At 61.5% G+C, this 112283-nt stretch carries 112 protein-coding genes and 1 other annotated feature (2 of these 113 cut by a window edge); of the genes, 69 read left to right on the forward strand and 43 right to left on the reverse strand.

Annotated features, from left to right (window positions below):
- Positions 1–215, reverse strand: the beginning of a protein-coding gene (locus VSX56_RS03190; RefSeq protein WP_350934803.1) for a GNAT family N-acetyltransferase. It extends 601 nt beyond the left edge of the window; only the first 215 of its 816 coding nucleotides appear in the window; it begins with the start codon at positions 213–215; its stop codon lies off the left edge, out of view.
- Positions 216–288: 73 nt separating this feature from the next.
- Positions 289–1227: a hypothetical protein gene (locus tag VSX56_RS03195; RefSeq protein ID WP_350934805.1), complete on the reverse strand. Its 939-nt coding sequence runs from the start codon at positions 1225–1227 to the stop codon at positions 289–291.
- A gap of 98 nt (positions 1228–1325) precedes the next feature.
- Between VSX56_RS03195 and hslV the strand changes: the two genes are divergently transcribed.
- From hslV to VSX56_RS03215, 4 genes are all read left to right on the forward strand, one after another.
- Entirely contained in the window at positions 1326–1880 is a 555-nt protein-coding gene (gene hslV / locus VSX56_RS03200; RefSeq protein WP_339113618.1) for an ATP-dependent protease subunit HslV, read from the forward strand.
- On the forward strand, positions 1873–2982 hold the full coding sequence (locus tag VSX56_RS03205) for a hypothetical protein (RefSeq protein WP_350934808.1): 1110 nt from the start codon (positions 1873–1875) through the stop codon (positions 2980–2982). Before hslV ends, VSX56_RS03205 begins: the two co-directional genes overlap by 8 nt.
- A gap of 3 nt (positions 2983–2985) precedes the next feature.
- Positions 2986–4293, forward strand: coding sequence for an ATP-dependent protease ATPase subunit HslU (gene hslU / locus VSX56_RS03210; RefSeq protein ID WP_350934810.1), 1308 nt, complete (start codon positions 2986–2988; stop codon positions 4291–4293).
- A 158-nt stretch (positions 4294–4451) separates the two neighbouring features.
- Positions 4452–5177, forward strand: a complete 726-nt coding sequence (locus VSX56_RS03215) for a DUF1194 domain-containing protein (RefSeq protein WP_350934812.1) — start codon at positions 4452–4454, stop codon at positions 5175–5177.
- On the opposite strand, the gene VSX56_RS03220 is transcribed toward VSX56_RS03215, so the two are convergent.
- On the reverse strand, positions 5153–5767 hold the full coding sequence (locus tag VSX56_RS03220; protein WP_350935188.1) for a Smr/MutS family protein: 615 nt from the start codon (positions 5765–5767) through the stop codon (positions 5153–5155). The genes VSX56_RS03215 and VSX56_RS03220 overlap by 25 nt on opposite strands.
- Before the next feature lie 87 nt (positions 5768–5854).
- The gene (locus VSX56_RS03225; protein ID WP_350934814.1) at positions 5855–6511 is read right to left on the reverse strand and encodes a Tim44/TimA family putative adaptor protein; all 657 of its coding nucleotides are present in this window, start codon (positions 6509–6511) and stop codon (positions 5855–5857) included.
- A gap of 154 nt (positions 6512–6665) precedes the next feature.
- Between VSX56_RS03225 and VSX56_RS03230 the strand changes: the two genes are divergently transcribed.
- The 5 genes from VSX56_RS03230 (at position 6666) to VSX56_RS03250 (ending at position 14267) form a co-directional block, all read left to right on the forward strand.
- Complete coding sequence (locus VSX56_RS03230) at positions 6666–7190, forward strand: FxsA family protein (RefSeq protein ID WP_350934816.1); 525 nt, start codon at positions 6666–6668, stop codon at positions 7188–7190.
- A 53-nt stretch (positions 7191–7243) separates the two neighbouring features.
- Positions 7244–7756 carry a protein-export chaperone SecB gene (gene secB / locus VSX56_RS03235; RefSeq protein WP_339113611.1) on the forward strand — a complete coding sequence of 171 codons (513 nt, stop codon included), beginning with the start codon at positions 7244–7246 and terminating at the stop codon, positions 7754–7756.
- Between the two features lie 139 nt (positions 7757–7895).
- Positions 7896–8420 (forward strand): isopentenyl-diphosphate Delta-isomerase, encoded by a 525-nt coding sequence (locus VSX56_RS03240; protein ID WP_339113610.1) that lies wholly within the window; start codon positions 7896–7898, stop codon positions 8418–8420.
- A 127-nt stretch (positions 8421–8547) separates the two neighbouring features.
- A complete protein-coding gene (locus VSX56_RS03245) occupies positions 8548–10344 on the forward strand; it encodes an autotransporter assembly complex protein TamA (RefSeq protein WP_350934819.1) in 1797 nt (598 codons plus the stop codon).
- The gene (locus VSX56_RS03250; RefSeq protein WP_350934821.1) at positions 10344–14267 is read left to right on the forward strand and encodes a translocation/assembly module TamB domain-containing protein; all 3924 of its coding nucleotides are present in this window, start codon (positions 10344–10346) and stop codon (positions 14265–14267) included. The genes VSX56_RS03245 and VSX56_RS03250 overlap by 1 nt, the downstream gene beginning before the upstream one ends.
- A gap of 23 nt (positions 14268–14290) precedes the next feature.
- Here VSX56_RS03250 and VSX56_RS03255 read toward each other — a convergent pair whose 3' ends face one another.
- Positions 14291–15187: a YihY/virulence factor BrkB family protein gene (locus tag VSX56_RS03255; RefSeq protein WP_339113607.1), complete on the reverse strand. Its 897-nt coding sequence runs from the start codon at positions 15185–15187 to the stop codon at positions 14291–14293.
- A gap of 117 nt (positions 15188–15304) precedes the next feature.
- Positions 15305–15362: a sequence feature (sul1 is cis-regulatory element that is thought to sense ions involved in sulfur or methionine metabolism; They are found in Alphaproteobacteria), on the forward strand.
- A 70-nt stretch (positions 15363–15432) separates the two neighbouring features.
- Between VSX56_RS03255 and VSX56_RS03260 the strand changes: the two genes are divergently transcribed.
- The 3 genes from VSX56_RS03260 (at position 15433) to VSX56_RS03270 (ending at position 18417) form a co-directional block, all read left to right on the forward strand.
- Positions 15433–16920: a SulP family inorganic anion transporter gene (locus VSX56_RS03260; protein ID WP_350934824.1), complete on the forward strand. Its 1488-nt coding sequence runs from the start codon at positions 15433–15435 to the stop codon at positions 16918–16920.
- Positions 16921–16930: 10 nt separating this feature from the next.
- Positions 16931–17773 carry a universal stress protein gene (locus VSX56_RS03265; RefSeq protein ID WP_350934826.1) on the forward strand — a complete coding sequence of 281 codons (843 nt, stop codon included), beginning with the start codon at positions 16931–16933 and terminating at the stop codon, positions 17771–17773.
- Positions 17774–17919: 146 nt separating this feature from the next.
- Entirely contained in the window at positions 17920–18417 is a 498-nt protein-coding gene (locus VSX56_RS03270; protein WP_339113604.1) for a Dps family protein, read from the forward strand.
- A 165-nt stretch (positions 18418–18582) separates the two neighbouring features.
- On the opposite strand, the gene VSX56_RS03275 is transcribed toward VSX56_RS03270, so the two are convergent.
- Together VSX56_RS03275 and VSX56_RS03280 are read right to left on the reverse strand one after the other, a co-directional pair.
- Positions 18583–19071, reverse strand: a complete 489-nt coding sequence (locus VSX56_RS03275; protein WP_339113603.1) for a hypothetical protein — start codon at positions 19069–19071, stop codon at positions 18583–18585.
- Between the two features lie 183 nt (positions 19072–19254).
- Entirely contained in the window at positions 19255–20052 is a 798-nt protein-coding gene (locus VSX56_RS03280) for a response regulator (protein ID WP_339113602.1), read from the reverse strand.
- A 93-nt stretch (positions 20053–20145) separates the two neighbouring features.
- Here VSX56_RS03280 and VSX56_RS03285 point away from each other — a divergent pair, with 93 nt between their 5' ends.
- From VSX56_RS03285 to VSX56_RS03295, 3 genes are read left to right on the forward strand one after another with little or no spacing between them, the layout of a single operon-like run.
- Positions 20146–20304 (forward strand): NepR family anti-sigma factor, encoded by a 159-nt coding sequence (locus tag VSX56_RS03285; RefSeq protein ID WP_339113601.1) that lies wholly within the window; start codon positions 20146–20148, stop codon positions 20302–20304.
- Positions 20301–20885 carry an RNA polymerase sigma factor gene (locus VSX56_RS03290; RefSeq protein WP_339113600.1) on the forward strand — a complete coding sequence of 195 codons (585 nt, stop codon included), beginning with the start codon at positions 20301–20303 and terminating at the stop codon, positions 20883–20885. Before VSX56_RS03285 ends, VSX56_RS03290 begins: the two co-directional genes overlap by 4 nt.
- Positions 20882–22672 (forward strand): sensor histidine kinase, encoded by a 1791-nt coding sequence (locus tag VSX56_RS03295; RefSeq protein WP_350934830.1) that lies wholly within the window; start codon positions 20882–20884, stop codon positions 22670–22672. The genes VSX56_RS03290 and VSX56_RS03295 overlap by 4 nt, the downstream gene beginning before the upstream one ends.
- Positions 22673–22688: 16 nt before the next feature.
- On the opposite strand, the gene VSX56_RS03300 is transcribed toward VSX56_RS03295, so the two are convergent.
- Entirely contained in the window at positions 22689–24008 is a 1320-nt protein-coding gene (locus VSX56_RS03300; protein ID WP_350934832.1) for a FliI/YscN family ATPase, read from the reverse strand.
- 80 nt (positions 24009–24088) lie between these two features.
- On the opposite strand from VSX56_RS03300, the gene VSX56_RS03305 reads away from it, so the two are divergent.
- The 15 genes from VSX56_RS03305 (at position 24089) to VSX56_RS03375 (ending at position 32664) form a co-directional block, all read left to right on the forward strand.
- Complete coding sequence (locus VSX56_RS03305) at positions 24089–24475, forward strand: FlgB family protein (RefSeq protein WP_339113597.1); 387 nt, start codon at positions 24089–24091, stop codon at positions 24473–24475.
- Positions 24476–24477: 2 nt separating this feature from the next.
- Positions 24478–24870, forward strand: coding sequence for a flagellar basal body rod protein FlgC (flgC, locus tag VSX56_RS03310; RefSeq protein WP_350934835.1), 393 nt, complete (start codon positions 24478–24480; stop codon positions 24868–24870).
- Positions 24871–24889: 19 nt separating this feature from the next.
- On the forward strand, positions 24890–25198 hold the full coding sequence (gene fliE / locus VSX56_RS03315; RefSeq protein ID WP_339113595.1) for a flagellar hook-basal body complex protein FliE: 309 nt from the start codon (positions 24890–24892) through the stop codon (positions 25196–25198).
- Positions 25199–25200: 2 nt separating this feature from the next.
- Positions 25201–25467: a flagellar biosynthetic protein FliQ gene (locus VSX56_RS03320; protein ID WP_339113594.1), complete on the forward strand. Its 267-nt coding sequence runs from the start codon at positions 25201–25203 to the stop codon at positions 25465–25467.
- A 3-nt stretch (positions 25468–25470) separates the two neighbouring features.
- Complete coding sequence (locus tag VSX56_RS03325; RefSeq protein ID WP_350934838.1) at positions 25471–26184, forward strand: flagellar hook-basal body complex protein; 714 nt, start codon at positions 25471–25473, stop codon at positions 26182–26184.
- A gap of 11 nt (positions 26185–26195) precedes the next feature.
- Positions 26196–26981, forward strand: a complete 786-nt coding sequence (gene flgG, locus VSX56_RS03330; RefSeq protein ID WP_339113592.1) for a flagellar basal-body rod protein FlgG — start codon at positions 26196–26198, stop codon at positions 26979–26981.
- Positions 26981–27412, forward strand: coding sequence for a flagellar basal body P-ring formation chaperone FlgA (gene flgA / locus VSX56_RS03335; protein ID WP_339113591.1), 432 nt, complete (start codon positions 26981–26983; stop codon positions 27410–27412). The genes flgG and flgA overlap by 1 nt, the downstream gene beginning before the upstream one ends.
- 5 nt (positions 27413–27417) lie before the next feature.
- Positions 27418–28143, forward strand: a complete 726-nt coding sequence (gene flgH, locus VSX56_RS03340; RefSeq protein ID WP_339113590.1) for a flagellar basal body L-ring protein FlgH — start codon at positions 27418–27420, stop codon at positions 28141–28143.
- 10 nt (positions 28144–28153) lie between these two features.
- Positions 28154–28663 carry a flagellar basal body-associated FliL family protein gene (locus VSX56_RS03345; RefSeq protein WP_350934841.1) on the forward strand — a complete coding sequence of 170 codons (510 nt, stop codon included), beginning with the start codon at positions 28154–28156 and terminating at the stop codon, positions 28661–28663.
- A gap of 148 nt (positions 28664–28811) precedes the next feature.
- A complete protein-coding gene (locus tag VSX56_RS03350) occupies positions 28812–29426 on the forward strand; it encodes a ribonuclease D (protein ID WP_339113588.1) in 615 nt (204 codons plus the stop codon).
- A gap of 12 nt (positions 29427–29438) precedes the next feature.
- Positions 29439–30041: a hypothetical protein gene (locus VSX56_RS03355; protein ID WP_350934843.1), complete on the forward strand. Its 603-nt coding sequence runs from the start codon at positions 29439–29441 to the stop codon at positions 30039–30041.
- A 10-nt stretch (positions 30042–30051) separates the two neighbouring features.
- Positions 30052–30537 carry a lipopolysaccharide transport periplasmic protein LptA gene (gene lptA, locus VSX56_RS03360; RefSeq protein ID WP_339113586.1) on the forward strand — a complete coding sequence of 162 codons (486 nt, stop codon included), beginning with the start codon at positions 30052–30054 and terminating at the stop codon, positions 30535–30537.
- Entirely contained in the window at positions 30534–31286 is a 753-nt protein-coding gene (lptB, locus tag VSX56_RS03365) for an LPS export ABC transporter ATP-binding protein (RefSeq protein ID WP_350934846.1), read from the forward strand. Before lptA ends, lptB begins: the two co-directional genes overlap by 4 nt.
- A gap of 302 nt (positions 31287–31588) precedes the next feature.
- A complete protein-coding gene (gene hpf, locus VSX56_RS03370) occupies positions 31589–32167 on the forward strand; it encodes a ribosome hibernation-promoting factor, HPF/YfiA family (RefSeq protein WP_339113584.1) in 579 nt (192 codons plus the stop codon).
- A gap of 35 nt (positions 32168–32202) precedes the next feature.
- Positions 32203–32664 (forward strand): PTS sugar transporter subunit IIA, encoded by a 462-nt coding sequence (locus VSX56_RS03375; RefSeq protein ID WP_339113583.1) that lies wholly within the window; start codon positions 32203–32205, stop codon positions 32662–32664.
- On the opposite strand, the gene VSX56_RS03380 is transcribed toward VSX56_RS03375, so the two are convergent.
- From VSX56_RS03380 to cysQ, 8 genes are all read right to left on the reverse strand, one after another.
- Positions 32661–34058 (reverse strand): nodulation protein NodH, encoded by a 1398-nt coding sequence (locus VSX56_RS03380; protein ID WP_350934849.1) that lies wholly within the window; start codon positions 34056–34058, stop codon positions 32661–32663. The genes VSX56_RS03375 and VSX56_RS03380 overlap by 4 nt on opposite strands.
- Positions 34059–34062: 4 nt before the next feature.
- Positions 34063–35760, reverse strand: a complete 1698-nt coding sequence (locus VSX56_RS03385) for a DUF5927 domain-containing protein (RefSeq protein WP_339113581.1) — start codon at positions 35758–35760, stop codon at positions 34063–34065.
- A complete protein-coding gene (locus tag VSX56_RS03390) occupies positions 35757–36767 on the reverse strand; it encodes a glycosyltransferase family 2 protein (protein ID WP_339113580.1) in 1011 nt (336 codons plus the stop codon). Before VSX56_RS03390 ends, VSX56_RS03385 begins: the two co-directional genes overlap by 4 nt.
- Positions 36768–36922: 155 nt before the next feature.
- Positions 36923–37945, reverse strand: coding sequence for a glycosyltransferase family 2 protein (locus VSX56_RS03395; protein WP_350934852.1), 1023 nt, complete (start codon positions 37943–37945; stop codon positions 36923–36925).
- A 28-nt stretch (positions 37946–37973) separates the two neighbouring features.
- Positions 37974–38960 (reverse strand): UDP-glucose 4-epimerase GalE, encoded by a 987-nt coding sequence (gene galE / locus VSX56_RS03400; RefSeq protein WP_339113578.1) that lies wholly within the window; start codon positions 38958–38960, stop codon positions 37974–37976.
- A 1-nt stretch (position 38961) separates the two neighbouring features.
- Complete coding sequence (gene galU / locus VSX56_RS03405; protein WP_339113577.1) at positions 38962–39867, reverse strand: UTP--glucose-1-phosphate uridylyltransferase GalU; 906 nt, start codon at positions 39865–39867, stop codon at positions 38962–38964.
- A 336-nt stretch (positions 39868–40203) separates the two neighbouring features.
- Positions 40204–41001, reverse strand: a complete 798-nt coding sequence (locus VSX56_RS03410) for a 3-deoxy-manno-octulosonate cytidylyltransferase family protein (protein WP_350934855.1) — start codon at positions 40999–41001, stop codon at positions 40204–40206.
- Positions 41001–41795, reverse strand: a complete 795-nt coding sequence (gene cysQ / locus VSX56_RS03415) for a 3'(2'),5'-bisphosphate nucleotidase CysQ (RefSeq protein ID WP_339113575.1) — start codon at positions 41793–41795, stop codon at positions 41001–41003. Before cysQ ends, VSX56_RS03410 begins: the two co-directional genes overlap by 1 nt.
- A 123-nt stretch (positions 41796–41918) precedes the next feature.
- Between cysQ and VSX56_RS03420 the strand changes: the two genes are divergently transcribed.
- Positions 41919–42740, forward strand: coding sequence for an ABC transporter permease (locus tag VSX56_RS03420; RefSeq protein ID WP_339113574.1), 822 nt, complete (start codon positions 41919–41921; stop codon positions 42738–42740).
- Between the two features lie 87 nt (positions 42741–42827).
- On the opposite strand, the gene VSX56_RS03425 is transcribed toward VSX56_RS03420, so the two are convergent.
- The 4 genes from VSX56_RS03425 to VSX56_RS03440 form a co-directional block, all read right to left on the reverse strand.
- Positions 42828–42965, reverse strand: coding sequence for an entericidin, EcnA/B family (locus VSX56_RS03425; protein ID WP_339113573.1), 138 nt, complete (start codon positions 42963–42965; stop codon positions 42828–42830).
- A 101-nt stretch (positions 42966–43066) separates the two neighbouring features.
- The gene (argE, locus tag VSX56_RS03430; RefSeq protein ID WP_339113572.1) at positions 43067–44221 is read right to left on the reverse strand and encodes an acetylornithine deacetylase; all 1155 of its coding nucleotides are present in this window, start codon (positions 44219–44221) and stop codon (positions 43067–43069) included.
- A 2-nt stretch (positions 44222–44223) separates the two neighbouring features.
- Positions 44224–45408 carry a M24 family metallopeptidase gene (locus VSX56_RS03435; protein WP_350934858.1) on the reverse strand — a complete coding sequence of 395 codons (1185 nt, stop codon included), beginning with the start codon at positions 45406–45408 and terminating at the stop codon, positions 44224–44226.
- Positions 45409–45512: 104 nt separating this feature from the next.
- The gene (locus tag VSX56_RS03440; RefSeq protein ID WP_339113570.1) at positions 45513–45995 is read right to left on the reverse strand and encodes a MarR family winged helix-turn-helix transcriptional regulator; all 483 of its coding nucleotides are present in this window, start codon (positions 45993–45995) and stop codon (positions 45513–45515) included.
- 260 nt (positions 45996–46255) lie between these two features.
- On the opposite strand from VSX56_RS03440, the gene ectA reads away from it, so the two are divergent.
- The 4 genes from ectA to VSX56_RS03460 all read left to right on the forward strand — a co-directional run bounded on the left by ectA (position 46256) and on the right by VSX56_RS03460 (position 50021).
- The gene (ectA, locus tag VSX56_RS03445; RefSeq protein WP_339114438.1) at positions 46256–46765 is read left to right on the forward strand and encodes a diaminobutyrate acetyltransferase; all 510 of its coding nucleotides are present in this window, start codon (positions 46256–46258) and stop codon (positions 46763–46765) included.
- A 51-nt stretch (positions 46766–46816) separates the two neighbouring features.
- Complete coding sequence (ectB, locus tag VSX56_RS03450; RefSeq protein WP_350934860.1) at positions 46817–48100, forward strand: diaminobutyrate--2-oxoglutarate transaminase; 1284 nt, start codon at positions 46817–46819, stop codon at positions 48098–48100.
- A gap of 64 nt (positions 48101–48164) precedes the next feature.
- Positions 48165–48572: an ectoine synthase gene (locus VSX56_RS03455; protein ID WP_339113568.1), complete on the forward strand. Its 408-nt coding sequence runs from the start codon at positions 48165–48167 to the stop codon at positions 48570–48572.
- 6 nt (positions 48573–48578) lie between these two features.
- Positions 48579–50021, forward strand: coding sequence for an aspartate kinase (locus VSX56_RS03460; protein ID WP_350934862.1), 1443 nt, complete (start codon positions 48579–48581; stop codon positions 50019–50021).
- Between the two features lie 136 nt (positions 50022–50157).
- On the opposite strand, the gene VSX56_RS03465 is transcribed toward VSX56_RS03460, so the two are convergent.
- On the reverse strand, positions 50158–51087 hold the full coding sequence (locus VSX56_RS03465) for an ABC transporter ATP-binding protein (RefSeq protein WP_350934864.1): 930 nt from the start codon (positions 51085–51087) through the stop codon (positions 50158–50160).
- Positions 51088–51168: 81 nt separating this feature from the next.
- Between VSX56_RS03465 and VSX56_RS03470 the strand changes: the two genes are divergently transcribed.
- From VSX56_RS03470 to VSX56_RS03485, 4 genes are all read left to right on the forward strand, one after another.
- Entirely contained in the window at positions 51169–51387 is a 219-nt protein-coding gene (locus tag VSX56_RS03470; RefSeq protein WP_339113565.1) for a zinc-finger domain-containing protein, read from the forward strand.
- A 103-nt stretch (positions 51388–51490) separates the two neighbouring features.
- Positions 51491–51910, forward strand: a complete 420-nt coding sequence (locus tag VSX56_RS03475) for a globin domain-containing protein (RefSeq protein ID WP_350934867.1) — start codon at positions 51491–51493, stop codon at positions 51908–51910.
- Between the two features lie 312 nt (positions 51911–52222).
- On the forward strand, positions 52223–55069 hold the full coding sequence (gene polA / locus VSX56_RS03480; protein WP_350934869.1) for a DNA polymerase I: 2847 nt from the start codon (positions 52223–52225) through the stop codon (positions 55067–55069).
- A 77-nt stretch (positions 55070–55146) separates the two neighbouring features.
- Positions 55147–56079 (forward strand): cation diffusion facilitator family transporter, encoded by a 933-nt coding sequence (locus VSX56_RS03485; protein WP_350934872.1) that lies wholly within the window; start codon positions 55147–55149, stop codon positions 56077–56079.
- Between the two features lie 18 nt (positions 56080–56097).
- On the opposite strand, the gene VSX56_RS03490 is transcribed toward VSX56_RS03485, so the two are convergent.
- From VSX56_RS03490 to VSX56_RS03500, 3 genes are read right to left on the reverse strand one after another with little or no spacing between them, the layout of a single operon-like run.
- Complete coding sequence (locus VSX56_RS03490) at positions 56098–56904, reverse strand: glycosyl transferase (RefSeq protein ID WP_339113561.1); 807 nt, start codon at positions 56902–56904, stop codon at positions 56098–56100.
- A 6-nt stretch (positions 56905–56910) separates the two neighbouring features.
- Entirely contained in the window at positions 56911–57705 is a 795-nt protein-coding gene (locus tag VSX56_RS03495) for a TIM barrel protein (protein WP_350934875.1), read from the reverse strand.
- The gene (locus VSX56_RS03500) at positions 57706–58293 is read right to left on the reverse strand and encodes a DUF1285 domain-containing protein (protein ID WP_350934877.1); all 588 of its coding nucleotides are present in this window, start codon (positions 58291–58293) and stop codon (positions 57706–57708) included.
- Between the two features lie 78 nt (positions 58294–58371).
- Between VSX56_RS03500 and VSX56_RS03505 the strand changes: the two genes are divergently transcribed.
- The 10 genes from VSX56_RS03505 (at position 58372) to VSX56_RS03550 (ending at position 73009) form a co-directional block, all read left to right on the forward strand.
- Positions 58372–59388: an AAA family ATPase gene (locus VSX56_RS03505; protein ID WP_350934880.1), complete on the forward strand. Its 1017-nt coding sequence runs from the start codon at positions 58372–58374 to the stop codon at positions 59386–59388.
- The gene (locus tag VSX56_RS03510; protein WP_434096003.1) at positions 59385–60290 is read left to right on the forward strand and encodes a DUF58 domain-containing protein; all 906 of its coding nucleotides are present in this window, start codon (positions 59385–59387) and stop codon (positions 60288–60290) included. The genes VSX56_RS03505 and VSX56_RS03510 overlap by 4 nt, the downstream gene beginning before the upstream one ends.
- The gene (locus VSX56_RS03515) at positions 60290–63037 is read left to right on the forward strand and encodes a DUF4159 domain-containing protein (RefSeq protein ID WP_350934882.1); all 2748 of its coding nucleotides are present in this window, start codon (positions 60290–60292) and stop codon (positions 63035–63037) included. The genes VSX56_RS03510 and VSX56_RS03515 overlap by 1 nt, the downstream gene beginning before the upstream one ends.
- On the forward strand, positions 63037–65139 hold the full coding sequence (locus tag VSX56_RS03520) for a hypothetical protein (protein WP_350934884.1): 2103 nt from the start codon (positions 63037–63039) through the stop codon (positions 65137–65139). The genes VSX56_RS03515 and VSX56_RS03520 overlap by 1 nt, the downstream gene beginning before the upstream one ends.
- A gap of 99 nt (positions 65140–65238) precedes the next feature.
- A complete protein-coding gene (locus VSX56_RS03525) occupies positions 65239–65745 on the forward strand; it encodes a c-type cytochrome (protein ID WP_350934886.1) in 507 nt (168 codons plus the stop codon).
- Positions 65746–65930: 185 nt separating this feature from the next.
- Positions 65931–67841, forward strand: a complete 1911-nt coding sequence (locus VSX56_RS03530; protein WP_350934889.1) for an extracellular solute-binding protein — start codon at positions 65931–65933, stop codon at positions 67839–67841.
- A 39-nt stretch (positions 67842–67880) separates the two neighbouring features.
- Complete coding sequence (locus VSX56_RS03535; protein ID WP_339113553.1) at positions 67881–69077, forward strand: microcin C ABC transporter permease YejB; 1197 nt, start codon at positions 67881–67883, stop codon at positions 69075–69077.
- A 1-nt stretch (position 69078) separates the two neighbouring features.
- Entirely contained in the window at positions 69079–70185 is a 1107-nt protein-coding gene (locus VSX56_RS03540; RefSeq protein ID WP_339113552.1) for an ABC transporter permease, read from the forward strand.
- Complete coding sequence (locus VSX56_RS03545; protein WP_350934892.1) at positions 70182–71765, forward strand: ABC transporter ATP-binding protein; 1584 nt, start codon at positions 70182–70184, stop codon at positions 71763–71765. The genes VSX56_RS03540 and VSX56_RS03545 overlap by 4 nt, the downstream gene beginning before the upstream one ends.
- Entirely contained in the window at positions 71762–73009 is a 1248-nt protein-coding gene (locus tag VSX56_RS03550) for a glycosyltransferase (protein ID WP_350934894.1), read from the forward strand. The genes VSX56_RS03545 and VSX56_RS03550 overlap by 4 nt, the downstream gene beginning before the upstream one ends.
- 97 nt (positions 73010–73106) lie before the next feature.
- On the opposite strand, the gene hemN is transcribed toward VSX56_RS03550, so the two are convergent.
- Positions 73107–74462: an oxygen-independent coproporphyrinogen III oxidase gene (gene hemN, locus VSX56_RS03555; protein WP_350934896.1), complete on the reverse strand. Its 1356-nt coding sequence runs from the start codon at positions 74460–74462 to the stop codon at positions 73107–73109.
- Positions 74463–74517: 55 nt separating this feature from the next.
- Here hemN and fnrL point away from each other — a divergent pair, with 55 nt between their 5' ends.
- Together fnrL and VSX56_RS03565 are read left to right on the forward strand one after the other, a co-directional pair.
- The gene (fnrL, locus tag VSX56_RS03560) at positions 74518–75264 is read left to right on the forward strand and encodes a transcriptional regulator FnrL (RefSeq protein ID WP_350935193.1); all 747 of its coding nucleotides are present in this window, start codon (positions 74518–74520) and stop codon (positions 75262–75264) included.
- Entirely contained in the window at positions 75245–76153 is a 909-nt protein-coding gene (locus VSX56_RS03565) for a PhzF family phenazine biosynthesis protein (protein ID WP_350934899.1), read from the forward strand. The genes fnrL and VSX56_RS03565 overlap by 20 nt, the downstream gene beginning before the upstream one ends.
- A 67-nt stretch (positions 76154–76220) precedes the next feature.
- On the opposite strand, the gene VSX56_RS03570 is transcribed toward VSX56_RS03565, so the two are convergent.
- Together VSX56_RS03570 and VSX56_RS03575 are read right to left on the reverse strand one after the other, a co-directional pair.
- Entirely contained in the window at positions 76221–76634 is a 414-nt protein-coding gene (locus VSX56_RS03570; protein WP_339113546.1) for a hypothetical protein, read from the reverse strand.
- A gap of 152 nt (positions 76635–76786) precedes the next feature.
- Positions 76787–77626, reverse strand: coding sequence for a universal stress protein (locus VSX56_RS03575; protein WP_339113545.1), 840 nt, complete (start codon positions 77624–77626; stop codon positions 76787–76789).
- 213 nt (positions 77627–77839) lie between these two features.
- On the opposite strand from VSX56_RS03575, the gene ccoN reads away from it, so the two are divergent.
- The 8 genes from ccoN to ccoS all read left to right on the forward strand — a co-directional run bounded on the left by ccoN (position 77840) and on the right by ccoS (position 85821).
- Positions 77840–79438, forward strand: a complete 1599-nt coding sequence (ccoN, locus tag VSX56_RS03580; RefSeq protein ID WP_350934902.1) for a cytochrome-c oxidase, cbb3-type subunit I — start codon at positions 77840–77842, stop codon at positions 79436–79438.
- A gap of 12 nt (positions 79439–79450) precedes the next feature.
- A complete protein-coding gene (ccoO, locus tag VSX56_RS03585; RefSeq protein WP_339113543.1) occupies positions 79451–80179 on the forward strand; it encodes a cytochrome-c oxidase, cbb3-type subunit II in 729 nt (242 codons plus the stop codon).
- A 10-nt stretch (positions 80180–80189) separates the two neighbouring features.
- Positions 80190–80390 carry a cbb3-type cytochrome oxidase subunit 3 gene (locus VSX56_RS03590; protein ID WP_339113542.1) on the forward strand — a complete coding sequence of 67 codons (201 nt, stop codon included), beginning with the start codon at positions 80190–80192 and terminating at the stop codon, positions 80388–80390.
- The gene (gene ccoP / locus VSX56_RS03595; protein WP_350934904.1) at positions 80387–81262 is read left to right on the forward strand and encodes a cytochrome-c oxidase, cbb3-type subunit III; all 876 of its coding nucleotides are present in this window, start codon (positions 80387–80389) and stop codon (positions 81260–81262) included. The genes VSX56_RS03590 and ccoP overlap by 4 nt, the downstream gene beginning before the upstream one ends.
- Positions 81263–81553: 291 nt before the next feature.
- A complete protein-coding gene (gene ccoG, locus VSX56_RS03600; protein ID WP_350934906.1) occupies positions 81554–83008 on the forward strand; it encodes a cytochrome c oxidase accessory protein CcoG in 1455 nt (484 codons plus the stop codon).
- Positions 83005–83463 carry a FixH family protein gene (locus VSX56_RS03605; protein WP_350934908.1) on the forward strand — a complete coding sequence of 153 codons (459 nt, stop codon included), beginning with the start codon at positions 83005–83007 and terminating at the stop codon, positions 83461–83463. Before ccoG ends, VSX56_RS03605 begins: the two co-directional genes overlap by 4 nt.
- A 3-nt stretch (positions 83464–83466) precedes the next feature.
- Positions 83467–85644, forward strand: a complete 2178-nt coding sequence (locus VSX56_RS03610) for a heavy metal translocating P-type ATPase (protein ID WP_350934911.1) — start codon at positions 83467–83469, stop codon at positions 85642–85644.
- Positions 85645–85662: 18 nt separating this feature from the next.
- Positions 85663–85821, forward strand: coding sequence for a cbb3-type cytochrome oxidase assembly protein CcoS (gene ccoS / locus VSX56_RS03615; protein WP_339113537.1), 159 nt, complete (start codon positions 85663–85665; stop codon positions 85819–85821).
- Between the two features lie 97 nt (positions 85822–85918).
- Here the strand turns inward: ccoS and VSX56_RS03620 are convergent, their stop codons facing one another.
- Positions 85919–87469, reverse strand: coding sequence for a D-alanyl-D-alanine carboxypeptidase family protein (locus tag VSX56_RS03620; RefSeq protein WP_339114436.1), 1551 nt, complete (start codon positions 87467–87469; stop codon positions 85919–85921).
- A 366-nt stretch (positions 87470–87835) separates the two neighbouring features.
- Complete coding sequence (locus VSX56_RS03625; protein WP_350934913.1) at positions 87836–88534, reverse strand: HAD family hydrolase; 699 nt, start codon at positions 88532–88534, stop codon at positions 87836–87838.
- Between the two features lie 138 nt (positions 88535–88672).
- Between VSX56_RS03625 and clpS the strand changes: the two genes are divergently transcribed.
- The 3 genes from clpS to VSX56_RS03640 are packed head-to-tail and all read left to right on the forward strand — an operon-like array spanning position 88673 to position 90929.
- On the forward strand, positions 88673–89023 hold the full coding sequence (clpS, locus tag VSX56_RS03630; RefSeq protein WP_406871134.1) for an ATP-dependent Clp protease adapter ClpS: 351 nt from the start codon (positions 88673–88675) through the stop codon (positions 89021–89023).
- A gap of 24 nt (positions 89024–89047) precedes the next feature.
- Complete coding sequence (locus VSX56_RS03635; RefSeq protein WP_350934915.1) at positions 89048–90079, forward strand: class I SAM-dependent methyltransferase; 1032 nt, start codon at positions 89048–89050, stop codon at positions 90077–90079.
- Positions 90080–90119: 40 nt separating this feature from the next.
- Positions 90120–90929 carry an SDR family NAD(P)-dependent oxidoreductase gene (locus tag VSX56_RS03640; protein WP_339113534.1) on the forward strand — a complete coding sequence of 270 codons (810 nt, stop codon included), beginning with the start codon at positions 90120–90122 and terminating at the stop codon, positions 90927–90929.
- A 10-nt stretch (positions 90930–90939) separates the two neighbouring features.
- On the opposite strand, the gene VSX56_RS03645 is transcribed toward VSX56_RS03640, so the two are convergent.
- A complete protein-coding gene (locus tag VSX56_RS03645) occupies positions 90940–91365 on the reverse strand; it encodes a hypothetical protein (protein ID WP_339113533.1) in 426 nt (141 codons plus the stop codon).
- Between the two features lie 125 nt (positions 91366–91490).
- Between VSX56_RS03645 and hemF the strand changes: the two genes are divergently transcribed.
- Both hemF and VSX56_RS03655 read left to right on the forward strand, forming a co-directional pair.
- Complete coding sequence (hemF, locus tag VSX56_RS03650) at positions 91491–92387, forward strand: oxygen-dependent coproporphyrinogen oxidase (protein WP_350934918.1); 897 nt, start codon at positions 91491–91493, stop codon at positions 92385–92387.
- 117 nt (positions 92388–92504) lie between these two features.
- Positions 92505–94397, forward strand: a complete 1893-nt coding sequence (locus VSX56_RS03655) for a DEAD/DEAH box helicase (RefSeq protein ID WP_350934920.1) — start codon at positions 92505–92507, stop codon at positions 94395–94397.
- A gap of 47 nt (positions 94398–94444) precedes the next feature.
- Here the strand turns inward: VSX56_RS03655 and hrpB are convergent, their stop codons facing one another.
- Both hrpB and VSX56_RS03665 read right to left on the reverse strand, forming a co-directional pair.
- The gene (gene hrpB / locus VSX56_RS03660) at positions 94445–96883 is read right to left on the reverse strand and encodes an ATP-dependent helicase HrpB (RefSeq protein ID WP_350934923.1); all 2439 of its coding nucleotides are present in this window, start codon (positions 96881–96883) and stop codon (positions 94445–94447) included.
- A gap of 3 nt (positions 96884–96886) precedes the next feature.
- On the reverse strand, positions 96887–97612 hold the full coding sequence (locus tag VSX56_RS03665; RefSeq protein WP_339113529.1) for a DUF3108 domain-containing protein: 726 nt from the start codon (positions 97610–97612) through the stop codon (positions 96887–96889).
- A gap of 163 nt (positions 97613–97775) precedes the next feature.
- On the opposite strand from VSX56_RS03665, the gene meaB reads away from it, so the two are divergent.
- On the forward strand, positions 97776–98753 hold the full coding sequence (gene meaB, locus VSX56_RS03670; RefSeq protein WP_350934925.1) for a methylmalonyl Co-A mutase-associated GTPase MeaB: 978 nt from the start codon (positions 97776–97778) through the stop codon (positions 98751–98753).
- A 1-nt stretch (position 98754) separates the two neighbouring features.
- Here the strand turns inward: meaB and VSX56_RS03675 are convergent, their stop codons facing one another.
- From VSX56_RS03675 to VSX56_RS03690, 4 genes are all read right to left on the reverse strand, one after another.
- On the reverse strand, positions 98755–99225 hold the full coding sequence (locus VSX56_RS03675; RefSeq protein WP_350934927.1) for a copper chaperone PCu(A)C: 471 nt from the start codon (positions 99223–99225) through the stop codon (positions 98755–98757).
- Positions 99226–99259: 34 nt separating this feature from the next.
- Complete coding sequence (locus VSX56_RS03680) at positions 99260–99628, reverse strand: hypothetical protein (RefSeq protein WP_350934929.1); 369 nt, start codon at positions 99626–99628, stop codon at positions 99260–99262.
- 105 nt (positions 99629–99733) lie between these two features.
- Complete coding sequence (gene rpmB, locus VSX56_RS03685) at positions 99734–100021, reverse strand: 50S ribosomal protein L28 (protein ID WP_339108997.1); 288 nt, start codon at positions 100019–100021, stop codon at positions 99734–99736.
- 167 nt (positions 100022–100188) lie between these two features.
- Positions 100189–100905: an NAD-dependent deacylase gene (locus tag VSX56_RS03690; RefSeq protein ID WP_350934932.1), complete on the reverse strand. Its 717-nt coding sequence runs from the start codon at positions 100903–100905 to the stop codon at positions 100189–100191.
- Between the two features lie 28 nt (positions 100906–100933).
- Here VSX56_RS03690 and VSX56_RS03695 point away from each other — a divergent pair, with 28 nt between their 5' ends.
- Complete coding sequence (locus VSX56_RS03695) at positions 100934–101383, forward strand: low molecular weight protein-tyrosine-phosphatase (RefSeq protein WP_350934934.1); 450 nt, start codon at positions 100934–100936, stop codon at positions 101381–101383.
- 491 nt (positions 101384–101874) lie between these two features.
- On the opposite strand, the gene VSX56_RS03705 is transcribed toward VSX56_RS03695, so the two are convergent.
- Entirely contained in the window at positions 101875–102063 is a 189-nt protein-coding gene (locus VSX56_RS03705; RefSeq protein WP_339113522.1) for a heavy-metal-associated domain-containing protein, read from the reverse strand.
- A 218-nt stretch (positions 102064–102281) separates the two neighbouring features.
- Between VSX56_RS03705 and lepA the strand changes: the two genes are divergently transcribed.
- The gene (gene lepA, locus VSX56_RS03710) at positions 102282–104081 is read left to right on the forward strand and encodes a translation elongation factor 4 (protein WP_339113521.1); all 1800 of its coding nucleotides are present in this window, start codon (positions 102282–102284) and stop codon (positions 104079–104081) included.
- Positions 104082–104149: 68 nt separating this feature from the next.
- Here the strand turns inward: lepA and VSX56_RS03715 are convergent, their stop codons facing one another.
- On the reverse strand, positions 104150–105202 hold the full coding sequence (locus VSX56_RS03715; protein WP_350934938.1) for a Hint domain-containing protein: 1053 nt from the start codon (positions 105200–105202) through the stop codon (positions 104150–104152).
- A 378-nt stretch (positions 105203–105580) separates the two neighbouring features.
- The gene (locus VSX56_RS03720) at positions 105581–106501 is read right to left on the reverse strand and encodes an AEC family transporter (protein WP_339113519.1); all 921 of its coding nucleotides are present in this window, start codon (positions 106499–106501) and stop codon (positions 105581–105583) included.
- A 153-nt stretch (positions 106502–106654) separates the two neighbouring features.
- Between VSX56_RS03720 and VSX56_RS03725 the strand changes: the two genes are divergently transcribed.
- Together VSX56_RS03725 and VSX56_RS03730 are read left to right on the forward strand one after the other, a co-directional pair.
- On the forward strand, positions 106655–107767 hold the full coding sequence (locus tag VSX56_RS03725) for an aminodeoxychorismate synthase component I (protein ID WP_350934940.1): 1113 nt from the start codon (positions 106655–106657) through the stop codon (positions 107765–107767).
- Positions 107728–108357 (forward strand): aminotransferase class IV, encoded by a 630-nt coding sequence (locus VSX56_RS03730; protein WP_350934942.1) that lies wholly within the window; start codon positions 107728–107730, stop codon positions 108355–108357. The genes VSX56_RS03725 and VSX56_RS03730 overlap by 40 nt, the downstream gene beginning before the upstream one ends.
- 21 nt (positions 108358–108378) lie before the next feature.
- On the opposite strand, the gene VSX56_RS03735 is transcribed toward VSX56_RS03730, so the two are convergent.
- The 4 genes from VSX56_RS03735 to VSX56_RS03750 form a co-directional block, all read right to left on the reverse strand.
- Positions 108379–110685, reverse strand: a complete 2307-nt coding sequence (locus VSX56_RS03735) for a hypothetical protein (protein ID WP_350934944.1) — start codon at positions 110683–110685, stop codon at positions 108379–108381.
- Entirely contained in the window at positions 110682–111551 is an 870-nt protein-coding gene (gene motA / locus VSX56_RS03740) for a flagellar motor stator protein MotA (RefSeq protein ID WP_350934946.1), read from the reverse strand. The genes VSX56_RS03735 and motA overlap by 4 nt, the downstream gene beginning before the upstream one ends.
- A gap of 63 nt (positions 111552–111614) precedes the next feature.
- A complete protein-coding gene (locus tag VSX56_RS03745) occupies positions 111615–112235 on the reverse strand; it encodes a MotE family protein (RefSeq protein ID WP_350934948.1) in 621 nt (206 codons plus the stop codon).
- Positions 112232–112283, reverse strand: the 3' portion of a protein-coding gene (locus VSX56_RS03750; RefSeq protein ID WP_350934950.1) for a hypothetical protein. 377 nt of this gene lie beyond the right edge of the window; only the last 52 of its 429 coding nucleotides appear in the window; the start codon falls outside the window, past its right edge; the stop codon is at positions 112232–112234. Before VSX56_RS03750 ends, VSX56_RS03745 begins: the two co-directional genes overlap by 4 nt.

The following is a 112283-nucleotide window of genomic DNA, read 5'->3' on the forward strand; positions in this document are numbered from 1 at the left end:
GTTCGGGCCAGTTTGGGATGGGCAATCACCATCCCGATGGAGGCCAGATCGCCCTGATAGGGGAAATACATTGCCGAACCATGCACCCGATCCAGCGCATCGACCGCCACAATCCCGTGCCCGATCTGTAGATTGGTCTCCCAATCGGCCCGCCGATGTGGCCAGCCCAAAGAGACCGAGAGGCCGTGCAGCGCCTCGAGATGTTCGAACCCCATAGGCCTGAAAACGAGGTCGAGAGTGTCCGTGTGATGTCGGGGGGGATGGAGATAGGCCATATATATAGTGCCCTCAAGAGGCGATCGGGGTGGGTATGTCGATGTCTGCCTCCGGCACCGGCCAGCCTTTGGCATGCAGATGCGCCAGAAGACGGGCCTCGAATTCGGGGCGGGCGGCATTGAGCGCCTGATCACGCAGGAACCATGTCAGGTATTTAGCGAAATTCTGGCGTTTTGCCAGCATTTCCAGCGCTGCATCAAGCCCCATATGCGGCACGGAGCCCGCGATATGGTGGAAGTCGACCTGCGCGAAGAGAAGCGCGGGTTTGCGCAGGATATAGCCCTCGAAGGCGACCGAGGAGTTCTGCGTGATCACATAGGAACAGCGGCGCAGCAACTCGGGCGTGCCGCCTTCCTGCACTGAGAAATGCGGATAGCGGTTGGCCAGCGCCACCAGCATCTGGCGTTCGGCGGGGGTATAGTCCTCATTCGGATGGAGCGTGGCAATTACCGGCTGGGTCACGCGCACCATCACCGTCTCGATCATCTCCATGGGGCTCATCGACTGGAAACTGCGATGGTCGGAGAGCCGGCCCTGCAGGGGCATCAGCGCGAAGCCCTCATCGGTGACCTTGTCCTTGCCCAGCACCTTCTCGCGCAAGGCGCGGTAGAAGGTCTTGGCCTCCTGCGTGTCGATTTTGCGGGCGGGGAATTTCTTGTGTGCGACAGGCCATTCCCAGCGTGCGGCCTGCGCCTCCACATGCCAGTAGGCACCGGTATAACTGCGGCGGCAGGTCAGCGCCCGGTCATGGGTGGGCTCTTCCATATGATAGAGCGCATAGCCCTTCTTCTCGGGCGCTTCCAGCCGCGCGTTGAGCGTGCTTTCCTCGACCGATACCGTCCATCCGACGGATTCCACCGCGCCGATGACGCGCTGGAAAAAGTTGTGCTGCCCCGCGTTCAGGCGGGCGAGGGCAGGCGGATCAAGGTAAAGTGTAAGATGCTGGTCCATTTTATCAGCTTTCCACCGCTTATCCATTTCGGCAAGTGCCAAGGTAGGGTTGCAAGCGTTTTCCTGCGCCTACATATCAGGGTCAAACGGAGGTTTGTATGTCGGAAGATAAATTCCCAGGCTGGCACGGCACAACAATTATCGGTGTGCGTAAAGGTGGTAAGGTCGTGGTGGCGGGTGACGGTCAGGTCAGCCTTGGCCCGACAGTGATCAAGGGCACGGCGCGCAAGGTGCGCAGGCTCAGCCCCGGTGGCCATGATGTGGTGGCGGGATTTGCAGGCTCGACGGCGGATGCCTTCACGCTGCTCGAGCGTCTCGAGATCAAGCTGGAAGCCGCTCCCGGTCAGCTGGCGCGGGCTTGTGTGGAGCTGGCCAAGGACTGGCGCACCGACAAATATCTGAAAAATCTCGAGGCGATGCTGATCGTGACCGATGGCACCGATCTGTTTGTCATCACCGGCGCAGGCGATGTGCTCGAGCCCGAACATAATATCGCGGCGATCGGCTCGGGCGGGAATTATGCGCTGGCGGCGGCCCGCGGCCTGATCGAGACCGATCTGGATGCCGAGGACGTGGCGCGCAAGGCGATGGCGATTGCCGCCGATATCTGCGTCTATACCAATGGCAATGTGACGGTGGAAACGATTGGCTGATCTCTCGTGGGCAGATCTGCGGGCGGCCGTCGCGGCGGGCCATCTGAGCGAGGCACAGGCTGCCTCGGTACAGGCGCTGGCCGCGGCACGGGCCAGTCACCGCGCTGCCGAGGACGAGCCGTTCGAGCTGTTCCGCGGCTTTGCCGAGATCTTTGTAACCGTGGGTCTGGGCATCCTGATTGCGGGGGCCTTCGGGCTGACGCTGACCGCAGGTGTTCTGCTGCCCGATCCGCAGACGGTGTTTACCACCGGCGTGGTGATGATCTATTCGCTTTGGGCTGTGGTCACATGGGGTCTGGCCGAGTATTTCACCCGCAAGCGGCGGATGGTGCTGCCCTCGATTCTCCTGGTGCTGACCTATGGCGCCTCGGTCCTGCCGCTGGCGATCTGGTGTCTGGGCCATGTGTTCAGCCTGCAATCCAGCCCCAAAGCCGTCGTGCTGACGCTGTCGGTGGTGATGGCGGGGGCGCTGGCGGCGTGGTATCGCCGCTTCCGGCTGCCCTTCACCATGGTGCTGATCGCGCTTTGCGGGCTGGCGGGGTGTTTCGTGCTCTTCGGCTCGACCGAGGATCTCTTCACCGCACCCTTCACCGCCTTTGACGAGACGATGGATCTGCGCAATTCGACGCTGGCGCTTGGCACGCTGATCTTCGGGCTAGCGGCCTTTGCGGGCGGTATGTGGTTCGATATGCGTGACCCGCACCGGCTGGGGCGGGCCTCGGCCAGCGGGTTCTGGCTGCATCTGTGTGCAGCCCCCGCGCTCGTCAATACGGTGGCGATGACCTTTATCGGCATGGGGCCGGGGCTGGGCTATGCGCTTCTGGCCCTGTCTCTGGTCGCGATCGCCCTGCTGGCGCTGATCATCGACCGTCGTTCTTTCCTGACCGTGGGCATCGGCTATCTGATCTTTCTGGTCAGCTGGCTGACCGATGCCGAGACCCCGACCGATAACTGGTTCGAGGTCTCGGCCACGGTTCTCTTCTTTACCGGCATCGTGCTGACCGCGCTTGGCGCGTGGTGGACGGGGCTGCGTGTCGCGCTGATGCGCGCGCTGCCCGAGTTTCCCGGCAAGTCAGCCCTGCCGCCCTATAAAACGGAGTAATCCATGAGCACTCTCACCCCGCGTGAAATCGTATCCGAGCTTGACCGCTTCATCATCGGCCAGTCCGAGGCCAAGAAGGCCGTAGCTGTGGCCCTGCGCAACCGCTGGCGCCGCCACAAGCTGTCCGATGACATCCGCGACGAAGTCTATCCCAAGAACATCCTGATGATCGGCCCGACCGGCGTCGGCAAGACCGAGATCTCGCGTCGCTTGGCGAAACTGGCCAAGGCGCCCTTCCTGAAGGTCGAGGCGACCAAGTTCACCGAAGTGGGCTATGTGGGCCGCGATGTCGAGCAGATCATCCGCGATCTGACCGATGTGGCACTGGTCGAGACCCGCGAGCATATGCGTGAAGAGGTCAAGGCCCGCGCCCACGCAGCCGCCGAAGAGCGCGTGATCGAGGCGATTGCCGGCACCGACGCCCGTGAGTCGACCCGCGAGATGTTCCGCAAGAAGCTGCGCGACGGGATGCTGGACGATAAGGAGATCGAGATCGAGATCTCCGATCCCACGGGCGGCATGCCTTTGGGCATGATGGGCGGCCAGCCCGGCATGGAGCAACAGATGCAGGGGCTGCAGGAATTGTTCAAGGCGTTCGGGTCAGGCCGGAAGCAGCGTCGCAAGGTCACCGTGAAGGAGAGCTATGAACTTCTGATTGCCGAGGAGGCCGACAAGCTGCTGGATGACGAGAAGGTCAAGGAGGCCGCGTTGGAGGCCGTGCAGCATGGCGGGATTGTGTTCATCGACGAGATCGACAAGGTCTGCGCGCGGCAGGAAACCCGTGGCGGCGATGTCTCGCGCGAGGGGGTGCAGCGGGATCTGCTGCCGCTGATCGAGGGCACGACGGTCTCGACCAAACATGGTCCGGTGAAGACCGACCATATCCTGTTCATCGCCTCGGGGGCCTTCCATATCGCCAAGCCTTCGGACCTTTTGCCCGAGCTGCAGGGCCGTCTGCCGATCCGTGTGGAACTGCGCGCGCTGACCGAGGCGGATTTCGTCCGTATCCTCACCGAGACTGACAATGCGCTGACCCGTCAGTATACCGCCTTGATGGGCACAGAGGAGGTGGTGGTGGAATTCACCGAGGACGGGATCGCCGCTCTGGCGCGAATTGCCGCCGAGGTGAATGCCACGGTCGAGAATATCGGGGCGCGCCGTCTTTATACGGTGATGGAGCGGGTGTTCGAGGAACTGTCCTTCACCGCGCCGGATCGCGGGGGCGAAACGGTGCAGATTGACGCAGCATTTGTCGAGAACGAGGTGGGCGCTTTGGCCAAATCTTCCGATCTCAGCCGGTATGTTTTGTAACATGTGCACAAAATAGGGGCGCAAGGCATGGCTTTGCGCCCCTATTCATGACAGGTTTGCAACCGTAGGATAAATTCTTATTGTTGAATTAACCTTTCTTGCCGACCCTTTTGATCAGGCCCCTCGTTCCGAGCGGCTGGAAATCGAAAGGAGAGCGTATGAGACTCCAACGATGGATGGTTGCCATTGGTTTGGCATTGGGGCTTTTGCCCCTGCAGGCACAAGCGCGCTGCGATCTGGCACTGGTTCTGGCACTCGACATTTCCGCCTCGATCGACAGTCGCGAGTATACTTTACAAAAAGACGGAATGGCCCTGGCTCTGGCCAATCCGGAGGTGATACAGGCCATCGAGGATCGTGGTGGGATCTGGCTTTACGGCTTCGAGTGGAGCGGGACCTACCAGATCTACGAGACCCTGCCTTGGGTCTTTGTGGATAGTCCCGATACGATCATTGGCGCGGCCGAGCGGATGCGGGCCATGCCGAGGCCGGTCAGCAATTATCCGACCGCTCTGGGCTATGCGTTGGGCGAGGCCGTGATCGCGCTCAACCGCGCGCCCGAGGACTGTTATCGCAAGATCATCGATGTGGCGGGTGATGGCATCAACAATGCGGGCTTCCCGCCACAGAGCGCCTATGCGGCGGCGGATATGTCGGGGATCACGGTGAATGCGCTGGTGATCGAGGGAGAATTACCCTCGCCGATCCCCTATTTCGAGGCGCAGGTGCTTCACGGACCTGCGGCCTTTGTAGAAGTGGCGCAAAGCTATCAGGATTATCAGGAGGCGATGACGCGCAAACTCTTGCGGGAAATCTCGCCGGCTTCCTTCGTGATGCTGGAGCCTCGGCTGCAACCGGATTATCCGCGCAGTTTGCGAAGATAGACGTAATAGGCCCCTTCGCCGCCATGGCGCTGATGGGCCTGTGACACCTGCATCACCACGGGGCCGAGCGGCGGCAGACGCAGCCATTGCGGCACCTGATGGCGCAGCACACCACGACGGGTCGGGATCGGATCCCAATCCTCCACGACCTTGCCCTTGCCGGTGATCACCAGAACCAGCCGGTGCCCGTGATCCTGCGCCCGCAGGATAAAGCTGATCAGCTCGGGATGGGCTTCGGCCTGTGTCATCCCGTGCAGGTCGATACGGGCATCGGGCACCAGCTTTCCGCGGGTCATCTGCTTGTGGGCCTTATGATCCATGCGCAGTGGCTGGGTCCGGAGGCTATCGGCGATCGATTTGGGCGGCGTATGCGACCACCCTGTCCGCGGGGTCGCGCCGCCCAGCCGCAGCTTTCCCAGATCGGCCTTGGGCGGATCGGGGAGGGGCTTCTCGAGGGGCGTCGGCGGTTTGGCCAGCGCCTCCTCATCCGGCTGCTCGGGTTTGCGTGTGCCATGAAAAAGCCGCGTGGTGCGTGCCACGCGGTCCCAGAGCTCGCGCTCCTCCTCGCTGAGTTTGCGTTTGCGCGCCATCCGGCTCAGCCCCACCTTGTCTGGAGGGCGATGCAAAACGCCGCCCCTGTGGCGGCGTAGAGCGGAGATATGCAGGCGCGGGCCATCTTAGCCGCCCGTGGCCACGAGCACCCAGTTCGGGTCGGCTGCGCCCATCTTGCGGGCAAAGGTCCAGACATCGCGCTGTTTGCGGGCCGTGCGCGGGTCGCCTTCGACCACGTTGCCCTGCGCATCGCGCGAGACCGAGACCAGCTCACCCACAAAGCGCACGGTCAGTTCGGCATCATTATCGCCATCAAGGGTGGCCGCATCCAGAGCCAGTTCGCGCAGGCCCATGAATTCGGCCTCGACCGTCAGGCCACGCGCCTTGCGATCGGCGATGGCTGCTGCGAATGCCTCGTAGACGGGCGGCGATAGGAAGGGTTTGACCTCGTCCAGCTGGCCCCGCTCGAAAGCCATCAGGATCATCTCGTAGGCCCCGCGGGCGCCTTTGAGGAAGCCACCGACCTCGAAGCTGGGCTCCAGCCGTTTCATCGCGGCCAGCGCATTGGCCGAGGACGAGCCCTCGGGCACATGGTCGGTGATGTCCAGATCGGGGCCGCCATCAATGACCTCGAATTTCTGTTTCGTCTCCTCGGGTTCCGGCGCGGTGTCCTTCGCGGAGCGTTCGAAGCCGTCACGGGTTCCAAGCACGCTTTTGAGGCGCAGGATCAAAAAGATCGCGACAGCTGCAAGAACGATTAGCTGGATGATTGAGTTGTTCATCTGGGTCCCTTGGGCGACGGCATCTGGAGGGCGACTTGGTATTTCGCTCTTGGGCACATATGTATGACAGGAGGCTGTTCAAGTCCATGCCGTGATCTAATGCAGGCAAGAGGGCGGGAATGGCAGTTTTATGGACTGGATCAAGGACTAACCCATGTGGATCTTTCTGGCCTTTCTGCTGGTGCCGATTATCGAGATCGGCCTGTTCATTCAGGTCGGCGGGCTGATCGGGCTGTGGCCAACGCTCGCCATCGTCGTGCTGACGGCGATCATCGGGACTTCGCTCGTGCGCTCGCAAGGGGCCCAGGCCATGGCCGAGTTGCGCCGTTCGATGGCGGAGCTGAATGATCCGTCGCGTCCCTTGGCGCATGGTGCGCTGATCCTGCTGGCGGGGGCGCTGTTGCTGACGCCGGGGTTCTTCACGGATGCTTGTGGTCTCTTGCTGCTGATCCCGGCTGTGCGCGACTGGGTGACGGGACAGCTGGCCAAGCGCGTGAAGATGCAGAGCTTCCAGATGGGTGGCGGGATGGGGTCGCAAGGCTTTGATGATCCGCGTGACTTCGGTTCTGCCCAAAATCGCGGCGCTAAACAGGGGCCGGGCGTAATTGACGGCGAATTTGAAGAAATTGATTCCGAAAACCCGCCCCGTCCGGGGAATTCCGGCTGGACGCGGCATTGAAGAGAAGGCCGCGCCAGTGCTAGACATTTCGTCAAAGTGATTTGGAGAACGATATGACCGAAGAAACCACTGCGGCCGCTCCGGCAGCTGGGGATGCCCAGCAGGCTCTGAAGATGCAGATCCTTGCGCAATTCGTGCGGGATATGTCCTTCGAGAATATGGTCGCCCAGAAAGGTCTGACCTCGGCGGATGTCCAGCCCGAGATGCAGGTTCAGGTCAGCCTTGATGCCAAGAAGCGTCAGGCCGACAACCAGTACGAGGTGATCTGCAAGTTCAAGGTCACGTCGAACAACAAATCCACCAATACGCCGCTCTATCTTCTGGAGCTGGAATATGGCGGGATCTTCCATGTCGAGGGCGTGCCGGCCGACCAGATGCACCCCTTCCTGCTGATCGAGTGCCCGCGCCAGCTGTTCCCCTTCATCCGCCGGATCGTCTCGGATGTGACGCGCGATGGCGGCTTCCCGCCCTTTAACCTCGAAATGGTTGATTTCGTGCAGCTTTACCGCTCCGAACTGGCGCGCCGCGCCGAGGTTCAGGCCGCTTCCGGCGAAACTGCCAACTAAGCCTGACGGGGTAGGCGTGGGCGCGGCCTGAGACAGGCTGCCCCCGCGACAATCTGTCTCCCGCGACGATCTGCCCCCGTGACTTTTGACGCCGCTGCAAGCATCTCTTGCAGCGGCGTTCGCTATTGAGGAGTGTGCGATGACCGATCTTATCCCTGCCTGGGTCGGCGAGGAGCTGACCCCCGTCGACAAGCTCGAGGCGCATCGTCTCGGGCTGCGGCACAAGGCTGTTTCGGTTTTCGTGATGTCGGGGCGCGAGGTGCTTATCCAGAAACGCGCCGAGGGCAAATACCACTCGGCGGGTCTTTGGGCCAATAGCTGCTGCACCCATCCCCATTGGGACGAGGCGCAGCATGACTGCGCCATCCGTCGTATGCGTCAGGAGCTGGGGATCACGGGGCTCTACCCGAGCCATGCCGACCGGCTGGAATACCGCGCGGATGTGGGGGGCGGGCTGATCGAGCACGAGGTGGTGGATGTGTTTCTGGCCGATGCGCCCCGCGATCTGGCGGTGAGCCCTGCGCCCGAAGAGGTGGCCGAGGTCAAATGGGTCGATCTGCATGATCTGGCCGCCGAGGTCGACCGGCATCCCCATCGTTTCTCGCGCTGGCTATCGATCTATATGACGGGTCATAAAGACCGGATTTTCAAAAGCCTCGGCTGAGAGCCGCGTCGACCGGATCACATTTGCTGATCTAGGCAATATTCCCCGCAAATTGTCGCCGCCGGACTGGAAAAATCTTCCGATAGCTGCAACTGTTTCGCAAAATACCGCGAAAAGGGGCAGTCAGGTGCGCGTCACAAAATTAGGTCTGGCAGGGATCGTGCTTTCCGTAATCGGAGGGGCGGCATTGGCGCAGGGCAATCTTCAATTTCAGGTTGCCGGCGGCGACGAGGATCTGACAGAGGCGCTGAAGGGCGCCTCGCTCGTGGTCAGCGCCGAGGATAAGACAGGGGACGATGCGCCCGATGCGCAGGATCTCTTCGGGTCTGCCCGCGCCGATTATGCCCGTATTCTCGCCGCGCTTTATGATGAGGGATATTATTCGCCCACGATCTCGATTCTGGTGAATGGCAAGGAAGCCGCGAGCATCGCCCCGCTCGATGCGCCTTCGACCATTTCCTCGATCCAGATTACGGTCGATCCCGGCCCGAAATTCACCTTCTCGAAGGCCGATATCGCGCCGCTTGCGCCCAAGACCGAATTGCCTGACGGTTTCAAGGCGGGGCAGACCGCGCGCACCAGCGTGATCCGGTCTGCCGCGCAGACCGCCGTCACTGGCTGGGAGGCGCAGGGCCATGCCAAGGCCGATGTGGCGTCCCAGAAGATCACCGCCGACCATCGCAGCGACACGCTGGCCACCGATATACGCCTAGATCCGGGCCCGAAGGTCAGTTTCGGTAACCTGACGATCACCGGTTACAAGCGCATGCGCGAGGAACGGATCCGTGCAATCGCGGGCTTCCCCAAAGGACAGGTCTTCGATCCCGACGAGCTGGAGCTGGTGCGCACCCGCCTCCGCCGCGCCAGCGTCTTCAGCTCGATGACCTTGACCGAGGCCGATAAGCTGAACCCCGATGATTCGCTCGATTACACGCTGGGCGTGGTCGAGGATAAGCGCCGCCGTCTGGGGGCGGGTGTCGAATACCAGACCGTGGACGGGCTGACGCTCTCGGGCTACTGGCTGCACCGCAACCTCTTTGGCGGTGCGGAGCGGCTGCGGGTGGATGCGGATGTCTCCGGGATCGGTGGTTCGGATGGTGGCGCGGATTACAGCCTCGGCGTGCGCATCGACCGTCCGGCGACCTTCTCACCCGATACCTCGGCCTATGCCGAGACCTCTGTTTCCCGTGAATCAACCGATGATTACGACGAGAACGCCTTCGAGATCGGCGCGGGTCTGACGCGCTATTTCAACGAGGATATCACTGGCGAACTGGGCTTGGCCTATAACTGGTCGCAGGTGACCGATGATGTGGGCGATACCTATTTCAGCCAGATCTCTGCTCCCGGCACGCTGACCATCGACAAGCGCGACAGCTCGACCGACGCGACCAAAGGATATTATGCCAAGATCGGGCTGACGCCTTTCGTGGGCCTCAACTCCTCGACGGGCACCGGCCTGCAATCCACCGGTGACCTGCGCGGCTATTTCGGCTTTGGCGCCGATGACCGTTTCGTGCTGGCTGGACGGGCACAATACGGCATCGTTGTGGGGTCCTCGCTCGAAGAGACCCCGCGTGATTATCTGTTCTACTCGGGCGGTGGCGGCACCGTGCGCGGCCAACCCTACCAGTCATTGGGCGTCACCAAGCTCGAAGACGGCACGCTCAAGACCGGTGGCACCGAATTTGCGGGGCTTTCGGGCGAATTCCGCATGGGTATTACCGAAAGCATCGGGGCGGTGGCCTTCTATGACATGGGCTGGGTCGGTGATGACGGCACGGGAGACTGGCAATCCGGCGCGGGTCTGGGCCTGCGCTACAAGACCGGCATCGGTCCGATCCGTCTGGATGTGGCCGCACCGGTTGGTGGGGATACGGGCGAGGGCGTGCAGCTTTACGTCGGTTTGGGGCAGGCATTCTGATGATGAAGAAACTTGCAATCGCACTGGTCGCGCTCTGGCCGCTTACGGGCTTTGCGCAGGAGACGACGACCACCCAATCGGCGGATGGTCAGTCCACGACCACCCAGACCGAGGATGGCACCACCGTCAAGACCACCGGTAGTGACACGTCTGATGAGTCCAAGCGTGACCGCTCCTATCTGACCGGCCTGATCGAGGACAAGCTCTCGGGCGAGGGGCGCACGATCCGTCTGGACGGGTTCAAGGGGGCACTGTCCTCGCGCGCGACTTTCGACAAGCTGACGATTTCCGATGATCAGGGTCCGTGGCTCGTGATTAACAATGCGGGGCTTTCGTGGAACCGCTCGGCCATTCTGCGCGGCAATATCGATATCAAGGAGCTTTCGGCCAGCTCGATCGAGCTGACCCGCCTGCCTGCGGCGCAGGAAGGCGTCGAGGTGCCCGATGCCGAGGCCAAGCCCTTCTCGCTGCCCGATCTTCCGGTGTCGCTGAATGTCGACAAGCTGGATGTGGGCGAGGTGAAGCTGGGCGAGGCGATTCTGGGCGAGCCGATCACCTTCAAGGTCAACGGATCGCTCGGGCTCGCGGATGGCTCCGGCAAGGCCAAGCTGGTGGTGGACCGCACCGATGATGTCGAGGGCCAGTTCTCGCTCAATGCCGCCTATTCGAATGATGACCAGACCCTGTCGCTGGACCTCCTGACCAAGGAAGGCAAGGGCGGGCTCGTGTCGAAGAAACTGGGCCTGCCGGGGGCGCCTGCGGTGACGCTGGCGGTGTCGGGTGATGGTCCGCTGAGCGATTTCTCGGCCGATATGGCGCTCTCGACCGATGGTCAGCAGCGTCTGACGGGCAAGGTGGTGCTGGGCCAGACCCAAGGCGGGGACGGTACCGACAAGACCTTCAAGGCGACTCTGTCGGGCGATGTGACCCCGATGCTGGAGCCCGAATATCACGACTTCTTCGGCAAGAATATCTCGCTGGATGTGGAGGGCGTGTCCAAGGCTTCGGGCGAGACCGATATCAACCAGCTCTCGCTCGATGCGCAGGCCGTGGATGTGAAGGGCTCGCTGGCGCTGGCGGCGGGTGGCTTGCCGGACCGCTTCGATCTGGATCTCAATCTGGGGCTCGATACCGGCGAGCCGGTCGTGCTGCCTGTGACAGGGGCCCAGACCACGCTGCAGGATGCCTCGCTGAAACTCAGCTATGACAAGGCCGATGGCGATAACTGGACGCTGACGGGGATTGTCGATGCGCTGAAAAGCCCGACCGTCTCTCTGGACAAGGTGAATCTGGATGGCGCGGGCACGATCACGCAGGATGCCGATGCACCGGCTGTGGCGGGCAATGTGACCTTTGACACGCAGGGCATCGCGATGGGCGATCCGGCGCTGGCCGAGGCTGTGGGACCTGCTCTGACGGGGCGCACCGATTTTGCATGGACCAAGGGCAGTCCGATCAAGCTGACCACCCTGCGGGTGGCGGGGCGCGATTACGGGCTGGAAGGGGATGTCTCCTTCGAGAACCCGACCGAAGGTCTGGTGATCACCACCGATGCACAGATCCGCCATGACAATCTGGCGCGTTTGGCGCAGATTTCGGGGCGCGATCTCTCGGGCTCGATCCTTGGTGTGGTGAAGGGCAGCTTTACGGTGCTTAGCGGCGCCTTTGACGCCGATGTGGATGTGACGGGACAGGATATCGCCATTGGTCAGCCGCAGGCGGATGCAGCCCTTGCGGGCCAGTCGAAGATCGTGATCTCGGCCAAGCGTGACGAGAACGGTCTCGTGCTGCGCAATTTCTCGGCGGATGCCAAGGCGCTGACGGCCAAGGCCTCGGGGTCGCTTGCCACCGGCAATGCGGATGTAACGGCCACGGCTTCGGCCAATCTGAACGTGCTGGGCGCGGGCTATGGTGGTGCGGTCGATCTGAACGCACATTATACCGAAGGCGGAGAGGGCCGCCGCGTGGTGCTTAATGCCACCGGCAACGGCGTGGCCGTGGGCCAGCCGCAGCTGAACAAATTCCTGCAGGGCAAAACGGTAATCGACCTGAATGCGCTGGAGAAAGACGGCGACATCTCGCTCGACCAGTTCAATATCTCGAACCCCAATCTGAAGGCCACGGGCTCCGGCGCGCTGAAGGACGGGCAAGGACAGATCGATGTGAACCTGACGAGCGATCTGTCGGGCTTGGGGGCGCCTTACCGCGGCAAGATCACCGCCGATGCAGCGGTGAAGGAGCGCGCGGATGGCCGCCTGATCACGCTCAAGGCCAATGCCGCTAATGTGGCGGTGGGTCAGTCTCAGGCCGATAAGCTTCTGGCGGGCAATTCCGCGCTGGAACTGGCGGTCCTGCAGAACGGCACGGATATCGAGCTGCAGAAATTCACCCTTTCGAACCCGCAGCTGAGCGCCGATGCCAGCGGCACGGTGACCTCGGGCGCGCGCAAGATCGATCTGAATGCGCGGCTGGCCAATACCGCCCTTCTGGCACCGGGTTTCCCCGGTCCACTGACGGTGAAGGGGCAGGTGACCGATAATGGCAGCCAGTATGGTGTGAATATCTCGGCGAATGGACCGGGCAACACCGATGCCACGGTCACCGGCACGCTGGCGTCCGATTTCGGCACGGCCAATCTGGCGGTGAAAGGCGGCACGCAATCGGCGCTGGCCAATGCGTTTATCTCGCCGCGCTCGGTCGAGGGGCCGCTGCGCTTCGATCTGGACCTGAACGGGCCACTGGCGCTCAATTCGCTGTCGGGCACCGTCTCGGGGCAGGGGCTGCGGTTCAGTGCGCCGACGCTGTCGCTGGCGCTGGAAGGGATCAATGTGGATGCCCAGCTGGGCAATGGCCGCGTAAACCTGACCACCAGCGCCAATTTCCAGGAAGGTGGCACGGTGAAAGTGTCTGGCCCGATCACGCTTTCGGCGCCCTATAATAGCGATCTGACCATTGCGCTGGACCGCGCGCGCTTCCGTGACCCGAACCTCTATGACACCCGTGTCACGGGGCAACTGGGGATCAATGGCGCGCTGACCGGCGGGGCGAAGATCGCGGGCAAGCTCGCGCTCTCGGATACCGAGATCCGCGTGCCCTCGACCGGCCTTGGCGGGGTGGAATCCATTCCCGATATCACCCATGTGGCGGAATCCGCGGCCTCGCGCGCCACGCGGGCCAAGGCGGGTGTGCTCGAGACCGAAAGCGAGAGCTCGGGAGGGTCTTCGGTGGCCTTCCCGCTCGATATTACCATCTCGGCGCCCAACCAGCTGTTCGTGCGCGGACGCGGGCTCGATGCCGAACTGGGTGGCCAGCTGCGGATTACCGGCACCACGGCCAATGTTATCCCGATCGGCAGTTTCGAGCTGGTGCGCGGGCGGCTTGATGTGCTCAATCAGCGCTTCACGCTCGATAACGGCTCCATCGCGCTACAGGGCGAGTTTGTGCCCTATATCGATTTCTCGGCGACCACGACGAAGAATGACTACGCGATCACGCTGGGGATCTCGGGGGAGGCGACCTCGCCCGATCTGGATGTGACCTCCTCGCCGGAGCTGCCGCAGGAGGAGGTGCTGGCACAGCTGCTGTTCGGGCAGGGGCTGAACAATATCTCGGCGCTGCAGGCGGCAGAGCTTGCGTCCGCTGTGGCGACGCTGGCCGGACGCAACGATAACGGGATCATGTCCAAGCTGCGCAATAGCACGGGGCTCGATGATCTGGATGTCGGCACCGATAGCGATGGCAATGCCACCGTGACCGCCGGCAAATATATCTCGGACAAGATCTACACCGATGTCGAGCTGGGCTCTTCGGGCCAGACCGAGATCAATCTCAATCTCGATCTGACCAAAACCATCACGGCCAAAGGTTCGGTCGGGTCGGATGGCGATAGCGGGATCGGCGTCTATCTGGAGAAAGACTACTGAAAAGGGGCCTTCGGGCCCCTTTTTCATTCCGTCTGTTCGGGTAGCGGTTTGGTAGAGCCGGTGCGCTCCTTGCGCAATTCGGCATTGAAGGCGGCGCCGAACAGGATCGCGAAGGCCGAAAGATAGAGCCACAGCAAAAGCGCAATGACCGCCCCGATGGAGCCATACAGTTTGGAATAGCTGGCGAAATTGCTGAGATAGAAGGTCAGCCCGTAGCTAGCCGCTCCCCAGACCAGCGTGGCGATCACCGCGCCCAGCGTAAACAGCTTCTCGCGCGGGCGGCCCATTTTGCGCGGGCCATAGCGGTAAAGGATGCCCAGCACCGTCAGCATCAGAAGGAACATCGCAGCCCAGGGCAAGCCGGAGAGCATCAGGTTGGTCAGCGCCATCAGCGCCGGATTGCTGTGGAAGGGCAGGACGTTGAGAAAGACCGGCACGGCCACAATGGTGGCCAGCGCCACGATCATCACCGCGACCAGCGCCATCGTCATGAAATAGGCGAAGAACAGGCTCCAGATCGTATTGCGCGGCTTTACCCCGTGGATCACGTTCAGTCCGAGCACCAATGCGCCCACGCCTGCGCGTGCCGAAAACAGCGTGATGGCCAGTGAGACGATCGTGCCCCAGCCGATGGAGGAATTGGTCGAGATCAGCCAGCTCTGGATTTGTGCGTAAAGCAGGTTCCATGCCTGCGGCGGGATGAAATTATCGGCCACCGCCAGATAGGTGCGGATGGTGTTGGCATCGGCGAAGGCGGTCCAGATCGCAATGGTGGCCGACACACCCGGAAAGACTGCGAACATCGCATAGAAGGCCACGCCCGCCGCGATCAGCCCGATATTGGCATTTGCCAGCCGTCCGACGAGCTGTGCCGTGAATCTCCAAGAAAGGCTCAGGATATGGGGGGAAATGACGGCCACAGTGTCTCCTTTTCGCTTGTTAGCTAAGCGGCAAGACAGGTTTTGGGCAATGGGTCGGAGAAAATCTGTCTGACGCATTGCCCTTTTGGTCACGGTTTCGTATCCAAACTCCAATCGTCAGGACCCGGGTGCGACTCCCGGGTGGCTCTTCCGGCCGCCGATCCGCCGGAGAAACCCGTTAAAAAACGAACCGAAGATTCCGTGAAGCCTGCCAGATCCGCAGGCCGAGACGGTTAGGATATGACATGAACCTTGATGCTTATCGCAAATCTTGGGTCGGCAGCTTGCGTGCAGACGTGCTGTCGGGCCTTGTTGTGGCGCTGGCGCTGATCCCCGAAGCCATCGCCTTTTCCATTATCGCCGGTGTGGACCCCAAAGTGGGTCTCTATGCCAGCTTCTCCATTGCCGTGATCACCGCCATCGTGGGCGGCCGTCCGGGGATGATCTCGGCGGCCACCGCCGCCACCGCCGTCCTGATGGGCAGCCTCGTACGCGACCACGGGCTGGAATATCTGCTGGCGGCTACCGTGCTGGCGGGTCTGATCCAGATCCTGATCGGCGTCAGCCGTGTGAGCTTCGTGATGCGATTTGTCTCGAAATCGGTAATGACCGGTTTTGTGAACGCGCTGGCGATCCTCATCTTCATGGCGCAGATCCCCGAGATGGATCCGTCGAGAGTGCCGATGTTCACCTTTGTGGTGATTGCGGTGGCCTTGGCGATCATCTACATCCTGCCGCGCTTCACCAAGGCGGTTCCCTCGCCGCTGGTGGCGATCGTGATCCTCACGGCCTGTTCCATCGGCTTCGGGTGGGATGTGCGCACCGTGGGCGATATGGGCAAGCTGCCCGATGCGCTGCCGGTCTTCCTGCTCCCCGATGTGCCGTTCAACCTCGAGACACTGAAGATCATCTTCCCCTATGCGCTGGGGGTGGCCGTGGTCGGGCTTCTGGAAAGCCTGATGACGCAGAATCTGATCAATGACCTGACGGATACGAAATCCTCGCGCAATCAGGAATGTGTGGGGCAGGGCATCGCCAACGGGATCACCGGTTTCATCGGTGGTATGGCAGGCTGTGCGATGATCGGCCAGTCGATGATCAATATCAAATCCGGCGGTCGCGGGCGTCTGTCGACGTTGGTGGCGGGCGTGATGCTGCTGATCTTCTGTGTAGTGCTGGGCCCGTGGGTCAGCCAGATCCCGATGGGGGCGCTGGTGGCGATCATGATCATGGTGTCGATCGGCACGTTCAGCTGGTCCTCGATCCGCGATCTGGCGACCCATCCCAAGACCTCGAGCGCGGTGATGCTGGCCGTGGTGGTTGTGGTTGTGGCGACCCATAACCTTGCCATCGGTGTGTTGGTGGGTGTGCTGCTATCGGGCTGCTTCTTTGCGGCCAAGATCGCGCGCCAGTTCCATCTGACCTCCGAGCTGTCGTCCGACGGGCGCGTGCGCACCTATCGGGTGCACGGGCAGCTCTTCTATGGTGCCACGGAAGATTTCATGGCAGCCTTCGATTTCCACGAGACGCTGGATCGGGTGGTGATCGATGTGACCGATGCCAAGATCTGGGATCTTTCGGCGGTTTCTGCTGTTGATATGGCGGTGCTGAAATTCCGCCGTGACGGGGCGGAGGTCGAGCTGGTCGGGATGGACCGGATGTCGGAGAGCCTTGTCGGGCGTCTGGGGCAGGCCGATAAACCCGGTGCCGATGCGGCGCTTTCGGGCCATTAAGGAGAAGAGAATGGACAAAAAGATCATCTCTTTCGTCGACGGATCGCATTATTCCGCGAGCGTATGCGACTATACCGCCTGGGCGATGGCGCGGCTGGGCGCACCGGCCGAGCTCGTTCATGTGCTGGGCCGTGCGCCCGAACCCAAGGAGGATCTGTCGGGGACGATCGCGCTTGGCGCGCGCTCGTCGCTGATGGAACAGCTGGCCACCATCGATGCACAGCGCGCCAAGCTTGTCTCGCAGCGGGGCCGTGCAATCCTCGAGGATGCACAGGCGCGGGTGATCGAGGCAGGTGGCACCGGAGTAACCACCCAGCTGCGCAATGGCGAGCTTCTGGATGCGGTGACCGAGCGCGAGGCGGAAGTCCGCGTCATGATCATCGGCAAACGCGGCGATCAGGCCGATATCGCGATGGACCATCTGGGCTCCAATCTCGAGCGGGCAATCCGCTCGAGCAAGGTGCCGGTGCTGGTAGCCAACCGTGCCTTTTCGCCGGTGGCCAAGGTGGCCATCGCCTATGATGGCGGGGTCTCGGCCAAGCGGGCGATGGCCGTGCTGGCCACCTCGCCGATCTTCACCGACCTAGAGGTGCAGGTGGTGTCGGTGGGCGAAGGGGCCGAGGTCAAAGCCCGCGAGGGCTGCGCGATGCTCGAAGGGTCGGGCCTGAAGACCCGTCCCGTGTCCATCGAGGGCGAGCCCGAGAAAGCGCTGGTGAAACATATCGAGAGTGACGGGATCGATATGATCGTGATGGGGGCCTACGGCCATTCGCGTATCCGCTCCTTCATCATCGGCTCGACCACCACCGCCTTGATCCGCGCCTGCAAGGTGCCGGTGCTGCTGATGCGCTAATCACGCATTCGCGACAGATCACACCCAAAAAAACGAGGCGCGTCACGGAACGGTGGCGCGCCTTTTTCGTTGTCTAGGTGAAACGCATGGAGGGCCGTGCGGTGTGGGATTTCCGCGCCCGGCCCGCAACCAGAGGAGACCATTTCATGGACAACGTTCTGCAAGTCAAACCCAAAGCCGAAAAAGTGAATACGGGTGTCGAAGGCAAGAAAGTCATGGCCAAAGCCGTGAACCAGGTTGCGTCCGACGTCTATAAGCTGGCGATCAAAACTCAGTTCTATCACTGGAATGTAGAGGGCCCGCTGTTCCGTCCGCTGCACCTTCTGACCGAGGAGCAATATGGCGAGTTGTTCGAGAGCGCCGATGTCATCGCCGAACGCGTGCGCGCCCTGGGCGAGCTGGCACCGATGAACCTCAAGCAACTCAATGCCTTCTCGCAGCTGGACGAGCTGGATGGCAAACCCACGGCGGAAGAGATGATTGCCGATCTGGTGAAAGATCATGAGGCGATTGCTGCCCGCATTCAGGATGTGATCGAGCTGGCCGACGAGCATAACGACCACGCCACCGACGATCTACTGGGTGGCGTTGCAGGCCAGCACGAGAAAATGGCATGGATGCTCCGTTCGCATCTTGCGAAATAAGCGGAGCGGATCTGCGATGGAAAACCGGGCATCAAGCCCGGTTTTTTTATGCCTTGAGGAGGCTGCCGCAAGGGCGCCCTGATTATGCGGCGTTTTGGGTATGCCATGCAGATAGAATAAAGCCCCGGCCTGAAGACCGGGGCTCTGGCGGCAGTGCCGTGAGTGTTATTTCAGGCGCTCGACAACCGCGTCCGAGAAGAGATCGACAAGGGCATTGTAATAGACCGGATCATCGACCGTAAGTGCCGTGGCATCGGTGCCCTCGGGCAGGGAGACAGCGATATTGGGGAAGCCGACATCCAGGTCATAGTGATCGAATTTGGCGTTGTCGGTGGCGGAATAGACGTTGATCTGCGCGCCCATCTTGGTGTCGCCGATATCCGCCAGATGATCCCAGGTGCTGGCAACTTCGGCGCTCGTGATGTCGACCTTGATGCTGGAGCCGAGCTTTTCGGCGTCATAGGCGGGACCCAGATCCGCGATGATCTGCGTCTCGACATCGGCAGCCATCTTTTCATAGAAAGCCGTTGCGGCCGGATCCGTCACGCCCTCGATATCGGTCGTCACGTTGACGCTGTTGACGGGGCCGGATGCGGCGAAAGCAGCGCCTGCGGAAAGCGCGAGCGCACTGGTCAGAGCAAGGATGCGTTTCATTCGTTTTCTCCATTTACGCGGCCCTCATCGGGGTCGCTCATATGGCAGATCAACGCGGATTGTCCGAAGCGGTTCCCCTAAGGAAGACGGCGGCGCGAAAGAACGGGCGGCTTTATGCCGATGAAAAAAAATGAAAAAGCCCCGGACGCGATGCCGGGGCTTTGGAGTTGATTGATAGATGGCTCAGGCCAGAAGAGTTTCGGTCGAGCTGAAGAACATGGCCTGACTCACCGCCGATTGAACCTGTGTCTCGGTATAGGGCTTGGTGATCAGGAAGGCCGGTTCGGGGCGTTCACCCGTCAGCAGACGTTCCGGGAAGGCGGTGATGAACACGACCGGCAGATTGTCGAACTGGCCGAGGATGTCGTTGACAGCATCGATCCCCGAGGAGTTGTCGGCCAGCTGGATGTCCGCCAGAATAAGATCGGGCTTCTCGCGCGCGGCAAGTTCCACGGCCTCGGTACGGGTACGGGCAATGCCGGTTACCTGATGGCCGAGTTCTTCGACGATCGCGCGGATGTCCATCGCGATGATAGCTTCATCCTCGATGATCATGACCTTGCCAGCGACCGAGTTTTCCATCTCGCGCAGAGCGATTTCGACCAGTTCTTCGGCCTCGGCAGTCTCGATCTGCATGATCGACCCGACTTCCTCGAAACGGAACCCCTCGATCGTATGCAAGAGAAGCGCCTCGCGGGTATTGGGCGTCAGGCTCGCCATGTGGTCCTGCGCGCGCATCTCCAGGCTGCCTGTGGCTTCGTCCAGCGGCGCGCCTGCGGAGGCCCAGACCAAATGGAAGGCATGGAACAAAGCGACCTTCGGATCCGTTTCCTGTTTGAAGATACCATCCTCGGCCAGAATGGCCTCAAGGGTCGCCGCCGCGTAGCGATCACCCGTGTCTTGGCTCCCCGTCAGCGCACGCGCGTAACGGCGCAGGTAAGGCAGGTTCGCAGCGATTGCGCCGGCGATATCGGTGGGCATGTAAAAACTCCCAAATTTTCGTTTTCCAAGGAACCAACGTCATTGTGCCGCGTTTGGTTCCATGTAAAAACAGCTGTGATCGGAACCATAGGTATGACCAACGAAATGGCTGACGACAAGTCGCGAGCCAGCATAAAGGAGCAGATCAATCAGAACCTGAAGAAAGCTTTCGACCAGGCGCTGAATGAGGATGTTCCCGATCGCTTTAAAGATCTGCTGGCACAATTACGTGCAAAGGAGGGCGACAAATGACTTCGCCCTCCTCTGACACCAAAACGATCCTTGATCCGCGCGACGAGTTGCCAGAGCACCTGCCAGCCCTGCGGGCCTTTGCGATGTCGCTGACGCGCAACTCGGCGACTGCGGATGACCTCGTGCAGGATACGATTGTGAAAGCATGGTCGAATATCGAGAAATTTCAGGTGGGCACCAACATGCGCGCTTGGCTTTTTACGATCCTGCGCAACACGTTCTATTCTGACCGCCGCAAGCGCAAACGCGAAGTGGCCGATCCGGACGGTGTGCATGCCGCAGCCTTGTGCGAACGGCCCGCCCATGACGGGCGGCTGGCAATGAACGATTTCATGGTGGCCTTCGATCAGCTGACGCCGGAACATCGCGAAGTGCTTATTCTCGTGGGGGCATCGGGATTCTCCTATGAGGAAGCGGCCGAGACCATGGGGGTTGCCGTCGGCACCGTCAAAAGCCGTGCCAACCGCGCTCGCGCGCGACTGGCCGAAATGTTGAAGCTGGAGGAGGGCGAAGATATCCTCTCCGGTATGGATGCCACATCGCTGGCGGTAATTGGTAAATCTGGGACTGCCGCTGCATGACACGAAAAGAAGGATCGACGGGGTCGTTCATCGACCGCCTCGGTGTGCGCCTTGCGATCTTTCTCGCAGTGGCTCTGTTCCCGCTACTGCTGATCTCGGCCATCCAGTCCAACTCGCTGCTTCAGGAAGCGCGGGCGCGGTCCGAGGCCGCGTTGATGGGGGAAACATTGCAGGCTGTGACAGGCGAGACCCGCCTGTTGCAGCAGGCGCAGGCCGAGGCACGGTTCCTCGCCTATACCCTGCCACCATTCCTCAACGATATGGATGCGTGCAGCGCGCAGATGCGCAAGGCGGTGGAGGCCGATCCCGCGCTGTCGCTTGCGGCGTTTGTCGACAAGAACGGGCAGATGGAATGTTCATCGCGCAATGTGACCTATGATTTTTCCAAAGATGAGCATGTCCAGGGCATCCTGCCGTTGGAAACGCCCAGCTTTGTGCTCAATCCGCACGGGCCTGTCTCCGGCACTGCAGTGATCGGCGCGACCCATCCGGTCTATAGCGTGGATGGCGAGAAGCTCGGTTTCGTCTCGCTGAGCTTGCCGCATTCCTCGGTGCTCCATAAGGAAAGCGAGCCCGATACTCTCGGGTATGACGTTGATAACGCGCTGGTTATCATGACGTTCGATGCCAATGGTTCGGTGCTCACATCGTCGGGTGACCTGAAAAAAGCGCAGACTTATCTGCCCGCGCACCGTGCGCTGAAAGCGCTGGCCGGCCCTAATGCTCTGACCTTCACAGCCCGTTCCAATTCGGGGCAGGAGCGGGTCTATTCCGTGCTCGAGCTTCTGCCGGGGCAGCTATACGCTATGGGAAGCTGGCCCGCAAAATCGTCGATCTCGATGAACCCCGTGGCGGATGTTTCCCCCATCCTTGTGCCGACCCTGATGTGGCTGGCCAGCCTGCTTGTGGCCTATTTTGCTATGCAAAAGCTGGTGATCGGCCATGTGAAGCGGCTGTCACGGGCCTTGCGTGGTTTTGCTTCCGGGTCGCGTCGCGTTGGCAACCTGAACTATGCGGGGGCGCCGAAGGAAATTCAGGATCTGGCACTCTCCTACGAGAAGATGACCGAGACGATCCTGCATGACGAGGCCGAGCTGGAGGATATGATCCACCATCAGGAAGTGCTTCTGCGTGAGGTCCATCACCGCGTGAAGAACAATCTTCAGCTGATCGCCTCGATCATTTCGATGCAGATCCGCAAGGCGCGCTCGCCCGAGACCAAAGAGCTTATGAAGGGCCTTCAGGAGCGGGTCATCAGCTTGGCGACGATTCACCGCGGGCTTTACCAGACCTCGGGTCTGACCGACATCACGGCCAACGAGCTGCTGCCCGATATCGTGAGGCAGATCTCCGCGCTGGCTACGGGGCCGGAACGGCGCATCGATGTAAACTGTCACGTTGACGAGATCCGCCTGACGCCGGATCAGGCCGTGCCGCTCTCGTTGCTGCTGACAGAAGCGATGACCAATGCGATGAAATACGCTGGCACGAAAGACGGGTCGCGTCCCGATTTGCAAATCTCGCTTTGCAAGATAGGGGGCGGATATGTGCGGCTGGCGCTTGAGAACTCGATGGATCCCGATGCCGAACCCGCCTCACCGGATAAAAGCTCCGGTTTGGGGTCGCAGCTCTCGCAGGCCTTCGTGCAACAACTCAATGGCGAGCTGAAATCGGCAGCCGAGGCGGACCGTTATCGCCTGACGGCCGAGTTCAAGCTGGCCGAGTTGCAGGAAGCCGAGCTCCGTCATGCGCGCGATGACGAAGACGATGAAGAGGATGACGAATAAGGGGCCGGTCGGCCCCTTATTTCTTGGCGAGCGCGGTTTTCAGGCGCTCGAAGCTTGCCTTGGTGTTCTTGGTTTCCGATTCGGCAACGAAAGCATCGAGCGCGGGCCAGACCTTGATCGCCTTATCGACCACCGGGTCCGATCCAGCGGCATAGAGCCCTGCCTGAATCATCATCTCGGCCTTGTCATAGGCCCCCATCAGGCGGCGGGCCTCCTTGATGAGGTCGTTTTCCTGCGGCGTTGCGGCATCGGGCAGGGACCGCGAGACCGAGCGCAGCAGATCGATCGCCGGAAACCGCCCGCGTTCGGCGATCTTGCGGTCCATCACAACGTGGCCGTCCAGCGTTCCGCGCAGGATATCGGCCACCGGCTCTTCCATATCCGAGCCAGGCACGAGGACCGAGAAAACCGCCGTGATATCGCCCGCCCCCTCGGGACCGGGCCCCGAGCGTTCGGCAAGCCCCATGATCTGCTGTGAGGTGGAAGGCGGGAAGCCACGCAGGGTGGCCGCCTCGCCACCCGCCAGTGCGACTTCACGATGGGCCTCGGCAAAGCGGGTAATACTATCGGCCAGAAACAGCACATGCTGCCCTTTGTCACGGAAATGCTCGGCCACGGTCATCGCGGCCATCGCGCAGCGGCGGCGGACCAGAGGCGATTGGTCCGAGGTTGCGGCGACGATGATCGAGCGCGCCATCCCTTCCGGCCCGAGAACCTTTTCCACGAATTCGCGCAATTCACGGCCGCGTTCACCGATCAGGGCGATCACGGCGACATCCGCTTCCACACCTTTTGCAAAATTGGCCAGAAGCGAGGATTTGCCCACGCCGGAACCGGCGAAGAGGCCTATCCGCTGCCCCTTGACCAGAGGAAGGAGCGTGTTGAAAACGGCCAGTCCAGTTTCAAGGCGGCTACCCAGCCGGCGGCGTTGGGCCGCGGCAGGGGGGCGGGCGCGGATATTACGCTCAATCGCGCCGCGCATCAGCGGCTGACCATCCAGCGGATTTCCGAACGGGTCGATGATTCGACCGATCCACGAACTGTCGGGAGAAATTCCGGTTTGTCCGAGAAGATCGACGCGATCATCTATCGCAAGCCCGTCTGCCGCCCCATCGGCCAGGAGTTTGACGTGATCGGGTTCGAGAGCCAGAACTTCGGCGCCGATCTTCAACCCTGACTGGCAGATGATTTCAGCGCGATCTCCAAGGGTTGCAACGCGCGATAGGCCTGTTGCCTCGATCACGCCCTGCCCGACGCGACTGATCCTGCCCACCGTATGGACTGCGCCAAAGTCCGAAATTGACGAGCGCAGCAAGTCCAAATCTGCATAAGCCATTCTGGCCTCCAATCGTTTTCTAAATGTTTTTTAATGAATCACTCTTAAGCCTTGGTTGAAATCTGAGAGGAGAAACCTCCGTGTTCGAAAAAATCGATGTGATGAATATGGCTGAGTCGATGGCACGCCATGCCGCTCAGCGCCAATCCGCAGTTTCGCGGAACATGGCGAATGCCGACACGCCCGACTACAAGGCGCAGGACGTGACGCCATTCGCCGAGACCTATCAGGAAGAGGTCGCGATGCCGATGAAGGCAACGCGCTCCGGCCATATCGGTGCGGATAATCTGGTGACATCGCAGACGGTGACCCGCAGCGATTCCGGCACGGCGTCTCCTAATGGCAATACGGTCTCGCTGGAAGACGAGATGGTTAAGGCGGTCGAAACAAAGCGCCAGCACGATCTTGCGTTAACCATATACAAATCAACTTTGAACATTCTGAGAACAAGCGTTGCACGGAGCTGATCATGACTGATTTTGGCGATTCTTTTTCTCTTTCCGCATCGGGCATGAAGGCTCAGGCGCAGCGCCTGCGTTATGTCTCGGAAAATATCGCGAATGCGGATACGCCCGGCTATCACCGCAAACTCACCGAGTTCAAACAGGTGATGGAAGATGGCGGGGCGACAGGTAAAGTCGAACTCGGGAAGGTCGAGCTGGATCGCAGCGACCTCAAGCAGATCTATGATCCGGGCAATCCGCTTGCCGACGCGAATGGCTACTATGACGGGTCGAATGTCGATCTGGTCGTCGAGATCGCTGACGCGCGAGAGGCGCAGCGCAGTTACGAAGCAAATATCAAAATGTTCGACCAGACGAGGCAGATGTCCTCGGCTCTGCTCGATATTCTACGCCGCTAACCCCTAGGAGAAGTCTAGAATGGACGTAAAATCATCCCTCGCCTTGCAGGGCTATGCCCAAGGTCGCTCGGCCGCGCAACTCGGGGCGGAGAAAGATCAGTCAGGCGCATCTTCTGCGAGTGAGAATCCGTTTGCCGCATTGGCGACCGACTTTGTCGATACGGTCAAGAATGGCGAGGAAACCGCCAAGGCCGCGATGACCGGTGATGCTGATCCCCACCAGCTGGTTCAGGCGCTGTCGCAGACCGAACTGGCCGTGGAGGCGGCGGTGACCCTGCGGAATAAAGTCGTTGAGGCTTATCAGGAAATCCTGAGGATGCCGGTGTAATTATGAATGACGTCATCTTCTTCGATACATTGCGCGAGGCACTATGGGTCGCTGTGATGATTGCCGCCCCCATGCTGGCCGTCGCCCTGATTGCCGGTGTCGCGATCGGTCTCTTTCAGGCGCTGACCTCGGTGCAGGAGATGACACTGACCTTCGTTCCCAAGGTCGGGGCGATGCTCATCGTATTCTGGGTGTCGATGTCCTTCATGTCGGAACGGTTGGTCGATTTCTTCACGGCAGACATCATTCCTTTGATTGCGGGGAGCTGACCCATGGATAATGCGATTTACGCGGCGCTGACCCGTCAGTCGGGTCTGATGAACGAGATGAACGTGGTGGCGAATAATATCGCCAACGTCTCCACAACAGGCTTCCGCAAGGAAGGTGTCATCTTCGCGGAATATGTGGCGGATCTCGACGGGGCGGAACCGTCGCTTTCGATGGCCTATGGCAACGGGCGCGAGATATCGACCTTGCAGGGGGGGCTGACCGCAACGGGCAATAATTTCGACTTCGCGATCCAGGGGGATGGCTATTTCATGGTCGAGACGCCGCAGGGCAACGCCTTGACCCGTGCGGGGAATTTTGTGCCTTCGGCCGAAGGGATCTTGCAGAACCAGGATGGCTATCCGGTGCTTGATTCGGGCGGTGGCCCGATCTTTGTGCCCTCGGAGGGCGAGCTGTCGATGGCACAGGATGGCACGATGTCGGTCAATGGTGAACCTATTGCCCAGCTCGGCATTTACGACCCCGCCGATCCGGCTGCGATGACCCATTCGGGCGGAACGCTGTTCTATCCGGAAGGGGGAGCACAAGCGCAGGAGTTTCCGCAGGTCCTTCAAGGATTTGTTGAGGAATCGAATGTAGACCCGATCACAGAGGTCGCGCGCATGGTCGAAGTGCAGCGTGCCTATGAGATGGGACAGAAATTCCTAGATCGCGAAGATGAACGCATCCGTAGCGTGATATCGACGCTGACGAAGTAAGGAGAAGCCTTATGCGTGCTCTACAGATTGCCGCCACCGGGATGAGCGCTCAACAGATGCGTGTTGAGGTCATTTCGAACAACCTCGCGAATATGTCGACGACCGGCTACAACGCCCGTCGTGCCGAATTTGCCGATCTGACCTACCAGCAATTGACCCGTCCCGGCACGATCAGTGCCAGTGATGGCTCCGTGGTGCCCTCGGGGGTGCAGCTGGGTCTCGGTGTGCGGCCGACGGCTGTGACGCAGATCCTCGAGCAGGGGTCTCTTGTGAGCACCGGCGGCGATCTGGATGTCGCAATCGACGGTATCGGGTATCTCGAGGTCGAGATGCCCTCGGGCGTGTCGGCCTATACGCGTGATGGCGGGCTAAAACGCTCCGCAGATGGCGAGATTGTCACTTCGGACGGCTATGTCGTAGTTCCGGGGATCACGATCCCCGATGATGCGACCTCGGTTGCCATCAATACTTCCGGCGAGGTCTATGCCTATTTCAGCGATCAGGTTCAGCCGCAGATGATGGGGCAGCTGACCCTTGCCAACTTCACCAACAAAAAGGGCCTCGAGGCAATCGGGTCGAACCTCTTCCTCGAGACGGGCGCCTCCGGTCCGCCGGTTGTAGGTGAGCCGGGTCAGGATGGTCTGGGGACTTTGCGTCAGGGCTATCTGGAAGAGAGCTCCGTCGATCCCGTGCGTGAGATCACCGAGCTGATCAAGGCGCAACGAGGTTACGAGTTGAATTCCAAGGTTATTTCGGCAGCGGACCAGATCCTGAGTGCGACGGTACAGGTGCGCTGATGCGTAGCCTTCTTCCGTTTCTCGCGGTCCTAGCGGCGGTCACCGCAACCGGCCTTCAGGCAGAGGTGGTGGTGGCGACGCGCACGTTACGGGCGCAGACGGTGCTTGCCCCCGAAGATCTCGGGATTGCCGATATGGATGTGCCGGGCGCCATCGTTGATCCTATCGATGCCGTCGGGCTCGAGACCCGTGTCGCGATCTATGCCGGTCGTCCGATCCGTCCAGAACATTTGAGCGCGCCAGCGATTATCGAGCGGAATCAGACCGTATCGCTCGCTTACAACCGCGGCTCTCTGACGATCATTACAGAAGGGCGTGCGCTCGAGCGCGCGGCTATCGGAGACAGTATCCGCGTGATGAATGTCTCTTCCCGCACCACCGTTTCGGCCACGATTTCGGCGGATGGAACCGCCTATGTGAACAAGGACTGATTGTTATGCGCCGCCTGACCCTTCTTTTGATGACCCTTTCGATCCTTGGCTGCCAGCGTCTTGGCGAAGTCGGTCGGACGCCGGATCTGACGCCGGTCGAGAATACGAATGAATATTTTGCCATGAACACGATCCCGATGCCGGAATTGCCCGAAGACCGTTCGCCGGTATCGCAAGCGTCGCTCTGGTCGGGAACGCCGAAATCGCTTCTGGGCGACCGTCGCGCTGCGCGCAAAGGCGATATCATGACGGTGGTTATCGAGATCGACGATAGCGCCAATTTCTCGAATTCGAGCGATCGTAGCCGGTCCGAATCGCAGTCGATGGGCATTCCGTCGCTCTTCGGTATCCCGGAGCAAATCAACAAGGCGCTGCCGGATGGCGCGAGTATGGATAGCGCGGTTTCCACCAATTCCAGCTCGTCTTTCAATGGTGATGGCAATGTCTCGCGCAACGAGCAATTAACCCTGCGGATTGCCGCAACCATCATCGACGTGCTCCCAAATGGCGTTCTGCGGGTGCAGGGCAGTCAGGAGGTCCGGGTAAATTACGAGGTGCGCGAGCTGATCGTGACCGGATATGTCCGCCCCGAGGATATCAGCCGCCAGAACGAGATTACCTATGACAAGATCGCAGGTGCCCGGATCTCCTATGGTGGTCGTGGACAGATCTCGGATGTGCAGCAGCCGCGGATCGGCTCGCAGATCGCCGATATCATCATGCCGTTCTGAGGGGAGTTAGATGGGTAAGTTACTTCCGGTCATCTTCGTGATCCTCGGGCTTGCGATTGGCGGAGGTGCAGGCTTCTTCCTGCGCCCCGCTCCGCCCCCGCCTGAAGAAACGGCAAGCGCCGAAGGCGATGGCGCAGCCGAGGGAGAGCACGCCGCCGAGGATGGGGAGGCCGCAGAAGGCGAGGAGGGGGTGCCGACCTCCGAATTCGTCAAGCTCAACAACCAGTTCGTTGTGCCCCTGCTGGATGCGACCCGAGTTCGCGCGATGGTGATCCTCTCACTGTCGGTCGAGATGCCGGTCGGTGGCACGGAGCGCGTCTATGCGGTCGAGCCAAGACTGCGCGATTCCTTCCTGCAGGTTCTGTTCGATCATGCGAATAATGGCGGTTTCGAAGGGGTCTATACTTCGACCGACAGGATGACAGAACTGCGTCGGGCTCTGTTGGAAACCGCGCGCACTGTGGTGGGCAAAGACGTCAAAAGCATCCTCGTGTCGGATATTCTCCGCCAAGATAGCTGAGGAACGGCGCAGGTCCTTATGATTGACATGCGCGGAAATTTGCGAGTCTTGCGCGTCCAGCTAGTAAACCACACAAGCATTGTGCGCGGCTTACATTGGCAAGCTCCTCCGAAAACGCCTATATGGGGCGAAAGACAGGAGTTTGCCCGTGACGATCCATTTGCATGAGGGAGATCTGCCGGAAGGGTTGGATCTTGGCGCGGTAGTGGCCATTGATACCGAAACGATGGGGCTTGATCCGCGCAGGGACCGCCTGTGCCTCGTGCAGCTCAGCAGCGGCGACGGTAACGCCCATTTGGTCCAGATCGCCAAGGGGCAGACGGAGGCCCCGCGCCTGTGTGCCCTGCTGGCCGATCCCGAGATCGAGAAACTTTTCCACTTCGCGCGGTTCGACATCGCAGCGCTTTATAACGCCTTCGGTGTTGTGACTGCGCCGGTGTTCTGTACAAAGGTCGCCTCGAAGATGGTGCGCACCTTCACCGACCGCCATGGCCTGAAACTGCTTTTGCAAGAGGTGGCGGGGGTCGATATCTCCAAACAGCAGCAGAGCTCCGATTGGGGCGCTCCGGTTCTGACCGAGGCGCAGAAAGAATATGCGGCCTCCGATGTCCTGCATCTGCACAAGCTGAAGGCGGGGCTTCTGCCGCGTCTCGTGCGCGAGGACCGTCTGCAGCTCGCCCAGGCCTGTTTCGACTTCCTGCCCGCCCGTGCCCAACTGGATCTTCTGGGATGGGACGAGCCGAGCGATATCTTCCATCACTAAGCCCAGTCCTCCATGATCCGTGACAACCGCCATTCCATGCTGGTCACCTGGGCCAAGACGCTGCTTCCTCTTGCGGCGCTTGTTCTGCTGTCGTCGGTCTTCCTGATCGGGCATCGGGTGGAGCCGGGCACGGTCATTCCCTATTCCGATGTCGATATCGAGGAACTGGCGCGTGAGCCGCAAGTGGTGGCGCCGGAATATGCCGGTGTCACAAAAGAAGGCGCTGCCCTTTCGGTGCGCGGTTCGCGGGCGATTCTCCAGCCCGGAAATGGCGACGGGAGTTCGGTGCAGCAGCTTGTGGCCAAGCTCCAGACACGGTCCGGGCTCGTGGTCGATCTCAATGCGACGGCGGGTCAGATCCGCCCCGATGAAGATCTGATAGAGTTGAGCGAGGGTGTGGCGATGCAGACATCGACCGATTACCGGATGCGCTCCGACCTGATCGAGATCAGCACGGACCAGACCCGCGTCCTTACGCCCGGTGCGGTGCATGGCGAGGCGCCGATGGGGGTGCTCGATGCGGGTGCGATGGAGCTTTCCCAGCCCGAGCCGGGTGGGTCCAATAATCTGCTCTTCACCAAGGGCGTGAAGCTGGTATACCAGCCCCAAGAATGAAGGTGGTGTGATGCGGCAAATCTTGACGGCAATCATTGTGGCGGCTTCGATGGCGATCCCGTCGCTTGGCGCGGCGCAACAGGTGGATTTTGGCGGGCTGTCGACGAATACGAAGGCTCCAGTGGAGATCACCTCCGACAGTCTGCAGGTCGACCAGTCGACCGGTGAGGCTGTCTTCCGTGGGAATGTTCTCGTTGTGCAGGACGATATGCGCCTGAAAGCGGCGGAACTGCATGTGGAATACGGTCAGACGCAGAGCGAGATCAACCGGCTGATCGCTTCAGGCGGTGTTACGCTGGTGTCGGCGAGTGATGCGGCCAAGTCGCAGGATGCGGTCTATGACGTGCGCAATGGCAATCTGGTCATGACGGGTGATGTGCTGCTGACCCAAGGCGATAACGCGCTCTCCGGTAACAAGCTGACGGTCGATCTGACGACCGGGACAGGGCAGATGGACGGGCGCGTGCGCACGATTCTGGCGCCCGGGGGGCAATGATGGACGCAGTAACCGAACCGGCCAGCCATGGGCTGAGCGTAACCAATCTGCGCAAGGGCTACCGCAAGAAGGTGGTTCTGCGTGATGTGTCGCTGCGGCTGAACCGTGGCGAGGTGGTAGCGCTGCTGGGCCCAAACGGTTCGGGCAAGACCACCTGTTTTTACAATATCGCGGGGCTGATCACGCCGGATGCGGGGCAGGTGAGCATTGATGGTCGCAACGTGACCGGTCTGCCCATGTATCGCCGCGCGCGATTCGGAATCGGCTATCTTCCGCAGGAAGCGTCGATCTTCCGCGGGTTGACGGTCGAGCAAAATATTATGGCCGTTTTGGAAATAGCGGTGGAGGACCGTCACCGCCGCCGTGAACGGCTCGAGGAATTGCTAAGCGATTTCTCGATCGAACATCTGCGCAATTCGCCCGCTCTGGCGCTTTCGGGGGGCGAACGCCGCCGCTGCGAAATCGCGCGCTGCCTCGCAGCGGACCCGAAATATCTGCTGCTCGACGAGCCCTTCGCGGGCGTCGACCCGATCGCGGTGGGCGATATCCGCCATCTGGTGGCGCAGTTGAAAGAGCGTGGCATCGGGGTGCTGATCACCGATCATAACGTGCGTGAAACACTTGAAATCGTTGATCGCGCCTACATCCTGCACGATGGTCAGGTGCTCATGTCCGGCACGACGGAAGAGGTCGTCAATAACGAGGACGTCCGTCGCGTCTATCTCGGTCAGGATTTCCGCTTCCAGTAACTGGCGGATTTTACAGCGATGTGAGGCCGTAAGAACGTGCCGTCACATGGCTGTCATGTGCTGCAATGCGGCGACGATCACCCGTTGACTTCCCCTTGGGATCGTTCCCAAATGTAATCAAATGCGTGATCTGGTCATCATATTCCCGATGCTTTGCGCAGCCCTCACGGTGGCTGCCCGGTCCGCTTTTTTCCTTGCCCGATGTCGGGAACGAGCAGGAAAGGTGTGCCCCCTCACAGAATTTAACCGACTGTAAATATGGTGCCGAGCACCGTTGGTCAGTCATAAAGGAAGGAGACGCCATGCGTTACCAAATTAGCGGCAAACAGCTTGATATCGGTGAAGCTCTGCAGACCCATGTCAAAACCGAGCTGGGCAGCACGGTCGAGAAATATTCTCAACGACCGACCGATGCCACCGTCGTGTTTTCGAAAAACGCGCATGAGTATATCTGCGAAGCGACCGTGCACCTGTCCACGGGTCTGACTGCGCAGGCCAAAGGCGTAGCGACCGAGGTCTATGCTGCCTTCGACGCCCTTCAGGAAAAAATGGATAAACAGCTGCGCCGCCATAAGCGCCGGCTGAAAGACCATCAGGCGGCACGCACCACCGCAGTTGAATTCGAAGCGGCAGGGCTTTATGTGCTGGCACCGGAAGAGGAAGACGAATCGACCGGTGCGGAAGGGGGCGATGCGCCCATGATCGTGGCGGAGATGGAGACGCGGGTTCAGACCCTCTCTGTCGGTGATGCGGTGATGCAGATGGAGCTCGCCCATAAGCCGCTTTTGGTCTTCCGCAACGAAAAACACGGCGGGGTTAATGTTGTCTATCAGCGTGAAGATGGCAATATTGGCTGGATTGACCCCCGTCACAGCAAGTAAGCGCCTGATCTCCGATAGGCGCGGAAAAAGGACCGATGGATCTATCCTCTCTGCTTCGCCCGTCAGCCGTTCGCGCGGTTGCCAATGTGGCTAGCAAAAAGCGTCTGTTTCAGGATCTGGCAGATATCGCGGCACAGGCTTACGGGCTTGATGCCGCGGTTATCGTGGATGCGCTGCAGGAGCGCGAAAGCCTAGGGCCGACCGGTGTGGGCCATGGTGTCGCGCTGCCGCATGCGCGTCTGCACGGGCTGGATCACGTTGTGGGCGTGTTCATGCGTCTGGAAAAACCGCTCGATTTCGATGCGGTGGACCGCCAGCCTGTGGATCTGGTCTTTGGCCTTCTGGCACCCAAAAGCTCGGGCGTGGACCACCTGAAAGCGTTGGCGCTCGTGTCGCGCACGATGCGCAATGAAGACACCTGCAAAAAACTGCGCTCCAACACCGATCCGGCTGCCCTGCATGGCGTATTGACCACCACGCATGGGCTTGCGGCCTAGGCCGTCCAGTCGGTGAAGCCGAACTGCATGTAATCACGGGAATAGGCGTCTTTCACCGCCTGTTCCAGCTCTGCCGAATAAAGGTCGGCCAAGGCGACACGCCCCTGATCGGACACCGGCAGGGGCGCTTTGCTGTCCAGCCCCACCGTTTTCAGGAGATAGGGCAGGTCCGTGGCCATCCGGTCCTCGCGCACCAGCAGGTCTGGCGTAGCAAAGCTGGCAAAGGCCTGCAGCATGGTCGACTGGCTCGCCCAGAGCTGGTGCACAGGCAGGCTGGTCTGACTGTTGAGGCTGGATTTCAACCAGAGCGCAAACTCCAGCAAGGCAGCGCGATGGGCCGTCAGATCGAGCGACTGTCCGTCCTTGGGCAAGGGCAGTTTGTAGGTCATGCGTAGCGCCTCGCGGGTCTGGGCGAAATTGTCCCAATCCAAGAGCGCGATAAAGGCCAGATGCACCCGCATCACCGGATGGCGCAACACGGTGAAGCTACGATGCTGCGGGGTCTGGCGTTTCCACTGTCGCAGGGTCTTTTGCGAGAAACCTTCGGTGATGTCGCCCAATGTCCCCATCCAGCCGCGCAGCTCCACATCGGAGGCAGGGCGTAGCGGCATATAAAGCAGGCCGGCCTTGCCGGAGCTGGTCCCGATGAAACCCGGCACATTCGGCCCGCGGCGGGGCTCGAAATTGGGGGTGCGCGAGAGGTTGAACCGGTCAAGACGGGCGAGTGAGGCCTCCATCTGCGCGAAATTCGTGACCTTCTCCTCCAACCCTTCGGGGTTCTGCACGACCAGACTGTCGGGTAGGGCATCGGGGCCATCGGCCACGCCCAGCCATTTGGCCAATCCGTTGAGCACCTCGATATCCTGCGCATCCTCGTAATCGATATAGAAGGCGCTCTGGCCGGAGACCTGAAGCGCGTTCATTATCTTGATCTGGAAATTCTGCAGTGCCTCGAGATGGTCCTCGAATTCTACCGCATCAAACTCGGCTTGTGCCACGCGGCGGTGCTTGGCATCGCCAAGCTTCCACTGACCGGTCGAGCGCGCGATCTTCAGGCTGACATAGCTTTCGATCGGATTGCGGGTCAGCACGATCTTGGCGCATTTGGGGTCGTTGAGCATCGGCCCGAGCACGCGCGGATCATGTTCGTGGAAATAACGGCAGCCGTTCAGACCCGGCGCCTTGCGGATCTTTTTCCACAGCTCCTTGGGGTCGGCATCGCGCGTGGCCTTGCTGACGCCCAACAGTTCGGCTTTGTTGGGATAGCCGATCAGGACAGGGTTGAAGGCCTCGCCATGGCAATGGGTATTGGGCAGCATATTGATGGCCGCTTCCAGCAGGTTGGAGCCGGTGCGCATCTCGGCCAGAATGACGAAGCTTTCGAAATTTGCCATAGGATCACTTCAATAATGGAGCGCGCTTGCGGCGCGATGTCAGGGAGTCGGGAGAACTCACGATAGAGAAATCCCCCATCAGTTGCGGCTGCATGCCTTGGTTCTTGAGGTTCTGCAGGAATTGCCCGAAGCCGGTCAGGTCCACCATCTGTGGCATCTCGGTGATGCGGCGCGCCGAGCGCGGGCTGATCTCGTCGATGATGGTCTGCATATGCTCGGTCGGATTTTCCAGATATTCCTGCAGGTTCCAGAACCGCACCCGTGCCTTCACATACATAGACCGCAGGATCTCCAGCTCGGCCAGCTCGTTCTTCTGCAGCCATGCGGCCTCTTTGCGCACCACCGAAAAGGGTTCGGTCGAGCGGAAAAGCGGGATGGCCCAGGCGCCCGTGATGATCGAGATCTGCGCATTGGGATCGGTTGCGGTGAACCAGCCAAGCGCCTGATTGTCCTTGGCGCTCATCATGAAACACTGCCGCTCGCCGCGCGCGTTCCAGAGCAGGTTGGTCAGGAAGGCCTGCGGAGCATGGTCACGGATCTCCTTATTGGCGGGCAGGCAGCCGTTGAACATCGGGTCACGGCCCGCAAACTCCACCCCCCAAGGCGCAAAAAGCCGCCCGTGCACGCGTCCGGCCACATGTTTCGACAGCCAGCCCTCGAAATTCTCGTAAAGGTCGGAGAACCCCTGAAACAGCGAATAGGGGCCAGCGGTCTTGCCGTTCTCGTGGTCGCGATGCGGAAAACGCGACTGCATATAGAGGCCGGGTCGACCGCGCGTCCGGCGTTCAACCGCTTTGGTAAACAGCCGGTCGATCTTGGACGGGTTCGGCTCGGCAATCTTCTCGGCGGGTTTCTTGACACGCAGGAAGGTCGAATAGAGCCGGTCCGCCTTGGGCCAGATCTTGCGCGCCATGAAACAGTCCGAGCGGCGCAGAAGCTGCAGGTGGTCATCGTAGAAGATATGCGGTTTGCCCTGAAAATCGAATTTGGTCAGGGTGAGCGAGCGGCTTTCGATGGAGGTGGCATAGATGCGGGCGAGCGACTGGAAATAGCTTTCGTCGGGGATCCAGACCTTTTTGAAGTAGCGGTCATAGATGGCACGGTCCTTATCTTTGAGGATCGCGGTCAGGGTCTTGCGGGTCAGACACCACCATTGGCTGCCCATATGCGGCACGAGCCCTTCGGGAAGCTTGCGGTTCACACCCAGCCGGCGCTGGAGGGCGACGTAATCATCGAAGAGGCGGCGGTGTTTGCGCCACGAGAAGGGGAAGCGCAATGTGAAGCGTTCCATATCCAGCCCGCCCTGTGTCCAGCCGACCTCTGATGTGGTGACCGACTCGATGAAATCGGTCCAGGGACGGGCATCAAGGAAGGCGCGTAGCTCGTCGAGCGGGCGCAGCGGCAGGCAGGAGCCAGAGGCCAGATAGACATGGCGGGCGTCTGCGTGGCGGTCGAGCATCTGCTCGGCCCCCGCCTGCGCCGCGGCTACCAGCGACCATGTGCCCCATTCACAGGCGAAGCGCTCGCAGAACGAGACATGCGGAAACTCGGCAAGCGCCTTGACCATGCCATCATAGGCCGAGGCGGAGACGCGTTTGTCGACATGGATGACCACAGGAGCATCCTGCACCGCCCAGTGGCGGGCGACCTCCGCCGCGCGGTCGAGTGCCGTGTGGCACATCATGACAAAGCCCACGCTCATGCCCAGTTCCCCTTGGACATCAGGCCCAGAATTTCCAGCTGGCGCCAGTTGATGTATTTTTCGGACCAGCGGCACCACAGCTCGCCGTCATCGGCCAGCACTTCGGCATAGGCCTTATATTCGCGCGAGCCCGAATAATGCTGTTTGCGGGTGATCTCTTCCTCGACCTTGTCGTTGAGAACCGACAGGAATTTGGCATGGAGCAGGCAGCCCGAGGTCCGTTCGCCGCCCCATTCATCATAGGTCAGGTTCAGGTTGCGGGGCAGGGCCATATGGGTCGAGCTGAGATAGACGTAGTGCTTCTGCCAGCGGATCAGCGGGATCTTGTTGAGCGAGGGTGCCTGATCGGGGGCGTCGGCAAAGAATTTCCGCGCGCGTGGCCCGCCCTGTATCCACAGATTCTGGTGCAGATGGTTCTTGCTGATCGTGTAATTGCCGCTATCGAACCAGCAGGCGATATCGAACGGGTTCTGGCCCTCCTGATAGGGCTGATCCTCGAGCCGACCCTTGGGATACATATCCAGCAGCATCGCCGGAAAATGCGGGATCTCGTAGGTATCAAGCCAGTCGGTCAGCGCATCGATCGTGCGGGTATCGCAGAAGGGGAAGATAAAGAATTCGTCGGGATCGACGGTCAGGCACCAATGCCCTGTGCCATAGCGGCGCAGCAGATGGTTGATCCAGTCCATCCCGAAGCGCGAGCGCCGGTAGCTCGCATCGGTGCGCCAGAGAGAGACATCGGGCTGGGCCGCGAGATATTCGCGTGAGCCGTCATCCGAGCCGTTATCGACCATGATGAAATGATGGCAGCCCATCTCGCGATAGTAGCGCAGGAAATAGGGCAGGCGGATACGCTCGTTGCGCAGGGTCACGAACACGAGGATATCATCGGGACGGATCGCGCGGGTTCTATCGGCAACAGAGCGCAGCTCGCGGCGTTTGCGGAACGCACGGAACAGGAACTTCTTGCGTTCCAGACGTAATTTATAAAGTTGCCTGACTGTCACTCAATCACTCGCGCCCGCATGTGGCTTTATTGCCCGATCTTCTTTTCAACAGGATTAACGGGCCAATATTTTACCATGGCATCTGTCGTCTGATGGCGGGTTGACCGGGTGCGGTCACGCTAGGCCATCTCGCGGTGGGGGTAAATAATTCGTGGTTAATTAGCTGTGGTTTCATCGGATTTTGTGCCCCTGCTGCCGCGCCTGATCAGGCCCAGAGCCTCGAGATGCGCGGCCGTGGGGCCCGTGGCGGTTGGCGGTCCTGCCAGAATCGGGTCATCGGTCAGGGCGTCGTAATACCGGGTGTAATGCTCGACATGGGTGAAATGCTGCTTGCGATGCTGGTCCTCGCGGGCGCGATCCATCGACGAGGCCAGAAACTTGCTATGCAGAAGGGCACCTGTCATCAGTCCATGCCGTGGATCGAAACCGCGGTTCAGGCGGCGCGGCAGCAGAAGATGGGTCGAGCTGAGATAGGCATAGCGCCAGTGCCAGCGCAGCAGCGGTGTTTTGTGCAGATGGGGCGCATGATCGGGCCTCTCACGGAAGAAGCACCGCTTGCGGGGGCCACCACGGATCGAGATGTTTCCATAGCGGGGCTGATATTCCCAATCATAGCCCCATGCGTCGAATGCGGTAAGATCATCGAGCGACAAGGCACCAGACAGCGGGCCTTCGGGATAGAGATCCAGCATCAGCGCCGCCATCACGTCCTGGCCAGCCGCATCGAGCTGGCGGGTCAGCGCGGGGAGGGGGGTTGTGTCATGGTCGGGATAGACAAGAAGCTCGTCGGCATCCACCGTCAGACACCATGCGCCCTGCCCATGGGCCAGAAGAAGCCCGTTGATCCAGTCCATACCGAAACGGGCATCGCGGTAGCTCGCACGTGTCTGCCACAGCCAGACGTCGGGTTGCATGGCCAGATAGGCGGCGCTGTCATCATCCGACCCGTTATCCACCATAAGAAAATGGCGCACCCCGAGACGGCGGTAATGTTTCAGGAAATCGGGGAGGCGCTCCATCTCGTTGCGCAAACAGCAGAACAGCCGGATGTCATCCGGGCCGGCGGTAAATGCGCGCGCGGGCGGCGACAATTTTCTGCGCGCCAGATAGGCGCGCAGAAGGGCGTTCCGTCGTTTTTGTCGCAACCGGTATGCAGACCAGAGCGTGTGGGTCTGCATCGGACAGCACTCCTGACTGGGTCAGGAATTATTCTGCATATTCCGGCGCCTGATGCCAGCGCCATGCATCGGCAATCATGGTTTCCAGCTCGGCGCGTTTGGGCTCCCAGCCAAGGACATCCTTGGCCTTCACCGACCCCGAGACCAGAACAGCGGCATCGCCCTCGCGGCGCTCGCCCTCGGTGATCGGCACTTCGCGATTGGTGACATTGCGCGATTGCGCGATCACTTCCCGCACCGAGAACCCGTTGCCGGTGCCAAGGCAGAAGACCTCGGAGGGCTTGCCTTCCTCGAGCCATTTCAGCCCCAGAACATGGGCATCGACCAGATCCGAGACATGGACGTAATCGCGGATGCAGGTACCGTCGCGGGTGTCGTAATCCGAGCCGAAAACGGTCAGCGCCGCGCGTTTCCCGGCAATCGCATCCAGCATCAGCGGGATCAGATGGGTCTCGGGCACATGTTGCTCGCCCACCTGCGCCTCCGGATCGGCACCGGCCACGTTGAAGTAGCGGAAAATCACCGAGCGCAAGCCGTGGCTCTTGCCGAAATCGCGCAGCATATCCTCGATGGCACGTTTCGAGCCGCCATAAGCATTGATCGGGAATTGCGGGGTTTCTTCATTGAGAACCACACCGTCCTGATCGCCATAGGTCGCGCAGGTCGAGGAAAAGACGAATTTGTCGATCCCCGCATCGATGGCGGCCTCGATCAGGTTGAGCGCGCAATTCACATTGGTCGCCCAGTATTTCGAAGGGTTCTTCATCGACTCGCCAACGAGCGAGAGCGCCGCGAAATGCATCACGGCGACAGGCTGGTATTTGGCGATTACCTCGTCAAGGCGGGCCCGGTCATGAAGATCGCCGACTTCGAGAGGACCGAATTTGACGGCCTCTTTCCAGCCGGTGGAAAGATTGTCGAAACAGACGGGGACATAGCCCGCCTGCTGGAGAGCTTTACAGGCATGCGAGCCGACATAGCCCGCACCACCCGTCACAAGAACATGTTTCGTCATATTATTCGGCAGCAGCCCGCATGGTCATGACATCGCCGAGATATTCCGCGAATTCGTCCTTGAGGTCGTCGCGCGCCAAGCCAAAGGCCACGGTGGCCTGCAGAAAGCCCGCTTTGGAGCCGCAATCGAAGCGCTGGCCGTTGAAGCGGTAGCCATAGACCGGATTGCCGGCTTCGATTTCCTGCGCGATCGCGTCGGTCAGCTGGTACTCGCCACCGGCGCCGGTGGTCTTCGATTCGATTGCGGCGTCGATATTGTTCAGGATCTCGGGCGTCAGGATATAGCGGCCGATTACAGCGAGATTGGACGGCGCTTCTTCCGCCGGCGGTTTCTCCACCATGCCATTGACCTTATAGGTCGTGCTGTTCACCTGATCGCAATCAAGCACACCGTAAGACGAGATCTTCGAGTTCGGTACTTCCATCGCGGCCACATAGTTGCCGGGATTCTCGTTATAGGCCTCGATCATCTGCGCGAGACAGGGTTTGTCCGCGGCGATCACGTCATCGGTCAGGATGACGGCAAAGGGCTCGTCGCCGATCATGCGGCGTGCGCACCAGACAGCGTGGCCCAGACCCAGCGCGCGGCGCTGGCGGACATAGGCGATGGCGCCCGACGGCATGTTCGTTTTCTCGAGTTCCTCGAGGATTGCGGTCTTGCCCTTGGCGCGCAGCGAGGCGTCGAGCTCGGGGGCGTCGTCGAAGTAATCCTCGAGCGCGGACTTGCCGCGCGAGGTGACGAAGATGAATTCGGTGATGCCTGCGGCACGCGCCTCGTCGATCGCATACTGGATCAGTGGGCGGTCAACCAGCGTAAGAATTTCTTTCGGAATGGATTTGGTCGCTGGCAGGAAGCGGGTTCCAAGACCTGCCACGGGAAAGACAGCTTTAGTGACCTTGCGTGTCATCAAGCACCTTTTTTGTTATCCGAGTGCGGAGCTGCACCCAATGCATGTTGCTCAATGCTACACACGGAGTTTGGTTCCAAACAAGTCTGCGTGTGCGCATAAATTAATCCGGCGCGATTGCGATTCTGTCGCGGCTACCGGCCGGCTCTGTTGTTCAATGTGTTGAGATTTACCGATTAATCAAGTTAGCATATGGAACCTTCGGCTGAACTTCGCCATCTTTGCGTTGATCAATCAGTATATGAACAGGTTAACGTAGCGAAAATTTTAAGCAAAACAGTGGATCTTTGACTGGATCGTGGGGCGCATGGCTCGATACGCCATGCGCCAAAGCCGTCAGGCGAGTCCCATTTCGGCCATTATGGCCTCGATCCGCGCCACATCCGAGGGGTTGTTCAACTCCCAGAACTGCCGGCCTTTCGATTCGACCTCCACGCAGAGGATGTCATGGCCGTTCTCGAGGAATCGCAGCTGCTCGAGCCCTTCAAGCTGTTCGAGCGGGCCGATCTCCCATTCGGGATAGCGGGCCAACGCTTCGGCCCGATAAGCATAGGCGCCCACATGGTGGAAGACGGGGGTCGGCGCATCGGGGGCATAGGTCTGGCCGGTAAAGGGAACGACCTCCTTCGAGAAATAAAGCGCCTGATGGGCCGCGCCGAAAACCGCCGTCGTGCCGCCCACGCGGTCGTTGCGGCGGTCTTCCTTCAGGGCCTCGAGCATGGCGCCCTCACAGCGCAGCACCGGTGTGGCCAGATCCAGGTCACTTCCCTTGATGCCCTCGATCAGCGCCTCGATGAACCAAGGCGGCGTCAGCGGGGCATCGCCCTGCAGGTTGACCACATAATCGAACCCGCCACCCAGATTGGCATGGGCCTCGGCACATCGCTCGGTGCCATTGCGGCACTCGGGCGAGGTCATCACGACCTCGGCGCCAAAGCTCTCGGCCTCGGCCTTGATCCGGTCGTCGTCAGTGGCCACCACGACCCGCAGGTCGCCTTCCACCGACATGGCCGCGTCCCAGCTCCGGCGGATCAGGGTCTTTTTCTCGCCGGTCGAGCCGGTCAGCGCCACCAGCGGCTTGGCCGGATAGCGGGTCGACGCGTAGCGCGCCGGAATAACGATAAGGGTCGACATTATTTTACCAGCAGAACGCCCGGAGCATAGGCGATGAAGAAGGGATTGCGGAAGCCGTCCTTGCCATAGACGAAGGTCTTGTGCTCGTCGAAGGTGACCATGAGGCCACCCGCGCCGCGCAGGACCGCGTCACCTGCCGCCGTATCCCATTCCATAGTCGGCCCGAGGCGCGGATAGAGATCTGCCTCGCCTGTGGCCACCAGACAGAATTTCAGCGAGGAGCCCGCCGAGGTCATGTCCTTCACGCCATACTGGCCGATATAGTCGTCGGTGGCCTGATCGCGGTGCGATTTTGAGGCCACGACCATCAGAGCGCGGTTATCGGGGGTGGAGACGGCAATCGGGCTCAACTCGCCCGGCTGATCCTTGTCGAAGCTGCCCTTCTCCTCGACCGAGCGCCCATCGGCCAGCGTATAGAAGAGACGCTTGATGGCAGGCGCATAGACAATACCCGCCTTCGGCACGCCATTCTCGACATAGGCAATATTTACGGTGAACTCGCCGCGACGTTTGATGAACTCTTTGGTGCCGTCGAGCGGATCCACGATGAGGAAGGTCGAAACCTCCAGATTATGGCTTGTAGCCTGCTCTTCGGTCACTAGCGCTACATCGGGGAAGGCCGCGCGCAGCCCGTCCGAGATGATCTTGTCGGCCGCTTCATCCGCCGCCGTGACAGGGCTGTCATCGGATTTGGATTTGATCTCGAAATCGGGGCCATCATAGATTTCCATGATTCGGTCACCGGCTTCGAGCGCCAGCTTGCGCATGGTGGGAACGAGCTTTTCATAATCCATGAGGTCTCCAATTCGTCGCGATTGCGGCTTATTACTGTCTAGCTGTCACAGTTATGCTAGGGCATCAAGCAAACAGCAAGTTTTGCAAGACATATTGTGTCTTACGCGGCAGAGTGCGGGATTATGTTCAAAGCGCAACAGAGTAATTCAACGATCGGGTCGGGCTTCAGTCTTCTGGGGCTGATCTATCACGCGACCGTCCGCGAGCTGCGCAAAAGCCACGGAAACGCGGTCATCGGGCTTTTGCTCAATATGCTGCAGGTGGTGATCCTCGTCTTCACCTTCTACATCATGTTCGGTGTGCTGGGGCTGCGCGGCAGCGCGGTGCGGGGCGATTTCCTTCTGTATATCATGAGCGGGATCTTCCTGTTCCTGACCCATACCAAGGCGATGAGCGCGGTCTTCGGGGCAGAGGGTCCGACCTCGGCGATGATGAAGCACGCACCGATGACGACTGCGATCTCGATCTCGGCGGCGGCCCTGAGCGCGCTCTATATCCAGCTGCTCTCGATGATCGTGGTGCTTTATCTCTACCATGCCGCTTTCACTCCGATCACTATCTATGATTGGGTAGGGGCGATGGGGATGGTGTTTCTGAGCTGGTTCACCGGCGCCGCCATCGGCATGGTCCTGCTGGCGGCAAAACCCTGGGCTCCCGATGTCGTGCGGGTCATCCACCAGATCTATTCCCGCGCCAATATGATCGCCTCGGGCAAGATGTTTCTGGCCAATACCCTGCCGCACAAGATGCTGGTCCTGTTCAACTGGAATCCGCTCTTTCACACGATCGATCAGGCGAGGGGCTTTACCTTCATCAATTACAACCCGCATTTCTCGAGCTGGCACTACGCACTCTATGTCGGGCTGGCGCTTATGATGATCGGGCTGATGGGCGAATTCTATACACGCCAATATGCGTCGGTCTCTTGGGGAGCCAAGCGTTAAGCCCTTTTTCGGCGAGGGCTTTGTGCGGCAAGTAAAAGCCCCCGCGGCTGAAAGCTCTGCGGGGGCCTGCAGTTTGTCAGGATGCGCTTATTGTGCGGCTTCGATGGATTCACGCTGGACCACATGGCCTGCGGTCGTCACGTCCTGCCCGAAGCCATGCACGGTCGAGCAGGCGGATACGCCAAGCGAGGCCAGAATAAAGGCGGGGATAAGTAGTTTGGTCATGATGCGACTCCTTTGTCTCTGTCGCCATAACACACGAAAAACGCGCCGGTTCCGCAAGTTCCGTAATTATCGTAAATATTGCCCCATGAACGGTTTTCTGCCTATGAACGGTCGGATATCAGCCGATCGAACATGCTCAGGCAGGTTTGCATCTGGTCAAGGCTGACAAATTCGTCAGGCTTGTGCGCTTGCGCAATGGATCCTGGCCCGCAGATCACAACATCGGTGCCCAGCGCTTGAAACAGCCCCGCCTCGGTCGAGAAGGGCACACAGGACGCCTCGTTACGCCCTGTCAGGCCGAAGACCAGATCGCGCGCGGCATTCTCGGGCATCGGTTCCAGTCCCGCGACCTCGCCGATGGTTTCGGTGGTGATCGAGGCGTTGGGATGCGTCCGGCGCATCTCGCCCAGCAGGGTTTCGACATAGCCGGCAACTTCCGTTTTCACGAAGCTCATATCCTCCATGCTCACGGGCCGGAATTCCCAATCGAGAACTGCATGATTGGCAATCACATTATGCGCGACGCCCCCTTCGAGCCGTCCGACATTCAGCGTGGTCCAGGGCGGGTCGAACCGCGATCCGTCGGGCGCGCGGGCGACCAGATCGCTGCGCAGGTCGAGGAGTCGCCCGATATAGCGCGCGGCATATTCCACCGCATTCACCCCGCGCTCGGGGGCCGAGCTATGGCCCTCGAGCCCCGAGAAGGTCACGCTATACTCACAACAGCCCTTGTTGCCTTCGATTACCTGCATCTCGGTGGGTTCGCCGATCACGCATAGGCGGGGCCGCAGCCCGCGCTGGGCCAGAACCTCGGTCAGCGCGCGGGCACCGAAGCAACCGATCTCCTCGTCATGGGTGAAGGCGAAATGGATCGGCTGATGATGGGCTATCATCGCCAGCTCCTCGGCCTTGGCCAGACAGCAGGCGATAAAGCCCTTCATGTCGCAGGCGCCACGGCCAAAGAGCTTGCCGTCCTCCTCGCGCATCACAAACGGGTCCGAGCTCCAGTTCTGGTTTGCCACCGGCACCACATCGGAATGCCCCGACAGCACCAGCCCGCCATCGCCCTCCGGCCCCAACGTGGCCCAGAGATTGGCCTTCCTGCCCATCGGATCACGCAAGACCTCGACCCGCGCGCCTGCCGCCTCCAAGTGACGGGCGCAATAGCCGATAATATCGAGATTGCTCTCCGACGAGATGCTGGCAAAGCCGATCAGGTCGCCCAGAATCGCCTTCGCACGCTGGAGGTCCGACATGATCAGTCCTTCACGAAGAGCTTGCGCTCGATATTGCACAAAGGCTCGGCGGGGCCATCCTCGCGGATGAGGATGGTTTCAGTGGTTTCCATCCCCCAATCGTCCATCCAGAGCCCCGGCATGAAGTGAAAGGTCATCCCCGGTTGCAGCACGGTCTCGTCCATCGCGCGCAGCGAGACGGTATGCTCGCCCCAATCCGGCGGGTAGGAGCAGCCCACCGCATAGCCGCAGCGGGCAGGGCGCTCGATGCCCACTTTCAGCAATTCGGTATCGAGGGCGCGGGCGATGTCGCAGGCACGGTTGCCGGGGCGGGCGACCTCGATGCCGGCATTCAGCCCCGCGGTCAGCGCCTCGGCGGCATCCAGCATATGCTGCGGCGGCTTGCCCAGGTAAACCGAGCGGCAGAGCGGCGCATGATAACGCCGGTAGCAACCCGATTGCTCGACAAAGGTCATCTGGTCTTTCTGGAACGCCTCGCCATTCCATGTCAGATGCGGGGCCGAGGCATCCGCGCCGGATGGCAGCATCGGAACGATGGCGGGATAATCGCCCCAGCTGTCATCCTCGCCCTGCACGGCGGTCTTATACAGCTCGCCCACCAGATCATGCTTGTGATAGCCCGGCTCGATCAGCTCGACCGCGCGCGAGATCACCAGTTCCGAGATCCGCGCGGCACGGCGCATGAAGCGCAGCTCCTCGTCGGATTTGATCAGCCGCTGCCAGTTCACCAGCACCGAGGCATCCACCAGCGTGGCCTCGGGCAGCCCCTCGGCCAGCACGGCATGGGCGCGGGCGGTGTAGAAATAGGTCTCCATCTCCACCCCGATTCGCGCCTGACCATGGCCAAGGATACGCAGATGGGAGGCGAGATCTTCCATCGGATGCACGGTGTCGGATTGAACCATGCGGTCGGCATACCAGCGGATCTGGTCGTCACTCATCCACACGGTGCGCTTGGCACCATTGGCATCCATCATCCGGCCCCACCAGATCGGGTCGCCTTCCATTGTCAGGATCACGCCCTGATGGGTGTAGAAGGACCAGCCGTCATAACCTGTCAGCCAGAACTGGTTGGAAGGGTTGGTGACAAACAGCACATCCAGCCCACGCTCGGCCATGGATTGGCGCACCAGCGCGATCCGGCGTTGATATTCGGGCAGGCTGAAGGGGGCATTCTCGATGGGCATGGGATCTCCGTCTGAACCAGCAACGCGTCACTCGGGCGATGGTCCCATGGGACACCGCATGGAAGCGGGCGTCAAACGGAAATCTGCAAGCCTCTTCTAACGGCTTATTGTCGCGGCATTATATCGCCCGAATGCAGCACCGGAGAGGCATCCATCGCATTGGCATCGAGCATCGCGGCGACCCGTTCCAGCGAGGCTACGAGCTGTGCCTGTTCCCAGTCCTGCAGACCCTCGAATTTCTTCACGAAGCGCTGCTGCAGGGCGTCGGGGGCCTCGTCGAGCGCATGATGACCGGCCTCGGTGATGACGATATCGGTCTGGCGGCGGTCGATTTCCGAACGCTGGCGTTTGACCATTCCCTTGTCGACCAGCTTGTCGACGAGCGAGGTGATGGTGGCCTGACTGACCCCCATGCGCATCGAGATGGTCTTGGCGGTCGACCAGCCCTTTTCCGCCACGACTTGCAGCACGCGGAATTGCACGGGCGTCAGCCCGGCAGATTTGGCCAGATCCCGGCCAAACAGTTCGGTCGCGCGCAGGATACGGCGCAGGGCAATAAGACTCATATCGGTACGGTCGCTGCTCATACCGTCTCCATAACTGGTTAGAAGCTTCGAATGGCTTAATATTGCAGAGCTGGAGGCGGCAGGCAATTACGATCTCCTTTAGTTGAGCTAAGATTTTATCCCCATTTCACTTAGGGTACATAAGGGTTATTAGCAAATTATCGCTCTAATTTTCAATGTTGGAAAAGAAAATTACTTTGAATATTGAAATTTATGCTTCGATGATCTAATTAGATTAGCGAAGCAACTGAGGAAATGAAATCGTGCCGACAGTCGAAGTCATGAAACAGCCCAAGCTTACATTCCGGAAGCCGTCCGCCGAGGACGGATCAGAAATCTGGTCGCTCATCTCGCGCTGCAAGCCGCTCGACGAGAACTCGATGTATTGCAATTTGCTGCAATGCGACCATTTCCGTGACACCTGCGTGCTGGTCGAGAAAGACGGCGCGCCTATGGGCTGGGTCTCGGGCTACATCACCCCTTCGGCACCCGATACATTCTTCGTCTGGCAGGTTGCTGTGGCGCCCGAAGCGCGTGGTCTGGGGCTGGGCAAGCGTATGCTGTCCCATCTGCTCGACCGTCCCGAAGCGGCGCAGTGCACACGCCTGCAAACGACGATCACCAAATCGAACGAGGCCTCATGGGGCCTGTTCCGGTCCTTCGCTCGCTCGGCTGGCGGCGAGCTGACCTCCAAGGCACATTTCACCGAAGACGATCATTTCGACGGCCATGCGGCCACCGAGCATATGGTCACCATTACTTTCGAGGAAGAGGCAAAAGTGGCGGCCTAAGGGCTGCCCCCTCCTTCCATCATCCAGAAATACCAAACCCAAGAGGTTCTTATGCCGTTTGATAAAACAAACGATCGGTCGATCTTTACCCAACGCGAATCTGACGCCCGCTCCTATTGCCGTGGTTTCGATGCCGTATTTACCCATGCCCGTGGCTCGGAGCTGTTCGATGCCGATGGCAAGCGCTACATCGATTTTCTGGCAGGCTGTTCCTCGCTGAATTACGGCCATAACGACCCCGATATGAAACAGGCGCTGGTCGATCACCTGATGGGTGACAAGCTGGGCCATGCACTCGATTTCCATACCGATACCAAGGGCGCATTCCTCGAGGTGTTCCAGGATCTGATCCTGCGTCCGCGCGATATGGACCACAAGCTGATGTTCATCGGCCCGACCGGCGCCAATGCCGTTGAAGCCGCAATGAAGATCGCGCGCAAATCGACGGGCCGCCAGAATATCATCGCCTTCACCAATGGCTTCCACGGCGTGACCATGGGCGCGCTGGCCGCGACCGGCAATGGCTACCACCGCGGCGGTGCCGGCATGATGCCGCAGGGCGTGACGCGTATGCCATTCGATAACTATGCCGATGGCGTGGATTCGGTGGCGCTTCTTGACCAGATGCTGTCGGATGCCTCGGGTGGGGTGGATGCGCCTGCCGCGATCATGATGGAAACCGTGCAGGGCGAGGGCGGTCTGAATGCCGCATCGCCGGAGTTCGTGCGCGGCGTCGAGGCCGTGGCCCGCAAACATGGCGCGCTGTTTATTGTTGATGATATTCAGGCAGGCTGTGGCCGCACCGGCACTTTCTTCTCCTTCGAGGAGATGGGCGTGACCCCCGATATTGTCACCATGGCGAAATCGGTCTCGGGCATGGGCCTGCCGATGGCGCTGGTTCTGGTGCGTCCTGAGCATGACGTGATGGGCCCTGCCGAGCACAACGGCACCTTCCGCGGCAATACCCATGCCTTCCTGACCGCGAAAACCGCGATTGAGAAGTTCTGGGCCGATAACGTCTTCCAGCGCCAGCTGGCCGATAAGGCCGTGGTGCTGACCACCGCGCTGTCCGAAGTTGCCGAGATGTTCGACGGTGCCTTCCTGAAGGGCCGTGGCCTGATGCAGGGTGTGGATGTCGGAACCGGCGAACGCGCCTCCGAGATCTGCGGCCTCTGCTTCGGGAAGGGCCTCGTGATCGAGACCTCGGGCAACGAGGATCAGGTAGTCAAGGTGCTGGCACCGCTGACCACGCCGGATGCGATTTTCCGCGAAGGTCTGGATATCCTGATCCAGTCGGCCCGTGAAGTGAAAGCATCCGAGGCCGCTGGCCAATAACCCGGACTGGTGACTGGTGTAGCGTCCCCGGGCGCTTCCCTCCCAAAACCGATAGGAGATCAATATGATTGTACGCGATTTCAACGAACTGAAGCACACCGACAAGAACGTAGGCAACGAGCGCTGGACCTCGGTCCGCATGCTGCTGGCCGATGACAATATGAACTTCTCGTTCCATATCACCACGCTGGAAGCGGGCTCGGAGCACGAGTTCCATTACAAGCACCATTTCGAGAGCGTTTATTGCATGTCCGGCACGGGGCGCATCATCGAGCTGGATAATGGCAACAAGACCCACGAGATCAAGCCGGGCGTGATGTATGCGCTCAACCTCCATGACCGTCATCGCCTGATCGCCGATGAAGGTGCGGATCTGGTCATGGCCTGCTGTTTCAATCCGCCGGTGACCGGCAAGGAAGTCCATCGTGAGGACGGCTCCTATGCGCCGGCCGACGAAATGGAGAAAGCGTAAGCCATCATGGCCAGTGCACCGCAATATCCCGCTCATACCGTCGAGAAGATCGGTGGCACGTCGATGAGCCGTGTTCGCGAACTGCGCGACACGTTGTTCATCGGCACACGCGAGGGCGCAGACCTTTACGGGCGCGTTTTCGTGGTCTCGGCCTTCGGCGGCATCACCAACCTGCTTCTTGAGCACAAGAAGACCGGCGAGCGCGGGGTCTATGCCCGTTTTGCCGATGCCGATAACGATCACGGCTGGCTGGAAGCGCTGGATAGCGTGGCGCAGGCCATGGGAGAGGCGCATCGCAAGGTGCTCGACCATCCCGCCGATCTGGGCGCGGCCGACAGTTTCGTGCGTGACCGGATCGATGGTGCGCGCAACTGCCTGATCGATCTCGGAAGGCTGTGCTCCTACGGGCATTTCCGTCTGTCGGACCATATGCTGGCCATGCGCGAGATGCTGTCGGGGCTGGGCGAGGCACATTCGGCCTATGTCACCGCGCTGATGCTGCAACGCGCGGGCGTGAACGCGCGCTTCGTGGACCTGTCGGGCTGGCGTGAAGAGGCGGAATACGATCTCGAGGACCGCCTGAAGGCGGGGCTCGCGGGCGTGGATCTGACCTCCGAGATGCCGATCGTGACAGGCTATGCCCAATGTGTCGAGGGGCTGATGGCCGAGTTCGACCGTGGCTATTCCGAAGTGACCTTCTCGCGCCTAGCGGCTCTGACCGGCGCGCGCGAGGCGATCATCCATAAAGAATTCCACCTGTCCTCGGCGGATCCCAACCTTGTGGGTCGGGAGGCCGTGCGCAAGCTGGGCCATACCAATTATGATGTGGCGGACCAGCTGTCGAATATGGGGATGGAGGCGATCCACCCCAAGGCGGCCAAGGCGCTGCGTCAGGCCGAGGTGCCTTTGCGCGTGACCAACGCCTTCGAGCCGGAGGATCCGGGCACGCTGATCGATGACAAACCGGCGGATACTCCAGCGGTCGAGATCATCACTGGCCTAGATATCCTCGCCCTCGAGTTGTTCGAGCAGGATATGGTGGGGGTGAAGGGCTATGATGCCGCGATCCTCGAGGTGCTGACGCGCCATGATGTGCGCATCATCTCCAAGGCGTCGAATGCCAATACGATTACCCATTATGTCGATTGTTCGCTGAAAGTGGCGCGGCAGGTGGAGAAGGACCTGAACCGGATCTACCCCTCGGCCAAGGTCTCGGCGCGGCCTCTGGCGATGGCCTCGATCATCGGGCGCGATCTGAACGGGCTCTCGACGCTGACACGCGGGCTGCAGGCGATTGCGGCGGCAGGCCATGAGGCGCTGGGCGCGACGCAGGGTCCGCGCAATGTGGATGTGCAGTTTGTGCTGGAGCGTCCGAGCCTGAAGCCGGTGATCGCGGCGCTGCATGGCGAGTTTATCGCGCCTTGCGAGCTTCAACTGAAAGCGGCCTGAGGCCGGTTTCCCGACCATGTTTCCCGTTGCGGGGAAGGGGGCACCTTTCGAGGTGCCCTTTTTTGTTCTGAGGGGGGGCGGTTTTGCCGCGGCCATCGAGGCCCCGACAAAACCGGTCGGGGGCGTTGCCCCCTCCCTAGCGGCCCGAGGTGAGGGAGAGGAACACGTCCTCCAGATCGGCCTCGGTGGTTTTGACATCGGCGATCTCGATATTGGCGGCGCGGACCGCATCGAGAATGGCATTGGCCGAGGTCTGGTGGCGGTTATAGTCGAACGCCAGCAGCCCGTCGGCGCGACGGTTGAGCTGCACACCCTGCGGCAGGGTGATGTCGGGCGCATCATTCATCGGCGTGATCAGCATGGTCTTGGCATCCATCTGGGCCAGCAGCGCCTCGGTCCTGTCGCGCACGATCAGCTCGCCATGATTGATGATGGCGATCTCGTCGCACATCTCCTGCGCCTCTTCCAGATAATGCGTCGTGAGGATGATCGTCATCCCCTGCTCGTTGAGTTTGCGGACATTGCGCCAGAGCATGTTGCGCAGCTCGATATCCACCCCCGCCGTTGGCTCATCCAGAACGAGAATCCGCGGCTTGTGGACCAGCGCCTTGGCCAGCAGCAGGCGGCGCTTCATCCCGCCCGAGAGACTGCGGGCATAGGTCTCGGCCTTATCTGCGAGCCCCACCAGTTCGAGGATCTCATCGGTCCAGCGCTCGGCCTTGGGCACACCGTAAAGCCCCGCCTGCAATTCCAGCAGATCGCGCGGTTTGAAGAACGGGTCCATGTTGATTTCCTGCGGCATCACCCCGATGGCCGCGCGCGACTGGCGGGGGTTCTCGTCCTGATCGAAGCCCCAGATTTTCACCGAACCTGCGCTTTTGCGCAAAAGCCCTGCGAGGATATTGATCGTGGTCGATTTTCCCGCGCCGTTGGGGCCGAGGAGCCCGAAGATCGAGCCTTCGGGGATATCGAGGTCCAGCCCTTTCAGCGCCTCTTTCGGGGCGGCGTGACGCGAGCCCGCGTAAGTTTTGCGTAAACCTTTGATCTCGATTGCCGATCCTGCCACTTGCCGGTCCTTTTCGCCTTGCTGTATCATAGGCCCCAGAACAGGGCACCTTTGCCTGACCTCAATATAGTGGAGCTATCGATGACCGCCACCACCCAGACCGAAACGACCCCCGCTGTAACCGCTCCCGATGCGCCCGAAACCGAGGTCGTGACCTCTTGGAAAGTGTGCTGTGATGGCGGTGTGGGGGCCTTGGGCCATCCGCGTGTCTGGCTGTCGATCCCCCATGACACCGGCTTTGTCGAATGCGGCTATTGCGACAAGAAATATGTGATCGACCGCGCCAAAGCGGGACATTGATCCGCCGCGCGATTCAAATTTGAGTCAACGGGCGTTTCGGTCTTAGGTCTTCGTTAAACAGCCGTCTTCTACTCTCACCCTAGAGTTGAAGCGGAGTTGTGTCGTGCTGGACCAGTCGACTGTTGCGATCGTGCGGGAAAGTTATGCGCTGGCGCTGTCGCGCAGGCCCTGCCTGATGCAGGATTTCTATTTGTTCCTGCTGGCGCGCCACCCCGATCTGGAGCCGCTCTTTCCCCGCTCGCTCGCAAGGCAGGCTGACAAGTTCTCGGGGGCGCTGCAGCTCCTGCTTTCCTATGCCAACGCGCCCGACGATCTGTCGCGGGCGCTGCGCCGGCTCGGGCGGGACCATCAGGGCTATGGGGCGCGGCCCGAGCATTATCCCGCCGTGATCGATGCACTGGTCGAGACATTGGCGATCCAGCTAGGCCGTGACTGGACTGAGTCATATGAAACAGCATGGCGCGGGCTTCTGGGTTTCGTCGGTGCCGAGATGCTGGCTGGTGCGGCCAACGCGGCCGCCTGACCTCCAAGGTGTCGCAACCGCGACTGGCTCTCGCGCGTCGGTGATCGGTTTGTGCCGATCGCACGAGCCCGGCCATACGGGGGCGCACCCGCCGATCCGCGCGCCGGTTGCGATAGTTTATGTCGGCGGTACGGGCTCCGCTTTCGCGGACCACGCCCGATGTTTCGGTTCTCCTCATTGTCTGCTGCAGCGTCAGAACCTTGCTGGTGATCGGCGCAAAAGAAAGTCCCGGTAGAACTGGAAGAAAGATGCGGATCATGCCAATAACGTCCCGGAATACGGGTATGTAGAAGCTGACCGAAGGGAAGAAAAATGGCGGAAGGTTTTGGCAAAGGGTGCCATCTGCATCTGATCGACGGGTCGGCGTTCATCTTCCGAGCCTATCACGCGCTCCCGCCGCTCACGCGCAAATCCGACGGCTTGCCGATCGGGGCGGTCTCGGGCTTCTGCAACATGCTCTTCAAATATGTCGAGGAGGCCAAGGGAAGTGATGCGCCGACCCATGTGGCGGTGATCTTCGACAAGGGCAGCCATACGTTCCGCAATGATCTCTATGACCAGTATAAGGCCAATCGGGATGCCATGCCCGAGGATCTGCGCCCGCAGATCCCGCTGACGCGCACGGCTACCGAGGCGTTCAATATCGCCTGCAAGGAATTGGCGGGCTATGAGGCCGATGACATCATCGCCACTCTCGCGCGTCAGGCACGCGAGGCCGGTGGCCGTGTGACGATCCTTAGCTCCGATAAGGATCTGATGCAGCTGGTGGGCGGCGGTGTCGAGATGCTGGACCCGATGAAGAACGTCCAGATCGGCCCCGACGAGGTCGAGAAGAAATTCGGCGTCACCCCCGATAAGGTTATCGACGTGCAGGCGCTTGCAGGCGATTCGGTCGATAATATTCCGGGCGCTCCGGGGATCGGTATCAAGACGGCGGCGCTCCTGATCAATGAATTCGGTGATCTGGAGACCCTTCTGGAGCGCGCGGGAGAGATCAAGCAGCCCAAGCGCCGCCAGACCCTGATCGACAATGCCGAGCAGATCCGCCTGTCGAAGAAACTGGTGACGCTTGATCCCGAGACGCCTATCGATTTCACGCTGGACGATCTCGAGGTCCGCGATCCCGAGCCAGCGACGCTGATGAAATTCCTCAACGAGATGGAATTCCGCACGCTGACCCGCCGTGTCGCCGAGAAATCCGGCACCACGCCGCCACCCGCGCCAGAGCCCGTGGCGCAAGCCGCGGGCGGGGCCGCCGAGGCGGGGGGGAGCGCAGTGACCCTCCCCGAAGCGGCCCCCTTCACCCCCGAGACCTACGTGCACATCAAGGATGCCGCGACGCTTGCCAAATGGCTTGATCGCGCCCGCGCATGCGGCTGGCTCGCCATCGATACCGAGACCACCTCGCTGGACGAGATGCAGGCCGAACTGGTTGGCGTCTCGCTGGCCATTACCCCCAACGAGGCCGCCTATCTGCCGCTCGGTCATACCGAGGGCGGCGATGATCTCTTCGGCGGTGCCCAGCTTGCGCCCGAACAGATGGACCTCAAGGAGGCGCTCGCGCTTCTCAAGCCCGTGCTGGAAGACCCCTCGATCCTCAAGATCGGGCAGAATATGAAATACGATTTCAAGATCCTCGCCCGCCAGGGCATCCGCATGGCGCCGATCGAGGATACGATGCTGCTGTCCTACTCGCTTCATGCAGGGCTGCATGGCCACGGCATGGACACGCTTTCGGACCGCTACCTCGGCCACCAGCCGATCCCGATCAAGGATCTGATCGGTTCGGGGAAATCCCAGATCACCTTCGACAAGGTGCCCGTCGAGAAGGCCGTGGCCTATGCCGCCGAGGATGCCGATATCACCCTGCGCCTGTGGCAACTGTTCAAGCCGCAGCTCCACACCCAGAAGGCCACCACCATTTACGAGACCGAGGAACGCCCGCTCGTGCCGGTTCTGGCCGATATGGAGATGGCGGGCGTGAAGGTCGATGCCTCGGTGCTGGCGCGCATGTCCAATGTCTTTGCCCAGAAGATGGCCCAGCTTGAGGACGAGATTACTGAGATCGCGGGCCAGAAATTCAATGTGGGTTCGCCCAAACAGCTGGGCGAGATCCTGTTTGACGTGATGGGCGTCGAGGGTGGCAAGAAGGGCAAGACCGGCGCCTATTCGACGGGTGCGGATGTGCTCGAGGACATCACCACGATGGAAGACCGCAACCCCGCAGCCGCCAAGCTGGCCTCGGCGGTGCTGGACTGGCGCGGGATCTCCAAGCTGAAATCGACCTATACGGATGCGCTCCAGACCCATGTGAACGCCCATACGGGCCGCGTGCATACGTCCTATTCCATCGCGGGGGCAAACACGGGACGGCTCGCCTCGACCGACCCGAACCTGCAGAACATCCCCGTTCGCTCCGAAGAGGGCCGCCGCATCCGCGAGGCGTTTGTGGCTCCCGAAGGCCGCCGGATCGTCAGCCTCGATTACAGCCAGATCGAGTTGCGTATCCTCGCCCATGTCGCAGGGATCGAGGCACTGAAACAGGCGTTCCGCGAGGGCGTGGATATTCACGCGATGACCGCGTCGGAGATGTTCAATACGCCGCTCGAGGGTATGGATCCGATGATCCGCCGTCAGGCCAAGGCGATCAATTTCGGCGTCATCTATGGCATCTCGGGCTTCGGCCTCGCGCGCAATCTGCGGATTCCTCGCGCCGAGGCGCAGGGTTTCATCGACCGCTATTTCGAGCGCTTCCCCGGTATCCGTCAATATATGGATGACACCACCGCCTTTGCCAAAGAGCATTCCTATGTGGAAACGCTCTTCGGGCGCCGGATCAACACGCCCGAGATCAATGCCAAAGGTCCGGGGGCGGGCTTTGCCAAACGCGCCGCCATCAACGCGCCCATTCAGGGGGCCGCGGCCGATATCATCCGCCGTGCCATGGTGCGCATGCCCGAGGCGATCAGGGGCATCGATGCGACCATGCTGTTGCAGGTTCATGACGAACTCATCTTCGAGGTGGCCGAGGCCGATGTGGACCGGCTCATCGCCACGGCGCGCGCCGTTATGGAAGGGGCGGCCGAGCCTGCGGTAAAGCTCGACGTTCCGCTGATCGTCGATGCGGGGCAGGGCATGTCCTGGGCCGAAGCGCATTGATCACGCGACCGTGACGCGCGGACCGGCTGTTCATCGGCCGGCCGCGCGCTAGGGTGGGAGCCAAAGGGAGGCCACCTATGCCGCATGATCACCATCACGGTCATTCACATGACCACGGGCACCACCATCACCACCATCTCGACCCCGATAGTGGCGACAAGGCGGTGATCTGGGCGGTGGCGATCAATATGGCGCTGACGGTCGCGCAGGTCGTAGGCGGAGCGCTGGCGGGGTCCATGGCCTTGGTGGCCGACGGGGTGCATAACTTCTCGGATGCGGCGGCGCTGATCCTTGCGTTTGGGGCGCGGCGTCTGGCGCGGCGCGGCCATGACGCGGCCATGACCTTCGGCTGGTCCCGCGCCGAAGTGCTGGCCGCGTTCACCAATTACATCACGCTGATCCTGATCTCGATCTGGCTGGTGGTCGAGGCGGTGGGCCGCATGATCGACCCGCCCGAGGTCGAGGGCTGGACGGTGCTGATCCTCGCGGGGCTGGCGCTGGTGGTCGATCTGGGCACCGCCGCTCTGACCTTCAAACTCTCGAAAGACAGCCTCAATATCCGCGCGGCCTTCCTGCACAATCTGGCCGATGCAGGCGCGTCGGTGGCCGTCATCATAGGCGGCGCGGTCATCCTGATCTGGGACTGGCGCATGGTCGACCCGATCCTGACTGTGCTGATCTCGGTCTTCATCCTGTGGCATATCTTTGGCGATCTCAAACCCGTCACCCGCATCCTGATGCTGGGCGCGCCTGCCGCGCGTGACACCTCCGAGGTCAAGGAGGCGCTCGGCCAGATCGAGGGGGTCGTCGGGGTCCACCATGTCCATCTATGGCAGATCGACGAGAAGCGGACCTCGTGCGAGGCGCATCTGGTGTTGGCGGAGGGCGCGGATTACGCGCAGACCATCGCGCGGGCCAAGGCGATGCTGGTCTCGCGGTTCGGACTGGCCCATGTCACGCTGGAGCCCGAGAGCCCCGCTCTGGGCTGCGCCGATACACAGCCCGCCTGAGACAGAGCGGCCCGAGAGTTACTCGCGCCACGCCTCCTCGATCCACGGGGTAGGTTTCATGAAATGGCGCAGATAGCGGAAGGCCGAGCCCTCGTTGGCCGGACGGTTCGGGAAATTGGCGAGGTGGTCGCGCAGGGTGAACCCCTCGCGCCCCTGCCAGCCGCCCTCGATCGCCGTTTGCGGATAGACCCCGCCCGGGAAGATCACGACCCGCGCATCGGGGTGCTTGCGCGCGGGCAGCATCCAGTTGAGCGGGAAGGTCGGCAGGCATTGATAGCGGAAATGCTGCACCCAGTTTTTCGGGAAGAGGTCGATCCCCCCCGGCGCATTGCGGGTCACGAAACGCTGCTCGTAGACATATTCCTCGGCGACCCCCAGCGGATCAGCGCAGAATTTCTCCTGCAACGGCAGGAGTTTGCCCACGGGGAAGCGGAAGCAGGAGGTCTGGCCCAGCCGTTCGAAAGGTTTGGCGGGGTTGCGTGACAGAACCACGCCATCAGGGTCGCCATAGGTAAAGAGATCATCGAGCGATCCGGTGATTACCAGATCCAGATCGAGAAACAGCACATTCCCTTTCAGGCTGCCCAGCTTCGGCCCCCAGAGGCGCGATTTCGGCCAGATGCCCTTTTTTGTCTTGGGGATCTCGATCGGGATCTCGGGCAGCGGTTCGGTCAGCACCTCGGGGCGGATGCCCTCGGGATTGTCGCAAAAGCAGGTGAAGGTGAAAGGCGGCGTGATATTGCGCGCGACCATGGCATAGAGGCGATTGATGAAGGGAGGCCCATATTTGGTGCCCCAATTGATGCAGATCACCTGTTTGATCATGGCGCTCTAGCCTTTCGCCTTGCGGGGCCGCCCCCGTGCCTTCTTGGGGGCAGGCTCCTCGGAAGGGGCATCCCCGATGATGCGTCTCAGCCATGCCAGCCCGCCTTCGGTGGTCTCGCGTGGTGTGTAACTGGCGCAGACATAGCCCTTATAGCCGGCCGCGTCGAGATGGGCGCATAAACCGGCCAGATCCATGTCATTGGGCTCTTGCCCGTCGGCGCCCGCCAGCCGGATATGGCCGAGCTTTGGCAGATACGGGGTTATTTCGGCCAGTGGATCGCACCCTTGCGCCAGAATGGCCCCGAGATCGGCCGAGAGCGCGAGATTTTTGGCGCCCACCGTTTCCAGCACGCCCGCACAGGCATCCAGATCTGGCAGGGGGCTTTGCGCCCCTTCCGGCCCGATCAGGAAACGGGCCTTGGGATGGGTCTTGCAGGCGGCCTTCAGATTGGCAGCCAGCACACCCAGATCGGCCTCCGGCCCCGCAACCAGCGTCAAAAAGCCGGATTTCAGCACATCGGCCACCCTGAGCGCGCGCTTGAGATCGCGCAGAAAACGGTCTTCCTGTCCCGCCACGCCTGCAAAACCGGGCAGCCCGCCGGTATAATTGGGCGGCGGCGCATCGAGGCCGGTCCAGAAAAGATCGTTCATCACCAGCTGGTAGCGCAGATCCGAGGCGGGCGCATCATAGGGGCTGCGCATCTCGACCGCGTCGAAACCGGCGGATTTGGCGGCAGAGAAACGGGTCATCAGCGGGCGGTCGGAAAACAGATGATCCAGATCGGCTGCAAATTTCGGCATTCAGAGCTCCGCCATGGGGATGATGGGGAAGAATCGGTGTTCCGACCACAACCCTAACCAGTCTTCTTTACCATGTTTCCCGCTTTGCGCGAGGTCAACCAGCCGGTAGAAAGTTTTCCGGTCGATCAGCGCCTCGAGCCCGCGCCGGATATGGATATAGGGCGAGGGCTCGCCCGAAGCGTCGAAGCTTATGCGGATCGGATGTTCAGGCCCTGCGGTGACCTCGTCGCCCACATTGGTGCGAAACCGCAGGCTTTGTGCCTCGCCTGCGCCGACCGCCTCGGCATCCACCGCAACAAAGGGTGCATCCACCACACGGATGCCCACCTTTTCGACGGGCGTGACCAGAAAGTAATCATCGCCCTCGCGTTTCAAAATCGAGGCAAAGAGTTTTACCAGTGGCTCGCGGCCGATGGGTGTGCCAAGATAGAACCAAGTCCCGTCGCGCCGGATCTCGATATCCAGATCGCCACAGAATGGCGGATCCCACAGATGCACCGGCGGCGGCCCCTTTTTTGCTGCCTCCCCGGCCGCGGCCGCGAGGCCATCGGCGCTAGGTGTCTTCACAGGCTTGTGTGTCTCAGTCATGCAGCCTCAAGAATTAGCTATTTGGTTTTGGGGTGTAATCTGGTTTTCTATACCTAATACTTTTCGCGGAGCATTGTCATGACCGAGCCTACAGATCTTGTTGCTGAAATCGAAACGCTTGGCACGAAGCTGATGGAGGCCAAAGCCTCGGTCAACAAGCGCTTCATAGGGCAGGAGAGGGTGGTCGAACTGGTTCTGGCCTCGATGCTGTCGGGGGGGCATGCGCTTTTGATGGGCTTGCCCGGTCTGGGCAAGACGATGCTGGTGGATACGTTGTCTACCGTGATGGGGCTGAAATCGAGCCGCATCCAGTTCACGCCAGATCTGATGCCCGCCGATATTCTGGGCTCCGAGGTGCTCGAGACCGCAGCCGATGGCTCGCGAGCCTTCCGCTTCCTTGAGGGGCCGGTCTTCTGCCAGCTCCTGATGGCTGACGAGATCAACCGCGCGAGCCCGCGCACCCAGTCGGCGCTGTTGCAGGCGATGCAGGAGCAGGAGGTCTCGATTGCTGGCGAGAGCCGTCCGCTGGGGCGTCCGTTCCATGTGCTGGCCACCCAGAACCCGATCGATCAGGAGGGCACCTATCCGCTGCCCGAGGCGCAGCTTGACCGTTTCCTCGTGCAGGTGAATGTGGTCTATCCCGACCGCGCGACCGAGCGCGAGATCCTGCTGGCGACGACGGGGGCCGAAATGGGCGAGGCCCATGAGGTTTTCACCCCCGAGGAGCTTCTCAAGGCGCAGCGCCTCGTGCGGCAGATGCCGGTGGGCGAGAGCGTGGTCGAGATGATCCTCGATCTGGTGCGCGCCTGCCGCCCGAATGAACCCGATGCCTCGGCACTGGTGCAGGACAAGCTCAGCTGGGGTCCGGGCCCGCGGGCGGCACAGGCGCTGATGCTGACGGTGCGCGCACGCGCCCTGATGAACGGGCGTCTGGCGCCCTCGATCGAGGATGTGCTGGCGATGGCCGAACCCATTCTGGTGCACCGTATGGCGCTGAGCTTCTCGGCGCGGGCGCGGGGCGATGACCTGACCAAGATCATTGCAGCCGTGGCCGAAGAGGTGGCCTCGAAAGCCACGAAAGAGGTCGCGGCGTGAGCGCAACCGGCGCCCCTGTAACCGTTCTGGGCCTGCGGCAGGCGGCCGATCAGGAAGCCTCCACCCTGCCGCCCTTGATGCTGGCCGCCGAGCAATTGGCGCGCACGGTGCAGATGGGCTTTCACGGCAAGCGTCGTGCGGGTATGGGCGAGGAATTCTGGCAATACCGCCCGATGCATGCGGGCGACGAGGTGCGCTTTGTGGACTGGCGGCGCTCGGGGCGGTCGGATGCGCAATTCGTGCGTGAACGCGAATGGCAGTTGGCGCAGACGCTGCATCTCTGGGTCGATGATGCGGCCTCTATGCGGTTCACCGGCATGGAAACCGGCCGTGCGGCACGGCCCGAGAAGGGCGCGCGGGCACGGCTTCTGGCGCTGGCGCTGGCAATTTTGTCGGTGCGCTCGGGCGAACGTGTCGGGCTGACCGGAGCACTGGTGAACCCCAAGCCGGGACGCGGGCAGATCATGACCCTGGCGCAGATGATGTCGCAGGCGGGCGAGGTCGATGACTATGGCATCCCCGAGACCTCCGCTGTGCGGGCGCAGTCCAAGGTGGTGTTCCTGTCGGATTTCTTGGGCGACCCGCAGCGGATGGCCGAAAGCCTGCGGCGGTTGTCGGGGCGCGGGGTGACAGGGGTGATGTTGCAGGTGCTTGACCCTGTCGAGGAGGATTTCCCCTTCGATGGCCGCACCATCTTCGAATCCATGTCGGGCAGCCTGCGCCACGAGACCCGCAAGGCGGGTGATCTGCGCGAGCGCTACCGGCTGCGTCTGGCCGAGCGGCGCGACCGTCTGGCGCAGATGGCCCATGCGGCGGGCTGGCAGTTCGGCACCCATCATACGGGCGAGACGGCACAGGCCGCGCTCTTGTGGCTGCATTCGGCACTGGAAAGGGGGCGCTGATGTGGGGTCTTGGACCTGTCGGATTTACCGCGCCGTGGCTTCTTCTGGGGCTGATCGCGCTGCCGGTTCTCTATCTGCTGTTGCGGGCCACGCCGCCCGCGCCGGTGCGCCGCCGCTTTCCGGGGGTGGCGCTTCTGCTGGGCCTTTCGGATGAGGAGGTGCAGGCCGCGCGCACGCCATGGTGGCTGATGGCGCTCAGGATGCTGGCCGTGGCCGCCGCGATCATCGGTTTTGCGGGACCGGTGCTGAACCCCGTGATGTCCGCGCAGGGCACTTCGGGGCCGCTGGTCATCCTGACCGATGGCAGCTGGGCCTCGGCGCGGGACTGGGCGCGTCGTCAGGAGCGGATCTCGCAGGCATTGACGCAGGCGCAGGCCGACGGTCGGCCCGTGGCGCTGATCTCGCTGAGCGATCCCCCGCCCGAGCCGCCGCCTTTTGTGAATGCCGATACGGTGGCGCGGGGGCTTGCGGGTGTGAAGCCCGTGGCATGGGAGCCGCAGGATACTGATCCGGCAAAGATTCTGCCGCAGGGGAATTTCGAGACGCTGTGGATTTCGGACGGGCTCGACCGCCCGGGCCGGGCGCGCCTGACGCAGGCGCTTCAGGCGCGGGGGCCACTGACCGTCTGGCAATCGGGCGCGCCGGTGATTGCGCTGGGGCATGCCAAGATCACCGATGGAGAGGTCGAGGTTCCGCTCAAGACCCAAGCCCCGCTGACCGCGACCATCGAGGTCACGGCCATCGGGCTCGACCCTAACGGGATCGAGCGGGAGCTGGCCCGTGTGCCGGTCGGGATGGCAGGCGTTGCAGGCGTGGCGCGGTTCGATCTGCCGCCCGAGCTGCGCAACCGCGTGAGCCGCTTTGCCGTGGCGGGTATCCGCTCGGCGGGGGCTGTGAGCCTGACCGATGATGCGGTCAAACGGCGCAAGGTGGCGCTGGTCTCGGGGACCAATTCGCAAGAGGGGCTGGAGCTTCTGGACCCGGCGCATTACCTGCGCGAGGCGCTTGAGCCCACTGCGGATCTGATCGAGGGCACGCTGGATGACGTGCTGGTGGCCAATCCCGATGTGATCATTCTGGCCGATGTGGCCGAGATCTCCGCGCCCGACCGTCTGGCGGAATGGGTGGAGGAAGGGGGCCTTCTGGTGCGCTTTGCCGGTCCGCATATGGCTGCGGCCGATCTGAGCAACGATCCCCTGCTGCCGGTGCATCTGCGGGCGGGCGGGCGCTCGATCGGGGGCACCATGAGCTGGGGCCAGCCGCGCGCGCTTGCGCCATTTCCGGCGGGCTCGCCCTTCGAGGGGCTGACCGTGCCGCCTGATGTCACCGTGAAGGCACAGGTGATGGCCGACCCCTCTCCCGATCTGGCCGATCGCACGATTGCGGGGCTGGCCGATGGCACGCCTCTGGTGACGCGCTCCGAGCTGGGTGACGGGCAGATCGTGCTCTTCCATGTGGCGGCCGATGCCGAATGGTCGACGCTGCCGCTTTCGGGGCTGTTCCCGCAAATGCTTGAACGGCTTGCGATTTCCAGCCGCCCCGCGCAGCCCGATCCGGGGGAGCTGGCGGGCACCACATGGGTGCCGCAAAAGCTGATCGACGGGTTCGGGCGGTTGTCGACCGCAGAGAATGCCGGCGGTGTGGCGGGCGAGAAACTGGCGGAAGGACCTGCTGGACCGGATCTGAAACCGGGCCTCTATACCGCCGATGACCGTGCGATTGCGCTCAATGCGGTGGCGCCCGACAGGGTGCTCAAGCCCGCGCTATGGGCCGCTGACATTCCCGTGGAGGGAGCGCAGACACAGGAGGCACGGCCGTTGAAAGGTGTGATACTGGGGCTGGCCCTGCTGGCGCTTCTCGTGGATATTCTGGCCTCGCTTTTCGTGTCTGGCAGGCTTTCAGGGCCGCGGGCGCAGCGTCTGGCGGGCATTGCGATCGTGGCGCTGGCGGTGGGGCTGATGGCGCCCGATGCGCGGGCACAGGAGGAAAAGATGCCGGTGGACCGTGCCATCGAGGCCGCGTCCAATGTGGTGCTGGCCCATGTGGTGACGGGCGATGCCGAGGTCGACCGGATCGCGCAGGCGGGGCTTCAGGGGCTGTCGGATACGCTTTTTGCGCGTACCACGGTCGAGCCTTCGACGCCGATGGCGCTGAACCTCGAAACCGATGATCTGGCGCTGTTTACCTTCATCTACTGGCCCGTGACGGCTGACGAGCCCGCACCCAGCCCCCAGGCCTATGCGAAACTCAACCGGTTTCTGCGCGGCGGCGGCATGATCCTGTTCGATACGCGCGATGCAAATATGGCGGGGATGGGCAACTCGCCCGAGGGGCAGCGGCTGAAGGCGCTGGCCGCGCCGCTCGATATTCCGCCGCTCACGCAGATCCCGCCCGATCATGTGCTGACGCGGACCTTCTATCTCCTGAACAGTTTCCCCGGCCGATATGACGGGCCGATCTGGGTCGAGGCGGCCAATCCGCAGGCGGCGCAGGCCGAGGGAATGCCGTTCCGCGACCTCAATGACGGCGTGACGCCGGTGGTCATCGGCGGCAACGATTGGGCGGGGGCCTGGGCGGTGGATGCACGCGGCGCGCCGATGCTGCCGGTGGGACGCGGGATGGGCGGAGAGCGCCAGCGCGAGATGGCGTTGCGGTTCGGGGTGAACCTCATCATGCACGTGCTCACCGGCAATTATAAATCCGATCAGGTGCATGTGCCCGCACTTCTGGAAAGGCTCGGTCAGTAATGAACACCCTCTCGGTGATCTGGGCGCCTCTGGTGCCATGGGAAATTCTGGCCATTGCGGGCGCGATCTGCGTAGTCCTTCTGGGCTTTGCGGTCTGGCGGGGCCTGCGCGGCTGGATCCTGCGCGGTCTGGCGCTCGGCGTGATCCTGTTGGCCATTGCCCAGCCCTCGATCCAGACGGAGGAGGGCAAGAGCCTCTCGGATATCGTCTTCCTGCTCGATGACCGCTCGTCGAGCCAGAAACTCTCGGATCGGGCCGAGCAGACCGATGAGGCCGTGGCGAACCTCACCCGCCAGATCGAGGCGCGGCCCAATACCGAGTTGCGCCGGATCACGGTGGGCGATGCGCCCGATAATGCCGGATCGCTTCTGGGCTCGGCCATGGCCGAGGCCTTGGCTGCCGAGCCGCGTGCGCGGGTGGCGGGGGCACTGATGGTCACCGACGGGCAGGCGCATGACGCGGCCCTGATGCCCGATCTGCCCGCGCCCCTTCAGGTGCTGCTGACGGGCCATAAAACCGATTGGGACCGCCGTCTGGTGATCCAGTCCGCGCCGAGTTTCGGGATCATCGGCGAGCCGGTCTCGATCCGGCTGAAGGTCGAGGATATGGGGCAGGTGCCCGCGGATGCGCCCAAGACTGCCGAGCTGAAGATCGCCATCGACGGCGCTGCGCCGCAGAGCTATCAGGTCAATGTGGGCGAGGATCTGGAACTGCCGCTGACGCTCGATCATGGCGGGCAGAATGTGGTGCAATTCTCGCTGACGCCGGTCGCGGGCGAGCTGACCGACCGCAATAATGACGCCGTGGTGCAGATGAACGGGGTGCGTGACAGGCTGCGCGTGCTTCTGGTCTCGGGCGAGCCGCATGCGGGCGAGCGCACATGGCGCAACCTGCTGAAATCGGATGCGGCGGTCGATTTGGTGCATTTCACCATCCTGCGTCCGCCCGAAAAGCAGGACGGGGTGCCGGTGTCGGAACTGTCGCTGATCGCCTTCCCGACGCGGGAGCTGTTTGTCGAGAAGATCCATGAGTTCGATCTGATCATCTTCGACCGTTATGCGGCGCGGGGGATCCTGCCGCAGGGCTATTTTGCCAATATCGCGCAATATGTGCGTGATGGCGGTGCGGTGCTGGTTTCGGCGGGGCCGGAATTCGCCACCGTCGAGAGCCTCTGGCAGACGCCGTTGAAAGATATCCTTCCGGCACGTCCCACGGGGAGGGTCTTCTCGGAAAGCTACCTGCCGCGCCCGACCGAGCTGGGGCTGCGCCATCCGGTGACGGCAGGGCTGACGGGGGCACCGCCAGTGGATCCGTCCAAGGATGGCGAGGCACCGCATTGGGGCCATTGGCTGCGCCAGATCGAGCTGGGTGATGTGACCGGCGAGACGGTGATGACCGGTGCCGAGGGCTCGCCCTTGCTGGTGATGAGCCGCGAGGGCAAGGGGCGCGTGGCGCTTCTGGCTTCCGATCAGGCATGGCTGTGGGATCGCGGCTATGATGGCGGCGGGCCGCAGCTGGAGCTGCTGCGCCGGATCGCGCATTGGGAAATGAAGGAGCCCGAGCTGGAGGAAGAGGCGCTCTTTGCCGAGGTCCAGCCCGGATCACTGGGCTTTACCATCGTGCGCCGGAGCATGGCCAAAGAGGCGGGGCCCGTGACCATCACCGGCCCCGATGGCACCAGCACGACAGTTGCGCTGCGGGAGACCGCACCGGGGCGCTTTACCGCGCAATGGACTGCGCCCGAGGCAGGGCTTTACCGGTTGAAACAGGGCGATCTGGAGCGGGTCGTGGCGCTGGGTCCGGCGAGCCCGCGCGAATACGAGCATACCATCGCCTCGGGCGATGTGCTGGCGCTGGCGGTGGCGGGCTCGAACGGCGGCGTGACACGGCTCGAGGATGGCATTCCGCAGATCCGCACCGTGCGCGAGGGGCGGCCCTCGGCGGGCACCGGCTGGATCGGGATCACGCCGCGTGGGGCCTCGGAAGTGGCCGATATCCGCGTGATGCCGGTGCTGCCGCCTTGGGCATGGCTGGTGCTGGCGGCGCTGCTGAGCATCGGGGCATGGCTCTGGGAAGGGCGGGGCAGGCGGCGCAGGGCCTGAGCGGATTTCGGGACAAACATGATCTCGGTCAAAGTGCTCACCTTCCGGTGAGGGTAGATGATCGTTATATTATGATGATGATCCATCCCGGGACGAGCGATGTTCACACTTACTAACCTTATCAAAACGGTGCTCGGTCTGGCGGGCGCGCTGGTGTTTTTCCTGATCGGAAGCTGGGCGGCGCAGGCGCTTTACACCGTGGGCGGCGATGTGGAGACCGCGGGCATGTCGGATGCACCTGGCGGGTTGATCGGCGGCGAGGCGGCCGCCCCTGCAGCGCCTGTAGAGGTGATCGCGATGGGCGCGGGGGATCCTGCCGCAGGGGCCAAGGTGTTCAACAAATGCAAGGCCTGCCACAAGGTGAATGGCACCAATGGCGTTGGTCCGCATCTGGATGGTGTGGTGAACCGCCCCGTGGGCTCGGCGGAGGGCTTCAACTACTCGGCGGCTCTGCAAAACCACGGGGGGAGCTGGGATTACGCGGCACTTGATGCGTGGCTGAGCGACCCCAAAGCCTATGCGCCGGGCAACAAGATGACCTTCGCGGGGCTGAAAAAAGCGGAAGACCGCGCCAATGTGGTCGCCTATCTCGAAAGTCTTCAATAAGCCGACGCACCATAGTTCCGAAGGGCCGCATCCCACGCGGCCCTTTTTTCATGCCCCTGCTTCACAATTTTGCTGTTTGACAGGGAAAATCATGATTTCACAGGCCTTTCACAGAGAAGCAACTTGATAGCAGCCCGTTCCGCCCTTTACCTATATTCAAGGGAAATCACGCAAAGGGGATAGGAATGCCGGAACGGACGAGGGCCTATGCGCAGCCGAAGGGAATGCGGCGGTATCTGATGCCTTTCGCCATGATGGCGGCCTTGGGGACACCCGCAGTCGCACAAGATGTGGCAGGTGAGGTGAGCGAGGCGCAGGAGGGCGGCCAGACAGTGATCTCGGCCTATGGCATCTCGACCCTGAACGACCTGAAATATCCGGCGGATTTCAAACATCTGGACTATGTGAACCCCGGTGCACCCAAGGGCGGCGAGATCTCGGAATGGACCACGGGATCGTTCGATAACTACAATCCCTATTCCATTCAGGGCCGTGCGGCAGCGTTGTCTTCGGCGCCGCAGGAAAGCATCCTTGCGACGACTGCCGATACCGTGGGGCAGGCCTATTGCCTGATGTGCACCACGATGGACTATCCCGAGAGCAAGGATTGGGTGACCTTCCATCTGCGTGAGGGCATCACCTTCTCGGATGGCACGCCGATGAGCGCCCGAGATATCCTCTTCTCCTACGAGCAGCTGCGTGATTACGGGCTGTCGAGCTTCCGTCAGGTGCTGGAGCAACAGGTGGCGAAGGCCGAGGTGATTGATGACAAGACGATCAAATTCACCTTCACCCCCGATGCGCCGCGCCGTGATATCATCCAGCTAGTGGGCGGGCTGCCGGTCTTTGAACAAAAGCAGTTCGAGCGGCTGGGTCTGACGCTCGACAAGACCTTCCCAGAGGCGCTGGTGGGCACCGGCCCCTACATGTATGACAGCGACAAGAACAACCGCACGATCACATGGAAGCGCAATCCCGACTATTGGGGCGAGGATCTGCCGATCAATGTGGGGCGCAGCAATTTCGACAAGCTGCGCATCGAGTATTTCGGCGATTACAACGCGGCATTCGAGGCGTTCAAGGCGGGGATCTATACCTTCCGCAACGAGGCGTCGTCCAATACATGGGCCACGGGCTATACCTTCCCTGCCGTCGAGAACGGGCAGGTGATCAAGACCGAGCTACCCAATGGCAATGTGGCCTCGGGTCAGGCGTTCCTGCTGAACATGCGCCATCCGGTCTTTGAAGACCCGAAAGTGCGCGAGGCCGTGGGGCTTGCCTTCAATTTCGAATGGTCGAACAAAACGCCGTTCTACGGGCTCTACGAACGGGTGAATTCGATCTGGGAGAACTCGTCTCTGGAGGCGACCGGCAAACCCTCGCCCGAAGAGCTGAAGATCCTCGAACCGTTGAAGGCCGATCTGCCCGAAGGCGTGCTTACCGATGATGCGGTGATGGCGCCGGTCTCGGGGGATCGCCCGCTCGATCGTAAGAACCTGCGCAAGGCCGCCAAGCTCCTTGAGGAAGCGGGCTGGATCGTGGGCGATGACGGGCTGCGCCGCAAGGATGGCAAGGTGCTGCATATTGATATTCTCAATGACAGCCAGAGCTTCGACCGGATCATCAACCCCTATATCGAGAACCTCAAACAGCTGGGGATCGAGGCGGTCAACGAGCGGGTCGACGATGCGCAATATGAAAACCGCCGCCGCAGCCATGATTATGACATGATCACCGGACAGGTGGGGCAGGATCTGCTGCCGGGCTCGGGGCTACAGCAGTATTTCGGCTCTAAATCCACAGGCGATGTGTTCAACGGGATGGGCCTTGCTAATCCGGCGGTTGACAAGCTGATCACGCTGGTCGAGCAGGCGCAGACCGAGGACGAGCTGACCACCCGCGTCCATGCGCTGGACCGCGTGCTGCGGGCGATCCGCTTCTGGGTGCCTCAATGGTACAAGAACACTTATACGGTCGCTTATTATGATATGTATGACCACCCCGAGACCCTGCCGCCCTATTCGCTGGGCGAGATGGATTTCTGGTGGTATGACGCCGCAAAAGCAGAAAAACTGAAGGCCTCCGGCGCGCTGTAACGCGGGTCGGGGCACGGGCAGAAAGGGGCGAGGCCACTTATGGGCGCCTATATCCTGAAGCGGTTGCTTCTCGTGATACCGACACTTCTCGGGATCATGATCGTGAACTTCACCCTGACGCAATTTGTGCCCGGTGGCCCGATCGAGCAGATCCTCGCGCGGGTCGAGGGATCGGGCGATAGCATGCGCAACCTCACGGGCGGCGGCGATGCCGGTGCCGGTCAGGGGGGCGTAGAAGAGGGCGGCTATCAGGGTGCGCGGGGCATCTCGCCACAGCAGCTTGCCCAGCTCGAGGTGCAGATGGGCTTCTCGCGCATCGTCTGTGATGCGAGCCATCAGGGCGAGCCTACCATCGGCGCCCCCGGCTGCACCACCGAGAAAATCGGCGCGGTCGAGCGGTTCTTCATCATGATGGGCCATTATCTGACCTTCGATTTCGGCAAGAGCTATTTCCACAACGAGACCGTGATGCAGCTGATCATGGAGAAGATGCCGGTCTCGATCACGCTGGGGCTCTGGTCGACGCTTCTGGCCTATCTGATCTCGATCCCGCTGGGCATCCGCAAGGCGGTGCGCGATGGCACGTCCTTCGACACATGGACCTCGGCGGTGATCGTGGTGGCCTATGCCATTCCGGGGTTCCTGTTTGCGGTGCTTCTGCTGGTGCTATTCGTCTCGGGTAACTGCTTCCATATCCCGTTTGTCCCCGAAAGCTGGAACCCGACCTGTTACAGGCTGTTCCCGTTGCGCGGCCTGACCTCGGATAATTTCGATGCGCTGAGCACCTTGGGCAAGGCCAAGGATTACCTCTGGCATATCGTGCTGCCGATTACGGCAATCACGATCTCCAGCTTCGCCACGCTGACGCTTCTGACCAAGAACTCCTTCCTCGACGAGATCAACAAGCAATATGTCGTTACCGCCCGCGCCAAGGGCCTGACCGAACATCGCGTGCTTTACGGCCATGTGTTCCGCAATGCGATGCTGATCGTGATCGCGGGCTTTCCGGCGACCTTCCTTGGCGTGTTCTTCGGCTCCTCGATCATCGTGGAGACGATCTTCTCGCTTGATGGCTTGGGGCTTCTGGGCTTTCAGGCGGCGGTCGAGCGCAATTATCCGGTGATCTTCGGCACGCTCTATGTCTTCGGGCTGATCTCGCTGGTCGTGGGGATCCTGTCGGACCTGATGTATGTCTTTGTCGATCCACGGATCGATTTCGAGAAGAGGGGTGGCTGAGATGGCTCTCTCTCCGCTGAACCAGCGCCGCTGGGCCAATTTCAAGGCCAACCGTCGGGCGCTCTGGTCGCTGATCATCTTCACGGTGCTCTTTATCGCCTCGCTCTTTGCCGAGGTGCTGGCCAATGACAAACCGATCGTGGTGAACTATCAGGGGCATTACTATTTCCCCGCCTATAAGTTCTATCCCGAGACGGCCTTTGGCGGCGATTTCCGCACCGAGGCCGTTTACCGCGAGCCCGAGGTGCAATGCCTGATTGTCACGGGCGGCAACGAGGCCTGCTGGGATGACCCTGACGCCTATATGAAAGAGGCGCAGGAGAAGGGCACCGTTGATGGCGAGAAGGTCGATACTGGTTGGATGATCTGGCCGCCGATCCGGTATAATTACCGCACGATCTCCAACGATGCCCCTGCGTTCTCGCCCCCCGATGGCGAGCACTGGCTGGGCACTGACAATACTGCCCATGACGTCCTGGCGCGGGTGATCTACGGCTTCCGCACCTCGATCCTGTTCACGCTGATCGTCACCGGCGTGGGCTCGCTGATCGGGATCGCGGCGGGGGCGGTGCAGGGCTATTTCGGCGGCAAGGTCGATATTGTCTTCCAGCGGCTTCTGGAGATCTGGGCCTCGACGCCCTCGCTCTATGTCATCATCATCCTCTTCGCCATTCTGGGGCGGAGCTTCTGGCTTCTGGTCTTTGTCTCGATCCTCTTCGGCTGGCCCGCCTTGGTGGGGGTGGTGCGCGCCGAGTTCCTGCGGGCACGGAACTTCGAATATGTGCGCGCCGCGCGCGCCTTGGGCGTGACAGATGGCACCATCATGCGCCGCCATATCCTGCCCAATGCGATGGTCGCGACGCTGACCATGCTGCCCTTCGTGGTGACCGCGACAATCTCGATGCTGGCATCGCTCGATTACCTTGGCTACGGGCTGCCCTCTTCGGCGCCCTCGCTGGGCGAACTCGCGCAGCAGGGCAAGGAGAACCTGCAGGCCCCTTGGCTCGGACTCTCGGCCTTCTTCACATTCGCGGCCATGCTGTCACTTCTGATCTTCATCTTCGAGGGTGTGCGTGATGCCTTCGACCCGCGCAAGGTGTTCCAATGACCACGATCCTCGATGTCAAAGACCTCAAGATCAGCTTCGGTCGCGGGCCGGAGGTGGTGAAAGGCGTAAGCTTCACCGTGGCCGAGGGAGAGACCGTGGCGCTGGTGGGCGAGAGTGGTTCGGGCAAGTCGATCACCGCGCTGTCCTCGGTGCAGCTTCTGGGGCCGAATGCCCATCTGACAGGGTCTGTGCGCTATAAGGGCCAAGAGATGGTGGGCGCGCCCGAGCGCCTTCTGCGCAAGGTGCGCGGCAATGACATCAGCTTCATCTTTCAGGAGCCGATGACCTCGCTCAACCCGCTCCATACGCTGGAAAAACAGCTGGGCGAGAGCTTGGCGTTGCATCAGGGGGTGCGGGGCGCGCAAGCCAAGGCGCGGATCATCGAGCTTTTGGATAAGGTCGGTATCCCCGACCCCGAGAGCCGTCTGGCCGATTATCCGCACCAGCTCTCGGGCGGGCAGCGCCAGCGGGTGATGATCGCGATGGCACTGGCCAATGGGCCGGATCTGCTGATTGCAGATGAGCCGACCACCGCGCTTGATGTGACGATCGAGGCGCAGATCCTCGAACTGCTTGCGGATCTGAAACGCGATATGGGGATGAGCCTTCTGTTCATCAGCCATGATCTGGGCGTGGTGCGCCGCATCGCCGACCGTGTCTGCGTGATGCAGAATGGCGAGATCGTCGAGCAGGGGACGGCCGAGGAGATCTTCGCTAATCCTCAGCACGCCTATACGCGCAAGCTTCTGGCGGCCGAACCCAAAGGCACTGCCGAGCCTGTGCCCGAAGGTGCGCCCGAGCTGGTGCGCACCGAGGATCTCAAGATCTGGTTTCCGGTCAAGCGCGGGCTTTTGCGCAAGGTCACCGGCCATGTGAAGGCCGTCAATGGCGCATCGCTTTCGGTGCGGGCAGGGGAAACCTTGGGCATTGTGGGCGAGTCGGGCTCGGGCAAGACCACGCTGGCATTGGCCATCATGCGGCTGATCGAGAGCGATGGGCCGATCATCTATGCGGGCGAGAATATCGCCGCATGGGAAGGCAAGCGCCTGCGGGCGCTGCGCCGCGACATGCAGATCGTGTTCCAGGATCCGTTCGGCTCGCTCAGCCCGCGGATGACCGTCGAGCAGATCATCGCCGAGGGGCTGACCGTGCACGGGGTCGAGCCTGGTCGTGACCGCACCGAGATGGTGGCCGAGATCATGACCGAGGTCGGTCTGCCCCCCGAAGCGATGCATCGCTATCCGCATGAGTTCTCGGGCGGGCAGCGCCAGAGGATCGCCATTGCGCGCGCCATGATCCTGCGCCCCAAGGTGGTGGTGCTCGACGAGCCGACCTCGGCACTCGACATGACGGTGCAGGTGCAGATCGTCGACCTTTTGCGCGATCTACAGCGCAAGCACGGGCTGGCCTATCTTTTCATTAGTCACGATTTACGGGTGGTTAGGGCCTTGAGTCATAAGGTGATGGTGATGAAACGCGGCGAAGTGGTCGAGCAGGGGCGAGCGGAGGATGTCTTCGCCAACCCGAAATCCGGCTATACCCGCAACCTTATGGCCGCAGCCCTCGGAGAGACTGTTTGAAAATCCTCTTTGTCCACCAGAACTTTCCGGGCCAGTTTCCGCATCTGGCCCCGGCCTTGCAGGCGCGTGGACATGAGGTGACGGCCCTGACGGCGGAAAAGAACAACCGCCCCTCGCCGGTGAGAGTGGTCAAATACCGTGAACCGCAAGAGATCACATTGTCCTCGCGGCTGACCCGCATGTATGCGCAGGTCTCCGAACGCGGGTTGCGAGCGGCACGGGCCGCGCGCCAGATGCGCCGCGATCATGGCTACGTGCCGGATGTGATCTTCGGCCATCCCGGCTGGGGCGAGACGCTCTATCTGCGCGAGATATGGCCCGAGGCGCGGCTGCTGGTCTATGGTGAGTTGATGTATCGGACAACGGGGCTCGATACCGATTTCGACCCCGAATTCGCCCGCGACGGGTTCGACAGCCGGATCTCGACGGTGGCACGCTCTGCCCATCTGATCCAGACTATCGCCCAGGCGGATGCCGCCCTCTGTCCGACGCAATTCCAGGCCGATACCTTTCAACCCGAATTCCGTTCCAAGATTACGGTCTGTCATGATGGGGTGGATACCGACAGGCTCTGTCCGGACCCGTATGCTGTCTTCGAGATCCCCGAAAAGGGGGTGAGCTTCCGGCCGGGGGATGAGGTGATCACCTTCGTGAACCGCTCGCTCGAACCTTACCGCGGGTATCACAGCTTCATGCGGGCGCTGCCCGATGTGCTGGCGGCGCGGCCCCAAGCGCATGTGCTGATCGTCGGCGAGGAGGGGCAGAGCTATGGTGCGGCGCCAACAGACGGGATCAGCTGGAAGGAACGCTACCTGAACGAGGTGCGCGACCGGCTGGATCTGGCGCGTGTGCATTTTCTGGGCCGCATCCCCTATGACAGATATATCAAGATGTTACAGGTCAGTCGCGTGCATGCCTATCTGACCTATCCCTTCGTCCTGAGTTGGTCGCTGATGGAAAGCATGAGCGTGGGCTGTCATGTTATCGGCTCGGATACTGCGCCTGTGCGGGAGATGATCCGCCATGGCGAGACCGGCCATCTGGTTGATTTCTTCGATATCAAGGGCTGGTCCGCACGGCTGACCGAGGCGCTTTCCTCGTCCGAAAGATTCATTCCGCAACGGGTGGCCGCGCGCCGCGCGATGGTGGAGCGCTATGATCTCAAACGCTACTGCCTGCCGAGACTGGTGGAGTTCGTCGAGACGGCTGGACAGGGGCCGGATCGCGCGCTTCCAGCGTCCTGAAATATCCCGGGGGGGCCGAATTGCAGCGGGGCATTGAGCCCCGCCGCAATTCGGTCGGGGGCAGAGCCCCCTCCAGCCCCGGCCTCTTGCGTGGCACTCAAATGGCAGAGCTGTGACCCGCTCTCGACAAATCATAGGCGTCGAAATGCCGGGCGATCAGGCGGGTGAGCGGGCGGCCCTTCTCTGGAATGCGCAGCCCGGACGGAGTCATCTCGACGCAATCTTCGAATTCGGCCGCGCACTGGCCCAGCATCTGGCTCAACTGCGCCAGTGACACATCATGGGTCCGGATCAATTCATCCGTCTTCAATTCGAAATCGCACATCAGCGCCTCGATAATCCGCGCCCGTAGCTGATCTTCGGACGAGAGCTTATGCCCGCGCGCGGTCGAGAAACGGCCCTCGCGTATGGCGCCCACATATTTTCCGGTGGCCGGAGCATTCTGTGCATAGCCCTGCGGGAAGCGCGAGATGGCGCTTGCGCCAAGCCCGACCAGAACCTCCGCCTGATCGTCGGTATAGCCCTGGAAATTCCGCCGGAGGCGGCCTGTGCGCTGAGCGACAGCCAGCCCGTCCGCGGGCAGCGCAAAATGGTCGATGCCGATCGCATGGTAACCATCGGCCCGGAACAGTATCGCGGCACGGTCGAACAGGTCGAGCCGTTCCTCGGGCGTCGGTAACTCGTCGGAGGGCAGCATGTTCTGGCGCCGTGCCATCCATGGCACATGGGCATAGCCATAGAGCGCCACGCGGTCGGGGGCGAGGGACAGGAGCTTCTGCACCGAGGCGGAGATCTTCTCGGGCGTCTGGCGCGGCAGACCGAAGAGGATATCGGCATTCAGGCTCGCGATACCGCGGGCACGGATCATCTCGACGGCGCGGGCGGTCTCCTCGAAACTCTGCTCGCGGCCGATGATCTTCTGGATCTCGGGGTCGAAATCCTGCACCCCGATCGAGGCACGGTTCATGCCCGCACCAGCCAGCGCATCAAGGCGGGCCGCATCGATCTCGCAGGGGTCGATCTCGACCGAAAATTCCGCCCCCTCGGCCAGCGGGACGGCCTCGAACGTGGCTTCGGCCAGACGGGCCATCATACCGGCAGGCATAAGGGTGGGCGTGCCGCCGCCCCAATGCAGCCGCGAGAGCGTCACGCCGGGGGCAAGACGCTCTTTCAGCATCTTCAACTCGCGCAGGAGCACCTCGGAATAGGCTTGCACCGGCTCGGCGCTTTGTGTGCCCTGCGTGCGACAGGCGCAGAACCAGCACAGCCTGCGGCAGAAGGGCACATGCATGTAGAGCGAGATTGCGCTTCCCGCAGGGATCGCCTCGATCCAGGAGGAGAACGTCTGCGGTCCCACATCCGCATTGAAATGCGGGGCCGTCGGATAGCTTGTGTAACGGGGGACGCGCGCGTCGAACAATCCGAGACGGGCGAGTTGCGATTTATGTTCCATGCGCCTATCGTTACGATATCAACGCGCAACAGAAATTGACCCATATCAAATGTCCATTACGAAAGACGAAGTGCCATCGGTCACGCTGCAATGCGGCGACTGCACGATCCGCCATCGGGCGGTCTGTGCGCGTTGCACGCCGGATGAAGTGTCCGATCTCGAGAAGATCAAATTCTACCGCACCTACGAGGCGGGTCAGACCATCGTCTGGGCCGGTGATGATATGGAATTCGTGGCCTCAGTGGTGACAGGGATCGCCACCATCACGCAGGCGATGGAGGACGGTCGAACGCAGATGGTGGGGCTGTTGCTGCCCTCGGATTTCGTGGGCCGTCCGGGGCGCACGACGGCGGCTTATAACGTGACCGCGACCACCGATGTTCTGATGTGCTGCTTCCGGCGCAAACCTTTTGAAGCGATGATCGAGCGCACACCGCATCTGGCGCAGCGCCTGTTGCAAATGACGCTCGACGAGCTGGATGCCGCGCGCGAGTGGATGCTTCTGCTGGGCCGCAAGACCGCGCGGGAAAAGATCGCCTCGCTTCTGTCGATCATCGCGCGGCGCAATGCGTCCTTGCAGATGAAGAACCCGTCCGAGAGCATGACCTTCGATCTGCCGCTGACCCGCGAGGCGATGGCGGATTATCTGGGGCTGACGCTCGAAACCGTCTCGCGCCAGATTTCGGCGCTCAAGCGCGACGGGGTCATTATACTGGATGGCAAGCGCCATGTGACGGTGCCCGATATGGAGGCGCTGTTGCTGGAAGCGGGGGATGATGCCGATGGCGGATTGTTCAACTAGGGACTTTGTGACGCTCGACGTGTTCACCGACAGGCCCTTTGCCGGAAATCCGCTGGCGCTTCTGCCCGATGCCTGCGGGCTGGGCACGGCGCAGATGCAGGCGATCACGCGCGAGTTCAACCTATCGGAGACCATCTTCGTGCTGCCGCCCGCCGATCCGGCGCATCGCGCGCGGGTGCGAATCTTCTATCCGGGGGGCGAGATGCCTTTTGCCGGCCATCCGACATTGGGCTGTGCGATCTGGCTGGCCACGCAGGATGCGGGCGAGGGGGATTTCGACCGCGTGCTGGTGCTGGAAGAAGAGGCGGGGCTGGTTCCCGTGCATGTAACTCGCAAGGACGGTGCGCTCCGGGCCGAGTTCCAGGCATCCGTTCTGCCCGAGATCCAGCCGCAGGCAGCCTCCCACGGGGCCTGTGCCGAGGCTTTGGGGATCAGTCCGCAGGACCTGCGCGCCGAGTCGATGGCCGTGATCTCGGGCGGGCCGAGCTTTGCCTTTATCGGGGTGACGGATACCGAAGCCCTGGGCCGTGCGCGTCCCATGCAACCCGCGTTCGACACGGTGCAGACCGCGCTTTCGGCGGGCGGGGTCTATGTTTATGCGCAGACCGGCGCGCAAAGCTGGCAGGCGCGGATGTTCGACCCCGGTGGCGGGATCCCCGAGGATCCCGCCACCGGTTCGGCTACGGCGCTGTTTGCCGCGCAGCTTCTGGCGATGGGGGCCCTGGCCGAGGGCGAGACGCGGCTCTCGCTGCGTCAGGGTGTCGAGATGGGCCGCCCCTCCGAGCTGGGACTACGGATCATCTGCAAGGACGGCGCACTGAGCGCGGTCCATGTCTCGGGCTCGGCGGTCGAGATCTCGCAGGGCCGCATCAGGGTGCCCGCCCTCTGACGCTTTGACCTGTTAACTACGGGCCTGTTCCATACGGGTCTGCTAACTACGGGCCTGAGGTGCCCCGTCAGGCGGGGCAGCGCATATAACGCAGGGGCGCAGGCGCTGCGCCATCACCGGTCTCGGTGCGGATCAGGGTTTGGCCGTCATCCTTCAGTTCGAGAAGCTCGTGATAGGACCAAGACTGTCCCTCGCCGGTAAAGTCGAACATGCCGGACAGGCGGGCCGGTTGCTGTTCCTGCGGTTCGGTCAACACGCCGCGCGATTCGTAGAAGGTGAGGGTGTCGGCGCTGACGCTCATCAGCCCCTTGGCATCATCACGACCGGGGGTGCAATCATTGAGGCTCATGCCCCAGCGGCCTTGAAACCCCGCGGGGATCGGTCCGGCGGCCATCTTGTCGGCGCTCTGGCTGGCACCTCCGGGCGGCATGCAGGCGGCAAGCGTCAGGGTCGCCAGAAGCGGAAGGGCCAAGGGTCTCATCGAATTCCTCCGGTCGGATATACAGTCATCAGGATCGGAATAAACCATTGGAGCTGCAGCCCGAACTGTCCAGCCCACAGCAGAACGGGCGGCAAGAAGCCGCCCGTCGGGATCATATCCGGTGTATTTCCGCCGGTCCGCCAGGCCGTCGGTCAGTGCGACATCAGCACCGGAACATCGGCCATCTCCAGCATATGGCGGGTGGCCCCACCCAGAATCGCCTCGCGGAAGCGCGAATGGCCATAGGCACCCATCACGATCATATCGGCGCTGGTATCGCTGACATGGCGATTCAGCACGTCGGAGATGCGCGGCATGGTCTTGGGCAGAACCGTCACCTCGGCGGCCACCCCGTGACGCACCAGCATCTGGCAGAGCGCCGAACCCGGATCGGCGCGTTCAGGCCCGTGGGCGGGCGGCGCGATGACCGTTATATCAACCTTCTCGGCGGCTTTGAGGAGCGGCAGCGCATCGCGCACGGCATCGAGCGACTCGTCCGAGCCGTTCCATGCCACCACCACACGGCGCCCGCTGAGACGGCCATTGAAATCATCGGGCACGATCAGCACGGGCACATTGCCCTCGAAGAGCGCCGCCTCGATGGCCGCCTCGATCTCCTGACCACGATCCTCGCCATAGGGGCGGCCCATCACCACCAGATCGGCAAAGCGCGCCCGCAGCGCCACGGCAGGCGCGATGGCGCCAAGCTGCACGACCATCGTCTCGGTGGCCCAGCGGATATCCTCGTTTTTCAGCCGCGCCAGCACACCGGCCTCGACCTTGGCGGCCTCGTCCTGTGCCTGCTCGATGACCTCTTTCTGGACATAGGCCGTGGCGCCCGCGTAGTAATATCCGGTCTGCGAGACATCGACGCCCAGGCACAGCACATCCAGATGTGCCTGCTCCTGGCGCGCCATCACGATAGCGGCGTCCAGCTGGGCTTTGGCCGCGTCGAGATCGGTAACGATAGAAAGAATGGTTTTGTAGGACATGGCTTTGCCTCGTCGTTTGATTTCACCGACGATCATAGGCCTGCTTGCGATCGGCGACTTTGACCAAGATCAAATCATGGATCGCAGACCCGTTTTTTATGCTCCCGAACAGTTGATGCAGATCAAGGCAGTGTGATCGGCCTCCCCGCAAAAGGGACTGAAGTCGTGCCCGCATTCCTTCGTGCAGGGCAGAATAAGACAAAGGGACGCAATATGTGGGATTACCTCAAGCTTGCCATGCTGGGCCTTGTCGCCGTTCTGGCGGCGATCGCCGCAAGCTATGGTCGCGATCTCGCCTATACCGTGAATGCGATCGAAGTATTCGTGGCGGCAGTGATCGCATTGATCTGGGTGATGCGGGGCATGGAGAAAACCAGCCCCGTCTCGCAGACCGAGTATTTCGATAGTGTCATCCGCTATGGCGTGGTGGCGACGGTATTCTGGGGGCTCGTGGGGTTTCTGGTCGCGGTCTTTATCGCCTTCCAGCTGGCCTTTCCGGCGCTGAATTTCGAATGGGCTCAGGGCTATCTGAATTTCGGAAAGCTGCGCCCGCTGCACACATCGGCGGTGATCTTCGCCTTTGGCGGTAACGCCCTGATCGCGTCGTCCTACTATGTGGTGCAACGGACTTCCGCCGCACATCTCTTTGGCGGCAGCCTCGGCTGGTTCGTGTTCTGGGGCTATAACCTGTTCATCGTTCTGGCGGCCTCGGGCTATATCCTCGGGGCCACGCAATCGAAGGAATATGCCGAGCCCGAATGGTATGTGGACCTGTGGCTGACCGTGGTCTGGGTGGCTTATCTGATCACCTTCCTCGGCACGATCCTCAAGCGCCGCGAGCCACATATCTATGTGGCCAACTGGTTCTACCTCTCTTTCATCGTGACCGTGGCAATGCTGCATATCGTCAATAATCTCGCGGTGCCCGTGTCGGTCTTCGGGTCGAAATCGGTGCAGCTGTTTGCGGGTGTGCAGGATGCGATGACGCAATGGTGGTATGGCCATAACGCGGTGGGCTTCTTCCTGACCGCAGGCTTCCTCGGCATGATGTATTACTTCGTGCCCAAACAGGCGGGGCGTCCCGTCTATTCCTACAAACTCTCGATCATCCACTTCTGGGCGCTGATCTTCCTCTATATCTGGGCTGGTCCGCACCATCTGCATTATACCGCGCTGCCCGATTGGGCCTCGACGCTGGGGATGGTGTTCTCGATCATGCTGTGGATGCCCTCGTGGGGCGGTATGATCAACGGTCTGATGACGCTCTCGGGCGCCTGGGACAAGCTGCGCACCGATCCGGTGATCCGCATGATGGTGGTGTCGATCGGCTTTTACGGCATGTCCACCTTCGAGGGCCCGATGATGTCGATCAAGGCGGTCAACTCGCTCTCGCATTATACCGACTGGACCATCGGCCATGTGCATTCGGGCGCGCTCGGCTGGAACGGGATGATCACCTTCGGGATGCTCTATTTCCTTGTGCCGAAACTGTGGAAACGCGAGGCGCTCTATTCGCTCAAAGCCGTAAGCTGGCATTTCTGGCTCGCCACTATCGGGATCGTGCTCTACGCGGCCTCGATGTGGGTCACGGGGATCATGGAGGGCCTGATGTGGCGCGAGGTCGATGCGCAGGGCTTCCTCGTGAACTCCTTCGCCGACACGGTGGCTGCCAAATTCCCGATGTATGTCGTCCGGGCTCTGGGGGGCGTGATGTATCTGACCGGCTCGCTGATCATGGCATGGAACCTCTGGGCGACGGTCGCCAAGCAACCGAAAGCGCGCGTTGCCGCCCACGCCGTTGCGGCAGAGTAAGGAGATAGGTCTATGTCCATTCTGGATAAACACGGGATCATCGAGAAGAACGCGACGCTCCTTTTGATCGGCTCCTTCCTCGTGGTCACTATCGGCGGCATCGTTGAAATCGCCCCACTCTTCTATCTCGAGAACACGATCGAGAAGGTCGAGGGCGTGCGTCCCTACACTCCGCTCGAGCTGACCGGTCGCGATATCTATATCCGCGAGGGTTGCTATGTCTGCCACAGCCAGATGATCCGTCCGATGCGTGACGAATACGAGCGCTACGGGCATTACTCGCTGGCCGCAGAATCGATGTATGACCACCCGTTCCAATGGGGCTCCAAGCGCACCGGCCCCGATCTGGCGCGGGTTGGCGGGCGCTATTCGGATGCGTGGCATGTCGATCACCTGAGCGACCCGCAATCGGTGGTGCCGGAATCGGTGATGCCGAAATACGGCTTCCTCAAGCATAGGCTCCTCGACACCGGCCATCTGGAAGAACGTCTGGAAACCGACGCGTTGGTCGGGGTGCCCTATACCTCCGACATGATCGAGGCGGCCAAGACGGATTTCGCGGCCCAGCTGGACCCCTATGCCGATACCGATGGTCTTTTCGCCCGCTATGACGCGCGGGTGAATGTGCGCAATTTCGATGGCCAGCCCGCCGTGACCGAGATGGATGCGCTGGTGGCCTACCTGCAGGTGCTGGGCACGATGGTCGATTTCTCGACCTTCGAACCCGCACCGAGCCGCTGAGGAGAGCGAGATGGATTATCATATCTTCCGCGAATTCGCCGATAGCTGGATGCTCCTGTTCATGGTGGCGATGTTCGTGATTGCCATCCTCTGGGCCTTCCGTCCGGGAGCGCGCAAATCGCAGGCCGACAGTGCCGCCATTCCCTTCCGCCACGAGGACCATCCCGCAACGGCCCCAAGCGGGTTGGCCAAAAGGGAGTTGGATCAATGAGCAAGCTGAACAAGAACCTGCCCGACGACCCGTCGACGACCGGCCATAGCTGGAACGGAATCGAGGAGTTCAACAATCCGCTACCGCGTTGGTGGCTCTGGACCTTCTATGCCTGCATCCTTTTCGCGCTCGGCTATACGGTCGCGATGCCCGCATGGCCGCTCCTGAATGGGGCGACACCGGGTTTGTTGCACAAATCGACCCGTGCCGATCTGGCCGCCGATCTGGAGCGGTTCGACGCGATGAATGCACCCGTCGAGGCGCGGCTCGTGGCCGCGGATCTGGGGGCGATCGCCTCCGATCCGGAGCTTGCGAACTATACCCAGAATGCGGGCGCGGCCGTCTTCCAGACATGGTGTGCGCAATGCCATGGTGCGGGGGCGGGCGGCCAGCAGGGGCTGGGCTATCCGAACCTGCTCGATAGCGACTGGCTCTGGGGCGGCAGGATCGGTGATATCTACACCACCGTAACCCATGGTATCCGTAATGCGGATGACCCCGAGGCGCGCTTCAGCCAGATGCCCGCTTTTGGAACGGATGGCATTCTGGAAGAGGTGCAGATCGATCAGGTGGTGCAGTTTGTCCGCCAGATTTCGGGGCAGGAGGCCGATCCGGCGCTGGCCTCCGAAGGGGCCACCGTCTTTGCCGAGAATTGCACCGCCTGCCATGGTGATGCGGGCAAGGGCGACCCGTCGCAGGGCGCACCCAATCTGACGGATGCGGTCTGGCTCTATGGAGGCGATGTCGCAACCCTTACCCAAACGGTCCGTGAGGCCCGCGCAGGCGTCATGCCCAACTGGAACGCCCGCCTGAGCGAGGCCGAGATCCGCGCAGTGGCCTCTTATGTCCACGGGCTCGGGGGCGGGCAGTAAGCCGCTCCCCACCAGATCCCCGTGGCCGCGGATAGGGCGCGGCTGCGGGGCTCACCGGCACCCTGTCCCGTTCGCGCGTTTCATATGCAGGGTGCCGGTGTTTTTTGTCCCTGACCTTCGCGACGGCCTGTCGCGCGCGCTCCGGAGCTTTGCCCGGGGCGCTTTTTTATCTGGCGCCATCGCATCGGGAAAAATGCATCCGAAATCGCGATTTTGACGCATGTCAAAGAAGCACGGACCGCAAACGCGCATTGAGGACCAACGCGCAGACCGATCCGAGGAGACCGCAACATGAGCATGCCAGACCCTGTTGCCCCGCCGCCCCTTTATACCAGCCGCGAACCCGTTTTTCCGCGCCATGTGCGTGGCCGTTTCCGGCAGCTGAAATGGGGGCTGATGGCGGTGATGCTCGGGGTCTATTACCTCCTGCCGTGGATCCGTTGGGACCGCGGTCCGGCGCTGCCCGATCAGGCGGTGCTGGTGGATCTGGCGAACCGTCGGTTTTTCTTCTTCATGATCGAGATCTGGCCGCATGAATTCTATTTCGTGGCGGGGCTTCTGATCATGGCGGGGCTGGGGCTGTTTCTGTTTACCGCCGCGATGGGGCGGGTCTGGTGCGGCTATGCCTGTCCGCAGACGGTCTGGACCGATCTTTTCATGCATGTCGAGCGATGGGTGGAGGGCGATCGTAACGCCCAGATCCGCCTGTTGCGCGCGCCATGGGGCGCCGAGAAGATCCGCAAACGCGCCCTCAAATGGGCGCTATGGCTGGTGATCGCGCTGGGGACGGGGGGCGCATGGGTGTTCTATTTCGCCGACGCTCCCACCCTGATGCGCGATCTGGTCACGGGCCAAGCGGCGTTGGTGGCCTATCTGACGATGGCCTTCCTGACCGCCACGACCTTCTTCTTTGGCGGGTTTGCCCGCGAGCAGATCTGTATCTATGCCTGCCCGTGGCCGCGCATCCAGGCGGCGATGATGGATGAGGATACGCTGACCATCGGCTATCGCGACTGGCGCGGCGAGCCACGTGGCAAGCTGAAGAAAGGCGTGAAACTCGACGCGGCGCAGGGCGATTGTATCGATTGCAATGCCTGTGTCGCGGTCTGCCCGATGGGGATCGATATCCGCAATGGCCAGCAGATGGAGTGCATCACATGCGGGCTCTGTATCGATGCCTGCAACGAAATCATGGATAAAACGGACCAGCCGCGCGGGCTGATCGGCTATATGGCGCTGCGCGATGAAGAACGCGAGAAGCGTGGAGAGGCCCGTGTCAGCCCGTGGCGCCACATCTTCCGCCTGCGCACGATCATCTATTTCCTGCTTTGGGGCGGGATCGGTGTAGGGCTTGTCGTGGCGCTTCTGATGCGCTCGCCCATCGAGTTCAACGTGACCCCCAGCCGCTCGCCGCTTTATGTGACCCAGCCCGATGGCACGATCCGTAACATTTACACGCTGCGCTTGCGCAACAAGGACCATGCACCCACGGCCTGTGTGATCTCGGTCGCGGGGCCGGATGGCCAGCCGGTTGAGGGGCTGGTGGCATCGGTCGAGGGGCATGCAGGCGGGGTGGTCGAGGTGGCCCCCGATGCCACGCTCTCGGCGCGGCTCTACCTCGAGGCCGCGCGCGGAACGGCGCTGGCACAGGCCAAGCGCTCCGATGTGGTCTTGCGTGTCAGCCAACGCGATGGCGCTGGCTCGGTGACGGAACAGACGGTCTTCAATGGAGCAGGACAGCAATGATGACACGCGAACTGACCGGAAAGCATGTGCTTTCCATCACCATAGGGGCGTTCTCGGTGATTATCGGGGTCAATATCTTCATGGCGTATAACGCGGTCCATAGCTTTCCGGGCCTGGAGGTCTCGAACTCCTATGTCGCCAGTCAGGAATTCGATCGGCTGCGCACGGCGCAGGTGGCGCTTGGTTGGCGGGTGGAGCCTCGATATGCCGATGGCCAGCTGAGTTTCCGTATTCTGGGGATGGACGGGCTGCCGGCGCAGATCGCGCATTTCTCGGCACTTATCGGGCGCACCACGATGGCGCGCGAGGATGTCACGCCCGTGTTCCGGCGTGTGAACGGGGCCTATGTGACCGATCTCGACCTGGCGCCCGGAGCATGGCTCGTGCATCTGGAGGCTGTGGCCACCGATGGCACGCCCTTCCGGCAGCGGATCGACCTCTTCGTGCGGGGCTAGGCGATGACGTCCGCCCCCGATATCGAGAGCCGTCTCTCGGCCTGTCCGGCCTGTATCGCCGCACCCGCGGCGCAGGATATCGCGCGGCGGGGGATGGCTTCGCCCGATCTGATGCTGTCTTTGCCACAGGTGCATTGTGCGGCCTGTATCACCGATGTCGAGGCGGCGCTTCTTGGTGTCGAGGGGGTGCGGGATGCACGGGTGAACCTGACGCTCAAACGGGTCGCGGTGCGGGCGGAGGGGGTGACGCCCGACATCTTGGTCGGCGTGCTGGGGGCGATTGGCGTCGAGGCACATGAGCTGGACCCCGACCTGCTGCAGGCGACCGAGGCCGACCGCCAGGGCCGCGATTATCTGATGCGCATCGGCGTCGCGGGATTCGCGATGATGAATATCATGCTTTTGTCGGTGGCCGTCTGGTCGGGGGCGGGAGAGGCGACCCGCGACATGTTCCACTGGATCTCGGCGGCGATTGCCTTTCCCACCGTGATCTTTGCGGGCCAGCCCTTCTTTGCCTCGGCCTATCGGGCGCTTAAGGGGCGGCGTCTGGGCATGGATGTGCCGATTTCGCTGGCGATCCTTCTGGCCAGTGGCATGTCGCTTTACGAGACGATCCATTCGGGGCGGCATGCCTATTACGATGCCGCCGTCATGCTGATCTTCTTCCTGCTGGTCGGACGATATCTCGATTACCGCTCGCGGGCGGTGGCGCGCTCTGCCGCCGAGGAGCTGGCCGCGTTGGAGGTGCCGCGCGCCTTTGTGTGGCGTGACGGGGTCGAGGTCGAATTGCCCGTGGCCGATCTGCGCGTGGGCGATCATCTGCATCTGCGCGCGGGCGGGCGGCTGGCGGCGGATGGGGTGATCATCGAGGGGCGGTCGGACATGGACCGCTCGCTTCTGACGGGGGAGAGCTTGCCGGTGAGCGTGGGGCCGGGGGCTGTGCTCTCGGCGGGAGAGGTCAATCTGACCGGGCCGCTGACGGTGCGCCTGACAGCCGTAGGGCGGGACAGCTCGCTCCACCGGATGGCGCAGCTGGTGGCCGCAGCCGAAAGCGCGCGCACGAAATACACCACGCTCGCCGAACGCGCGACCCGCGCCTATACGCCGCTCGTGCATCTGCTGGCGCTTTCGGCCTTTGGCGGCTGGCTCTGGGCCTCGGGCGATCTGCGTCTGGCGCTGAATATCGCGGCGAGTGTGCTGATCATCACCTGCCCCTGCGCTCTGGGGCTGGCGGTGCCTGCGGTGGTGACGGCGGCCTCGGGGCGGCTCTTCCGGCAGGGGCTTCTGGTGAAGGACGGCTCCGCGCTCGAGCGGCTGGCCGAGGTTGATACGGTGGTCTTCGACAAGACTGGCACGCTGACCACCGGCCTGCCCGAACCTGCCGATCTGGAGGGGCTGGGCGAGACGGCAGGCGGCGTGGCGCTGGCCTTGGCTGCGGGCTCGTCGCATCCGCTGTCGCAGGCGCTGGCCGGGGCGCTGGCTGCGCGCGGGACCATGCCTGCAGCGCTCGATGATCTGCGCGAGGTTTCCGGCTGCGGGGTCGAGGCGCGGTATCGGGGCCGGATCGTGCGGCTGGGCCGCGCCGATTGGGTCGGGGCGGAGGGCGAGGGGACGTGGCTTTGCCTCGGCGAGGGGCGCGTCCACCGGGTCCGTTATCGGGACCGTCTGCGCGAGGGTGCGGCCGAGGCGGTTGCAGCCCTTCAGGATCTGGGGCTTTCGGTCCGGCTTCTGTCGGGGGATACGGTGCCTGCGGTTGCGGCCTTGGCCGAACGGTTGGGGATAGCCGATTGGCAGGCCGCGGCCCGCCCCGAAGACAAAGCCCGCATTCTGGCAGATCTGGCATCCGGGGGGCATCCAGCGTTGATGGTGGGCGACGGGCTCAACGATACGATCGCGCTCGCGCAGGCCCACGTTTCGATCTCGCCGGCCTCGGCACTCGATGCGGCGCGCACGGCGTCTGACATCGTGCTGCTGGGCCGGAGCCTTGCGCCGGTTGCGCAGGCAGTGGTGACGGCCCGCAATGCACGGGCGCGGATCAAGCAGAATTTCGTGATCTCGATCGGCTATAATCTGGTCGCGGTGCCGCTGGCGCTCTGCGGACTGGCGACGCCACTGGCGGCGGCCCTTGCCATGTCGGCCAGTTCGATCACCGTCTCTCTTAATTCTTTACGGATGAAATAGGCTCTGGAAGGTTACCTTATGTCGATTCTCGGTTTTCTGATCCCGATCTCGCTTGTTCTGGGGGGCGTTGGGCTTCTGGCATTCTTTTGGGCGTTGAAGTCCCGCCAGTTCGACGATCCCAAAGGCGATGCCGAGCGCATCCTTTCGAACGCATGGGATGACCATCCGAAACGGTGATTCCGGTCAGCGCCCCCCGACCTGTCATCGCATAGAAAAACGGGCCGCTTCCCAATAGGAGGCGGCCCGCTTAGTTGAAGCAGAGAGGGGAGGGGGCTCAGGGCCCCACGACCCCGCATTCCATGCTGCGCGCGGCCAGTCTGGCGCAGGCGAGGCTGGCCTGTTGCTGGCTCATGCCCACAAAGGTCGCCTCGTAGCCAAGCTTGCGCTTGACCACCTTGCGCAGGGCGTCGCCCAGCGTATCGCTTTCCATCAGCGCGATCTTCAGCATGTCCTGCTGGGCGTGGAATTCGGATGTTTTCAGCCCGATGGTCACGCCCCAGTTGCGCCCGCCCGAAGTCGAGGCGCGGGCGACGACGCGCGGCGTCTCGGAGGCTGCGGCCTGCGGCGGGTTCAGGGCCGCCAGAATGACGGTATCGGCTTTCTTGTCCTTCCCCATCAGAGCGAGTGTCTCGGGTTGCGGTTTGCTGGTCTGCTGGAAGATCGGACCGCCCGGATCGGTATCGCCCTGCGCGATCTGGCCGGCGAATTGCTCCTCGTCCTGGTCGGGCGCGCCGTCCTCGGCGCCGGTTTCAGCTGCGGCAACCTGAACCTCCTCTCCCGCCAGATCCTCGACAGGAGCCTCGACCGGTGCGGCTTGCGCCACGGCTCGGTTGGGCGCCAGAACGGGACGGGGGCTGGCATCAAGCGCCTCGGCAGAGGCCATGGTCACGGCCTCGTCCACCGCATCGGCATCGACAGGGCTGGTCTCGGGCGCGGGGTCGGCATTTGCCACGGCCACGGCGGCGGCAATCGCATCCGCGTCATGCGAGGTCGCACCGGGGCGGACAAGCGGGCGCGGGCTGCTCTGCATCGGACCGTTCGCCACGAGAAGACCGCGGGTCGGACGGTTGAGATCGATGATTTCGGGGGCATCGGGGCGGCGCAGCGGGCTGTTCTCATTCACGCGCTTGAAGCCCAGATCAAGGAGCTCCATCATCTTCGCGTTCCGCTGGGCGGTCGAGGTGCCGCCGAAGACGGTCGCGATGATACGGTCATTGCCACGCTGTGCCGAAGCCGTCAGGTTGAACCCGGATGCCACAGTATAGCCCGTCTTGATCCCGTCGGCGCCTTTATAGGCATCGAGGAAACGGCGGTTGGTGGAGTAGACGGTCTTCATGCCCGCATCAGCGGAGCGGCGCGAGAAGATATTGTAATATTGCGGAAAATCATAAAATAGGTGACGGCCCAGAATGGTCATGTCATGGGCGCTGGAGAGGTGTCCCTCGCGGGTCAGACCGTTGGCATTCTTGAAGGTCGAGTTTTTCATGCCGAGGGTCTTGGCAGTGGCGGTCATCCGCGCGGCCCAGTTCTCCTCGTTGCCACCCAGCGCATCGCCGATCGCGGCAGCCGCATCGTTTGCGGATTTCACGGCGGCGGCGCGGATCAGATAGCGCAGTTTGATCTTCTGTCCGGCGCGCAGCCCCAGACGCGAGGGCGGTTGCGAGGCAGCATTCTTCGACACCGTGATTTCGCTGTCGAGGCTCACCTCACCGGCTTCAATGGCCTGAAAGGTGATGTAGAGCGTCATCATTTTCGTAAGCGACGCGGGGTAGAGTCGCGTGTCGGCGTTTTTCTCGTAGAGGACCTCACCAGAGCGCATGTCCATCACATAGGCAGCAAAGGGCGCGGCTTGAACGGCCAGCGGCAAAAGCACCAATGTGAAGAACGCGCATACCCCTGCTCGGATCCAGCGCGAAAGCGTGGTCACGGTTCTTATCCTTATATCTGCCTCGATGCCCCGTTGTTTTTTGACCGGGACTTATGATTGGAAAGATAGCACGGAGGATTGAATGTGAAAATTAGGAAGTTCAAATCACATTAACTGCGTTTTTCCTGCATCACCACATCATGTGGTGGTTGCAATGGGTTGCGATACCTCAAGTTGTGTTGTTAACTGATCCTTAACCTTATATTCCCTTGCGGCAGTCAAGCCTCGTTCACGGGGCAGTGAGTGTTTTTTACTCGAAGGGATTCACTCGAGCGCGAATTTGTGCAGAGCCTCGGCAAGATTTTCCATCGATTCGAGTGTTAACAGGCGCGGATGGGAGGCGGGGGTCTCGGCATGATCGAGCGCCCATGTGACCCCCCGATCGGGAATGTGGATGGCGCGCCCACCGGCCTCGAGCATCGGGAGGATGTCCGATTTCATGGAGTTGCCCACCATGATGCCCTGTCGGGCCCCCATGCCGTGACGGTCAAAAATGCGGGTATAGATCTCGGGCGTTTTCTCCGACACCACCTCGACCGCCTGGAAACACGGTCCAAGCCCGGATTGTGCCAGCTTGCGTTCCTGATCGAGCAGATCGCCTTTTGTGATCAGCACGAGCTTATACGATGCGGCGAGGGTGGTGATCGTGGTTTCCACATGCGGCAGCAGCTCGATCGGATGCGCTAGCATTTCGCGGCCCGCCTCCAACAGCTCGGCGATCACCGTGGCGCTGACCCGTGCCTCCGAAACCTCGATCGCGGTTTCGATCATCGAGAGCGTAAATCCTTTTACCCCAAAGCCATAGCGTCCGATATTTCGGCGCTCAGCGGCCAGAAGGCGGTCCTCCAGATGATCCCGTCCGGCAAAATCGCCCATCAATTCAGCAAATCGCGCCTGGGTAAGCGTGAAGAACCGCTCGTTATGCCATAGCGTGTCATCGGCATCGAAACCCAGCATTGTCATTGGCCCTGTTTCCTTCCTATTGTCGGGTAAGAGATTACATTTCGAATTGCGAGCCGGGGCAGAAAGGGTTTTCTTCTGCTCCCGTCTTCCTATATTCGCCACAAGACCTGAGATATTCGGAACCCGGGAAAAGCGATGATGACAGGCGACTTCAAGCCGTTCAGCATGATGGCCGACGACGAGAATGGCAATGACGGCGATGCCGGTCTGGCCACGAAAACGCGGCCCAAGACCCGTAAGCCTCCGTTATATAAGGTGATGCTGCTCAATGATGACTATACGCCGATGGAATTCGTGGTGCATATCCTCGAACGTTTCTTCGGGCTCAATCATGCGCAGGCCTTCGAGATCATGTTGACCGTGCACAAGAAGGGGCTGGCTGTGGTGGGGGTGTTCTCTTTCGAGATTGCCGAGACCAAGGTTGCGCAGGTGATGGATTTCGCCCGCCGCCACCAGCACCCTCTGCAATGCACGATGGAAAAGGAATGAGCGCGGCCTTCCGCGACGAACCCAATGACACATCCCCGACTTTCGCTGGCGCTCGAACAGGCGCCCCTGCCGGAGACGGGCACGATCCTCGTGCTCGGTGCTCTGGCCGATACCGATCTTTCCGATCTGCCCAGGGACAGGCTGGAGCTGGTGCAGGGGTTTGCCCCTGATCATGCGGGGCTTTCGGCCCGTGGCTATACCGTCAGCCCCGCGCCTCAGAGTAAGGGATATGCGGCGGCAGTCCTCTTTCTGCCGCGCGCCAAGCAGGAGGCCCGCAACGCGCTGGCCCGTCTCTGCGCCCTGGTCGAGGAGGGCGGTATGATCCTCGTGGACGGTGCCAAGAATGACGGGGTGGATTCGGTTCTGAAATCCCTCAAACCACTGGTTTCGCCCTCGAGCGCCATCGCCAAGGCGCATGGCAAGGTGTTCCGCTTTGCCGCGCGGCGCGATGTGCTGGACGAGTGGGTCGTGCAGGCCCAGACCCCGACAGAGGGCTTCGTTACGACACCGGGCGTGTTTTCGGCCGATAAGGTCGATGCAGGCTCGGCACTGCTGGCGCAGGCGCTGCCCGGCCGCCTTCCGGCGCGTATGGCCGATCTGGGGGCGGGCTGGGGCTGGCTCTCGGCGCAGATTCTCGCTCGCGAGGGGGTCGAGACGCTCGATCTGGTCGAGGCAGATTTTGCAGCCCTTGACTGCGCCAAGCAGAATATCACCGATCCGCGTGCAAGCTTCCATTGGGAAGATGTCACGGGCTTCGAGCCCGCCGCCCGCTATTCGGGGATCGTCATGAACCCGCCCTTCCATGTGGGCCATGCGGGCGATCCGAACCTCGGTCAGGCCTTTATCCGTAAAGCAGCCTCTATCCTGTCGCTTTCAGGCAAGCTATGGATGGTCGCCAACCGCCATCTTCCCTATGAGGACACGCTCAGGCAGGTGTTCCACCATGTCGAGGAAATTGGTGGCAATACCCAGTTCAAACTGTTCTTCGCCGAAAAGCCGCTGAGCAAGTCGCAGGCCGCCAAGGCTGCCCCTACACAGACGAAACGCGGCCGCTAACCGGCCGCGTCTTTGCTTCAACCACTCCGCAGGAGACTGCATGTCGCTTTCCATTTCCGGCAAGACTGCCATCGTGACGGGCGCCGCCCACGGGATCGGGCTCGCCATCGCGCGCCATTTCGTGGACCGCGGTGCCAATGTGATGTTCGCCGATATCGACGAGAGCCGTCTGAAGGATGAATTTGCCGACACCGATACCTCGGAAGGTCCGGTGCGGATCTTTGCAGGCGATCTGTGCCAGAAGCTGAATGTCGCCAACCTTCTGTCGGCCACGATCGATGCGTTTGACCGGATCGATATTCTGGTGAACACGAACCGCAGCTTCACGCCCTGCGATCCGCTTGACCCCGACCAGACCGTGCTCGACGACATGCTGAGCCAGAACATGAAATCCTCGCTGCGGATCTCGCAGCTGACCGCCAAGCGCATGATCGCGCAGGCCGAGAAGGACGGGCGGACCGAGGGCGAGATCGGCTCCATCGTCAATATCTCGACGCTGGCCTCGACCCGCTCGCAACCCGAGACGCTGGCCTATTCCATTGCCTGCGCCGCGCAGGAACAGGCCGTGCGCGGACTGGCGGTGGCGCTTGCGCCGCATCGTATCCGCGTGAACGGGGTCAGCTTCGCCTCTGTCATGAGCCGTTCGCTGCAGGACGCGCTGAAGGAAAACTCCGAATGGCGCGAGGAGATCATCGGGGGCACGCCTTTGGGCCGGATCGCGGCGCCGAGCGAGCTGGCCGAAACGGTGCAGTTCCTTGCCTCGTCAGGGGCCAGCTTCACCACCGGCCAGATCATCCGCATCGATGGCGGGCGCGGGCTACTGGATGCGGTGCAGGTTCCCGTCTTCTGACGGGGACCGGTCAACTCTCGGTTTCGGGATAGGTCACCTTGCAGGCGGCGATATTGGCGCGCGCCTGCGGCTCGAGCGATTTGATCTTGGCCACCAGCCCGTCACGTTTACGGGTCTCGGAGGCCGGATCGATCGGCACGCGGCGCTGGAGCGTCTCTGTATAGTCCTGCCAGCAATGATAGGGGCGGCGGATCTTCTTGCCGTCCTTGGTGACATGCTCGTCATAGCCGCAGACCGTGTAGCGCGAGCGTTCGACCTCGTAGCTTTCCCATGCGTAGCCGCGCGCGAGGTTGCTGTTGACCTCTTCGAGCAGCCCGTTGAGCACGCGAATCTCCTTGGTGGAGCGGCCGATGCAGCGTTCCTGCGGCGTGCCGCAGGCGGCCAGAAACGCCAATGCGCCGAGGCCCAGAATGGCGGGAGAGAAGATGCGGATCATTGCTTGGCTCCTTTGGCGATCAGATTAGCTTCTAGCGGGCCGCACGGCTAGAGGGCTCATGCGAAAGAGGCATTTGCCCCCGCCAGCGCGGCCCGCTAAGACTGCGCCCAAGAAAAGGAGTGCCCATGACCGACCAGCCCCTATTCGCGGATGAGAAATCCCGCGCCAGCCAGTGGTTTTCCGATTTGCGCGACCAGATTGTTGCGGCCTTCGAGGGGCTTGAGGACAGTCAGGTCACGGGTCCCCATGCCGAAATTCCCGCAGGCCGGTTCGAGGTCACACCCACGGTGCGCACCGGCCCCGAGGGCGAGGATCATGGCGGCGGCAAAATGAGCGTCATGCGCGGGGGGCGTGTGTTCGAGAAGGTCGGGGTAAATATCTCCACCGTCTGGGGCACTCTAGGCGAGCGCGCGCAAAAGGCGATGGCCGCGCGCGGCGTGCCGGGGATGGATCAGGACCCGCGCTTCTGGGCCTCGGGGATCAGCCTTGTGGCGCATATGCAGAACCCGCAGACCCCCGCGGTCCATATGAACACGCGGATGTTCTGGACGCCGGGCGCATGGTGGTTTGGCGGTGGGGCGGACCTCAACCCTTGTATCGAATATGAAGACGACACCGCCGAGTTCCACGCGGCGCTGCAAGCGGCCTGCGATGCGCATGACGAAAGCTACTATCCGCGTTTCAAGGCATGGGCGGACGAGTATTTCTATATCCCGCACCGCAACCGTGCGCGCGGGGTGGGCGGCATCTTCTATGACGATCTGAACACCGGCAACTGGGAGGAGGACTTCGCCTTTACCCAGGATGTGGGTCGTGCCTTCCTGAAGGCATTCCTTCCAGTCACCGAGAAGCGCCGTAACCAGCCTTGGACCGATGCCGACCGCGAGACGCAATTTGTCCATCGCGGGCTTTATGCCGAATATAATCTGGTCTACGATAGGGGCACGAAGTTCGGTCTGGAAACCGGCCACAACCCCGATGCGGTGTTGATGAGCCTTCCGCCGATCGCGAAATGGGTGTGAGCGCATAACCAAGGGCGCAGATTACCCCTATACAGAAGGCCGCAAAGGGCGTATGAGCCGCCCCTTGCGCCGCAGTTGAGTGCGCCCGTTCCATTCCAGACCCGAAAGTCCCCCGCCATGAGCATTGATATCGCCATTCACCCCGCGCTGCAGTCCGCGCTGGAAAAGAAGGGCTACGAAACCCTCACCTCCGTGCAGCATGCGGTGGGTGACCCTGCTCTGGCGGATAAGGACCTTCTTGTGTCGGCGCAGACCGGCTCGGGCAAGACCGTGGCCTTCGGGCTTGCGATGTCGGCCCAGCTTCTGGCCGAGGGTCTGCCCACCCGCGCCGATGTGCCGCGCGCCATCGTCATCGCGCCGACGCGCGAGTTGGCGTTGCAGGTGAAGCGCGAGCTGGAATGGCTCTATGCCGAAGCCGGTATGATCATCGCGGGTGCTGTTGGGGGCATGGATCCGCGCAATGAGCGCCGTCAGCTGGAACGCGGGGCGCATATTGTCGTGGGGACGCCGGGCCGGATCTGCGATCATATCCGCCGTAACGCGCTGGATCTGTCGGAACTGCAGGTCGCGGTTCTGGACGAGGCCGACGAGATGCTGGATCTGGGCTTCCGCGAGGATCTGGAATTCATCCTCAACGAGGCGCCCGAAGAACGCCGCACGCTGATGTTCTCGGCGACCGTCTCGCCCGAGATCGAACGTCTGGCCGGCACCTTCCAGAAAGATGCGCAGCGCATCTCGACCATCGACCGCAAGGCCCAGCACAGCGATATCGAATATCGCGCGCTGGTGGTGGACCGCTCGGACCGCGAGAATGCCATCGTCAACCTGCTGCGCTTCTACGAGGCGCATAACGCCATCGTCTTCTGCGGCACCCGCGCGATGGTGACCCATCTGACCACGAAGCTGCTGAACCGTGGCTTTGCCGTTGTGGCGCTCTCGGGCGAACTGAGCCAGGAAGAGCGTTCGCGCGCGCTGCAGATGATGCGCGATGGCCGTGCCCGCGTCTGTATCGCCACGGACGTGGCCGCACGCGGTATCGACCTTCCGGGCCTCGAGCTGGTGATCCATGCCGACCTGCCGCAGAACAAGGAAGCGCTGCTGCACCGTTCGGGCCGGACCGGTCGTGCGGGGTCGAAAGGCGTGTCTGCGCTGGTCGTGCCGATCAATATCAAGGCCAAGGCAGAGCGCCTCCTGAAATTCGCCAACCTCACCGCCGATTGGGCGCCCGCGCCTTCGGCCGAGGAAGTGCAGGAGCGTGACAGCGCCCGCATGATGGAAATGCCCAGCCTTACCGACCTGATCGAAGCGGACGAGAATGACGCCGTTCAGGCGCTGGCCGCGCGTTTCGACAAGGTTCAGCTGGCCGCCGCCGTTGTGCGCGCCTTCCGTGCCGGTCGTTCGGCGCCCGAGGATATCACGCCGATCAGCGTGGACGGGCCGAAGCCGCGTGCAAAGGTCGAGTTTGAGCGCTCGACATGGATGCGTCTGTCGATGGGCCGTGACAGCGGCACCGATCCGAAATGGCTGCTGCCGATGCTCTGCCGCGCGGGTGATCTGACCCGCCGTGACATCGGTGCGATCCGCATCATGAACGACCATACGTTCGTGCAGATCCATGCCGATGCCGCCGACCGTTTCCTGCAATCGGTGGGCCCCGAGCGCTCGCTCGAGGATAAGTGCGGTGTGGATGTGCTGGACAAAGCGCCTGAGGGGCTCGACCGTCCGAACCCGCGTCCCGCCAAATGGGACAAGAAACCCGGTGGCGCGCGCCGTCATTCCGAGGGTCGCGATTTTGGCGACCGTGGAGACCGCGAGTTCAAGAAGCCGCATCGCAAAGGGGATTCGGACGATGGTGCGCCGCGCAAATCTTTCAAGAGCCGCGACGAGTTCGGCGAGGGAAAACCTGCGAAATTCGGTAAACCCGCCGCAGGCAAGTCTTTCAAGGACAAGCCGAATCCCAAGGATAAGGGCAAACCGAAAGCCAAATATGGCAAGCCCGGCAAGAAGTAACAAAAAAAGGCGGCCTCGCGGGGCCGCCTTTTCCATTGGGGGGATGTCTACTGGGAACGGGGTTTGGCGCGCAATGTTGGGTCGGCCTCGCGCGGGTTTTCGGGCCACGGATGTTTGGGGTAGCGCCCGCGCATATCCTTGCGCACATCGGCATAGGAGCCGTCCCAGAAGCCCGGAATATCCATCGTTACCTGAATGGCCTTATGGCCGGGCGAGAGGAGCGTCACGCGTAACGGCAGGCGTTTGGGACCGATGCTGGGATGGGCCGTCACACCGAACATCTCCTGCAAGCGGATCTCGATAGCGGGGTGCTCTCCGCTATAATCGATGGGCACGCGCCGCCCCAAAGGCGTTTCGAAATGCGCAGGGGCCAAGCGGTCCACCAGCTGTATCTGCTCCCAGTCGAGGCTTGCGCGCAGCGCGTCGGTGATATCCATCCGGCGGAGGTCGGCTTCGGTGCGCTTGCCACCCAGATAGGGCAGAAGCCAGTCCCCGGCGCGCGCCATCAGCGCATCGTCATCGAAGGCGGGCAGATCCGCGCCTTCCTCGTGCAGAAGCTGCACACGGGCGCGGAAGCGTCGCGCGGCATCGGAAAATGGCAGCCCGATCTGGCGGATGCCGTCCAGCGCCCCGCGGGCCAGCGCTTCGCGCGGGGCGTCCTTCCAGATCCGGTCATCGAGCACCAGCGCGCCGAAACGCTCCTGCTTGCGCGCCACCACGCGGCCCTCGCGGCGCGACCACTCGCAGACATCCACCCAATCGATCTGCGCGCTGAACAGCCCGCGGATCTGGGCTTCGGAGATCTGGGTGCCCTGGCGCAGCATGGCCTCGCGCGGGTCACCATTGGTATCAGTAGCCACGATCAGGCGGGCGGTGGCCAGCGGGTCCGTATCGGCGATCTGTACGCCCTTGCCACCCGAGAGCACATAGCGGGGCTGGTCGCCCGCGCGGCGCAGGCCCACACGGTCGGGATAGGCAAGTGCGGCCATTTCGGCGGGCTCGAGCGGGGTAGTATGATCGACCATCTTCGCCAGTCGGCGGGTTTCCTGCCGGATGCGGTCCACCGTGCCACGATGGGGCTGCCACGGATGATCGGCGGCAAAGTCACGCGGTTTCTGGACCGCTTTCAGGCGTAGCGTCAGCTCGGCGGGGGCCCCGCGCAGAGGGTCGCGCTCGGCCAGCAGGGCGGCCAGATCGGCGGCGCTTTTTCCGGCCTTCAGCAGCATATGCCCGAGGCGGGGATGGAGTGGCAGGCGGGCGAGCGCCTGACCATGCGGCGTCAGGCTGGTGCCATCGAGCGCGCCCAGATTTTCCAGCAGGGCGCGCGCCTCGGCCAATGCGGGCGCGGGGGGCGGCGTGAGAAAAGCCAGATCCGATCCGTCGCTGCCCCATTGCGCCAGCTCCAGTGCGAGACCCGACAGATCGGCCACCTCGATTTCGGCAGGCGGGAAGGCGGGCAGCGCGCCCTCGGCGCCTTTGGTCCAGAGCCGGTAACAGATGCCCTCGGCCACACGGCCCGCGCGTCCGCGACGCTGCTCGGCTTCGGCGCGACTGACAGGCTCGGTCACCAGACGCGCCATGCCCGATCCCGCGTCAAAGCGCATCCGGCGCGCGCGACCGCCATCGATCACCACACGCACATCCTGGATGGTCAGCGAGGTCTCGGCAATCGAGGTTGCCAGAACCAGTTTGCGGCCCGTTCTGGCAGGCTCGATGGCCGCGCGTTGGGCGGCAAATTCCATCGCGCCAAAGAGCGGACGGATGGTCATATCGGCGGGCAGGCGGCCGGCCAGCAGCGCCTCGACGCGGCGGATCTCGCCCTCGCCCGGAAGGAAGGCGAGAATGCTGCCCGTGGTCTCGGTGGCGGCCTGCTCGATCAGGCCCGCAAGTGCGGGTTCAAACCGCATCGTGCGGTCCACGGGACGGTCGAGCCAGCGGGTCTCCACCGGAAACGCGCGGCCTTCCGACACCACCACCGGCGCATCATCGAGCATCGCCGCTACCGGCCCCGCGTCAAGCGTGGCGGACATCACCACAATGGCGAGATCGTCGCGCAGCGCGCCACGCACCTCCCAGACCAAGGCCAGCCCCAGATCGGCATTGAGCGAGCGCTCGTGGAATTCGTCGAAGATCACGCAGCCCACGCCCGAGAGCTCGGGGTCGGACTGGATCATGCGGGTCAGGATGCCCTCGGTGACCACTTCGATACGGGTTGCTTTCGAGACTTTCGCCTCGCCACGGATGCGGTAGCCCACGGTCTGGCCCACCGGCTCGCCCAATGTGTCGGCCATGCGCTCGGCGGCGGCACGGGCGGCCAGACGGCGCGGCTCCAGCATCAGGATACGACCGCGGATCTGGTCCATCAGGGCCAGAGGCACGCGGGTGGTCTTGCCCGCGCCGGGCGGCGCCATCAGGACGGCGCGGCCATCGCGGGCGATCGCGGCGCATAACTCGGGCAGGACGGTATCGATAGGAAGGGTCGTCAAAACTCAGCGCCGTATCAGGCGGCCTTCGCCATAGATCGTATCGGTGGCAATCTGGCTGACCTCCAGACGGCCCTTGGCGGTGGGACTATAGGTCAGGGTGAAAGGGAAGACCGATTTCTTGGACATATCCGATTTGGAGAAGCCCGACAGGCGGCGGTATTCGCCGGTGCAGATCACGTTATTCCCCTGTTTCTGCGGCGCGTTCAGTTTGACCTGCGAGCGGCGGGAGCCGTCGAAGATCTGCTCGGAGCGGTTGCAGGCCTCGTCTGCGGGAACCGAGCGCAGGACCGAATAGAGTGCGGTTAGCGGATCGACCGTGCCATGCTGCTGCGTCGGGTCCAGATCGGTGCTGCGCGGCTTGCGTGGCGGTTCCTGACTGACCGAGATCGGCGTGCCGCGGTTATAGACCATCGTCGAGACACGGTCCCGGTCCGGCGTATCGGCTTGCTCGACATAGCGGGTAGGGGTGAAACGCTGGCCGGTGATGTAGCCGTTCGCGGTCGCATCAAAACGCACCTTGCGGATGAAGCCCAAGAGCCCTGTGGTCTGCAGCGTCCCGTTGGCGCCATAGCCATTGCCCTCGATTTTGCCATTAATCAGCAATTCGCCCGCCTTGATACCCTTCAGCTCGACATCAAAGGTGATCTGGTCGCTCTGATCCGCACGCGCGGCATATCCGGTGGCGATCTGCCCCAATGCCAGCGCACCGGCCAGAACGATCTTGTGCATAACCCCTGCTCTCATGACGGTCCTTTCGTCGTGACGAAACCTGAAGCTCTTCAGGCTATGGGCTGGACATATACCTTTTGGCCGAGGCAAGAAATAGGAAGCGTTTCACAGATACTCACTCTTTTACGCTAGGTTGCAAGGATTGGCCGATAGGGGGAGAACCATGCGCAATACTGCCGATGATCTGGCGCGCGGCATTCTGGCCGGAGAAAGACGGGCTCTGGCGCGGGGTATCACGCTGATTGAATCGCAGCGTCCCGATCACCGTGCCGAAGCCTTGCGCTTACTGGATCTGCTGGCGGGCGGGGGGCATGCCCTGCGGGTCGGATTGTCGGGCACGCCGGGTGTGGGAAAATCGACCTTTATCGAGAGCTTCGGGCTGATGCTGACGGGGCAGGGCAAGAAAGTTGCCGTGCTGGCCGTCGATCCGTCCTCGGCGCGCTCGGGCGGCTCGATCCTTGGCGACAAAACGCGGATGGATTTGCTGTCGCGTGACCCCAAGGCGTTTATCCGGCCCTCGCCGTCGCAGGCGCATCTGGGCGGGGTCGCGCGGCGCACCCGCGAGGCGATCCTGCTTTGCGAGGCAGCGGGGTTCGATCTGATCCTGATCGAAACGGTGGGCGTCGGCCAGTCCGAGACACTGGTGGCCGATATGGTCGATCTGTTCGTTCTTCTGATGGCGCCTGCGGGAGGGGACGAGCTGCAGGGGGTGAAGCGGGGCATCATGGAAATGGCCGATATCCTTCTGGTCAACAAGGCTGATGGCGACCTGAAGATGACGGCGCTGCGTACGGTGGCCGATTATGCAGGTGCGCTCAGGCTGTTGCGCAAACGTCCGCAGGACCCGGAGGGGTTCCCCAAGGCGATGGCGGTGTCGGCGTTGGAGGAGGTGGGGCTCGAGACCGCATGGGACGAGATCCGCGCCTTGGCCGGTTGGCGCGAGGCCGAGGGGCATTTTGCCGCCCGCCGTGCCGAGCAGGCGCGTCACTGGTTCGAGGCAGAGGTGCGCGAGGGGCTTCTGGCGCGATTGCGCAATGATCCGGTGATCCGCGAGCGGATGGCCGCTCTGGGGGACGAAGTGGCGGCAGGGGGCACTGCGCCGGCGGTGGCCGCCGCCGCAATGCTCGAGATCCTGCGCTAGGTCAGTTGTGGCTCATGCTGCCGTGGCTCTGACCGGTCGGGCCTTCGCCCATCGTCACCTGCAGATCGACGGTCACGGGGGCGGCGTGTTCGAAATCGAGCGTAAGCTGGATATGCTCGCCCTCTTCCAGCGGTTCGGTCAAGCCCATGAACATCACATGATCGCTCCCACGCGCCAGTGCATGCGCGCCATGAGCAGGGATCGCAAAGCCCTCGGGGACGTGCAGCATTTCCATCATGCCGTTGGCATCGGCCTGATGGGTATGCAACTCGGTGCGCTCTGCGATGGTGGAGCTGACACCGACAAGACGGTCGGCCTCACCGGAAGTGTTCTCGATCGTCATGAAGGCCGCGCCGGATTTGGCGACGGGAGAAGAGATGCGCATATAGGCATCATGAACGGTGATGCCATCGGCAAAGGCGGGCAGGCCGAGAATGAGGGTCGTGGTGGCCAGAAGGGTCGAGCGGATCATTATATGTCTCCTGTAAAGATCGCATTTCAAAGGGTTATGCAGCAGTCTCAGGAGGATCGCGGGCCTTCGGGAGAATGATGGCATGGCCGCCCTCGACAGGGAGGGGGGACGTGGCATCGAGCCGGTGCATGCCGTCCGGGCGGTGCAGCACAGGCGGGTTGACGCCGAGCGAGGCCAGCAGACCCAGCGCCATATCGGGACAGATCTTCACATGACGAATCGGTGTGCCACCGGCATCGACCGTCACCGTGACCAGCCCCTGACCGCTACAGAGCACGATCTGTCCGGCCGCGCGGGTCTGACCGCGCGCGGAGGCGAATTCGAGACTGGTGAGCGCGAAGACTGTCACCAGAAGTATCGTCACAAAGGGCAAAAGCCGGAGCGTCTTCATATCCGGCGTCATAGCCTGCCGCGCGGGCCGGACCAAATGATTTCGATCAGGAAGCGCCGTAAAGAAAAAACCCCGCGCCGGAGGCACGGGGTTCGAAATCTGTCAGGATCGCGGGGATCAGGCTGCTGCCTGTGCCTTCACGATGGCCTTTTTGATTTTCAGAGCGTTGACCGAGAGGTCCGCGTCTTTTGCCTTGGCAAGGAATGCGTCCAGACCACCGCGGTGATCGACCGAACGCAGGCCATGCGCCGAAACGCGCAGTTTGAAGCTCTGGCCGAGGGTCTCGGAGATCAGGCTTACATCATTGAGGTTCGGCAGGAAGCGGCGACGCGACTTGTTGTTCGCGTGGCTTACAGTGTTGCCCGTCATCGGGCCTTTGCCGGTTAGTTCGCAAACGCGCGACATGGCATCATCCTTTGTTTCCACATGGGCGAAGATCGCCCGTTTTCGCAACATATGAAGGCGCCGCAAGCGCAGCGCCCAGAATTCTGTCCGCGGGAGATACGAGTAAACGCAGCGCAGGTCAAGCGATTCATCTGGCAATAGCGCAGCGATATGCAGGTTTTTACACGCTATGCTTGGGTCAGCTGCTCTTTTACCCACTCCGGCACAAGCGTCGCGGCTGGTCCGTGGCGGCATTCGTCGAATCTGGAGGTGCCGGTGGAGGGGTCGAGATTGAGTTCCAGTGTGGCCACGCCCGCACGCGCGGCGTCCTGCACGAAGCCCGCCGCCGGATAGACATTGCCCGACGTGCCGATCGACACGAACAGATCGGCGGCGCGCAGCGCGGTCCAGATCTCGTCCATCCGGTAGGGGATCTCGCCGAACCAGACGATATCGGGGCGCGTTGCCATCTGGCCGCATTCGGGGCAGGGATCGGAAGCGCGCATGATCTCAGGGGCTGGCCAGCGTGACTTGCAGGCATGACAGATCGCGCCATAGAGGCTGCCATGCATATGGATTACGTTCCGCGCGCCGCCACGTTCGTGCAGGTCATCGACATTCTGGGTGACGATCAGCACTTCGAAGCGCGGATCGGCCTCCAGTTGGGCCAGTGCGATATGGGCAGGGTTGGGCTGCGCTCCCGTCGAGACGGCGCGGCGCTTGTTGTAGAAATCAAGCACCAGATCGGGATCGGCCTCGAAGCCCTCGGGGGTCGCGACATCCTCTATGCGGTGCTCCTCCCACAGCCCGTCCTCGGCGCGAAAGGTGCGGATGCCGCTTTCGGCAGAGATACCGGCCCCTGTCAGAATAACGATCTTGCGGGGCGCGCGCGCGGGCTTGGCCATGGCTCTCTCCTGCTTTAAGCTCTTCTCCATGCGTATCCTTTTTCTCTGCCTAGGCAATATCTGCCGTTCGCCCGCCGCCGAAGGTGTGTTCCGTGATCTGGCCCGCAAGGCGGGGCTGGAGGTGGTGACCGATTCGGCAGGGACGGGGAGCTGGCATGCCGGCAAGCCGCCCTATGGTCCGATGCAGAAAGCGGCAAGGGCGCGCGGCTATGATCTGTCGGATCTGCGGGCGCGGCAACTGACGCGGGATGATTTCGGGCGATTCGATCTGATTCTGGCGATGGACCGGCAAAATCTGGCGGATGCGCAAAGGCTGGCACCGGTTTCTGGCGGAGCAGAGATCCGGCTGTTCCTGCCGGATGATCTGGCGGGGGGCGAGGTGCCCGATCCTTATTATACGCGGGACTTCGACGGTGTTCTGGATCTGATCGAAAGAGGGGTGCGCCGCACTCTTGCCGAGCTGAGCGCCCCGGACTGAGGGCGCCCGCGTTATGAAAAAGGGCCGGAAACCCCGGCCCGATCATCGGGATCAGTTGCTGCAGTAACCTTCTGCGGCGGATACGAAATTCTTGTAGCGCGCCCAGAAATCCTCATCCGAGGGACGATCCGAGCTGCGCACGATCTGTGCCTGATCGGGATCGGTGAAGAACTTGGCGGCGCGGCGTTGGTCGCGATTGCTGAGCGTGATATCTGCGACCTGCTGGATACAACGGCACAGGCCCGTATCGGTGGTGCGCCCCCCCTTGCTGACAGGCGTTTTCCAGCGCGCCAGCCTGCGCGGTGGTGCCTAGGCTCAGGCTTAGGGTGACCGCTGCCGCTGCGGTCAGAATGATCGTCTTCATGCTCTGCCTCGATATGGTTTGCTCGGTTCTTATGGACGCTGCACGCGTATCTTTATTTTAGCAAGATGGTTAACAAACTATGAAGCTCGCCTCAAAGCAGAGTTGCCCCTCTCGCTGGATCGTGAAGTTACTCGATCACTTCCGCCGGATAGCCTGCGCCTTTGAGGGCGGCCAGAACGGTCTCAGGGGGCAGGCCGGTGACCTCGACCTCCTTGTCTTCCAGAAAGACCTCTGCCTTGCCGCCAACCTCTTCGATGGCGTTCTCGACCGAGGCCTTGCAATGCTTGCAGGTCATATTGGGGACGGACAGGATCATGGGAACCTCCTTGGGGATGCTTCCTCTAACTTGCGCGGGCAGAGACAAAGGTCAATGTGCGGCTATGAACGCCAGCGGCATATTTTTGCGCTCGGCGCGCTTCGGGCAGGCTTGCCAAGCCACGATCTTCACGCCATAGCAGGCTTTCTGCGGTAGCTTAGGGCCTGCCGTGTGAATTTCTCTTCCCGCAACGTCGAAACCTATATATATCGCGCGCCATGACCGATCTCGACCGCATTCGCAATTTCTCCATCGTGGCGCATATCGACCACGGTAAATCGACACTCGCCGACCGGCTGATTCAGCTCACCGGGACGGTGGCCGAACGTGACATGAAGGCGCAACTTCTTGATGCGATGGATATCGAGCGCGAGCGCGGTATTACGATCAAGGCGAACTCTGTCCGGATCGAGTATCCCGCAAAGGATGGTAAGACCTACATCCTGAACCTGATCGACACCCCCGGCCACGTCGACTTCGCTTACGAGGTCTCGCGCTCCATGCAGGCTGTGGAAGGATCGCTTCTGGTGGTCGATGCCAGCCAAGGCGTCGAGGCGCAGACACTGGCCAATGTCTATCAGGCCATCGATGCCGACCACGAGATCGTGCCTGTTCTCAACAAGATCGACCTCCCTGCCGCCGAACCCGAGCGGGTGAAGGAAAATATCGAGGATGTCATCGGCATCGATGCGTCCGATGCTGTGGAAATCTCGGCCAAGACGGGCCTTGGCATTCCCGATGTGCTGGAAGCCATTGTCCACCGTCTGCCCGCCCCCAAGGGCGATCGCGATGCGCCGCTGAAAGCCATGCTGGTCGATAGCTGGTATGACAGCTATCTGGGCGTTGTCGTTCTGATCCGCGTCATGGATGGCGTCGTCAAAAAGGGCGACCAGATCAAGATGATGAAGACGGGCGCCACCTACAAGCTGGACCGTCTTTCCGTGCTCAAGCCGCAGATGGTCGATATTGCCGAGCTGGGGCCGGGTGAGATCGGGGTGTTCACCGCCTCGATCAAACAGGTGCGTGACACGAAAGTGGGCGACACCATCACCCATGACAAAAAGCCCTGTGCACAGGCGCTTCCGGGCTTCAAGCCGTCCATTCCGGTGGTCTTCTGTGGCCTCTTCCCCGTTGATGCCGCCGATTTCGAGGCGCTGCGCGATGCGATCGAGAAGCTGCAGCTGAATGATGCGTCCTTCTCGGCCGAGATGGAAACCTCGGCTGCCCTCGGTTTCGGCTTCCGTTGCGGCTTCTTGGGGCTTCTGCATCTCGAGGTGATCCGCGACCGTCTGGAGCGCGAATACGATCTCGATCTGATCACCACCGCACCGAGCGTTGTGTTCAAGCTGCATATGAAGGACGGCGAGGTCATCGACCTGCATAACCCCGCCGATATGCCGGATCTGACCTATGTCGACCATATCGAGGAGCCGCGGATCAAGGCCACGATCATGGTGCCCGACGAGTATCTGGGCGATGTGCTCAAGCTCTGTCAGGATCGTCGTGGCATCCAGATGGATCTGACCTATGCCGGTCAGCGGGCGATGGCGGTCTATGACCTGCCGCTCTCTGAGGTCGTCTTCGACTTCTATGACCGCCTGAAATCGGTAACCAAAGGCTATGCGTCCTTCGATTATTCGCTGATCGGCTACCGCGAGGACTTCCTTGTGAAAATGTCGATCCTGGTGAATGACGAGCCGGTGGATGCGCTCTCGATCATGGTGCATCGTGACCGCGCCGAGGCGCGTGGCCGTGCCATGTGCGAGAAGCTGAAGGACCTAATTCCGCGTCACATGTTCAAGATCCCGATTCAGGCGGCCATCGGTGCCCGCGTGATCGCGCGCGAGACGCTTTCGGCGATGCGCAAGGACGTGACCGCCAAATGTTATGGCGGGGACGCGACGCGGAAGAAGAAACTGCTCGAGAAGCAGAAGGCCGGTAAGAAGAAGATGCGGCAGTTCGGTAAGGTCGAAATCCCTCAATCCGCCTTCATCGCCGCGCTCAAGATGGATGACTGAACCACAGAAGATATGCGAAAAGGCCCCCGGAGGGGCCTTTTCTTTTGCCGTGAGTGGCATCCTGTGTATCAGGCGAGCTCCTGCGCCAGTACGCGCCCCTGATAGGCTTTGAGGCTCTGGCGTGCCAAGGCCGGCACCTCGCCAAGCGGTAGCTCGGGAAAGAGCGATGGGACTTCGTCGCGTTGTAGCGTGTCCAGCGTATCGAGACCTGTTTCGCCCACGAAGAAACTTTCCGAGGGGCAATCTTCCGCAAAAACGATCTGATGGCATCCGAACAGGATATGGAAATACTCGACCGAGCCGCCCTGCCTTATCCGGATCGAGCAATCATTCTGCAGATGGGTCGCGGCCACGAGAATCTCGGGTTCGCCAAAGAGCAGTTCTGCCTGCCAGCCGCTGATCAGCATCCGGTGCTGTTGTGACACTTCCAGAATGCGGCTGTTTCCCAGAGCGCCCTCTTCGATGCGGATGGGGGCGAATGTGCCTCTCGCATTGACCTTTCGGTGTCCGATCCAAGCGATAGGCTGCAGCCCGTCATCTGCGGTCTGGACGAGGTCACCGACACGCAGCGTCTCGACGGGACGTTTGCCAGCTATAGTATCGATCAGAGTGCCACGCGTGAAGCAGACCGGAAGATCGAAAGAGCCACCTGCATCGAAATCGACAGTGAGCAGGGCGTTTTTCTCGACATATTCCGTCAGGCTGGTGACGCGGAGCACCCTCAGGACCGTGGCGAGACGAGGGATACCGGCTTCAAGCTGTGACACCAGACCATCAAGAAGAGAGGCTTGGTCGCCGTTCGGATAGTAGATATAGGTCGTGCCGTCGACGTCCCAAGCTTCGAATTCGACGGAGGTGCCGACATCGAGATCCAGCCCGAAAACAGAGAGATTCAGGCTGACACCCGATGTGATCGTGCCCGATCCGATATAGGTAGCCTCTGCACCGTTCCATGTGCCGGTTTCGCCAACATCCCAGTCGCGCCCGTTGTCGGTATCCTCAACGGTCAATGTTCCGCCGGACGTGTCGGAGAAATCGCTCAGGATGAGGTTGTTCTGGATGCCGAGCAGGCTGCCATTATAGGTCTGGACGTTATCGAGCTCTTTTGTACGCGTTGTCATGAGGGGGTTCCAATCGCGAAACACTCATCAACCAAGCACCGGATACAGGTTTATGTGCCCCGCAAAGCAACATGCCTGCGGGATGGGTGGGGGCGGTGAAATGAAAGAGGCTCTACCCCGGGGCGGGGCGTCGCTAATTGGAAGGTTGCCCAGAGGGCGAGAAAGGCATTAACAGTTTTAATTTCGACAACAAACGTTGATCTTTCAATTTTTAAGTGTGCCGATCCCCATTTTACGTTTCGTCACAACGCAGAAAATGCGCAATAACCTGCTCACTTCTATTGGTTAACCTAACGAAAGTTATAATTTATTTATCTTTTATGCCGGTAGAACAGATTGGTTTTCTGAGGGCGATTCTCCCTTGGGTTGCTTCGGTGCCTAGCGAAGCAAGTAGAGTAGGGTCGAGAGTGTCACGAAGGACAGAGCCGTTGCCGTGATAAGGGCTGTTGCGGCCACATCCTCGCGACGGAAGCGGATGCCGAAGAGCATATAGACAGACATCATCGGCAGTGAGGCATTGACGATCGCCGCGATCTGTAGATCACCGGGCATCCCCGAAAGAAGCAGGATCATCAGCCCCACCCACAGCGGGTGGAGGATCAGCTTGCACAGGGTAATACGCACGACGCCCCAGCGGAAGGTGCGTAAAGACAGCTCCGCCACCGCCCCGCCGACCGTCAGCAGCGCCACAGGAGCCGCCACTGGTGTCATCAGCCCGATGGCATCCAGCGCGATCTGTGGCAAACCCAGACCGGTGGCCTTCCATATGAGCCCCGCCACCGCGCCGACAAGAAGCGGGTTGGTCAGGACCCCGAAGATCAGTTTGCGCAGTTTCGGCCATGTCAGCCCACTCTCCGCCTCGATGATGCTTACAGCGAGGGGGATCATGATCAGGTTCTCGACCAGCAGTGCCATCGCGAAAATGTCGAAGGCAATCGCGGGGCCGGAGACCAGCGTCACGATGGGTAGCCCGAAGAAGGCCGAGTTCGAGCAGGAGCATCCCATGGCCTCGAAGGCCCTGACACCATGATCCTTGCCCGCCATCCACGCCATGCCATAGGCGCTCGCATAGCTGAGCAGCGACCCCCCGACATAGGCGGCAAACAGCATCGGATGCAGCGCGGTATCATGCTGTCCCGCGCCCACCGCCGCAAAAACGACAAGCGGCAGGAAAAACCGGATGACAAGCCGCCCCGCTCCGCGCAGATCAGCCGGCGCGATATACCGGATCCTGATCAGCACGAATCCGACGGCGATGAGCAGGTAGATCGGGAGGATGAGGCGGATAATGTCGAACATGATGAGCTGTCTTATCTATTTCACCCTTGATAGCACGGGCTATCGGAGCTGCAACGGGATTGAAAAGCCGGTTTGGGCGGTGAAATGTCGGTTTCAGCCTTGACCCATGCGCCGAAGATGCGAAGTAGGCACAAGACGCGGCAGGAAAGTCCGATGAAGGTTTTGTTCGATCACGGTCCGCTCGGGGCCCATACCTGTTTTGCGAACCCCGTCGAGGTTCTATGCGCCAACCGCCCCGAAGAGGTCGCGCCGGTCCTTGCACGGATCGAGGCACTGCAGGCCGAGGGCTACTGGCTGGCGGGCATGATGTCCTATGAGTTGGGCTATTGTTTCTCCGATAAGCTTCTGCCGCTTTTGCCCGAAACTAGACGCGATCCGTTGATTGCCTTCGCCGCCTATCACACGCCGACGGTCACACCGCCCTTGCGGGGAGCGGCCGAGCTTACCGAGTTGGTGCCGCGCTGGTCGCAGGGCGATCATGGTGCAGCCTTCTCCCGCTTGGCCGAGTATATCCGCGCGGGCGATTGCTATCAGGTCAATCTGACCTTCCCGGTGACGGGCAGGCTGACAGGGCGGCCCGAAGCGCTCTATGCGCAAATGGCACAGCAGACGCCCCTGACCTATGGCGCTTTCGTCGATTTCGGTGGAGTGCATTTCGTATCGCGGTCGCCGGAACTGTTTTTCGAGGTCGATCCGGTGCGCAATATCCGGACGCGCCCGATGAAGGGCACGCGTCCGCGCGGCGAGGATCATCAGGGCGATCAGGCGCAGATCGCGGATCTGCGTGGGTCGGAGAAAGACCGCGCGGAAAATCTGATGATCGTCGATCTCCTGCGCAACGATCTTTCCCGTGTTTCATGTCTGGGCAGTGTGAAAGTGCCCGACCTCTTTACCGTCGAGACCTATCCGACGGTGCATCAGATGGTCTCCACCGTCGAGGCCCGTTTGCAGCCCGGGGCCGGTTTCAGCCAGATTGTCGAGGCGCTCTTTCCCTGCGGTTCCATTACCGGCGCGCCCAAGATCCGCGCCATGCAGATCATTCGCGAACTCGAGCCTTGGGCGCGGGGGCTGTATTGCGGGACCATCGGCTGGATCGGACCGCAGGGGAATATGGCCTTCAACGTGGCGATCCGCACTTTGCGATGCGAGGCAGGGGCAGTTACGCTGAATGTCGGAGGCGGGATCGTCTATGATAGCCGTGCCGAGGCCGAATATGAGGAGGCCCTATGGAAAAGTCGCTACGCCGGACCTGTCCTCCGGACCTGAAGGTCATCGAGACATTCCGCGTCGAGGGCGGGGTAGCCATCCGGCTGGATCTGCATCTGGATCGGTTGAAGCGCACCTGTCTTTCGCTCGGTATCACGCTGGATCGCGGGAGAGTGCAGCAGTGCTTGCAAAAGCTGCCTGCGACAGGGGTCTATCGCGTGCGTTTGACAGTCGGGCTCGAGGGCGTGGTTGATCTACAATGCGTGGCGCTCGGCCCGGCGATGCCGGAATGGAATGTGGCGGTTGCGCAGCCGCGTCTGTCATCGGGCGATCCGTGGCTGCAGATAAAGACAACCCAACGCGCTCTTTATGACGAGACACGCAAAACATTGCCGCGAGGCGTTGATGAGTGGATTTTTCTCAACGAGCGTGACGAGGTGTGCGAAGGCACCATCACGAATATCTTCGTCGAGCGGTCGGAGGTCTTTCTAACTCCACCGACCGTTTCGGGGCTGTTACCCGGAGTGCTGCGCGAGAGCCTGCTGGTCAAAGGGCGTGCCCGAGAACAGGTTCTTCGGCTTGAGGATCTGCAAGACGGTTTCTGGCTCGGCAACTCGCTTCGCGGCCTTATTCCGGCGAAGCTCGTCTAGCCGCGCTGAAGCTCGCCTGTCTCAGCGCGCATTCAGACTTTCGAGAAGGTTGTTGAGGGCATCACGCTCTTCGGCACTGCGATCCAGAAGACGCTGCGCATTGGAAAGTTCGCCCTGAGGGGCTGCCTCCGAGGTGGACCCTGTAAGCCCGAAGGCCTGTACGAAAGCCTTTTCGGGCTCGGAGCCCGAGGTCGCGAGTGTTTCCCAATCCTGCCGTCGTAACGCATTGTCGGGGCCTGCGTCAGAAAGTTGCGGAACTCCGCCGCCTTCGTTCAGGGTATCCCCGCCAAGGAAGTAATTTTGGGCTTGCAGGCGTATTTGTTGGGCTTCTTCCGTATCGATTCCATCAACATAAGTCATGGCGGCAGGGCCATCATGTTCCAGTAGAGCAGCTTTTGCCATAAGAATACGCGATGGATCCGATAACGGGCGCTCGTTCTCGAGTAACGTCTGGACGCTATCGGGCAGGCCGAGATCGACGAGGCGCCCGGCCATGTGCTGATGATCGTCCAGTGTGAGATTCGCAGCCTCTATCTCTGGTTTATGCTGGAAGAAGAAGATCAGCATTTCCTTGTCATCAAGCTCACGGATGGCGCGCTGCAGGATCTCTTTTTCAGTTTTTTTCTTCATCTCAGGTTGCTGATCGTCCGGCCAACGCGCAAGGGTCAACATTGCGCCGTTCCAGTCGTCACGGCTGGCTCGGCCCAAGGCGTCTGCACGTAACAGCTTTGCGCCATCCTCCGAGGGCAACAGTTCGATCGCGAGCGCTGAAGCGTTCTCCAGAACAAGCTCGTCCATAGCGTGATGGTCGCGGAACGCGGCTTCCGCGATCATGAGAGTTGCGTCCACAGAGTCATCATTGTCACGCTCGACGACAGGCTTCAGCCTCTGCTCTAGAGCATTTGCCGTTTCACGCTCGCTATCGATAGTTGCATCAAGCATAACGGCTTGCAAACTCTTGTTTTCTTCGCCGCGCCCCAGTGAGAAACGGACGGTTTCCGCTTCACCGGGATAGCCGAGGGCAATAAGTTTGTTTGCGAGTGGAACGCCTAGCGACCGCCGCAGAGAAATAGGCAGGTCGGAATAGGTGCGCTGGATGGCTTTCATGTTGATTTCGAGCGGATCGGAGGTGTTCTGTCCCAGCAAGGCCCAAAAGGCCACTGAACCGTCGCAGGTGCTCATCGAGAGAAGAGGGTTGTTCTGGGCTACCGGCTTTCCGTCGACGATCCCCGCCATCAGGTGGATCACGTTCTGAGCGTCGTCATCGACCGAAAAATTCTCGACGATTGCCTCTGCTTCGGCGCCAAATCCGAGTGCGATATAAATCTGTGCCAGTCGCAATGCGACAGTCTCGTCGGGCTTGTCGAACTCGCCTATCAGAGAACGTCTCAGGTTCGAGATCAGAGCAAAGGGGTCACCTTCCTCGGACCATTCGCGGAGCGCGAAGCTGGAATTGGGTGCGCAACGCTTATCTCCTAAGGCATCGTCGAACGCGCTTTGCAACGATCCTGCGTCGCGGTCGATTACCGTCTCGGAATGAATCGCAATATGCTCATTTTGCCGCGTTGGTTCTGGAGCCGGCGCCTCTGCGGGCGCCGCCATCGGTTCCGGCGGCGGCGCCTGCGGCATTTCGAGTTTGATCAACCCTTGTGAAGCGGCACGACTAAGCTGCTTCAGAAGCTGCTCTTCAGCTTCCGAGACACGATCATCGTCGTCGTTGAGCAACTGATCTAGCGCCAGAGCACTTTCTACCGATGTGTCTGCTTGGGGGGTAGCTTCTTCTTGAACTGGCGCAGTGAGGGCAGAGTTCGCTTTGCCGAGGGAAAGCTGGTCGGAAAGGCGCCAGTAAACGGCCGGATCGGAAAGCGCGATAGCCGTAGACGTTGGAGGTGTACTGGCCACTCGAGGGCTTGAAGGGTTGATTTCTATTTGAGGCGGGGAGGCTGGTGCCCGCGCAGACGGTTGTGGGGCCATCGATTTCCTCGCATCGACAACAACTTCACCGGATGCCAACTCGAAGGCGGTCAGTTCGATATCGTCTGGGGTCTGGATATCCAGGCTGGATGAGCCATTAACGGGATAGAGATCGTTAATGCGTGTACGGGGAATAAAGTAGAATACGTTATCCAGATTGTATTCAATTTCCGGCCTGTTGACCGAAAAAGAATAACCGTTCTCGTTCTGCTCGAGTGACCAGTCAACTTTATCGCGGAACAGAAAAACTAGGCGCGTAAAATCTGGATGCTCTCCCGATTGAACGGTTACGGTCTGGGCCGTGGTGACCGTTGCTATCGTGGTAAATATCGCGCCGACAAAAAGATGCCTCATGCTGCCTCCGACTTGACGGATTTAAGCGCTTCTTCCAGTGCCGAAAAACTCGGACGAATGTGGTGAGGAGTATTCTGGCGCCCGACTTCGATGCAGATATTGGTCGCGTGGTTATGCAAATTTGCCACAAGGACTTCTCGGATCAACTTGTAGAAATGGGAATCCTCATCGACAACAGCCTTGATGCGCGACGCAAAGGGACCGATGAACCCATAGGCCAAAAAGACGCCGAGGAAGGTTCCGACAAGCGCCCCACCGATCATCTTGCCGAGCACTTCGGGCGGCTGGTCGATGGAGCCCATCGTCTTGATAACGCCGAGCACAGCAGCCACAATCCCGAGCGCGGGCATTGCGTCAGCGACGTTCTGGATCGCATGACTGGAATGCATTGCGTGATGGTAATTGGCTTCGAGCTGCTTCTCGAGAACCTCTTCGACCTGATGGGGGTCGTCATAGTTCATAGAGGCCGAGCGCAGCGTGTCGCAGATCATTTCGACGGCTTCGTGGTCATGGAGAATCTTCGGATATTTCCCAAAAATCGAAGAGTTCTCGGGGTCTTCGATATGTTCTTCGATGGCCACGGGGTTTTGCCGCTGCAGGCGGATCAACTCGAACAGCAGACAGAGAAGATCCCGATAATCATCAGGCCTCCATTTCGGCCCCTTGAAGACTTTCCCGATGTCCTTCAGCGCGTGCTTGATAGACGCCATGTCATTTGACAGGATAAAGGCCCCGACGGCCGCGCCCCCGATCATAATCATCTCAAAGGGGAGTGATTTCAGGATAATTCCCATCTTGCCACCGGCTGCTACATAGCCGCCAAATACCATGGCGAAGATGATCACGATTCCCACTATGCCAATCATCGTCCGTCTCCATTGTTACGATGCAAGCATCGCAAAGGACGTTTAAAAAACTACTGACGCGCTTTACCTTTTTGGGGCGTTCGCGTTCCGACCGGCCATCAATACGCTGATCGTATAGGCGGTGTCCGGGGACAGACCTGCCATAATCGATGCAGCCGCGGCGGGTTGCATGCGCCCGAGGAAGCCTGCCGCAAATTCCGGCGCCATGGTCTCGAATAGAGGAACGGCTTGTTTCGGCTTCATATTTTCATAGAGCGTCACAAGTCGAGTTACATCGTCCTCGGCACCGCGATCCGCAATCTGGACAGTTTTGGCGAGCTCTTCCTCGGCGGTTTTCATTTCTTCGATGCGCTGCCTCAGCCGATCTTCTGCGACGCTGATCGCTGTGGCACGGTTGGCCAGAAGGGCTTCGCGTTCATCAAGCTTGCCGGAGCGGGCATTCACCTCGGATAGAAGCGCCATGACGCCTTCTTCTGTCGTGCAGGTTGGAGAGGTCACAGCGTTGGTGAGATCTGTAGCCTTCGCAAATGCCGTGTCTGCACCTGCCGCAATACGGATCGCGGCCGAGCCTGCGAGGAGCGTTGCGATGATCATCAGCGTATTGCGCGCCGGTCTGCGCGGGGTGGCTTTGGGCTTTCGCGCCGCTTTCGGTTTGCGGGCGTCTTTCTTTTCGGTCGCGCTCATTCCGCGGCCTCCATGTTGTCACGGTTACGGCGCCGTACGACGCGCGGG

Source organism: Thioclava kandeliae (assembly GCF_040297545.1).
Lineage (GTDB): Bacteria > Pseudomonadota > Alphaproteobacteria > Rhodobacterales > Rhodobacteraceae > Thioclava > Thioclava kandeliae.

What these genes read in the sequence shown, in the direction of transcription:
- argE (WP_339113572.1), bottom strand. Translation starts at nt 44,221, where the DNA reads ATGTCGGACCTCCAGCGTGCGAAGGCGATTCTGGGCGACCTGATCGGC.
- VSX56_RS03455 (WP_339113568.1), top strand. Translation starts at nt 48,165, where the DNA reads ATGATTGTACGCGATTTCAACGAACTGAAGCACACCGACAAGAACGTA.
- VSX56_RS03705 (WP_339113522.1), bottom strand. Translation starts at nt 102,063, where the DNA reads ATGATCCTGTCCGTCCCCAATATGACCTGCAAGCATTGCAAGGCCTCG.
- VSX56_RS03275 (WP_339113603.1), bottom strand. Translation starts at nt 19,071, where the DNA reads ATGAAACGCATCCTTGCTCTGACCAGTGCGCTCGCGCTTTCCGCAGGC.
- VSX56_RS03680 (WP_350934929.1), bottom strand. Translation starts at nt 99,628, where the DNA reads ATGACGCCGGATATGAAGACGCTCCGGCTTTTGCCCTTTGTGACGATA.
- lptA (WP_339113586.1), top strand. Translation starts at nt 30,052, where the DNA reads ATGCGGCAAATCTTGACGGCAATCATTGTGGCGGCTTCGATGGCGATC.
- VSX56_RS03730 (WP_350934942.1), top strand. Translation starts at nt 107,728, where the DNA reads ATGGAAAAGTCGCTACGCCGGACCTGTCCTCCGGACCTGAAGGTCATC.
- VSX56_RS03325 (WP_350934838.1), top strand. Translation starts at nt 25,471, where the DNA reads ATGGATAATGCGATTTACGCGGCGCTGACCCGTCAGTCGGGTCTGATG.
- VSX56_RS03565 (WP_350934899.1), top strand. Translation starts at nt 75,245, where the DNA reads ATGGCGGATTGTTCAACTAGGGACTTTGTGACGCTCGACGTGTTCACC.
- hemF (WP_350934918.1), top strand. Translation starts at nt 91,491, where the DNA reads ATGACCGACCAGCCCCTATTCGCGGATGAGAAATCCCGCGCCAGCCAG.
- VSX56_RS03270 (WP_339113604.1), top strand. Translation starts at nt 17,920, where the DNA reads ATGGACAACGTTCTGCAAGTCAAACCCAAAGCCGAAAAAGTGAATACG.
- clpS (WP_406871134.1), top strand. Translation starts at nt 88,673, where the DNA reads ATGACAGGCGACTTCAAGCCGTTCAGCATGATGGCCGACGACGAGAAT.
- VSX56_RS03265 (WP_350934826.1), top strand. Translation starts at nt 16,931, where the DNA reads ATGGACAAAAAGATCATCTCTTTCGTCGACGGATCGCATTATTCCGCG.
- VSX56_RS03380 (WP_350934849.1), bottom strand. Translation starts at nt 34,058, where the DNA reads ATGGCAAATTTCGAAAGCTTCGTCATTCTGGCCGAGATGCGCACCGGC.
- VSX56_RS03375 (WP_339113583.1), top strand. Translation starts at nt 32,203, where the DNA reads ATGGATCTATCCTCTCTGCTTCGCCCGTCAGCCGTTCGCGCGGTTGCC.
- VSX56_RS03605 (WP_350934908.1), top strand. Translation starts at nt 83,005, where the DNA reads ATGATGACACGCGAACTGACCGGAAAGCATGTGCTTTCCATCACCATA.
- VSX56_RS03745 (WP_350934948.1), bottom strand. Translation starts at nt 112,235, where the DNA reads ATGAGCGCGACCGAAAAGAAAGACGCCCGCAAACCGAAAGCGGCGCGA.
- fliE (WP_339113595.1), top strand. Translation starts at nt 24,890, where the DNA reads ATGGACGTAAAATCATCCCTCGCCTTGCAGGGCTATGCCCAAGGTCGC.
- VSX56_RS03515 (WP_350934882.1), top strand. Translation starts at nt 60,290, where the DNA reads ATGTGGGGTCTTGGACCTGTCGGATTTACCGCGCCGTGGCTTCTTCTG.
- hslU (WP_350934810.1), top strand. Translation starts at nt 2,986, where the DNA reads ATGAGCACTCTCACCCCGCGTGAAATCGTATCCGAGCTTGACCGCTTC.
- VSX56_RS03500 (WP_350934877.1), bottom strand. Translation starts at nt 58,293, where the DNA reads ATGACTGAGACACACAAGCCTGTGAAGACACCTAGCGCCGATGGCCTC.
- VSX56_RS03570 (WP_339113546.1), bottom strand. Translation starts at nt 76,634, where the DNA reads ATGAGACCCTTGGCCCTTCCGCTTCTGGCGACCCTGACGCTTGCCGCC.
- VSX56_RS03280 (WP_339113602.1), bottom strand. Translation starts at nt 20,052, where the DNA reads ATGCCCACCGATATCGCCGGCGCAATCGCTGCGAACCTGCCTTACCTG.
- VSX56_RS03485 (WP_350934872.1), top strand. Translation starts at nt 55,147, where the DNA reads ATGCCGCATGATCACCATCACGGTCATTCACATGACCACGGGCACCAC.
- VSX56_RS03545 (WP_350934892.1), top strand. Translation starts at nt 70,182, where the DNA reads ATGACCACGATCCTCGATGTCAAAGACCTCAAGATCAGCTTCGGTCGC.
- VSX56_RS03495 (WP_350934875.1), bottom strand. Translation starts at nt 57,705, where the DNA reads ATGCCGAAATTTGCAGCCGATCTGGATCATCTGTTTTCCGACCGCCCG.
- motA (WP_350934946.1), bottom strand. Translation starts at nt 111,551, where the DNA reads ATGATTGGCATAGTGGGAATCGTGATCATCTTCGCCATGGTATTTGGC.
- ccoO (WP_339113543.1), top strand. Translation starts at nt 79,451, where the DNA reads ATGTCCATTCTGGATAAACACGGGATCATCGAGAAGAACGCGACGCTC.
- hemN (WP_350934896.1), bottom strand. Translation starts at nt 74,462, where the DNA reads ATGGAACATAAATCGCAACTCGCCCGTCTCGGATTGTTCGACGCGCGC.
- flgA (WP_339113591.1), top strand. Translation starts at nt 26,981, where the DNA reads ATGCGTAGCCTTCTTCCGTTTCTCGCGGTCCTAGCGGCGGTCACCGCA.
- VSX56_RS03355 (WP_350934843.1), top strand. Translation starts at nt 29,439, where the DNA reads ATGATCCGTGACAACCGCCATTCCATGCTGGTCACCTGGGCCAAGACG.
- VSX56_RS03655 (WP_350934920.1), top strand. Translation starts at nt 92,505, where the DNA reads ATGAGCATTGATATCGCCATTCACCCCGCGCTGCAGTCCGCGCTGGAA.
- VSX56_RS03320 (WP_339113594.1), top strand. Translation starts at nt 25,201, where the DNA reads ATGAATGACGTCATCTTCTTCGATACATTGCGCGAGGCACTATGGGTC.
- VSX56_RS03300 (WP_350934832.1), bottom strand. Translation starts at nt 24,008, where the DNA reads ATGGCTTATGCAGATTTGGACTTGCTGCGCTCGTCAATTTCGGACTTT.
- VSX56_RS03250 (WP_350934821.1), top strand. Translation starts at nt 10,344, where the DNA reads ATGATGAAGAAACTTGCAATCGCACTGGTCGCGCTCTGGCCGCTTACG.
- VSX56_RS03260 (WP_350934824.1), top strand. Translation starts at nt 15,433, where the DNA reads ATGAACCTTGATGCTTATCGCAAATCTTGGGTCGGCAGCTTGCGTGCA.
- VSX56_RS03420 (WP_339113574.1), top strand. Translation starts at nt 41,919, where the DNA reads ATGTTCAAAGCGCAACAGAGTAATTCAACGATCGGGTCGGGCTTCAGT.
- VSX56_RS03675 (WP_350934927.1), bottom strand. Translation starts at nt 99,225, where the DNA reads ATGATCCGCTCGACCCTTCTGGCCACCACGACCCTCATTCTCGGCCTG.
- VSX56_RS03225 (WP_350934814.1), bottom strand. Translation starts at nt 6,511, where the DNA reads ATGAACAACTCAATCATCCAGCTAATCGTTCTTGCAGCTGTCGCGATC.
- cysQ (WP_339113575.1), bottom strand. Translation starts at nt 41,795, where the DNA reads ATGGATTATGAAAAGCTCGTTCCCACCATGCGCAAGCTGGCGCTCGAA.
- hslV (WP_339113618.1), top strand. Translation starts at nt 1,326, where the DNA reads ATGTCGGAAGATAAATTCCCAGGCTGGCACGGCACAACAATTATCGGT.
- VSX56_RS03470 (WP_339113565.1), top strand. Translation starts at nt 51,169, where the DNA reads ATGACCGCCACCACCCAGACCGAAACGACCCCCGCTGTAACCGCTCCC.
- lptB (WP_350934846.1), top strand. Translation starts at nt 30,534, where the DNA reads ATGATGGACGCAGTAACCGAACCGGCCAGCCATGGGCTGAGCGTAACC.
- VSX56_RS03295 (WP_350934830.1), top strand. Translation starts at nt 20,882, where the DNA reads ATGACACGAAAAGAAGGATCGACGGGGTCGTTCATCGACCGCCTCGGT.
- ccoG (WP_350934906.1), top strand. Translation starts at nt 81,554, where the DNA reads ATGAGCATGCCAGACCCTGTTGCCCCGCCGCCCCTTTATACCAGCCGC.
- VSX56_RS03395 (WP_350934852.1), bottom strand. Translation starts at nt 37,945, where the DNA reads ATGCAGACCCACACGCTCTGGTCTGCATACCGGTTGCGACAAAAACGA.
- VSX56_RS03635 (WP_350934915.1), top strand. Translation starts at nt 89,048, where the DNA reads ATGACACATCCCCGACTTTCGCTGGCGCTCGAACAGGCGCCCCTGCCG.
- lepA (WP_339113521.1), top strand. Translation starts at nt 102,282, where the DNA reads ATGACCGATCTCGACCGCATTCGCAATTTCTCCATCGTGGCGCATATC.
- VSX56_RS03695 (WP_350934934.1), top strand. Translation starts at nt 100,934, where the DNA reads ATGCGTATCCTTTTTCTCTGCCTAGGCAATATCTGCCGTTCGCCCGCC.
- VSX56_RS03540 (WP_339113552.1), top strand. Translation starts at nt 69,079, where the DNA reads ATGGCTCTCTCTCCGCTGAACCAGCGCCGCTGGGCCAATTTCAAGGCC.
- VSX56_RS03410 (WP_350934855.1), bottom strand. Translation starts at nt 41,001, where the DNA reads ATGTCGACCCTTATCGTTATTCCGGCGCGCTACGCGTCGACCCGCTAT.
- flgG (WP_339113592.1), top strand. Translation starts at nt 26,196, where the DNA reads ATGCGTGCTCTACAGATTGCCGCCACCGGGATGAGCGCTCAACAGATG.
- VSX56_RS03505 (WP_350934880.1), top strand. Translation starts at nt 58,372, where the DNA reads ATGACCGAGCCTACAGATCTTGTTGCTGAAATCGAAACGCTTGGCACG.
- VSX56_RS03720 (WP_339113519.1), bottom strand. Translation starts at nt 106,501, where the DNA reads ATGTTCGACATTATCCGCCTCATCCTCCCGATCTACCTGCTCATCGCC.
- VSX56_RS03425 (WP_339113573.1), bottom strand. Translation starts at nt 42,965, where the DNA reads ATGACCAAACTACTTATCCCCGCCTTTATTCTGGCCTCGCTTGGCGTA.
- VSX56_RS03725 (WP_350934940.1), top strand. Translation starts at nt 106,655, where the DNA reads ATGAAGGTTTTGTTCGATCACGGTCCGCTCGGGGCCCATACCTGTTTT.
- ccoP (WP_350934904.1), top strand. Translation starts at nt 80,387, where the DNA reads ATGAGCAAGCTGAACAAGAACCTGCCCGACGACCCGTCGACGACCGGC.
- VSX56_RS03385 (WP_339113581.1), bottom strand. Translation starts at nt 35,760, where the DNA reads ATGAGCGTGGGCTTTGTCATGATGTGCCACACGGCACTCGACCGCGCG.
- ccoS (WP_339113537.1), top strand. Translation starts at nt 85,663, where the DNA reads ATGTCGATTCTCGGTTTTCTGATCCCGATCTCGCTTGTTCTGGGGGGC.
- VSX56_RS03535 (WP_339113553.1), top strand. Translation starts at nt 67,881, where the DNA reads ATGGGCGCCTATATCCTGAAGCGGTTGCTTCTCGTGATACCGACACTT.
- VSX56_RS03715 (WP_350934938.1), bottom strand. Translation starts at nt 105,202, where the DNA reads ATGACAACGCGTACAAAAGAGCTCGATAACGTCCAGACCTATAATGGC.
- ccoN (WP_350934902.1), top strand. Translation starts at nt 77,840, where the DNA reads ATGTGGGATTACCTCAAGCTTGCCATGCTGGGCCTTGTCGCCGTTCTG.
- VSX56_RS03610 (WP_350934911.1), top strand. Translation starts at nt 83,467, where the DNA reads ATGACGTCCGCCCCCGATATCGAGAGCCGTCTCTCGGCCTGTCCGGCC.
- VSX56_RS03290 (WP_339113600.1), top strand. Translation starts at nt 20,301, where the DNA reads ATGACTTCGCCCTCCTCTGACACCAAAACGATCCTTGATCCGCGCGAC.
- VSX56_RS03220 (WP_350935188.1), bottom strand. Translation starts at nt 5,767, where the DNA reads ATGGCGCGCAAACGCAAACTCAGCGAGGAGGAGCGCGAGCTCTGGGAC.
- VSX56_RS03575 (WP_339113545.1), bottom strand. Translation starts at nt 77,626, where the DNA reads ATGTCCTACAAAACCATTCTTTCTATCGTTACCGATCTCGACGCGGCC.
- VSX56_RS03240 (WP_339113610.1), top strand. Translation starts at nt 7,896, where the DNA reads ATGACCGATCTTATCCCTGCCTGGGTCGGCGAGGAGCTGACCCCCGTC.
- meaB (WP_350934925.1), top strand. Translation starts at nt 97,776, where the DNA reads ATGCGCAATACTGCCGATGATCTGGCGCGCGGCATTCTGGCCGGAGAA.
- VSX56_RS03490 (WP_339113561.1), bottom strand. Translation starts at nt 56,904, where the DNA reads ATGATCAAACAGGTGATCTGCATCAATTGGGGCACCAAATATGGGCCT.
- VSX56_RS03590 (WP_339113542.1), top strand. Translation starts at nt 80,190, where the DNA reads ATGGATTATCATATCTTCCGCGAATTCGCCGATAGCTGGATGCTCCTG.
- galU (WP_339113577.1), bottom strand. Translation starts at nt 39,867, where the DNA reads ATGACACGCAAGGTCACTAAAGCTGTCTTTCCCGTGGCAGGTCTTGGA.
- ectB (WP_350934860.1), top strand. Translation starts at nt 46,817, where the DNA reads ATGCCGTTTGATAAAACAAACGATCGGTCGATCTTTACCCAACGCGAA.
- VSX56_RS03665 (WP_339113529.1), bottom strand. Translation starts at nt 97,612, where the DNA reads ATGCACAAGATCGTTCTGGCCGGTGCGCTGGCATTGGGGCAGATCGCC.
- ectA (WP_339114438.1), top strand. Translation starts at nt 46,256, where the DNA reads ATGAAACAGCCCAAGCTTACATTCCGGAAGCCGTCCGCCGAGGACGGA.
- VSX56_RS03525 (WP_350934886.1), top strand. Translation starts at nt 65,239, where the DNA reads ATGTTCACACTTACTAACCTTATCAAAACGGTGCTCGGTCTGGCGGGC.
- flgH (WP_339113590.1), top strand. Translation starts at nt 27,418, where the DNA reads ATGCGCCGCCTGACCCTTCTTTTGATGACCCTTTCGATCCTTGGCTGC.
- VSX56_RS03460 (WP_350934862.1), top strand. Translation starts at nt 48,579, where the DNA reads ATGGCCAGTGCACCGCAATATCCCGCTCATACCGTCGAGAAGATCGGT.
- VSX56_RS03620 (WP_339114436.1), bottom strand. Translation starts at nt 87,469, where the DNA reads ATGGACATGCGCTCTGGTGAGGTCCTCTACGAGAAAAACGCCGACACG.
- polA (WP_350934869.1), top strand. Translation starts at nt 52,223, where the DNA reads ATGGCGGAAGGTTTTGGCAAAGGGTGCCATCTGCATCTGATCGACGGG.
- VSX56_RS03345 (WP_350934841.1), top strand. Translation starts at nt 28,154, where the DNA reads ATGGGTAAGTTACTTCCGGTCATCTTCGTGATCCTCGGGCTTGCGATT.
- VSX56_RS03215 (WP_350934812.1), top strand. Translation starts at nt 4,452, where the DNA reads ATGAGACTCCAACGATGGATGGTTGCCATTGGTTTGGCATTGGGGCTT.
- VSX56_RS03625 (WP_350934913.1), bottom strand. Translation starts at nt 88,534, where the DNA reads ATGACAATGCTGGGTTTCGATGCCGATGACACGCTATGGCATAACGAG.
- flgC (WP_350934835.1), top strand. Translation starts at nt 24,478, where the DNA reads ATGACTGATTTTGGCGATTCTTTTTCTCTTTCCGCATCGGGCATGAAG.
- VSX56_RS03230 (WP_350934816.1), top strand. Translation starts at nt 6,666, where the DNA reads ATGTGGATCTTTCTGGCCTTTCTGCTGGTGCCGATTATCGAGATCGGC.
- rpmB (WP_339108997.1), bottom strand. Translation starts at nt 100,021, where the DNA reads ATGTCGCGCGTTTGCGAACTAACCGGCAAAGGCCCGATGACGGGCAAC.
- VSX56_RS03530 (WP_350934889.1), top strand. Translation starts at nt 65,931, where the DNA reads ATGCCGGAACGGACGAGGGCCTATGCGCAGCCGAAGGGAATGCGGCGG.
- VSX56_RS03645 (WP_339113533.1), bottom strand. Translation starts at nt 91,365, where the DNA reads ATGATCCGCATCTTCTCTCCCGCCATTCTGGGCCTCGGCGCATTGGCG.
- galE (WP_339113578.1), bottom strand. Translation starts at nt 38,960, where the DNA reads ATGACGAAACATGTTCTTGTGACGGGTGGTGCGGGCTATGTCGGCTCG.
- secB (WP_339113611.1), top strand. Translation starts at nt 7,244, where the DNA reads ATGACCGAAGAAACCACTGCGGCCGCTCCGGCAGCTGGGGATGCCCAG.
- VSX56_RS03640 (WP_339113534.1), top strand. Translation starts at nt 90,120, where the DNA reads ATGTCGCTTTCCATTTCCGGCAAGACTGCCATCGTGACGGGCGCCGCC.
- VSX56_RS03735 (WP_350934944.1), bottom strand. Translation starts at nt 110,685, where the DNA reads ATGAGGCATCTTTTTGTCGGCGCGATATTTACCACGATAGCAACGGTC.
- hpf (WP_339113584.1), top strand. Translation starts at nt 31,589, where the DNA reads ATGCGTTACCAAATTAGCGGCAAACAGCTTGATATCGGTGAAGCTCTG.
- VSX56_RS03690 (WP_350934932.1), bottom strand. Translation starts at nt 100,905, where the DNA reads ATGGCCAAGCCCGCGCGCGCGCCCCGCAAGATCGTTATTCTGACAGGG.
- VSX56_RS03195 (WP_350934805.1), bottom strand. Translation starts at nt 1,227, where the DNA reads ATGGACCAGCATCTTACACTTTACCTTGATCCGCCTGCCCTCGCCCGC.
- VSX56_RS03520 (WP_350934884.1), top strand. Translation starts at nt 63,037, where the DNA reads ATGAACACCCTCTCGGTGATCTGGGCGCCTCTGGTGCCATGGGAAATT.
- VSX56_RS03285 (WP_339113601.1), top strand. Translation starts at nt 20,146, where the DNA reads ATGACCAACGAAATGGCTGACGACAAGTCGCGAGCCAGCATAAAGGAG.
- VSX56_RS03435 (WP_350934858.1), bottom strand. Translation starts at nt 45,408, where the DNA reads ATGCCCATCGAGAATGCCCCCTTCAGCCTGCCCGAATATCAACGCCGG.
- VSX56_RS03440 (WP_339113570.1), bottom strand. Translation starts at nt 45,995, where the DNA reads ATGAGCAGCGACCGTACCGATATGAGTCTTATTGCCCTGCGCCGTATC.